108 protein-coding genes, 1 tRNA gene and 4 pseudogenes (1 of these 113 running past the window's edge) are annotated in these 115,343 nt (G+C 39.1%); 59 read left to right on the forward strand and 54 right to left on the reverse strand.

The window, feature by feature from the left end; all coding sequences use genetic code 11:
* Together J655_RS16745 and J655_RS16750 are read left to right on the forward strand one after the other, a co-directional pair.
* The coding region (locus J655_RS16745) for a hypothetical protein (RefSeq protein WP_032052672.1) at nt 1–346 on the forward strand (346 nt) is incomplete at its 5' end.
* Between the two features lie 80 nt (nt 347–426).
* On the forward strand, nt 427–906 hold the full coding sequence (locus tag J655_RS16750; RefSeq protein ID WP_032052673.1) for a hypothetical protein: 480 nt from the start codon (nt 427–429) through the stop codon (nt 904–906).
* Nucleotides 907–1,057: 151 nt separating this feature from the next.
* Here J655_RS16750 and J655_RS16755 read toward each other — a convergent pair whose 3' ends face one another.
* Both J655_RS16755 and J655_RS16760 read right to left on the reverse strand, forming a co-directional pair.
* A complete protein-coding gene (locus J655_RS16755; protein WP_032052674.1) occupies nt 1,058–1,411 on the reverse strand; it encodes a hypothetical protein in 354 nt (117 codons plus the stop codon).
* Nucleotides 1,412–1,695: 284 nt separating this feature from the next.
* Nucleotides 1,696–2,463, reverse strand: a complete 768-nt coding sequence (locus J655_RS16760; RefSeq protein ID WP_032052675.1) for a class I SAM-dependent methyltransferase — start codon at nt 2,461–2,463, stop codon at nt 1,696–1,698.
* Nucleotides 2,464–2,653: 190 nt separating this feature from the next.
* On the opposite strand from J655_RS16760, the gene J655_RS16765 reads away from it, so the two are divergent.
* The 3 genes from J655_RS16765 to J655_RS24655 all read left to right on the forward strand — a co-directional run bounded on the left by J655_RS16765 (nt 2,654) and on the right by J655_RS24655 (nt 4,342).
* Nucleotides 2,654–3,328, forward strand: coding sequence for an HAD family hydrolase (locus J655_RS16765; RefSeq protein ID WP_032052676.1), 675 nt, complete (start codon nt 2,654–2,656; stop codon nt 3,326–3,328).
* A 233-nt stretch (nt 3,329–3,561) separates the two neighbouring features.
* Complete coding sequence (locus J655_RS16770) at nt 3,562–4,047, forward strand: Lrp/AsnC family transcriptional regulator (protein WP_031944142.1); 486 nt, start codon at nt 3,562–3,564, stop codon at nt 4,045–4,047.
* 178 nt (nt 4,048–4,225) lie between these two features.
* Nucleotides 4,226–4,342, forward strand: a complete 117-nt coding sequence (locus J655_RS24655) for a hypothetical protein (protein WP_002117441.1) — start codon at nt 4,226–4,228, stop codon at nt 4,340–4,342.
* A 15-nt stretch (nt 4,343–4,357) separates the two neighbouring features.
* Here the strand turns inward: J655_RS24655 and J655_RS16775 are convergent, their stop codons facing one another.
* From J655_RS16775 to J655_RS16790, 4 genes are all read right to left on the reverse strand, one after another.
* Nucleotides 4,358–5,167, reverse strand: a complete 810-nt coding sequence (locus J655_RS16775; RefSeq protein ID WP_005076881.1) for a pyrroline-5-carboxylate reductase family protein — start codon at nt 5,165–5,167, stop codon at nt 4,358–4,360.
* Nucleotides 5,168–5,521: 354 nt separating this feature from the next.
* Nucleotides 5,522–5,746 (reverse strand): hypothetical protein, encoded by a 225-nt coding sequence (locus J655_RS16780; protein WP_017386331.1) that lies wholly within the window; start codon nt 5,744–5,746, stop codon nt 5,522–5,524.
* Between the two features lie 220 nt (nt 5,747–5,966).
* On the reverse strand, nt 5,967–6,182 hold the full coding sequence (locus tag J655_RS16785; RefSeq protein ID WP_005070223.1) for a cold-shock protein: 216 nt from the start codon (nt 6,180–6,182) through the stop codon (nt 5,967–5,969).
* Between the two features lie 240 nt (nt 6,183–6,422).
* Complete coding sequence (locus J655_RS16790) at nt 6,423–7,355, reverse strand: lauroyl acyltransferase (RefSeq protein WP_032006555.1); 933 nt, start codon at nt 7,353–7,355, stop codon at nt 6,423–6,425.
* Between the two features lie 239 nt (nt 7,356–7,594).
* Here J655_RS16790 and J655_RS16795 point away from each other — a divergent pair, with 239 nt between their 5' ends.
* Entirely contained in the window at nt 7,595–8,212 is a 618-nt protein-coding gene (locus J655_RS16795) for a LysE family translocator (RefSeq protein ID WP_032006557.1), read from the forward strand.
* 96 nt (nt 8,213–8,308) lie between these two features.
* Here J655_RS16795 and J655_RS16800 read toward each other — a convergent pair whose 3' ends face one another.
* From J655_RS16800 to J655_RS16810, 3 genes are all read right to left on the reverse strand, one after another.
* Nucleotides 8,309–8,854 (reverse strand): glycoside hydrolase family 108 protein, encoded by a 546-nt coding sequence (locus J655_RS16800; protein ID WP_032052677.1) that lies wholly within the window; start codon nt 8,852–8,854, stop codon nt 8,309–8,311.
* Between the two features lie 30 nt (nt 8,855–8,884).
* Nucleotides 8,885–9,274, reverse strand: a complete 390-nt coding sequence (locus tag J655_RS16805; protein WP_002119864.1) for a hypothetical protein — start codon at nt 9,272–9,274, stop codon at nt 8,885–8,887.
* Between the two features lie 209 nt (nt 9,275–9,483).
* A complete protein-coding gene (locus J655_RS16810) occupies nt 9,484–9,738 on the reverse strand; it encodes a hypothetical protein (protein WP_002119927.1) in 255 nt (84 codons plus the stop codon).
* 673 nt (nt 9,739–10,411) lie between these two features.
* On the opposite strand from J655_RS16810, the gene J655_RS16815 reads away from it, so the two are divergent.
* Complete coding sequence (locus tag J655_RS16815) at nt 10,412–11,083, forward strand: XRE family transcriptional regulator (RefSeq protein ID WP_002119885.1); 672 nt, start codon at nt 10,412–10,414, stop codon at nt 11,081–11,083.
* A gap of 152 nt (nt 11,084–11,235) precedes the next feature.
* Here the strand turns inward: J655_RS16815 and J655_RS0104595 are convergent, their stop codons facing one another.
* Both J655_RS0104595 and J655_RS16820 read right to left on the reverse strand, forming a co-directional pair.
* Nucleotides 11,236–11,469: a hypothetical protein gene (locus tag J655_RS0104595; RefSeq protein WP_002119938.1), complete on the reverse strand. Its 234-nt coding sequence runs from the start codon at nt 11,467–11,469 to the stop codon at nt 11,236–11,238.
* 175 nt (nt 11,470–11,644) lie between these two features.
* Nucleotides 11,645–11,721: transfer RNA gene (locus J655_RS16820), tRNA-Met, on the reverse strand.
* A gap of 256 nt (nt 11,722–11,977) precedes the next feature.
* On the opposite strand from J655_RS16820, the gene xseA reads away from it, so the two are divergent.
* Nucleotides 11,978–13,243, forward strand: a complete 1,266-nt coding sequence (gene xseA / locus J655_RS16825) for an exodeoxyribonuclease VII large subunit (RefSeq protein ID WP_032052678.1) — start codon at nt 11,978–11,980, stop codon at nt 13,241–13,243.
* Nucleotides 13,233–13,427, forward strand: a complete 195-nt coding sequence (gene xseB, locus J655_RS16830; protein ID WP_002119890.1) for an exodeoxyribonuclease VII small subunit — start codon at nt 13,233–13,235, stop codon at nt 13,425–13,427. The genes xseA and xseB overlap by 11 nt, the downstream gene beginning before the upstream one ends.
* 234 nt (nt 13,428–13,661) lie before the next feature.
* Here the strand turns inward: xseB and J655_RS16835 are convergent, their stop codons facing one another.
* The gene (locus J655_RS16835; protein WP_016141649.1) at nt 13,662–13,880 is read right to left on the reverse strand and encodes a hypothetical protein; all 219 of its coding nucleotides are present in this window, start codon (nt 13,878–13,880) and stop codon (nt 13,662–13,664) included.
* A gap of 48 nt (nt 13,881–13,928) precedes the next feature.
* Nucleotides 13,929–14,522, reverse strand: coding sequence for a LysE family translocator (locus J655_RS16840; RefSeq protein WP_032006561.1), 594 nt, complete (start codon nt 14,520–14,522; stop codon nt 13,929–13,931).
* A 442-nt stretch (nt 14,523–14,964) separates the two neighbouring features.
* On the opposite strand from J655_RS16840, the gene J655_RS16845 reads away from it, so the two are divergent.
* Together J655_RS16845 and J655_RS16850 are read left to right on the forward strand one after the other, a co-directional pair.
* On the forward strand, nt 14,965–15,294 hold the full coding sequence (locus J655_RS16845) for a hypothetical protein (RefSeq protein ID WP_032006563.1): 330 nt from the start codon (nt 14,965–14,967) through the stop codon (nt 15,292–15,294).
* A gap of 475 nt (nt 15,295–15,769) precedes the next feature.
* A complete protein-coding gene (locus J655_RS16850) occupies nt 15,770–16,126 on the forward strand; it encodes a four-helix bundle copper-binding protein (RefSeq protein WP_032006564.1) in 357 nt (118 codons plus the stop codon).
* A gap of 625 nt (nt 16,127–16,751) precedes the next feature.
* Here J655_RS16850 and J655_RS16855 read toward each other — a convergent pair.
* The 3 genes from J655_RS16855 to J655_RS16865 all read right to left on the reverse strand — a co-directional run bounded on the left by J655_RS16855 (nt 16,752) and on the right by J655_RS16865 (nt 20,135).
* On the reverse strand, nt 16,752–17,159 hold the full coding sequence (locus J655_RS16855; protein ID WP_032006566.1) for a GFA family protein: 408 nt from the start codon (nt 17,157–17,159) through the stop codon (nt 16,752–16,754).
* 27 nt (nt 17,160–17,186) lie between these two features.
* Nucleotides 17,187–17,588 carry a Cu(I)-responsive transcriptional regulator gene (gene cueR / locus J655_RS16860; RefSeq protein WP_001020650.1) on the reverse strand — a complete coding sequence of 134 codons (402 nt, stop codon included), beginning with the start codon at nt 17,586–17,588 and terminating at the stop codon, nt 17,187–17,189.
* 75 nt (nt 17,589–17,663) lie between these two features.
* The gene (locus J655_RS16865) at nt 17,664–20,135 is read right to left on the reverse strand and encodes a heavy metal translocating P-type ATPase (protein WP_032052679.1); all 2,472 of its coding nucleotides are present in this window, start codon (nt 20,133–20,135) and stop codon (nt 17,664–17,666) included.
* A gap of 166 nt (nt 20,136–20,301) precedes the next feature.
* On the opposite strand from J655_RS16865, the gene J655_RS16870 reads away from it, so the two are divergent.
* Complete coding sequence (locus J655_RS16870) at nt 20,302–20,502, forward strand: heavy-metal-associated domain-containing protein (protein ID WP_080973459.1); 201 nt, start codon at nt 20,302–20,304, stop codon at nt 20,500–20,502.
* Nucleotides 20,503–20,558: 56 nt separating this feature from the next.
* On the opposite strand, the gene mobR is transcribed toward J655_RS16870, so the two are convergent.
* Entirely contained in the window at nt 20,559–22,229 is a 1,671-nt protein-coding gene (gene mobR, locus J655_RS16875) for a phenol degradation transcriptional regulator MobR (protein WP_032006570.1), read from the reverse strand.
* Between the two features lie 370 nt (nt 22,230–22,599).
* Here mobR and J655_RS16880 point away from each other — a divergent pair, with 370 nt between their 5' ends.
* The 7 genes from J655_RS16880 to J655_RS16910 all read left to right on the forward strand — a co-directional run bounded on the left by J655_RS16880 (nt 22,600) and on the right by J655_RS16910 (nt 28,325).
* On the forward strand, nt 22,600–22,887 hold the full coding sequence (locus tag J655_RS16880; RefSeq protein ID WP_000193471.1) for a phenol hydroxylase subunit: 288 nt from the start codon (nt 22,600–22,602) through the stop codon (nt 22,885–22,887).
* Nucleotides 22,888–22,908: 21 nt separating this feature from the next.
* Entirely contained in the window at nt 22,909–23,910 is a 1,002-nt protein-coding gene (locus J655_RS16885) for an aromatic/alkene monooxygenase hydroxylase subunit beta (RefSeq protein WP_017481383.1), read from the forward strand.
* An 11-nt stretch (nt 23,911–23,921) separates the two neighbouring features.
* Nucleotides 23,922–24,188, forward strand: a complete 267-nt coding sequence (locus tag J655_RS16890; RefSeq protein ID WP_000049450.1) for an MmoB/DmpM family protein — start codon at nt 23,922–23,924, stop codon at nt 24,186–24,188.
* 45 nt (nt 24,189–24,233) lie between these two features.
* Nucleotides 24,234–25,760 carry an aromatic/alkene/methane monooxygenase hydroxylase/oxygenase subunit alpha gene (locus tag J655_RS16895; RefSeq protein ID WP_017481382.1) on the forward strand — a complete coding sequence of 509 codons (1,527 nt, stop codon included), beginning with the start codon at nt 24,234–24,236 and terminating at the stop codon, nt 25,758–25,760.
* 59 nt (nt 25,761–25,819) lie between these two features.
* A complete protein-coding gene (locus tag J655_RS16900; protein ID WP_017481381.1) occupies nt 25,820–26,182 on the forward strand; it encodes a phenol hydroxylase subunit P4 in 363 nt (120 codons plus the stop codon).
* Between the two features lie 14 nt (nt 26,183–26,196).
* Nucleotides 26,197–27,258, forward strand: a complete 1,062-nt coding sequence (locus J655_RS16905; RefSeq protein WP_032052680.1) for an NADH:ubiquinone reductase (Na(+)-transporting) subunit F — start codon at nt 26,197–26,199, stop codon at nt 27,256–27,258.
* A gap of 185 nt (nt 27,259–27,443) precedes the next feature.
* Nucleotides 27,444–28,325, forward strand: a complete 882-nt coding sequence (locus J655_RS16910) for a SphA family protein (protein WP_032052681.1) — start codon at nt 27,444–27,446, stop codon at nt 28,323–28,325.
* 48 nt (nt 28,326–28,373) lie between these two features.
* Here J655_RS16910 and J655_RS16915 read toward each other — a convergent pair whose 3' ends face one another.
* Together J655_RS16915 and J655_RS24665 are read right to left on the reverse strand one after the other, a co-directional pair.
* Nucleotides 28,374–29,333, reverse strand: a complete 960-nt coding sequence (locus tag J655_RS16915) for a LysR family transcriptional regulator (RefSeq protein WP_004702719.1) — start codon at nt 29,331–29,333, stop codon at nt 28,374–28,376.
* A gap of 44 nt (nt 29,334–29,377) precedes the next feature.
* Nucleotides 29,378–29,507 (reverse strand): annotated as a pseudogene (locus tag J655_RS24665) (hypothetical protein).
* Nucleotides 29,508–29,613: 106 nt separating this feature from the next.
* Here J655_RS24665 and benA point away from each other — a divergent pair.
* From benA to J655_RS16945, 7 genes and pseudogenes are all read left to right on the forward strand, one after another.
* Complete coding sequence (benA, locus tag J655_RS16920; RefSeq protein WP_032052682.1) at nt 29,614–30,996, forward strand: benzoate 1,2-dioxygenase large subunit; 1,383 nt, start codon at nt 29,614–29,616, stop codon at nt 30,994–30,996.
* Nucleotides 30,993–31,493, forward strand: coding sequence for a benzoate 1,2-dioxygenase small subunit (gene benB, locus J655_RS16925; protein ID WP_032052683.1), 501 nt, complete (start codon nt 30,993–30,995; stop codon nt 31,491–31,493). The genes benA and benB overlap by 4 nt, the downstream gene beginning before the upstream one ends.
* 70 nt (nt 31,494–31,563) lie before the next feature.
* Nucleotides 31,564–32,580 (forward strand): benzoate 1,2-dioxygenase electron transfer component BenC, encoded by a 1,017-nt coding sequence (gene benC / locus J655_RS16930; protein ID WP_032052684.1) that lies wholly within the window; start codon nt 31,564–31,566, stop codon nt 32,578–32,580.
* Between the two features lie 18 nt (nt 32,581–32,598).
* Nucleotides 32,599–33,384 (forward strand): 1,6-dihydroxycyclohexa-2,4-diene-1-carboxylate dehydrogenase, encoded by a 786-nt coding sequence (locus tag J655_RS16935; RefSeq protein ID WP_032052685.1) that lies wholly within the window; start codon nt 32,599–32,601, stop codon nt 33,382–33,384.
* A gap of 57 nt (nt 33,385–33,441) precedes the next feature.
* A pseudogene (benE, locus tag J655_RS0104600) lies at nt 33,442–34,635 on the forward strand (benzoate/H(+) symporter BenE).
* Nucleotides 34,636–35,113: 478 nt separating this feature from the next.
* The gene (locus tag J655_RS16940; protein WP_032052686.1) at nt 35,114–36,472 is read left to right on the forward strand and encodes an aromatic acid/H+ symport family MFS transporter; all 1,359 of its coding nucleotides are present in this window, start codon (nt 35,114–35,116) and stop codon (nt 36,470–36,472) included.
* Between the two features lie 42 nt (nt 36,473–36,514).
* Entirely contained in the window at nt 36,515–37,771 is a 1,257-nt protein-coding gene (locus J655_RS16945; protein ID WP_032052687.1) for an OprD family outer membrane porin, read from the forward strand.
* Nucleotides 37,772–37,873: 102 nt separating this feature from the next.
* Here the strand turns inward: J655_RS16945 and J655_RS16950 are convergent, their stop codons facing one another.
* Together J655_RS16950 and hrpA are read right to left on the reverse strand one after the other, a co-directional pair.
* On the reverse strand, nt 37,874–38,980 hold the full coding sequence (locus J655_RS16950) for a beta-ketoacyl-ACP synthase III (protein ID WP_013198471.1): 1,107 nt from the start codon (nt 38,978–38,980) through the stop codon (nt 37,874–37,876).
* Nucleotides 38,981–39,075: 95 nt separating this feature from the next.
* The gene (gene hrpA, locus J655_RS16955; RefSeq protein WP_032052688.1) at nt 39,076–42,933 is read right to left on the reverse strand and encodes an ATP-dependent RNA helicase HrpA; all 3,858 of its coding nucleotides are present in this window, start codon (nt 42,931–42,933) and stop codon (nt 39,076–39,078) included.
* A 352-nt stretch (nt 42,934–43,285) separates the two neighbouring features.
* On the opposite strand from hrpA, the gene ahpC reads away from it, so the two are divergent.
* Nucleotides 43,286–43,849, forward strand: a complete 564-nt coding sequence (gene ahpC, locus J655_RS16960) for an alkyl hydroperoxide reductase subunit C (protein WP_003652649.1) — start codon at nt 43,286–43,288, stop codon at nt 43,847–43,849.
* A gap of 194 nt (nt 43,850–44,043) precedes the next feature.
* Complete coding sequence (locus J655_RS16965) at nt 44,044–44,259, forward strand: KTSC domain-containing protein (protein WP_005070287.1); 216 nt, start codon at nt 44,044–44,046, stop codon at nt 44,257–44,259.
* Nucleotides 44,260–44,324: 65 nt separating this feature from the next.
* Here J655_RS16965 and J655_RS16970 read toward each other — a convergent pair whose 3' ends face one another.
* Together J655_RS16970 and J655_RS16975 are read right to left on the reverse strand one after the other, a co-directional pair.
* Nucleotides 44,325–44,912, reverse strand: coding sequence for an O-methyltransferase (locus J655_RS16970; protein WP_032052689.1), 588 nt, complete (start codon nt 44,910–44,912; stop codon nt 44,325–44,327).
* Nucleotides 44,913–44,957: 45 nt separating this feature from the next.
* Nucleotides 44,958–45,176, reverse strand: a complete 219-nt coding sequence (locus J655_RS16975) for a DUF1653 domain-containing protein (protein WP_032006575.1) — start codon at nt 45,174–45,176, stop codon at nt 44,958–44,960.
* Between the two features lie 256 nt (nt 45,177–45,432).
* Between J655_RS16975 and ahpF the strand changes: the two genes are divergently transcribed.
* On the forward strand, nt 45,433–46,998 hold the full coding sequence (ahpF, locus tag J655_RS16980; protein ID WP_032006576.1) for an alkyl hydroperoxide reductase subunit F: 1,566 nt from the start codon (nt 45,433–45,435) through the stop codon (nt 46,996–46,998).
* 172 nt (nt 46,999–47,170) lie between these two features.
* On the forward strand, nt 47,171–47,515 hold the full coding sequence (locus tag J655_RS16985; protein WP_002121546.1) for a hypothetical protein: 345 nt from the start codon (nt 47,171–47,173) through the stop codon (nt 47,513–47,515).
* A gap of 61 nt (nt 47,516–47,576) precedes the next feature.
* Here the strand turns inward: J655_RS16985 and J655_RS16990 are convergent, their stop codons facing one another.
* Nucleotides 47,577–48,188, reverse strand: coding sequence for a glutathione binding-like protein (locus tag J655_RS16990; protein WP_002121577.1), 612 nt, complete (start codon nt 48,186–48,188; stop codon nt 47,577–47,579).
* Nucleotides 48,189–48,395: 207 nt separating this feature from the next.
* Nucleotides 48,396–50,834 (reverse strand): ExeM/NucH family extracellular endonuclease, encoded by a 2,439-nt coding sequence (locus J655_RS16995; protein ID WP_032052690.1) that lies wholly within the window; start codon nt 50,832–50,834, stop codon nt 48,396–48,398.
* Nucleotides 50,835–50,979: 145 nt separating this feature from the next.
* Here J655_RS16995 and trmB point away from each other — a divergent pair, with 145 nt between their 5' ends.
* A complete protein-coding gene (gene trmB / locus J655_RS17000) occupies nt 50,980–51,696 on the forward strand; it encodes a tRNA (guanosine(46)-N7)-methyltransferase TrmB (RefSeq protein ID WP_002121537.1) in 717 nt (238 codons plus the stop codon).
* Between the two features lie 172 nt (nt 51,697–51,868).
* Nucleotides 51,869–52,495, forward strand: coding sequence for a glutathione S-transferase family protein (locus tag J655_RS17005; protein WP_002121564.1), 627 nt, complete (start codon nt 51,869–51,871; stop codon nt 52,493–52,495).
* A gap of 13 nt (nt 52,496–52,508) precedes the next feature.
* Here J655_RS17005 and J655_RS17010 read toward each other — a convergent pair whose 3' ends face one another.
* From J655_RS17010 to J655_RS17030, 5 genes are all read right to left on the reverse strand, one after another.
* On the reverse strand, nt 52,509–53,288 hold the full coding sequence (locus J655_RS17010) for a Rossmann-like and DUF2520 domain-containing protein (RefSeq protein ID WP_002121590.1): 780 nt from the start codon (nt 53,286–53,288) through the stop codon (nt 52,509–52,511).
* A gap of 93 nt (nt 53,289–53,381) precedes the next feature.
* Nucleotides 53,382–54,803 (reverse strand): OmpA family protein, encoded by a 1,422-nt coding sequence (locus tag J655_RS17015; RefSeq protein ID WP_002121601.1) that lies wholly within the window; start codon nt 54,801–54,803, stop codon nt 53,382–53,384.
* A gap of 213 nt (nt 54,804–55,016) precedes the next feature.
* Nucleotides 55,017–56,252: a dihydroorotase gene (locus J655_RS17020; RefSeq protein ID WP_005070303.1), complete on the reverse strand. Its 1,236-nt coding sequence runs from the start codon at nt 56,250–56,252 to the stop codon at nt 55,017–55,019.
* Nucleotides 56,253–56,264: 12 nt separating this feature from the next.
* Nucleotides 56,265–57,281 carry an aspartate carbamoyltransferase catalytic subunit gene (locus J655_RS17025; protein WP_002121555.1) on the reverse strand — a complete coding sequence of 339 codons (1,017 nt, stop codon included), beginning with the start codon at nt 57,279–57,281 and terminating at the stop codon, nt 56,265–56,267.
* 124 nt (nt 57,282–57,405) lie between these two features.
* On the reverse strand, nt 57,406–57,750 hold the full coding sequence (locus tag J655_RS17030; RefSeq protein WP_002121583.1) for a hypothetical protein: 345 nt from the start codon (nt 57,748–57,750) through the stop codon (nt 57,406–57,408).
* Between the two features lie 239 nt (nt 57,751–57,989).
* Between J655_RS17030 and rlmKL the strand changes: the two genes are divergently transcribed.
* Entirely contained in the window at nt 57,990–60,200 is a 2,211-nt protein-coding gene (rlmKL, locus tag J655_RS17035; RefSeq protein WP_031969144.1) for a bifunctional 23S rRNA (guanine(2069)-N(7))-methyltransferase RlmK/23S rRNA (guanine(2445)-N(2))-methyltransferase RlmL, read from the forward strand.
* An 18-nt stretch (nt 60,201–60,218) separates the two neighbouring features.
* Here the strand turns inward: rlmKL and J655_RS17040 are convergent, their stop codons facing one another.
* The gene (locus tag J655_RS17040) at nt 60,219–60,635 is read right to left on the reverse strand and encodes a hypothetical protein (RefSeq protein WP_002121561.1); all 417 of its coding nucleotides are present in this window, start codon (nt 60,633–60,635) and stop codon (nt 60,219–60,221) included.
* 268 nt (nt 60,636–60,903) lie between these two features.
* Here J655_RS17040 and J655_RS17045 point away from each other — a divergent pair, with 268 nt between their 5' ends.
* On the forward strand, nt 60,904–61,398 hold the full coding sequence (locus J655_RS17045) for a CinA family protein (RefSeq protein ID WP_002121541.1): 495 nt from the start codon (nt 60,904–60,906) through the stop codon (nt 61,396–61,398).
* 50 nt (nt 61,399–61,448) lie between these two features.
* On the opposite strand, the gene clpB is transcribed toward J655_RS17045, so the two are convergent.
* Complete coding sequence (clpB, locus tag J655_RS17050) at nt 61,449–64,028, reverse strand: ATP-dependent chaperone ClpB (RefSeq protein ID WP_002121602.1); 2,580 nt, start codon at nt 64,026–64,028, stop codon at nt 61,449–61,451.
* A gap of 300 nt (nt 64,029–64,328) precedes the next feature.
* Here clpB and J655_RS17055 point away from each other — a divergent pair, with 300 nt between their 5' ends.
* Nucleotides 64,329–65,138 carry a M23 family metallopeptidase gene (locus tag J655_RS17055; protein WP_002121535.1) on the forward strand — a complete coding sequence of 270 codons (810 nt, stop codon included), beginning with the start codon at nt 64,329–64,331 and terminating at the stop codon, nt 65,136–65,138.
* Here J655_RS17055 and J655_RS17060 read toward each other — a convergent pair.
* From J655_RS17060 to J655_RS24670, 3 genes are all read right to left on the reverse strand, one after another.
* Nucleotides 65,135–65,560, reverse strand: a complete 426-nt coding sequence (locus J655_RS17060; RefSeq protein ID WP_005802684.1) for a GNAT family N-acetyltransferase — start codon at nt 65,558–65,560, stop codon at nt 65,135–65,137. The genes J655_RS17055 and J655_RS17060 overlap by 4 nt on opposite strands.
* Before the next feature lie 96 nt (nt 65,561–65,656).
* Nucleotides 65,657–66,079 carry an OsmC family protein gene (locus J655_RS17065; protein ID WP_002121528.1) on the reverse strand — a complete coding sequence of 141 codons (423 nt, stop codon included), beginning with the start codon at nt 66,077–66,079 and terminating at the stop codon, nt 65,657–65,659.
* 78 nt (nt 66,080–66,157) lie between these two features.
* Nucleotides 66,158–66,277, reverse strand: coding sequence for a hypothetical protein (locus J655_RS24670; protein WP_002121587.1), 120 nt, complete (start codon nt 66,275–66,277; stop codon nt 66,158–66,160).
* A gap of 240 nt (nt 66,278–66,517) precedes the next feature.
* On the opposite strand from J655_RS24670, the gene crp reads away from it, so the two are divergent.
* Nucleotides 66,518–67,225, forward strand: coding sequence for a cAMP-activated global transcriptional regulator CRP (gene crp, locus J655_RS17070; RefSeq protein ID WP_005070320.1), 708 nt, complete (start codon nt 66,518–66,520; stop codon nt 67,223–67,225).
* A 159-nt stretch (nt 67,226–67,384) separates the two neighbouring features.
* The gene (locus J655_RS17075) at nt 67,385–68,434 is read left to right on the forward strand and encodes an NADP(H)-dependent aldo-keto reductase (protein ID WP_032006580.1); all 1,050 of its coding nucleotides are present in this window, start codon (nt 67,385–67,387) and stop codon (nt 68,432–68,434) included.
* 54 nt (nt 68,435–68,488) lie between these two features.
* Here the strand turns inward: J655_RS17075 and J655_RS17080 are convergent, their stop codons facing one another.
* The 5 genes from J655_RS17080 to J655_RS17100 form a co-directional block, all read right to left on the reverse strand.
* Nucleotides 68,489–69,268: a M48 family metallopeptidase gene (locus J655_RS17080; RefSeq protein WP_002121572.1), complete on the reverse strand. Its 780-nt coding sequence runs from the start codon at nt 69,266–69,268 to the stop codon at nt 68,489–68,491.
* Between the two features lie 115 nt (nt 69,269–69,383).
* A complete protein-coding gene (locus J655_RS17085) occupies nt 69,384–69,701 on the reverse strand; it encodes a hypothetical protein (RefSeq protein ID WP_032052691.1) in 318 nt (105 codons plus the stop codon).
* Between the two features lie 122 nt (nt 69,702–69,823).
* Entirely contained in the window at nt 69,824–71,143 is a 1,320-nt protein-coding gene (locus tag J655_RS17090; RefSeq protein WP_002121613.1) for an adenylosuccinate synthase, read from the reverse strand.
* Nucleotides 71,144–71,206: 63 nt separating this feature from the next.
* A complete protein-coding gene (locus tag J655_RS17095) occupies nt 71,207–72,373 on the reverse strand; it encodes an ATP phosphoribosyltransferase regulatory subunit (protein WP_002121550.1) in 1,167 nt (388 codons plus the stop codon).
* 311 nt (nt 72,374–72,684) lie between these two features.
* A complete protein-coding gene (locus J655_RS17100; RefSeq protein WP_032052692.1) occupies nt 72,685–73,704 on the reverse strand; it encodes a type I glyceraldehyde-3-phosphate dehydrogenase in 1,020 nt (339 codons plus the stop codon).
* 269 nt (nt 73,705–73,973) lie between these two features.
* Here J655_RS17100 and alaS point away from each other — a divergent pair, with 269 nt between their 5' ends.
* The 3 genes from alaS (at nt 73,974) to csrA (ending at nt 78,457) form a co-directional block, all read left to right on the forward strand.
* Nucleotides 73,974–76,610, forward strand: coding sequence for an alanine--tRNA ligase (gene alaS, locus J655_RS17105; RefSeq protein WP_005802693.1), 2,637 nt, complete (start codon nt 73,974–73,976; stop codon nt 76,608–76,610).
* A gap of 65 nt (nt 76,611–76,675) precedes the next feature.
* Entirely contained in the window at nt 76,676–77,956 is a 1,281-nt protein-coding gene (locus tag J655_RS17110) for an aspartate kinase (RefSeq protein WP_002115333.1), read from the forward strand.
* A 246-nt stretch (nt 77,957–78,202) separates the two neighbouring features.
* Nucleotides 78,203–78,457: a carbon storage regulator CsrA gene (gene csrA, locus J655_RS17115; RefSeq protein ID WP_031950299.1), complete on the forward strand. Its 255-nt coding sequence runs from the start codon at nt 78,203–78,205 to the stop codon at nt 78,455–78,457.
* 67 nt (nt 78,458–78,524) lie between these two features.
* Here the strand turns inward: csrA and rnhB are convergent, their stop codons facing one another.
* Nucleotides 78,525–79,091, reverse strand: a complete 567-nt coding sequence (gene rnhB, locus J655_RS17120) for a ribonuclease HII (RefSeq protein ID WP_002163155.1) — start codon at nt 79,089–79,091, stop codon at nt 78,525–78,527.
* A gap of 70 nt (nt 79,092–79,161) precedes the next feature.
* Nucleotides 79,162–79,563 (reverse strand): hypothetical protein, encoded by a 402-nt coding sequence (locus J655_RS17125; RefSeq protein WP_032007134.1) that lies wholly within the window; start codon nt 79,561–79,563, stop codon nt 79,162–79,164.
* A gap of 240 nt (nt 79,564–79,803) precedes the next feature.
* Here J655_RS17125 and J655_RS17130 point away from each other — a divergent pair, with 240 nt between their 5' ends.
* Entirely contained in the window at nt 79,804–80,361 is a 558-nt protein-coding gene (locus J655_RS17130; RefSeq protein WP_032007133.1) for a cytochrome b, read from the forward strand.
* 45 nt (nt 80,362–80,406) lie between these two features.
* On the opposite strand, the gene J655_RS17135 is transcribed toward J655_RS17130, so the two are convergent.
* The 3 genes from J655_RS17135 to J655_RS0104605 form a co-directional block, all read right to left on the reverse strand.
* On the reverse strand, nt 80,407–81,405 hold the full coding sequence (locus tag J655_RS17135) for an adenosine deaminase (RefSeq protein WP_002163181.1): 999 nt from the start codon (nt 81,403–81,405) through the stop codon (nt 80,407–80,409).
* A 116-nt stretch (nt 81,406–81,521) separates the two neighbouring features.
* A complete protein-coding gene (locus J655_RS17140; RefSeq protein WP_002163170.1) occupies nt 81,522–82,841 on the reverse strand; it encodes an NCS2 family permease in 1,320 nt (439 codons plus the stop codon).
* 322 nt (nt 82,842–83,163) lie between these two features.
* Nucleotides 83,164–83,391: a hypothetical protein gene (locus J655_RS0104605; protein ID WP_002163179.1), complete on the reverse strand. Its 228-nt coding sequence runs from the start codon at nt 83,389–83,391 to the stop codon at nt 83,164–83,166.
* A gap of 606 nt (nt 83,392–83,997) precedes the next feature.
* Here J655_RS0104605 and J655_RS17145 point away from each other — a divergent pair.
* Nucleotides 83,998–84,720 carry a pirin family protein gene (locus J655_RS17145; RefSeq protein WP_032052693.1) on the forward strand — a complete coding sequence of 241 codons (723 nt, stop codon included), beginning with the start codon at nt 83,998–84,000 and terminating at the stop codon, nt 84,718–84,720.
* 77 nt (nt 84,721–84,797) lie between these two features.
* Here the strand turns inward: J655_RS17145 and J655_RS17150 are convergent, their stop codons facing one another.
* Nucleotides 84,798–85,418, reverse strand: coding sequence for a TetR/AcrR family transcriptional regulator (locus J655_RS17150; RefSeq protein ID WP_002163161.1), 621 nt, complete (start codon nt 85,416–85,418; stop codon nt 84,798–84,800).
* 526 nt (nt 85,419–85,944) lie between these two features.
* On the opposite strand from J655_RS17150, the gene J655_RS17155 reads away from it, so the two are divergent.
* From J655_RS17155 to J655_RS17170, 4 genes and pseudogenes are all read left to right on the forward strand, one after another.
* Nucleotides 85,945–86,904: a metal-dependent hydrolase gene (locus J655_RS17155; protein ID WP_002163169.1), complete on the forward strand. Its 960-nt coding sequence runs from the start codon at nt 85,945–85,947 to the stop codon at nt 86,902–86,904.
* 65 nt (nt 86,905–86,969) lie between these two features.
* A complete protein-coding gene (locus J655_RS17160) occupies nt 86,970–87,803 on the forward strand; it encodes an SDR family NAD(P)-dependent oxidoreductase (protein ID WP_002163159.1) in 834 nt (277 codons plus the stop codon).
* 22 nt (nt 87,804–87,825) lie between these two features.
* Nucleotides 87,826–89,349: a flavin-containing monooxygenase gene (locus J655_RS17165; RefSeq protein WP_032052694.1), complete on the forward strand. Its 1,524-nt coding sequence runs from the start codon at nt 87,826–87,828 to the stop codon at nt 89,347–89,349.
* Nucleotides 89,350–89,480: 131 nt separating this feature from the next.
* Nucleotides 89,481–90,341: pseudogene (locus J655_RS17170) on the forward strand (class I SAM-dependent methyltransferase); the annotation flags it as partial.
* Nucleotides 90,342–90,400: 59 nt separating this feature from the next.
* On the opposite strand, the gene J655_RS17175 reads toward J655_RS17170, so the two are convergent.
* Entirely contained in the window at nt 90,401–91,321 is a 921-nt protein-coding gene (locus J655_RS17175) for a LysR family transcriptional regulator (RefSeq protein WP_002163157.1), read from the reverse strand.
* 237 nt (nt 91,322–91,558) lie between these two features.
* On the opposite strand from J655_RS17175, the gene J655_RS17180 reads away from it, so the two are divergent.
* From J655_RS17180 to ttdB, 3 genes are read left to right on the forward strand one after another with little or no spacing between them, the layout of a single operon-like run.
* Nucleotides 91,559–92,857 (forward strand): MFS transporter, encoded by a 1,299-nt coding sequence (locus tag J655_RS17180; protein ID WP_002163178.1) that lies wholly within the window; start codon nt 91,559–91,561, stop codon nt 92,855–92,857.
* Between the two features lie 49 nt (nt 92,858–92,906).
* Complete coding sequence (ttdA, locus tag J655_RS17185; RefSeq protein ID WP_002163154.1) at nt 92,907–93,806, forward strand: L(+)-tartrate dehydratase subunit alpha; 900 nt, start codon at nt 92,907–92,909, stop codon at nt 93,804–93,806.
* Nucleotides 93,803–94,411: a L(+)-tartrate dehydratase subunit beta gene (ttdB, locus tag J655_RS17190; protein WP_000722967.1), complete on the forward strand. Its 609-nt coding sequence runs from the start codon at nt 93,803–93,805 to the stop codon at nt 94,409–94,411. Before ttdA ends, ttdB begins: the two co-directional genes overlap by 4 nt.
* Before the next feature lie 43 nt (nt 94,412–94,454).
* Here ttdB and J655_RS17195 read toward each other — a convergent pair whose 3' ends face one another.
* Entirely contained in the window at nt 94,455–95,468 is a 1,014-nt protein-coding gene (locus J655_RS17195) for an AraC family transcriptional regulator (protein WP_032052695.1), read from the reverse strand.
* A 135-nt stretch (nt 95,469–95,603) separates the two neighbouring features.
* Between J655_RS17195 and J655_RS17200 the strand changes: the two genes are divergently transcribed.
* The 4 genes from J655_RS17200 (at nt 95,604) to J655_RS17215 (ending at nt 100,652) form a co-directional block, all read left to right on the forward strand.
* Nucleotides 95,604–97,091, forward strand: coding sequence for a flavin-containing monooxygenase (locus tag J655_RS17200; RefSeq protein WP_032052696.1), 1,488 nt, complete (start codon nt 95,604–95,606; stop codon nt 97,089–97,091).
* A 44-nt stretch (nt 97,092–97,135) separates the two neighbouring features.
* Nucleotides 97,136–97,990 carry an SDR family NAD(P)-dependent oxidoreductase gene (locus tag J655_RS17205; protein ID WP_032052697.1) on the forward strand — a complete coding sequence of 285 codons (855 nt, stop codon included), beginning with the start codon at nt 97,136–97,138 and terminating at the stop codon, nt 97,988–97,990.
* Nucleotides 97,991–98,060: 70 nt separating this feature from the next.
* A complete protein-coding gene (locus J655_RS17210) occupies nt 98,061–98,954 on the forward strand; it encodes an alpha/beta hydrolase (protein WP_032052698.1) in 894 nt (297 codons plus the stop codon).
* Between the two features lie 27 nt (nt 98,955–98,981).
* Nucleotides 98,982–100,652 carry a GMC family oxidoreductase gene (locus J655_RS17215; RefSeq protein WP_032052699.1) on the forward strand — a complete coding sequence of 557 codons (1,671 nt, stop codon included), beginning with the start codon at nt 98,982–98,984 and terminating at the stop codon, nt 100,650–100,652.
* Between the two features lie 64 nt (nt 100,653–100,716).
* Here J655_RS17215 and J655_RS17220 read toward each other — a convergent pair whose 3' ends face one another.
* The 3 genes from J655_RS17220 to J655_RS17230 form a co-directional block, all read right to left on the reverse strand.
* The gene (locus tag J655_RS17220) at nt 100,717–102,915 is read right to left on the reverse strand and encodes an OsmC domain/YcaO domain-containing protein (protein WP_032052700.1); all 2,199 of its coding nucleotides are present in this window, start codon (nt 102,913–102,915) and stop codon (nt 100,717–100,719) included.
* Between the two features lie 252 nt (nt 102,916–103,167).
* On the reverse strand, nt 103,168–104,448 hold the full coding sequence (locus J655_RS17225) for an OprD family outer membrane porin (RefSeq protein ID WP_032052701.1): 1,281 nt from the start codon (nt 104,446–104,448) through the stop codon (nt 103,168–103,170).
* A gap of 31 nt (nt 104,449–104,479) precedes the next feature.
* The gene (locus J655_RS17230; protein ID WP_032052702.1) at nt 104,480–105,826 is read right to left on the reverse strand and encodes an MFS transporter; all 1,347 of its coding nucleotides are present in this window, start codon (nt 105,824–105,826) and stop codon (nt 104,480–104,482) included.
* 375 nt (nt 105,827–106,201) lie between these two features.
* Between J655_RS17230 and J655_RS17235 the strand changes: the two genes are divergently transcribed.
* From J655_RS17235 to J655_RS17250, 5 genes and pseudogenes are all read left to right on the forward strand, one after another.
* A complete protein-coding gene (locus J655_RS17235; RefSeq protein ID WP_032052703.1) occupies nt 106,202–107,887 on the forward strand; it encodes an arylsulfatase in 1,686 nt (561 codons plus the stop codon).
* A 25-nt stretch (nt 107,888–107,912) separates the two neighbouring features.
* Nucleotides 107,913–108,866: a formylglycine-generating enzyme family protein gene (locus J655_RS17240; RefSeq protein WP_081311955.1), complete on the forward strand. Its 954-nt coding sequence runs from the start codon at nt 107,913–107,915 to the stop codon at nt 108,864–108,866.
* A 12-nt stretch (nt 108,867–108,878) separates the two neighbouring features.
* Nucleotides 108,879–110,066, forward strand: a pseudogene (locus J655_RS0104615) (OprD family outer membrane porin).
* 236 nt (nt 110,067–110,302) lie between these two features.
* Nucleotides 110,303–111,379, forward strand: coding sequence for an aromatic ring-hydroxylating oxygenase subunit alpha (locus J655_RS17245; RefSeq protein WP_032007122.1), 1,077 nt, complete (start codon nt 110,303–110,305; stop codon nt 111,377–111,379).
* A 12-nt stretch (nt 111,380–111,391) separates the two neighbouring features.
* A complete protein-coding gene (locus J655_RS17250) occupies nt 111,392–112,336 on the forward strand; it encodes a PDR/VanB family oxidoreductase (protein WP_032007121.1) in 945 nt (314 codons plus the stop codon).
* 43 nt (nt 112,337–112,379) lie between these two features.
* Here the strand turns inward: J655_RS17250 and J655_RS17255 are convergent, their stop codons facing one another.
* The 3 genes from J655_RS17255 to mhpT all read right to left on the reverse strand — a co-directional run bounded on the left by J655_RS17255 (nt 112,380) and on the right by mhpT (nt 114,953).
* Entirely contained in the window at nt 112,380–113,072 is a 693-nt protein-coding gene (locus J655_RS17255; protein ID WP_080973571.1) for a GntR family transcriptional regulator, read from the reverse strand.
* Between the two features lie 123 nt (nt 113,073–113,195).
* Nucleotides 113,196–113,651, reverse strand: coding sequence for a MarR family winged helix-turn-helix transcriptional regulator (locus J655_RS17260; protein WP_014206159.1), 456 nt, complete (start codon nt 113,649–113,651; stop codon nt 113,196–113,198).
* A gap of 69 nt (nt 113,652–113,720) precedes the next feature.
* Nucleotides 113,721–114,953 (reverse strand): 3-(3-hydroxy-phenyl)propionate transporter MhpT, encoded by a 1,233-nt coding sequence (gene mhpT / locus J655_RS17265; protein WP_032007118.1) that lies wholly within the window; start codon nt 114,951–114,953, stop codon nt 113,721–113,723.
* A gap of 248 nt (nt 114,954–115,201) precedes the next feature.
* Here mhpT and J655_RS17270 point away from each other — a divergent pair, with 248 nt between their 5' ends.
* Nucleotides 115,202–115,343, forward strand: the beginning of a protein-coding gene (locus tag J655_RS17270) for a p-hydroxycinnamoyl CoA hydratase/lyase (RefSeq protein ID WP_170825830.1). 698 nt of this gene lie beyond the right edge of the window; 142 of the gene's 840 nt are visible here — the first part of the coding sequence; its start codon is at nt 115,202–115,204; the stop codon falls past the right edge of the window.

Consider the following 115,343-nt stretch of genomic DNA (forward strand, 5'->3'; position numbering starts at 1 on the left):
GTTATATGATTATGATAGTGAGCTAGCATTAAGTAATGCTTGGAAACTTCTTAAACCAGAAGCTTATGAAAATGTAGCAATTTCAACTGTAGTTCCAATTTTAATTTGCCCTGATGATTTAGATCTAGTGTGCAATGTGGTTATGGTGGAACAAGTTGTTTCAGCAGATCAAGTCGTATGGACTCGTTTTGGTTACGCATTTAACCATATTCACGATGTTGTGACATCCGTAGTCTGGGAAACCTCGCCTTCTACTCCTCACCTAAGTTTTCCGTTGAGCGAATTTGAAAAAGCATATAATGATTTAAAAGAATTAGACAAAAAATGGAGTGAAAATTTTATATAGTTTTCTTAAATATGAAAGTATATTGAAAGATGCTGCTCTTAGTTCCTCTAAATATCATGTAATAAATTTAGGTTATATAAATGTCTAATAGTTATAAATTTCAATTAAAATTGGAGCTAGATCTAAAATTAATCACACCTGAAGAAATTCAGGACTGGGCCATGCATGCTCTAGAAGATGATCCAACAAATGAGCTAGCTTTAGACATCTGTTTTTTATCAAATACTGAGCAAGTTTTACAATACTTCAGACTAACTGAAAGAAGTGAATTTAGTGAAACTTTGATAGATAAAGTAACAACAAAAGTTTTGGAAAATTATATTTTTAAGCATATAAATACCGTGAATCATAAAGACCAGATATATTCCTTTTTTCAAAATATTTTTTCCATAAATCTTTACTTAGAAAAAGAAGAATTGCGTTTCTTAATTTACTCATACGAGGGTCAACTAGAGATGGCATTAGAAGACTATTCAGAATTAGAGACTGAGGAACTATGGGAAAATTTTAAAATGGAGTTAAAGAGATATTTTTCATCTGCTAATAATTTTCATAACTAAAATAGGATCACTAATAGAGCCAAAATTAGATATTTTTTATATTACAGAGCTTCTTAAAATTTATTTTCTAGTTTGTTGGCAGATTATATTTAGTGATATACCGATAAAATGAACAATTAAGTCCATTTTATCGGCTTTCTAGAATCGGGTTTTAAAACTTATTTTTTTTTTTTTTTATATATTTTGGAAACTCTTTTAAAACCTTATGGCAAAAGTGGCCCTGTGTATCCTCTTTCTTGCGCTCTTCAAATTCCTTCATACCAAATTTCATAACCTCTCTACCGTATTTTTCACCAAGGTCATGTTTAGTACATTTTGCGGCAGCATCCTTTAACTCTTCTGAGTAATAGTGATAATTACAATCAAGTTGAGCACGGCTTAAAAAACCATGTAGTTCTACTGCTTTCTCACACTGAGTTTGCTCTAGAAGATTTCTAGACTCTTGAGCAGCATAAATTGATGTTGCTAAGAATAAAGTGAAAATCGTTACTAAAATATTACGCATTATTTCCCCGACAAAGTTATTAAAAGTATTAGTGATAATATTGCGGGCGTATTAAATAATAATTATTTATAAGTGTCTATTAATAATAAAGAAAATGGGATAACCCTCATCTCTTTTGAATACTTAATCACCTTAATAAAATTGGGTGATTAATTTTTATCAAATAAATGATATTAAATTTGTTTTATAATCATCTTTAATATCATTCGAGTTATTCGAAAAAAGAGTGCTAGTGATATTTAATTCGTTTATAATCTACTAAAACCCTTATTCATAACACTACGTTAAAACCCTAATTTCTTAAAGACAAAATAACCCACATGGCTTTCAAAGCTACCGTCATTTTGAATTTTAAAATATTTCTTCACAAGGTCAGATGAACCTTCCTGCAAATAACGTAAAGTTTTGATTTGATCTTCAGGCGTTTTCATTCGCTTTACCCAACTATCAAAGTCTAACGAAAGCGTTTGTTTATCTAACCCAACCAAATCAAAGCCTGCATCTTCAATAAAATAGACCCACTCTTTCACACTATAGTTTCGTACATGACTTGGGTCTCGAATCGTTTCGATGGTCTGTAAAAAAGTATCTAATATGGGCGAGCTAGAGCTAATAATGTCTACAAAAATAACAATACCATCTGGCTTAAGCACGCGGTTTACTTCTTTCATGGCCGTCGGAACATGTTGCCAGTGATGCGCAGAATAGCGGCTAATGACCACATCAAACTGCTGATCACTAAAAGGCATGTCCTCAGCAATGCCCTGCTGCACAAAGATATTTTTTAATTTGCGCTGACTGGCAGCCTTAGACACCGTGTCTAACATTTCATGAGATAAATCGTAGGCAAAAACAAGGTCCGCATGCGGAGCAACATTGTAGGAAACATGCCCCCCACCACAGCCTAAATCAAGGACTACAGCTTTTTCAATTTTCTGAATTTCATTAATAAATTTATTAAATTCAACCCCTTCAGAATGAGCTTGGCTATTTAAATAGTCGAGAGATTTATTTTGATATTGTTTTTGATTTATATCATGCTGGGTGATCATAACCTTGCTCCTCCTTTGTAATGGAATTACATTAAAGGAAAATTTAGATAAAAAATAATGATTAGTTTTTCTTAAATTGATAAATAAAAGTTATTATTTAATTGAATACATAGTAAGCACAAAATTTGAAAATTCTTAAATCAAATAGATGGCTATACTGTCTTTATCTAAAAATTTTATAACACCCAAAATGCTAAATATTATTTTATTTGATTTAGATCAGACTTTGCTGGACAGAAATACATCACTTATAAAATTTGTTGAGTGGCAAGTAAACTTTTTTCAATTAGTATCACAAGAAAATAAACAGGCTTTTATAACTAGATTTATCGAATTAGATAACAATGGAAGTGTGTGGAAAGATTTAGTTTATTCTCAATTATTAGAAGATTTTAATATAAAAAACTTTAGTGTTGAGAGCCTACTTGAATCGTACATTAACGACTTTAATAAGTTTTGCCGCCCTTTTGAGAAAGTTCCAGAAACAATTCAAACTCTTTATAACAAAGGATATAAATTAGGCTTAGTTTCTAATGGTAAATCCCCTTTCCAAGAAAATAATTTTTATGCACTCGGTCTCAAAGAGTTTTTTTCTACAATTATCGTTTCAGAAGCCGTAGGGATGCGAAAACCAGATAGACAGATATTTGAGTATGCATGTAAAGAACTTGGCTGTACTCCTAATGAATGTATTTTTGTAGGAGATAATCATAAAGCCGATATTGAGGGTGCTAATAACACAGGAATGAAAACTATCTTTTTTCACCCAGATCCTTCTATCTGCTCGACTGTAGCGGATAAAAGAATTCACCATTACGACCAACTAGAAACAGCAATTAATACATTAGAAAATTTCATTCTTTAGAAAAGGATATTTGTTCTTTTATTAAATCCGCAAAGAGCACTGTTTAGTCACCCTTACTGAAACAGTGCTCTTTGCTCCATCCCAACCTCTATCCAGAAAGGTTCGATGCATAGAAATAGTGTATGTACCTTTGACTCAAAATGTTTCCTGTATTTTTTAAAATTTTTAAACATTCACAGCATAAAAATGAAGTATATTAATTTTTATCAGAAGATTCTTCTTTGGTTTATATTTTGAACAGAACAGAATACACACTAGATCGTATAGATCGGAAAATTTTATCTGCATTACGTGGAAATGGCCGTTTAACCGTTGCTCAACTGGCCGAAGAAGTAGGGCTTTCATCTTCTCCGTGTTGGACTCGACTGAAACGTCTGGAAACTTTAAAAATTATTGAAGGATATACGGTAAACGTAAACCAAAAAGCGATTGGCATTCATGAAGTTTTTTTTATTGAAATTACTTTAGAGCGCCACGATGACGAAATGCTAGAAAATTTCAGTGAAGCATTAGCAGATATACCTGAAGTAGTGGAAGCTCATCTCGTCACAGGTGACTATGATTATCTGGTTAAAGTAGCAGTCAAAGATGCTGACCATTACGAAAGATTTTTAAGAAAAAAACTTTATTCAATTAAAGGAATACGCCACACCCGTTCGACCTTTGCCCTACGCCCTCTCAAATCTGCTAATACAGCCGATTTAATGTTAATCGAATAGAAGAGTTAAACACTTAGAGATAATTCCTTAATTTATTGATTTAAAAATCTTTATTAAGATAGAACCTAGAAAATATAACAGATCATAGCTCTGTTATATTTTTTTTAAAAAATTCTGTATCTATGATTACAGCCTTCAATTCTTCAAAATGTAATTAATCTGAATTGGAGGCATCGCCATGAACATTTTGAAGAAAAAAAATAAGGCCAGTTTTGTATTCTTTATTATTACCCTCTACTCTTTTATTGGGTTTGGCTTAGGCTTCGTTATTTGGGAATACTTTTTAAAGGCCTAGTTTGCTAAAGAAGCGCTAACTTACCTCAGTAATAATTTCTGAAGTGATTTCTTTACTACGATGATATGCGGCCTTCATAGCTAAACGTATATCATCAGATACATTTCCTAGCTCAAACATTCTGAGTGCTGATTCGGTAATCCCGTTAGCCAAGGTCACCTTGCCACATAGATCTGCTGGCGGGACATTACTTTTACGGACCATTTCAACTGCACCACTAGCAGCTTGGAGTGCTAAATCTAGAGCAAATTGTTTATCAAGTCCTAAAGAAACCCCTGTCTTTATCATGCTGTCTAAAATATAGAAAAAGTAAGCAGGTCCCGAACCAGACAAAGCGATAATTGCATCTGTCTGCGTTTCAGACGGCGCCCAAAAAGTCTGACCTGTTGCAGAGTACAGCATTTCGATTAGGTCTTTATCAAGCTGGTCCATTTGCTCTGAAGCAATAAGCACATGCGTCCCCGTATGCGTCAGCACAGGTGGATTTGAAATTACACGAACAATTTTTTTCGAACCCGTAAAACGAGTCAAGTTTGCAATATCTACTCCCGCCATCATAGAAACTATAATTTTACTAGCTAACCATTTTTTTAGCGGTATAAGTGTCTCTTTTAACTGTTTAGGCTCTAGTAGCAAAACAACAATTTCAGCTTTTTTTAGTCCATTTTCTTTTTGCTTCAAAGCATTTGTATCATTAATCTTTTTCTCTTCAATGAGGTGTATTTTTTCTTTTTGAAATCCTTTTAAAACCAACCCTCCTATTAACGCTAAAGCTAAATTACTACTGCCAATAAAACAAATATTAGGTTGTACTGCATTTAACATTTAAAATGTTTTCCTTTCTTAAGAGAGGTTTATAACAACAAATATTATCTATAATTTAATTATGTATATTGAATTAATGATGACCGTCTGAATAAAGAACCCACTTTAATAAAATATATTATTAAAGTGGGTTTTGTTTTATTCGCGCAATAAATAAAACAACTTTAGATTAAGCCTAATGTATTACTATTGTTATTAAATACCACTAAAAAAATGTTAAGCTGTGTAACATATACAAGAGTATTGTAAAAAATTCTGTAACGAATTCTATTAAGCTAATATAAAAAATACCTATTACTTAATAAGAAAATCTTTAAACTAAAACAAGACACAGAAGCGTTCTAGTTCAAACAACTAAAGAGTTTCTTTCTTGTTCGCTAAAATTCTCTCGGCTTTTCTGATGGCCTGTTGTAAATCAATATCTTCGCACACCCAAAAGGTAAAAATTTTTCCAAATAGGTGGAAATGCTGTTTAACATACTGAGAGCTATTATCTGAATAGTGCTCTTCAATCTTAAGAACATCATTATGATTTTCTATCTTTTGACCGTCTAAAATACCGCCAATACAAATATCCATTTTAGTACCATACACCTAATTACTTATATTTTAAAAAAATTTAGAAACACTTTTAAGAGCATATTTTTATTCTGCTTTTTATTTTTAAAGATAAGTTTAATTAAAACTTATAAAAAACCCACAAGATAGAGTGGGTTTTTAAACTCTTCTAAAGCGCTTTAGCTTTAAACATATTCTATTTAAATAATATATTTAAAACAACTCTAGTCGCTCTATGAAGTTATGAATTCTGAAGAATCACAATATTTGAAGCTTGTGGGCCTTTTTTACCCTGTACTACAGTAAACTCAACACGTTGGCCTTCTAAGAGAACTTTAAAACCTTGTGTTTGAATATCGGTAAAATGAGCGAAAATATCCTTACCTTCATCAGCCGCAATAAAACCAAAACCTTTAGTTTCATTGAACCATTTTACTGTACCAGTAGAAGTAGACATATATTTATCCTAAATTTTAAAATATTATAACTTATTATTGGGGAAACCAATTTAACTAAAAAATAGACGTGAAAACTTAAATATCTGAATGAACCGAAGACTTATAAATAAAACTGCGAAATAGAAATTTATGATGACAAGAATATTTTGTTAGTTATGCTCGACTATACACGCTTCAAAATCATTTGCAATCGATATTCTAAATAATTAAAGCAAGAAAAATTCTATGCCTCTTTATCCCTAATAAAACTTCTGTTCACCAGCAGGACGTGTTTTAAAGCGTCGGTGAAACCACATGTATTGTGTAGGGGCAATGCGAATTTGATTCTCAATAATCTTGTTTACCCTTTCAGCGTCACTGACTTCACAGCCACTCGGGAAGTTTTCTAATTTTGGCTCTACCAACACATGGTATTGAGGGTTACGAATATCACCACTACGGTAAAAATATAAAGGCACTGCAGCTGCTTTTGAGATATCCATCAGTCTGCGATGAGCTGTAACTGTAGCGGCTTGAATACCGAAAAATGATGCCATGACCCCTTGTTTTAGGCCAAAGTCCTGATCTGGGCTATACCATATCGCATGACCATGTTTAAGGTTTTGTATGAGTCCACGCATGTTGTCTCGAGCAATTTGGTTTTTATACACTCGCGCACGACTACGATGAATCAGAAAATCTAAAAACGGATTGTTTTGAGGTCGGTAAACCACGTCCATATTAAAGAATAAAGTACACGCCGCTCCACCTGCATCTAAAAGCGTACTGTGGGTACCTAATAAAAGTACGCCATTTTCCTGATTATTGGTTAAATTTTCTAAACCATCTATATGAACACGGCTTTTAAACCAATTTGGACAATACCAAGCATTTAGAGCTTCAAATACACCCGTTAAAGTATCAACAAAAACCTGTTTAGCTTTTGCCTCAATTTGCAAAGGTGTTTTTTCTGGAAAACATGCTTGTAAATTACGTAGTGTGGTTTTTCTTCGAGAACTTAAAGATTTCCACGCTATTTTTGATAGAAAATCAGCAAGGCGCCATTGAATAGCCCAAGGTAACATCGCAAATAACATTAGAATAAAAGCTAAAAACCATATACCCCAATATTTAAACGCTAAAAAGGAAAATTGAAACTCGCCAGATTTAAACTGCCGTTCATTTTTCGTCATACTATAGATTTCTTGAGGTATAGACTTAGCATACTAACATGCTCAATTTTTAAGGTTGTGTGTTTATGTTGCTTTCACTTTTATGGTTTTATATGCCCTATTTATTTATACAAATCTATATTTTAAATATTTAATCTATGTAAGACTTAAATATACATAACCTTCTGTATACAACGATTATTTTCTCATTTAAAGTAACCGCACAATCTTGCCTCAATTGATAAATAGGATATATCAGCGTGAGCGGTCTTTTAGTATTTATAACAATAGCATTTCTTACCCTATTAAGCCCAGGACCGGGAGTTTTATTTACTGTCACAAATTCAATTAACTATGGTGTAAAAACTGCTTTGTTTGGAATAAGTGGGTTAATTATTGGTATGTTTGTGATCGCTGTAATTTCTGCCAGCGGTGTAGGACTTATTATTACTAGTAACCCTACTATTTTTACGGTTTTAAAATTTATTGGTGCATTTTATTTAATGTATCTCGGATATAAAAACTTCACTAAAAAACTTGCAACCCAAGAGTTAATGACCGATCAACAAAAAGATAAAGCTGTAAGTAAATCTAAATTGTTTTATCAGGGCCTATTTGCATCTTTGCTTAATCCTAAAACAATCGTATTTTTTATCGCACTCTTCCCTCAATTTATTGATATCAAGAAAGAGATTTTAAATCAATTTTTAATTCTTTCTTTAACCTTTTGTTTTATTGGTTTTTTAATTCATTTAGTTTATGCAAATTTCTCTTCATTTTTTAAAGAGAAGATGTTAGCTGGAAATAATTTCTCGATGCTCAATAAAATTAGTGGTGCTATTTTCTTTCTACTTGCCATTTTACTTATCGCACAATAAAGCATTGCTCGATCTATTATTTGTTAAAAAGCCTTAACTCGTGGTTAGGCTTTTTAACTCATTAGATCTTTAAACATGTTCTCTTCTAATACATTTTTAGAGTGTTACTCTGTTTAATATCCAACCATAAAAGAAATCTTCGTAGTTAGGGTTGTTCTCGGTAATTTCAATATAATGCTGCCCTTGCATAATATTTAAAATGCGCACAAATACTTTTTCACCCTCTTTATTACGTCTATTTAAGTACGTAGCTAGTGCTTGCAAAGTAAGAAGTCCGTACTGACCATCTACCACAAGATTTGACCAACCTTCCTTCCCCTGCTTATTCAGCAGATTTAAAGCACGTTGTAATAACGGCTTTGTAAAATTGACGCCACAATTTATAGCCGTATCCAGTAACTCTTCTGCAATAGCTGGGCTAATCGCATTAATCTGGTCAAACTGGGGTTCAAGCCAGTATTTTTGCTTATAAATAGATTTAGCGACGCTTAAGGGCAAGTCTTGCATGTTGCCTTTATATCCGTTCGATCGAGCGACTGCTTCTGTAATGCCAAATTTAGTCGCATGGCCATGATCTGATGGATGGTTAACATACCCGCCTTCACGGCTGATAATTGTTTCTAAGTATTGATCAATATTCATTTTATTCTACCTTTATATTTAAAGCTGTCTTTAGCTATTTTGAAGATCATCTTTTGCTTTTTTTAGGTCTTTGATGACCTCTACAATTGTTTTACCTTCTTGTTTATTGATGAAGTTAAATATCCATCTCACAATAGCCCAGCCTGGTAAACCACAAATGAAGAAGAATCCAGATAGGGTGATCATTCCCCAAATATCGGATACCCATTCATGCAGGTTCCATTTCATAATAATGAATGAGCCGCCTGTCAGGCTTGAAACTACTGTACAGATGAGAGCAACAATCCATTCTTGTGGAGAACGAGGAAAACGCATCATTAATACAACTGCGACAACTAAGCTGACTGCTAGAGCCACCATAATTGCAATACTATAAAAATTTAAAAATGTGGCTAACCCACTGCTAGAAACTGTTTCCATGACTTTGTCCTGCGCTAAAGGGTAAAACCTGAAAACTCACCACGTTGACCAGCTAGTGGTTTTCAATGTTTATTAATCCCTTCGTTTTCTTTATTACAGTCAATAAAAAACACTAACGCTTTAAAGCAGCGCTAAATTGCAAGACGAACTTATCCTTGACCCCATTTATTTCAGGGGTCCGAGAAAGAATGTTTGTATGCTAAAGCCTGTTAGTGTGCACCGTTTAAGGCTTGTTCAATCAACTCAATCACTGTGATTGCACCAATCGCTTTTTGCATAGAGACTTGATCATCGAATTCGAATGCGTCATCTTCAAGCTCATTTACAATCTGCTTGGCCTCCTCAAGTGCCCTTTTTATTTTTTGTACCTTATATTTGTTTACGTCTTTGGCAATTGTCGGGATATACCCTCCACGTTTTGCATTTTTAAGTTGTTTAGCTCTGTTCTGCATTGCTGTAGTCATTCACTATCTCCAACTCAATGTACTCGTTAGTAAGGCGTCTTTATCGTTTGTTATTCTTGAGGTTTTGATACATTCTTTGAGCAATATAGCTAAGCTATGACCACAAATGTGTGTTCAAAACGTTTCATCTGGTACAACAATCATAAAGAACCAAACTATATGCAATTAAGCCACTAATTTATAAACAAATATTTCCTTTTCTAAAAATGTAAAAAAGTATTAAATTTTGTGGATTTAAGATTTTTACACGCCTTAATTTTTTGACCAAAAAGTTCATATAAGGCTTTGCCGTATATCGGAAACTTTTGTTAGGTCTCACAATCTTTGTTAAATTCTTCATGTTCTTGATACCCTTTATCGACGAACATTAAGCCTGATCCACGGAATCGGGCTTTTTTTTATTCCAATTTTTGTTTTGATAGCCTGTTTGCAAATAATAATTGAGCTATCTCCCTTTTATTCTGCTACCTGTAGAAACAAAATAAATTTAGCTTCCATCTCAAAGCTTTGATAAAGCGATAAATAGTGACTTAGGCACCACTTAAATTTTCTCTATTCATCTTGAGATATAACTGATATTATAACTATAGTTATTATTAGTCAATAACTATAGTTGTTTTACTCTATATAACTTAAGTTATATATTTGTTATAAGTTTACTGGTGTAACCATTATGGCTCTTAAAGACCGTTTAAAAGACTCTAGAATTAAAGCCAAAAAAACTCAGGCTGAAGTGGCAGAAGCTGTAAAGATGTCGCAACCTGCCTACCAGGCTTTAGAGTCAGGGAAAAATTTAAAATCTGCATTTCTTCCTTTAATTGCTCAATTTTTAGGAGTGGATGGTTATTGGTTAACGACTGGCAATACTGAAGATTCTTTTAGAGAAAGTGATGTATTTAGCCCGACTGTAGTAAGTGCAGAATCTACCGATCAATATGTCTGGATTGAAGTTGTAGAAGCTAACTTTTCTTGCGGGACAGGTGAATCTATTGAATTTCACTTTGATGCTATTAATGGAAAAATTCCATTCCCTGCTTCATTCTTTAAAGAAAAACGTGTTGCTCAAGAATGCATGCGTATTATTAAAGCTAAAGGCGATAGCATGACCGACTACATTAAAGACGGAGATTTGGTGGGTATTGATATCTCTCAAACAGAAGTCATTGATGGCGAGATTTATGCGGTTTACTTTGCTGGCGAAGGAATGATTAAACAGATTTTTAAAGAGGCAGATGGCTCTTTAATTTTGCATAGCTTAAATGAAAAATTTAGAGACCGACGTGTAACAGAAGAGAACGGTAAAAACTTTAAGGTTATGGGTCGCCAGTTTTGGCGGGCAGGCTAATTTAGTTATTAAATATAATTAAAATAATAATGCACTTATTTTTAATCACTTCAGCCTTTTTATAACTTTAATTATTTATATAACTTGTAGACATAAAAAAACCTATCTCCTTTAAAAGAGATAGGTTTTCTCGCTTTATTACCATGGTTTTATCAACAATATGTATTTAAACGATAAAGTTGATTAAACCCGGCATAGAAGCTTTTACCATCTTGGTTTAACTCAATTTCTTCACCAGATTGAAGTTGAATTTTTTTACCAACTTCGACCCAACGATATCCATCGAGAGAGTTTTGTTTACGCACATGAGGAACAATCCTCACATTAATTTCGTTGCCATTTACGGCTGTGGCAATGTGCCACTCATTTACTATATTCACAATCATTCACTCATCACTGAGCTCATGTGATTTTACGGTATGTAATTAGAACGCTAGATTTAGGGTATGGACAGTTCGTCTAGAATTTAATATTTAGCTTTATATAGGGTTATTTATAAGCTAATTGCTTTTCATAATTTTCGTATTATGAAAAGTGGTACATCACAGAGCATAATATTTTTGGATGCGGGAGTCGGATTTGAACCAACGACCTTCGGGTTATGAGCCCGACGAGCTACCAGACTGCTCCACCCCGCAATTGGAAGTAAGCTTTATACGCTCATATATTTTAGAAAGCAAACTTTATTTTTTAATCGGTTGTAATTATTAACAATTCTCTTTTTATTATTTTTTTCATTTTAACCATTCAGTCTAAATTCACCTATCAATTTCAATTTTTAATTCTTTAAATTGTTGTATTTATTTTAAATAGAACCCGATATTCATAGACAACAATTGCCTTGGTTGGATGGCTTTTATACTATCTAGATTGGTCCTTTAATTTTTAGTTCGTATGTCTGAACCTCAGTTTTCCCTTAGTGAATATCTCGGCACAGTTCAGGAAGTCATACGTGTGGCTTTTGATGAGCCAGTTTGGGTAAAAGCAGAAATTCGAAATTTAAATATTAAGGGCGGTCATTACTATTTAGAACTCGCAGAAAAAGATGCAGAGACTGATAAAGTCATTGCCAGCTGTAAAGCCACGATCTGGAAATTTTCAGCGAGTAAAATTGTTTTAAAATTCGAACGTGAAACTGGGATTGAGATTTCAAGTGATTTAAATGTACTCATCAAAATTAGAGCACGTTTTGATCCTCAATATGGATTTTCGGTCAACATTGAAGAGATTGACTCAAGCTTTACGTTGGGTGAAATTGCTAAACGTTATCAGCAAATTGTTGAACGACTTACTCAAGAAGGTTTAATCCATAAAAATAAACTTCTTCCCACTCCTTTTGATATTCAAAATGTTTTAGTCATTGCTCCTCAAAATGCTGCGGGCCTTGGTGACTTTAAAAAAGATGCAGATGCACTTGAGCGAAATGGGGTTTGCCATTTTGTGTATCACACCGCTACTTTTCAAGGAAACACGGCTGCAACCAGCTTGATTGAATCCTTAGGTTCAGGTTTAAGACAATGGGCCAGTACGTTTAACTTTCCACCTGACTTAATTGTGATTATTCGCGGTGGTGGATCGGTGAATGATTTAGCTTATTTAAATGATTATGAACTTGCCGCTCTACTTTGCAAACGGAGTGTACCCATTTGGGTAGGTATTGGGCATGAAAAAGACCGTACAATTCTTGATGAAATTGCTCATCGCTCATTTGATACACCAAGTAAAGTGATTGCTGGCATCCGAAACCACATTGTTGAACGCGTCCAAGAAGCTGTAGATAGTCTGCAAACGATTAAGCTACTTTCTCAGCATCAAATCACAACCTATCAAAGCAAAAATGATCAACTGCTTCATCAGATTAAATCTTCGGCACAGAGTCAACTTAGCTCGGCACATCGTTTGCTTGACCAGATGAAAGAACGTATTGAGTTTAGCTCACAGCAACAAGTTAAATTTTCATTAGCCCAAATCGAATCTTTGATGAAAGAAATTCTTTTGCAAAACCCGAAACAGGTTCAGGCCAAGGGCTATGCAATTGTTAGATCAGAAGGAAAAGCGATTCGCTCTATACATCAAATTTCAAGCCCCGCCATTGCTATTGAGATGCAAGATGGTGTTGTTGAAGCCAACATTACACAGGTAATTCCAAATGAAGAATGAAGAGTTAACGTTTAAAGATGGTCATGACATTTTGAAGAAAAATGCCGAATTATTAGAATCTCAAGAAAGCCCGGATATCGATAATTTAATGAAGATTGTTGAAGAATCTATTACGGCTTATAAAGCGTGTAAATCACGAATTGAAGCCGTTCAACAAGCTTTAGATGAGACATTCAAAGAATAAAAAAAGCCCACTCCTACTTCTCATTGAAGAAATGGGCTTAGTGAAATCCACTTAATCCTGAAATGCAAATATGTGGATTAGGTCACATTTTTACACAGAGGCATAGTCCCATAACCATTTTAGATGTTCAATATTTTAATTGTGTCTATACGTTAGTTTGGCTTAATTTTCACCATCTAAGACTATACCAAACACAAACTCTGCTCATGGTTATTGTTAAATTTAATTTAAGAGTTATTCCTCACTGAATGGACCAATTAACTGATAAATTTTGCCATCTTTAGGGTTTTCATAGAGCAAATCCATATTGGGTAAAATAATATCATCATTAATTTCAATATGTTCAACGCTTTTATGAAGCTCAAGCGCATGGTCATTCATGGGTCTAACTTTTGCCAAAGCAATTGATTCTTTATCAAACTGGTCCTTGATAATTACTTTTAATCTTGTCATGAAAATCTCCTGAAAATTAAATTTTTTAATATAAATAAAGGGTTAAGTTTAAAATGAGCTAATCGCAGAATAGCCGATTGGCATCGCAAAAAAAGTTAAAATAAATGCAGCCGTACGTTGTAAATTACGTTGGTTTAACCAAGTTACTTTGTTTGAAATTAATACGGTTCCAAAAGCAATCCATAAAAATGCGATGGGTGTAATTAATGATAAAAAAATAGCAATATGCACAAAATAAACGTGAAGCACTTCCCATGCTGCATGTGGAAAAATAGCAGAAGCAAAGAGTAAAGCTTTAGGATTTAAAAGTGTTGCAACAAATAAAGCCTTAGGTGTAATCAGTGGGGTGTCTAATTTGATGTCATTTGTTGATGTTATCCAAAGTTTAAATGCAAGGTAGAGAATAAAAGTTGCACTTATTAACTTTAATAAGGCAGGAAGCCAAGGAATAAAATGTGAAACTGACTCAAGCAAAACACCCCATGAAGTAATTGCAATGAGATAACCCATCACTTCAGCAGGGATAAGTTTAAGAGACTGCTTCACCCCTGCTTGTATTCCAGCCGAGGCTAACAATGTATTTGTTGGGCCTGGAGTCAACAAAATGGTGACCACAAGTCCAATAAACATAAATGACACCATAGGCAATGAACTCTTTAGTTATGCTAGGCGAAATATGTCAAAAAGGAATATCTATTGTCGACATATTGGTTGTAACAAGAAATATTGAATTTTATTTTTTTAATTTTAAAACAATTAATTAACTCCACATGACTACAAATTCACTTACTATTTCAATAATTTTAAATATGCAAAATCGATCACACAAATATAGAATAAGTACAATTTTTTTCTGCTTGCTAAACAATTAAATCAAGCTTTTTTTCACAGAAAAATAAGCCGTTATTTTTAATATTTAGTTCTTATTCAGCTTATTTAATAAACGCTTTTTTCTGACTTGAAATTTAAAAATTGATCAATATATAAACAAATAGAAGTCGTGATTTTACTGAATATGATGTCCCATTCCCCATCAATTCTTTGATTGTCGCTTTCATCAAATAAATCAGATGATGGAGGATGCATGATGAATGCTTATGTTCGCCCTCATCCAGATGGTTTTAAATCTTTTTTAGGCAAGAATCAGAAAACTGGACTCTACGCTATACGAGTGGGTTGGACGGTTTATGAAACGAATGGCAATGGTTCTGTGCTATACATTGTCAAAAATGAAGATACGATTCCGTTGGATGTAGAAAAGTTTAAAACTGATCGTCCCAAAATTTATGCTGCTCTTTTAAATGAAGTTCAGTTTCAACGCAAGAAACAACTCGCGATTGATCTCCAGCAATCAAACATCCCTTCTTATGACCGTAAAGCCTACAAAAAACGGCGTGGCTTTATTAACTCTTAAGTGAAGGTATTTACTTTAAACTCATATAGAAAAAGCACCCTTAGGTGCTTTTTCTTTTAACGACCTGTTGTAATTAATACAAGCATACTCAGTATTAAAGTACTTAATGATCGTTTGCAATGTATGTGGACTTCATGCTCAGCTCCGTGAGCATATTGATTAACGTTTTCCATTTCGTGTGCCCTTAAAGTTCACACTGATAATCTGCCCAATTTTCACACAATAAGAAATTAGCCAAAAGTATTATATGCAATTAAATTTAACACAATCCTTAAATTTAAATCCCCTCTTAACATGAACAATTATGAGCGTTTTAGCTAAAAACTGGATGTAACATTCTACTACGAGGTTAATTATGTATTAGCGATTTGTAGACCTTTCATCTCAAACAGCCATGCCTTAAAAATGATCTTCTAAAATAGAAAATATAACGATATTCCATTTTTTAATAATAGTCTTCGACAGGAGAACTTTTATGGAAACTCAACAAGAAACAAACTCTTCTTTATTTTGTAATGCCTCTACCTCAATTCAAGCTTGTATTGAATGTATGATTGCTTGTAAAACTTGTGCATCTGCATGTTTACAAGAAGAACATGTTCATATGATGCGTGAATGTATTAAGCATTGCATGACATGTGTAGAAACCTGCCAACTTTGTACGTCTTTAGAACTAAGAAACTCTGAGCTAGCAGAATCAGCTATGCAACTTTGTGCGAACGCTTGTCAACTTTGTGCAGCAGAATGCAGTAAACATGACCATGAACACTGCCAAGTTTGTGCTAAAGCATGTCTTGCTTGCGCACAAGCTTGTCTGGCATATCGTTCCTAAGTGGTATTCACAACTTTAAGCCTACGCAATCTTTAGATCGTAGGCTAATTAAAATATTTTAGATAACAGTAAATTAGATATTTTTTATTTAAGCTGATTACAATTTTTACTTTTTTACAGGCATAAAAAAAACCCGCATCTTGGGGAAAATGCAGGCTCTTAGATCTCCCACAACGACCATGAGTTCATTATTAAACTTGAACTTTAAACCGTTAACCAAATGTACCCTTAATAAAAATAAATTGCAATACAGAAAAGTCTGTATATTTGAAATATTTTATTATTTTTACATTACTTTTTCATAAATAGTTTAAAAGTATAAGATATTTCCAAATAAGAAATAGCTTTTTTACAGGCATTAAAAATTTACAGGCATTAAAAAAGCCCGTTTCACGGGCTTTTCTGCAACGGTGAGCAATGTAAGCGTTGTGTCTATCCAACTCTTGTTTGCTCTTTGCTAGCTATATGTAAGGTCTTATCGTATCTTTTGCCCTGTCCCAAGTTTCCCTGTGGATCGAGGAGATATTACGATTACCTTAGGTACAGTTATAGCACATTATTTATTCATGACTAGTCTTGTTCACGTTTTTTTACAAATGAACAAAATACGATCTATCTTTAATATTTAAGGGTTTTCTACCCCATTTGGATATTGGCGAGCGTCATCACAAATTGGATACCACTTCACTTGTGAATTAACAAAAGCATGAGAGATGACTGGCGTCGATATTTCTTCATTAATAAGTCCGACCCTCAGGCGTACCACTTCTGGCTTATCTAGACGTTCACTCCAGATCGGTGAACCACAAGTTTTACAGAACACTCTCTTTTTATTAGGTGATGCAAAATAAGTCTGTAACAGGTTTTCACCCTGCACAATGTTTAAATCACTTTTTTGTACTTGAGTGATGGCAGCAAAAGCAGCCCCTTGTGCTTTTTGGCATTGCTTACAATGACAAACCATAATAGGATTTAATTCAGCATTAATGCTGAGTTGAACACCATTACAAAGACAAGAAGCTGTATAAATCATGATTTTACCCTTTTATTTTTATGGGATTTAGCTTACACCCACCCCTTTCTCAATGTGGTCTAAAATGGCACAAGAAGCCTGTTGGTCGCCACAGCAATCATCGGCAGAAGCCTGCAAAATATTAACCATTTCTTGTAGGTGGGCAATTTTTTGCTTTAATTCGGCAATGTGTTTGACGGTTAAGGCTTTCACCTCTGCACTATGCCGATCAGTATTTTTCCAAAGTGAAATAAGCTCTTTCATCTGTTCAGATGAAAAACCTAACTCTCGAGCATGCTTTAAAAAGTTTAAAGTTTTAAGGTCTGTTTCTGAATAGATGCGATAGCCAGAAGCAGAACGCTGAGCTGCTTCAAGTAAACCGATTTCTTCATAGTAGCGAATCATTTTCGCCGAAATGCCCGAATGTTTGGATGCCTGACCGATATTCATCTCACACCTCAAATATTAAATTTGGTTTAAGACCTGCTGTCATGATCTTAAACCAAAAGTTGATTTTCAGCACGCTTACTCTACTGGCGCATGAAAGCGTTTTAAGCGTAATGCATTGCCTAAAACAAAGACCGAAGAAAGTGCCATCGCGCCTGCTGCAAACATCGGTGAAAGTAACACACCAAATGCTGGATATAATGCCCCTGCTGCAATTGGAATTAGGGCTACGTTATATACAAATGCCCAGAACAGGTTTTGACGTATGTTTCGCATGGTGGCTTTACTTAATGCAATTGCATTCGGTACGCCTTTTAAACTACCTGACATGAGCACAACATCAGCTGCTTCGATGGCAACATCTGTTCCTGTACCAATAGCTAAACCGACATCTGCTTGCGCCAAGGCTGGTGCATCGTTAATACCATCACCAACAAAAGCTAAGCGCCCATACTGTTTTTGCAGTTGGCGGACTGTGTCCACTTTGCCCTCGGGTAAAACCTCTGCCACAACTTCGTCAATATTCAGCTTTTTGGCAATTGCTTGCGCCGTATGACGGTTGTCTCCTGTAATCATGGCAACTTTGAGACCTAATTGATGCAAGGCCTCAATCGCAGCATAGGTTGTTTCTTTAATTGGATCTGCCACAGCAATAATTGCCGCAAGTTTTTGATCAATAGCAACGTATAGCGGGGTTTTGCCTTCTTCACCTAACTGAGCAGCAATCGCTTGGAAAGAGTTGGTGTCTAAACCAAGTTGGTGCATATAACGGTCTGCGCCAATTTGTACTTTTTCGCCTGAAACTTCTGCTTCAATACCTGAACCTGTAATCGAGTTAAATGCTGTTACTGGTAATAGGTTTAGGCCTTCATTTTCTGCTGCTTGAACAATCGCGAGAGCAATCGGGTGTTCAGACTTAGCTTCGACCGAAGCCACTAAAATCAGCACTTGTTTACGTTCAAAGCCAGATTGCACATTAAAGTCAGTCAGTGTCGGTTTGCCTTCGGTGAGTGTGCCCGTTTTATCAACTGCAACTACTTGCGCTTCTTGTAAAAGCTGCAAAGCTTCACCTTTACGGAACAAGACACCTAACTCGGCACCACGTCCAGTACCAACCATAATAGAAGTTGGTGTTGCAAGTCCCATCGCACAAGGACAAGCAATAATCAGTACTGCAACGGCATTCACCAATCCAAAAGTGAGCGCAGGTTCTGGTCCCCAAATAAACCAAACCAAGAAAGTAATTGCAGCAATTAACATCACTACAGGTACAAACCACATGGTGACTTTATCGACTAAGCCCTGAATCGGAAGTTTAGAACCCTGAGCTTGTTCAACCATACGAATAATTTGTGAAAGTACAGATGAGCTACCCACTGCGGTTGCCCGAATGTTCAGTGTTCCGTTTTGATTGACCGTACCACCGACCACCTGTTGTCCCACTACTTTTTCAACAGGAACTGGTTCACCCGTAATCATAGATTCATCAATGTAGCTGTGCCCTTCAACCACTTCACCATCGACTGGCACACGTTCACCCGGACGAATTTCTACGATAGTTCCACTGACCACTTCAGCAACAGCAACTTCAACCACTTGACCGTCACGTTGAATACGGGCTGTTTTAGGCTGCATTCCTACCAAATGTTGAATCGCTTGCGAAGTACGTCCTTTAGCTTTGGCTTCAAAATAACGTCCGAGTAAAATTAAACTGACAATAACGGCAGCCGCTTCAAAGTAAACATTGACCGTGCCTTGGGGTAACACATGCGGCATAAAGGTGGCTACGACCGAGAAACTGTAGGCAGCCAAGGTTCCAACTGCCACTAGCGAGTTCATATCTGGTGCCAAACGCCATATGGCTGGAATCCCTTTTTGGTAAAAACGGCGACCTGGAAAAACGAGAACTAATGTGGTCAAAGCAAACTGTAAAAGCCAGCTATTGTATTGACCAATCGTGTCCATGATCCACATGTGAAAAGCTGGAATGAGATGTGAACCCATTTCCAGAATAAACACAGGTAAGACCAACACAATCGAAATGATCAAATCTTTTTTAAGCTGATCTAACTCTGATGCTTTTTTGTCGAGCTGCTCATCTTGATTTTTTTCAGATGCTTTCGCGTCATAACCTGCTTTTTTAACAGCACGAATTAGGTCTTCAACATTGACTGATGCATCTGCCTGCACCCAAGCTTGCTCTGTTGCTAAGTTGACTGTGGCTTCTTGAACGCCGTCTACTTTTTTAAGGGCTTTTTCAACACGTGCAACACAAGATGCACAAGTCATACCCTCAATAGATAACTCAACTGGCGAAGCTTTAGGAACATCATAACCTGCTCGTTCAACTGCTTTAACCAGTGCTTCACGCTGAATCGGTTGATTTGAATAAACAACCGCTTTTTCTGTTGCCAAGTTAACGTTGGCAATCTCAATATTTTCAACTTTCTTAAGTGCTTTTTCGACACGTCCTACACAGGAGGCACAAGTCATGCCTTCGATTGGAAGTGTTTCACTATATGCTGGCAATTTTGTGGTTTTTGAGTCCATCAAACACCTCTACAAATCTGCAAAATTTAATATTCTGTATTGAGCATACAGATTCCCATCATGGGAAGGTCAAGCATATTTTTTTAAAAATTTGGTCTTGACCTTACAATCATGACAAGGTTTAGACTCAGTGTTATCCAAACAAATATCTCATTCTTGATGGAGTATGAACATGAAACTACTTATTGAAAATATGACTTGTGGTGGCTGCGCTCGTGGCGTGACTGCGACGATTCAGGACGTCGATCCAAATGCAAAAGTAGATGTAGATTTAGCGACCAAAATCGTGACTGTTGAAAGCAATGAAAGCGTCGATAAAATTACCGAAGCACTTGAAGAAGATGGTTTCCCAGCGAAAGTGCAATAATCAATAAGGCCTAACGTTTAAAGTTAGGCCTTTATTTTGTGTTTGTTGATATTGACTCAAAGCTGAAATTTTTTAATTCGATAATCTAATGCTGCCCGAGATATTCCCAATAAACGTGCCGCTTCTGACACATTATGATTTGCCTTTTTTAAAGCCGTTAAAATTAACTGCTTCTCGTGTTCTTCTAAATTAAACTCTGCCTTTAATAATTGCTCAAAGTCGGTTTCAATAGCTACAGCCTGCTCTGGGTCATGCTTGATCTGTGGGAAAATGGCATTTAACTTAATCAGCTGCTGATCATCCGTTAATAAAACCGCCCTTTCTAATAAATTTTCCAACTCACGAATATTTCCTGGCCATTCATATTGCTGCATAAAAACTTTGGTCTTTTCACTTACACCCTGAATGGTTTTACCGTACATTTTTTCAAAGCGATGAAGAAAGTGTTCAACTAGTAAAGGGATGTCTTCACGGCGCTCCCGCAAAGGCGGAATCTGAACTGGAAAAATATTTAAGCGATAATACAAATCTGCCCGAAATCGTCCTGTTTTCACCGCTTGCTCAAGATCTTCATTGGTTGCTGTAATTACACGGACATCTAAAATACGTGTCTGTGAATCTCCTACTCGCTCAAATTCACCTTCCTGCAAAATGCGTAATAGTGCTGCTTGTGCACGAGGAGAAAGCTCAATCACTTCATCTAAAAAAATCGTACCGCCGTTGGCTCGTTCAAACTTACCCAAACGAGATTGATGCGCTCCTGTATAAGCACCCTTTTCTACCCCGAATAATTCAGACTCAATTAACTCTGGTGGAATCGCTGCACAGTTTACCGCAACAAAAGGTTGGTCTTTCCTTTGGCTATTTGCATGAACCCCTCGTGCAAAAGCTTCTTTACCAACGCCTGTTTCGCCTTGTAGCAAAATAGAAACTTTCGAACCTGCCGCCTTTGTTAATAATGCACAGACCTGTTTATAAGATGCTGACTTACCCACAGAACTAAATAATTGGTAATCGGCTTCACTATCGCTATAAATTGATTTTTTAAGCTCAAAAAGTTCAGCCTGCAATGCAATCAGCTCTTTTTCCATGGGTTCAGGTGACATGAACTGAATCAGCTCATCTGCATTTTCCCACTCTTCTAAAGGCTTACCAATAATACGGCAATGCTCGTGGCCGCAAGCTTTACACTCTATTTCTTGATAAATAATGGTCATGCCCGTCGCAAAACTACTGTAGCCGCACGCATAACCAAGAAGCATCCAGCATGCAGGTTCATCACTTGGACCAAAATGCTCTAAATGCACATCGGCTTCAAAAGAGTTAAGCCAATTTAAATCGGCATAAAACTGTTTTTTATCGTGGCTTAAATTGAGCTGGTTGGCCTGTACTTGAACCATTCCGCGAATCGCATGCATTTGTGGACCCGCCATAAAAGCATCGTGTTCATTTAAATCGGGACGCATTTTTGTTGTAACTTCTGCATCTTTTAATCCAGCTTGATACCCCAATCGAATAAAAAAACGCTTGGTTCGTTCAAGTCCAATCATGTGCGCTAAATCTTTACGCAAATACCCCATAATGCTGGTGTGTAAAAGCAGCATCCGATATTCATCAAACCAGATTTGGCCGTGGGCAGTATCAAAGTGCAGTTTAGACAGCAGATCATGAATTTCTTGCGGATGATCTGCGTATCGTCCCGTTGTATCGTATTTTACTCGAGCCATGAGTGATCTGTTTTAATCCATTAAACACATTTGGGTTTTATCTCATCTTATCGAAGAACCAGATAAATGTCCTAGTACCTTAAAGACATAACTTCATACTAAAAAAGTATTTCTAAATCTCTCCTTTTTAAAGCCTCAAACATTCTAAAAAGAAATTTTTACGGCCCTCTTCATCAAATCATGAATATATCTATTTCACCATTCAAAAAAATTAATGAAATGGTGAATTTTAAAAACGCTGCACTTTCAATAAAAACTGTAAGTAATTGTTTTCAATTATAAAAATAAAGTTGGCATAGCTTTTGTAAAGCTAGTAGCAAGAGCAAGGAGCATTCATCAATTTCAAGACCATGTCTTGATGGAGTACAGCATGACGCAACCTCAAGTCGAAGCATTAACCAAATATATTCGGGTCACTGGCGACTTAAACGCAGAGTTTATTGAGTTCGATTTTGCCATTCACGACCCAAGTCTATTTGTGGAACTGGTTTTGCCTAAACATGCATTTAATGATTTTTGTAAGACCAATCAAGTGGTTGAAATGACCCAAGAACAGCAAGCTTTTAATGATGCTCAGGAAGAAAAATGGCGCTATGGCACTGAAGCAACCTTAGTCGGCACGCAACGTAATAGCAACGATCACGATGATCAGATGTAAAAAATATAAGGAGATAAAGCCATGACTTTAGAAATCAAAACGTCAAATGTCGAACCTATCCGCCAGAACTATGCCTATATCGAAAGACGATTTGGTAGTAAGCCAGCAACTCGATATCAAGAAGTAAGTTTCGATGTACAGGCAGAAACTAACTTTCACTATCGTCCTTTGTGGAAACCTGAAAAGACCTTAAATGATAAAACCCATACTGCCCTGCAAATGCAAGATTGGTATGCATTTAAAGATCCACGTCAATTCTATTATGGAACTTATGTTCAGCACCGTGCGCGGTTACAAGACACCGCCGAAAGTAATTTTGCTTTTTTTGAAAAACGTCAGCTTGCAGAACATTTGTCTGACGAAGTCAAAGCTAAGGTCATTGAGTACCTATTGCCATTTCGCCACATTGAACAAACTGCAAACTTACACATGATGTCTGGCAGTGCCTATGGTTATGGCACCGTGCTAACCCAAGCTTGTATTTATGCCGCAATGGATCATTTAGGTATAGCGCAGTACATCTCACGGATTGGCTTAGCTTTAGATGGTAATAGCGGCGATTCATTACGACAGGCAAAACAGGCTTGGATGCAACACCCTGCATGGCAAGGCCTACGCCGTCTGTGTGAAGAAAGCCTCACCGAGCAAGACTACTTCAAACTTTTCTTATTACAGAACCTTGTGATTGACGGCTTTGTGACAGAGCTTGTCTATCAACAGTTTGATCAGTGGTTAGTCACTCAAAATGCTCGTGACTTAGCCATGCTGACTGAATTTATGAAAGATACTTTAGGTGATTTACGTAAGTGGTCAGACACCGTCATTAAAACTGCCGCAGCGGAATCCGATCACAATAAACAACTATTAAATGAATGGTTCACTCAGTCTTTAGCTCAAGTAAAAGCGGCCTTTACACCATGGGCAACAGCAGCCTTAACAGCAGATGCAGTCGATCAAGCAGAACAAGTTGTGATTGATCGCGCAAAAAAACTCGGCCTACAACCAGAACTGACAAAAGCTTAAGGAGAAGCAACATGTCTAAAGTCTATCTCGCATTACAAGACAACGATACATCACGCTACATCCTCGAGGCGATTGAAGAAGATAATCCGGAAGCTTCAATTCAGTATTTACCAGCCATGATTCGCATTGAAAGTGAAACTGATTTGGTGATTAAAGCTGAAACCGTATCTGAAAAACTAGGCCAAGATTGGGACATCCAATCATTACAACTCAACATGATTACGCTGGGCGGTAACGTCGAAGAAGATGACGATACTTTCCGCCTTCATTGGAATTAATCACAACATAGACGTTGTTTAACAAAGATTTAAGGATGATCAATCATGACAACTCAAACGAAAGAAACCAGCAAAAAATTAAATGCGAAAGATCGTTACCGTGCATTAACCCGTGATCTGGACTGGGACTTTTCTTATGCTAACCGTAAAGATGCTTTCCCTTATGAAGAGTTTGAAGGTATCAAAATTACGGACTGGTCTAAATGGGAAGATCCATTCCGTTTAACTATGGATGCTTACTGGAAATATCAGGCAGAAAAAGAGAAAAAACTTTATGCCATTTTTGATGCCTTTGCTCAAAACAACGGTCAGATGAATGTCAGCAATGAACGTTACTTAAATGCGATCAAACTCTTTTTAACAGCGGTGACTCCACTTGAATATCAGGCTTATCAAGGCTATGCCCATGTAGGTCGCCAGTTTAGTGGTATTGGAGCACGTATTGCTTCTCAGATGCAGTCGATTGATGAGCTGCGTCATGTACAGACTCAAATTCATGCCATGAGCCATTACAACAAGTTCTTTGATGGCTTTCAGGATTGGGCACACATGCATGACCGCGTTTGGTATTTGTCTGTGCCTAAATCATTTTTTGAAGACGCCCGTTCTGCTGGCCCTTTCGAATTTTTATTAGCCATTAGTTTTGCTTTTGAATATGTACTTACCAACTTGCTATTTGTGCCTTTTATGTCGGGTGCAGCTTATAACGGCGATATGGCAACCGTGACCTTTGGTTTTAGTGCACAGTCAGATGAAGCGCGCCACATGACGCTTGGTCTGGAAATCGTGAAATTCTTGCTCGAACAACATGAGGACAACGTACCTATTGTTCAGGAATGGATTGATAAATGGTTCTGGCGGGGAACGCGTTTGCTTTCAATTGTGGGCATGATGATGGATTACATGCTGCCAAATAAAGTGATGTCGTGGAAAGAAGCTTGGGAAGTTTATTTTGAACAGGCAGGCGGTGCGCTATTTAAAGATTTGAGCCGTTATGGCATTCACATGCCGAAATATAGCGATGTCATTGTAAAAGAAAAAGAGCATGTCTCACATCAAGCATGGTGGATTTTCTACAACTTTGGTCATGCTGCTGGTTTCCATACATGGATTCCAACTGACGAAGAAATGGATTGGCTATCTGCTAAATATCCAGACACTTTCGATAAATACTACCGTCCAAAATGGGAGTTGGCTCGCCAAATGGAAGCCGAAGGTAAACGCTTCTACAGCGCAGGTTTACCACAGCTTTGTCAGGTTTGTCAGATTCCAATGACCTTTACCGAAATGGGCGATGATCCGACTCAGTTTAGTTATCGCCATAGCATTTACCAAGGCGAACGCTACCACACCTGTTCAGATGGCTGTCATGACATTTTCGAGCGCGAGCCTGAAAAATATATACAAGCATGGCTACCTGTAAATCAAATTTTGCAGGGCAACTGTGGTGGCGGTGACCTCGAAACTATGCTCCGCGATTATTACCGCATGAATGTCGGTGCCGACAATCTGGATATTGAAGGTTCCCCAGACCAACAGCGCTGGAAAAAATGGAAAGGCAACGCAGCTTAAGCACAAGGAATTGTTCAGGCAGTCATCAAGCTGCCTGATAGGAAATAAGGAGATTGAACATGACTGTTCGCGCGATACACAACAACTATCAATTTGAACCGCTTGATCTGCAAAAAAATTATGGCGATCAATTCTTACTTTACGTGGGTTGGGATCATCACACACTTTTTTGCTCGGCACATGCCATACTTGCCTCGCCTCAACAAACTTTTGGTCAGTTGATTGAGCAACAAATTACAGGTGGTTTTGCCCAACATCCAGATTTTGCCAAAACTGATTGGTCAAAAGTGCAATACACCTTAGATGGTCAAACAATCAGTCCAGAGAGTACACAAAGCTTGGCAGAGCTTGGTTTTGGTCATAAGTCATTACTTCGTTTCGTTACGCCAGAGTTAAATGGCTATAACGATAGCTACGTTTAATTCGGAGGTGTGTCATGAGTTATCAAGTCACCATTGAACCGATCGGAACAACGATTGAAGTAGAAGAAGACCAAACCATTTTAGATGCTGCTTTACGTCAAGGCGTTTGGTTACCCTTTGCCTGTGGTCATGGCACTTGCGGGACATGTAAGGTTCAAGTCACCGACGGTTTTTATGATGTCGGTGAAGCCTCGCCATTTGCACTCATGGATATTGAACGTGATGAAAATAAGGTGCTTGCCTGCTGCTGCAAACCACAATCCGATATGGTCATTGAAGCCGATGTCGATGAAGACCCAGATTTCTTAGGTCATTTGGTTCAAGACTATCAAGCGGAAGTCATTGAAATAAAAGACCTGTCGCCAACCATTAAGGGGATTCGTCTACAACTAGATCGCCCAATCGAATTCCAAGCTGGCCAATATATCAATGTCCAATTTCCAGACATTGAAGGAACACGTGCATTTTCAATTGCCAATTCACCAAGTGAAGTCGGCATCGTTGAGCTGCATATTCGTAAAGTTGAAGGCGGTGCAGCGACGACTTATGTACATGAACAACTTGCCACGGGTGATCAGCTCGATATTTCGGGCCCTTATGGTCAATTTTTCGTACGCAAGTCAGATGATCAAAATGCCATTTTCATTGCAGGAGGTTCAGGTCTTTCAAGTCCACAATCGATGATTTTAGATTTGCTTGAGTCTGGAGATAGTCGCACCATTTACCTCTTCCAAGGAGCACGAGACTTGGCGGAGCTATACAACCGAGAATTGTTTGAACAGCTCGTAAAAGACTATCCAAACTTTCGCTATATCCCTGCCCTGAATGCACCAAAACCAGAAGACCAATGGACTGGATTTACCGGATTCGTGCACGAGGCTGTTGCCGATTACTTTGAAAATCGATGTGGTGGACACAAAGCGTATTTGTGCGGCCCACCAATCATGATCGACTCGGCAATTTCAACACTCATGCAAAGTCGCTTATTCGAACGGGACATTCACACTGAACGCTTCTTAAGTGCAGCCGATGGTGCTGCTGCACAGTCACGTTCGGCTTTATTCAAACATATTTAAAGATAAACCTTTTAGCACTCCGCTTTTTCAAATGAGCTTTGTATTTGTAATTTAGAAAGTAAATACAAAGCTCACAGGAGTTCTACATTCCAAATTTACAGATTAAACAGACTCATTTTTTTAAAGATCGTTAAGGAATAACGTTTTTTTAGTGACAAGCGAAACAACACAGAATAGGACATTCTATGAATAACAAAATCTCTGCAATCATATGTGGTGTAATCAGCACCCTTTACCTTCCTTCTGCATTTGCGACAGAAAACGGCTCGGACTCTTTTGCCTTAGGTGCCGAAGGTATGATGGCGGGGGCCCTACCACCTGCTGGTGTCTACTTACTCAGTTATTATCAAAATTATCACGCATCAGAGTTTCAAAATGGTCCCGATCAGTTCCATGTTGATGTCAACGCCGTGGTTCCTCGTTTGGTCTGGATGACCGATCAAAAAATTCTGGATGGACAACTCGGGTTTTATGCAGCCCAGCCCTTGGTCGATCTGCGGCTTAAAGTAAATGGAATGGCTGACTCAAACCAAGGTCTCGGAGACTTGATTTTGGGTGGCATGCTCGGCTGGCATCAAGGAAATCATCACTGGATTGCAGCTTTAGAAACTGTACTAGGGACAGGTGAATATGACACTCCAAGTACGACACATCCAGTTGAAGCTAATCTCGGGAAAAACTATCACACCATTCGACCTATTCTTGCCTATAGTTATGCCAACGCGGCAGGCTTAGACCTTTCAACTAAACTGTCTTATAGCTGGAATACACGTAACGACGCAACCGACTACCAGTCTGGACAATACATTGCGGGTGACTATAGCTTAGGTTACCGCATTAACCCCAAACTCAAAGTTGCAGTTGAAGGCTATGCTTTTAAACAAACTACAGATGACAAAGTAAACGGAAGTGACATTGGGTTTAAAGGACAGGCTTTTGCAATTGGGCCAGGCATTCAATATGCCGATAAAAACTGGTCTATTGAAGCCAAATTTTTAAAAGAAACCGAAGTCGAATATCGTCCCGAAGGCCATACCAGCTGGCTAAAATTGATTTGGGCTTTCTAAAACACATCAACGCATAGCTTCAGCTTTTGAGGCTATGCCCTGCTTTATTTAAAAATCGATACCGTCTGAATCATCTATCGGATTCTGATCGAGCGTGAAAACGGTGCGCTTATATGGAATACCTTCTAAATCATAAACCTGATAAATACAGTCAAACAAAAGCTGTAAGTCTTCACTTCGGTCCATTGCACGAGCAGTAATAAAAATCGGACTGACTGCACCGTTATCTAAAATCGGAATGTAATTTAAATGAGGAAAACGAATGGTATCGGCACTGGCAGGAATAATACACAAACCTTCACCCGCTGCTACCAAGCCCAAAGCCAGCTGAATTTCCCGTATTTCATGCATATTTTTTGGAACCAAACTATGCTCGGCAAAAATATTTAAAAGCTGGGTCGAAAAATTAGGCTTTGGAGAAGTGGGATACATAAACATCTTTTCATCAATGAGATCGGCCAAATATACCCCTTCTGTACGCTGAGCAATCGGATGACTCGTATGCGCAGCAACCACCAAGCGTTCTTTACGTAGCAAAATACGTCTCACCGCAGGATCACTAATTCTTAGACGTCCAAATCCAACATCAATACGCCCTTCTTTTAATGCCTGTAGTTGCTCAGTCGTACTTAACTCCATCAATTGAATATTCAAATGAGGTTGTTGTTGCCGAAATAAATAAATGATTCGAGGCAGTAAACCATAGAGTAAAGACCCGACAAAACCGATGGTCACACTGCGTTCAATCAGACCAATACGTTTGGTCATACTTTTTATTTCTTCAGCATTCGACAAAAGTTTAAGGGCATGCTGATAAAAGAAATGTCCGGCTGGGGTTGTCTGTAAAGGACGGCTTCCACGCTCAAACAGTTGAATTCCAAGCTCACTTTCCAAATTTTGAATCTGTCGACTCAAAGGTGGTTGAGCAATAAATAGTTTTTCCGCAGCTTTTGTAAAGCTCTGCTCTTCAACAACAGCCACAAAATACCGTAAATGTCTTAGTTCCATAAGGCATCCATACCTTTAAGATATAAAAAAATGCAAATTCAGTCTTAGACACAGTTTAACCATTCTTTTAAGGTATATACAAGCAACAAACCGATGAAGTGATGAATTGCTTTGTGAACAAGCCTTTTTGCCAATCTTCCAGTTATTCATCTTCATCAATTCACGGTTAAACACCCAGCGCACTCATGCGCTTCATTGACAATATTAGGATATCAAGACCTTTTAGATCGTAGCTAAGGCCTTGGTGACTTCCACACTTTTGGAAAGTCGGAGAACGGACATGCCACGTATTCCTGTAATCAATACTAGCCATCTTGACCGTATTGATGAATTACTTGTCGATAATATCGATACAGGTGAATTTAAACTTCATCGCTCAGTGTTTACTGACGAAGCTCTTTTTGACCTCGAAATGAAATATATCTTCGAAGGTAATTGGGTTTACTTAGCACACGAAAGCCAAATTCCAAACAATAATGACTACTACACCACTCACATTGGTCGTCAGCCGGTCATTATTGCCCGCAACCGTAACGGTGAATTGAATGCCATGATCAATGCGTGTTCACACCGCGGAGCACAACTTTGCCGTTACAAACGTGGTAATAAAGCAACGTATACTTGCCCTTTCCACGGCTGGACTTTTAACAACTCAGGTAAATTGCTTAAGGTTAAAGATCCAAGTGAAGCAGGCTATTCTGACTGTTTTAACCAAGATGGCTCACACGACCTTAAAAAAGTGGCTCGTTTTGAGAGTTACAAAGGGTTCTTATTTGGTAGCTTAAATCCCGATGTTCCTTCACTTGAAGAATTCTTGGGAGAAACCACCAAAATCATCGACATGATTGTTGACCAGTCTGAACATGGCCTTGAAGTTTTACGTGGTTCATCTACCTATACCTATGAAGGCAACTGGAAACTCACCGCTGAAAATGGTGCCGATGGTTATCATGTTTCTGCTGTTCACTGGAACTATGCAGCAACAACTCAACACCGTAAAGAAACTCAAGCTGCCGATAACATTCGTGCCATGAGTGCAGGTTCTTGGGGTAAACAAGGCGGTGGCTCGTATGGCTTTGAAAATGGCCACATGTTGCTTTGGACACAATGGGCAAACCCAGAAGACCGTCCAAACTTCCCGAAAGCAGACGAATACACCGAAAAATACGGTGAAGCGATGTCGAAATGGATGATTGAGCGCTCACGTAATCTTTGTCTCTATCCAAATGTTTATTTGATGGATCAGTTTGGTTCGCAAATTCGTGTACTTCGCCCACTTTCGGTTAATCGAACTGAAGTCACCATTTACTGTATCGCGCCTAAAGGTGAAGCACCTGAAGCTCGTGCACGTCGTATCCGTCAATATGAAGATTTCTTTAATGCATCAGGTATGGCAACACCAGACGATTTAGAAGAATTCCGTGCTTGTCAGGCAGGCTATGCAGGTATTGCACTTGAATGGAATGACATGTGCCGCGGTTCAAAACACTGGATTTATGGACCAGATGAGGCAGCGAACGAAATCGGTTTAAAACCCATGTTAAGTGGGATTAAAACTGAAGATGAAGGCCTGTATCTGGCCCAACATCAATATTGGTTACAAACCATGAAACACGCGATTGCATCAGAGAAAGAAATTGCTGATCAGGGAGAAACAGCATGAGTGCTCAAGACAAAGCAACTTTAGAAAATATTGCTCAGTTTCTCTATCGTGAAGCTCGTTTTTTAGATGATGAACAATGGGATGACTGGCTTGAATGTTACGCACCGGAAGCTTCTTTCTGGATGCCAGCTTGGGACGACGACGATAGATTAACTGAAGATCCACAATCTGAAATTTCACTTATTTATTATCCAGACCGTCAAGGTTTAGAAGATCGTGTGTTCCGTATTAAAACTGAGCGCTCATCTGCAACCAGGCCGGACACACGCAAAAGCCACAATATTGCCAACGTTGAAGTTCTCGATCGCGACGGCGACAAGGTTACTGTTCGCTTTAATTGGAATACTTTGAGTTTCCGTTACAAGACAAATTACAGCTATTTCGGTATGTCACGTTATGTGATCGATTTTTCAGGTGATCAACCAAAAATCTTGAGCAAGTATGTCGTTTTGAAAAATGACTACATCAATCAAGTGATTGATATTTACCACCTTTAAGACATACCCCTCAGTTAAACGGACTGTTGGCTGAGGGTAAAAGTTTCAAATATTTTGTAGGATACATGCCATGTCAAACCACAATATCGCACTTCAATTTGAAGATGGTGTTACACGTTTCATTAACGTAGCTCAGGGCGAAACCCTATCTGACGCAGCCTATCGCCAAAAAATTAATATTCCTTTGGATTGCCGTGATGGAGCATGTGGAACTTGCCGCGCATTTTGCGAGTCCGGTAGTTATGACATGCCAGAAGAAACCTATATTGAAGATGCATTAACCCCTGAAGAAGCTGAGCAAGGCTATATTCTTGCTTGCCAATGTCGCCCAACGTCCGATGCAGTATTCCAGATTCAAGCCTCATCAGATGTTTGCAAAACAGAAATTCATAGCTTCCAAGGTACTTTAGCCCGCGTTGAAAACTTATCAGATTCAACCATCACATTTGATATTCAACTTGATGAAGGTCAACCGGATATTCATTTCCTTGCAGGTCAGTATGTCAATGTTGCAATTCCAGAAACTGGCGAAACACGTTCATATTCATTTAGCTCAAAACCGGGCAATCGCTTAACAGGCTTTGTGGTACGTAATGTACCAAATGGCAAGATGAGTGAATTCTTAAGCAAGAATGCTAAAGCTGGCGACAAAATGACATTTACAGGTCCATTCGGTAGCTTCTACTTACGTAATGTAGCGCGTCCAGTGCTAATGCTTGCAGGCGGTACTGGTATTGCCCCATTTATGTCGATGTTACAAGTGCTTGAAGAAAAAGGTTCAGAACAACCAGTTCGTTTAGTCTTTGGTGTAACCAATGACTTTGATTTGGTTGCTCTAGAAAAACTCAATGAGTTGCAGGCGAAATTCCCATGGTTTGAATATCGAACTGTGGTCGCAAGCTCTGAGAGTAACCATGAACGCAAAGGCTATGTCACTGGTCATATTGAAAGTGAATGGTTAAACGGTGGCGATGTCGATGTTTATCTATGTGGCCCAGTGCCAATGGTAGAAGCGGTACGTGGTTGGTTAGAAACTGAAAATATCAAGCCTGCTAATTTCTTGTTTGAAAAGTTCTCTGCGAATTAATAGGTGGAGAAGTTATCTATGTCAAACCGTCAAAGATTTACTAATAAAGTCGTGATTGTTACGGGTAGTGCCCAAGGTATTGGTCGTGGTGTGGCACTGCAAGTTGCAGCTGAAGGTGGACAAGTCGTCATGGCTGACCGCTCTGAATACGTTGAAGACGTTCTCAAAGAAATTCAGAGTGCAAATGGCAATGCCGTCACGGTTAATGCTGACCTAGAAACCTATGCAGGCGCGCAAGCAGTAGTTGCACGAGCCATTGAACATTATGGTCGGATAGATATTCTGATTAATAATGTGGGTGGTGCGATCTGGATGAAACCTTTTGAAGAGTTTTCCGAAGAAGAGATCATTAAGGAAGTAAATCGCTCGTTGTTTCCAACGTTATGGTGTTGCCGCGCTGTGTTACCTGCCATGATTAAGCAACAATCGGGGGTGATTGTAAATGTGTCTTCAATTGCAACCCGTGGTATTAATCGTATTCCCTACTCAGCATCTAAAGGTGGCGTAAATGCTTTAACGGCATCGCTTGCTTTTGAACATGCCAAAGACGGAATTCGAGTCAATGCTGTTGCGACTGGTGGAACCGAAGCACCGCCTCGCAAAGTACCACGCAATGCCAACCCGTTAAGTCAAAATGAAAAAGACTGGATGCAGCAAGTGGTTGATCAAACAATAGATCGAACATTTATGGGCCGTTATGGCACAATTCAAGAACAAGTCAATGCAATTTTATTTCTTGCATCAGACGAAGCATCATATATGACTGGCTCGGTTATTTCAGTCGGAGGTGGAGATCAGGGTTAACCCTGATCTTTTTGCATGATTGGGTAAATAACATGATTTGCATGGAGGCAATCACACATGGCAACCCTGTTAAAGACATTAAAAAATGACTGGTCCATATCAGCAACAGTTGCTGGCTTTCTTGCGGTTTTAATTTCTTACTCAGGCCCACTGATTATTTTTTTCCAAGCTGCTCAGCGCGCCCATGTGTCCACCGACATGATGGTGTCATGGATTTGGGGAATTTCAATTGGTGCCGCCGTTTCAGGTATTTATCTTTAAATTAAATATAAAACACCTGTCATAACCGCATGGTCAGCACCGGGCACTGCCCTATTAGTTACCCTATTTCCAAACGTCTCGTTGAATGAAGCAGTAGCCGCCTATATTACTTCTGCCATTGTTATTTTTTTAATTGGCGTTACAGGTTACTTCGACAAATTGCTAAAGTGGATTCCGCAAGATGTCGCGGCGGGCATGATGGCTGGGATTCTTTTTCAATTTGGTATTGGTCTATTTACCGCGTCTGATAGCATGCCTTTTATTGTCTTTAGCATGCTCATTGTCTTTTTAATTGCCAAACGTTTAATGCCGCGCTACACCATGATTTGGGTGTTAGCTGCCGGAGTTTTATTAAGCCTCATTTTAGGCAAAATGAATCCGGTTGATGTGAGTTTTAGTTTAGCTATTCCACAGTGGATTAGCCCAGAATGGACATGGAACTCAACACTGAACCTCGCTATTCCTCTCATTTTAGTCAGTCTAACCGGTCAATTTTTACCAGGTATGGCGATTATGAAACTCAGCGGTTACAACACCCCAGCCAAACCCATTATTACTGTCACCAGTATTGCCTCTTTAGCTGTTGCCTGTGTCGGCGGTATTACCATTGTGCTTGCATCAATTACCGCAGCTTTATGTATGGGCAAAGATGCACATGAACTTAAAGAAAAGCGTTACATCGCTGGAATCGCCAACGGAATTTTTTATATTTTAGGAGGCTTATTTGCTGGCAGTATTGTCATGCTATTTAGCTTACTTCCTAAAGAACTGGTAGCAGCACTAGCAGGTTTAGCTTTACTTGGTGCGATTGCCACCAATATTTCTGTTGCCATGAAGAATGATAGTCAACGTGATGCTGCACTTATTACCTTTTTAGCTACCGCATCAGGCATGCATTTTCTTGGATTAAGCTCAGTTTTTTGGGGTATTTGCATTGGTGTAATCGCCCATTTCATTCTCACCCCACGCTCAACGCCAGCCACAAATTAAGTTTTTTATCTAAGCACCTAACACTAGAATAAAGCCTCAATCGCCAAATCAGGATGCAAATAATTTGCTAATTCTGATTTGGCGATTTTTATTAAATATAAATTAAATTTCATTTTTAAGATCAATTTCTAAAATAATTAAATAATAGATTTTAGTATTTTGTTTTTATATTTTTACTTCAACTCATAATATAAATTTAACGATATTTTTAAGCGTGATTATCATCAATAAAATCTATAAAAAAGTACCTATAAAATCCTTAAAATTCTCACAATACAATATTTAACCCTATTTTAAACGCAACAAAAACACCCACTAAGACAAGGACAATAAATTATATTTTTCAATTGCTTACATTAACTTAAGCACAATACCTTAAAGACATAAAGATATATCAATTAGGTTTTTGACTCTAACTCAATAACAAAATAGTTTATTAAAAAATAACGCGATGCTTCACAAATTGGAGGTGAAGAAAATGGATACGAGCAAGGTTAATATTAATGAGTTAATTGATAAAGCTAGTTTTACATCTTTTCATTGGAAAGTTTTAATCTGGTGCTTACTTATTATTATTTTTGATGGATATGATTTAGTTATTTATGGAGTTGCTCTTCCTCTGTTAATGCAACAATGGTCATTAACTGCGGTAGAAGCTGGGTTACTCGCCAGTGCTGCGCTATTCGGGATGATGTTTGGTGCCATGATTTTCGGCACGCTTTCAGACAAACTGGGACGAAAAAAAACCATCCTGATTTGTGTCACCTTATTTAGCGGATTTACCTTTATGGGTGCCTTTGCCAAAGGACCAACAGAGTTTGCTATTTTGCGCTTTATCGCAGGTCTTGGGATTGGTGGCGTTATGCCAAATGTGGTCGCACTTATGACTGAATACGCACCAAAAAAAATCCGCAGTACATTAGTCGCAATCATGTTTAGTGGCTATGCAATTGGTGGCATGACCTCTGCACTACTCGGCGCATGGCTTGTGAAAGATATGGGCTGGCAAATCATGTTTTTAATTGCGGGTATTCCCCTGTTGCTGCTCCCACTCATCTGGAAATTTTTGCCAGAATCTCTTGCCTTTTTAGTGAAATCTAACCATGGCGAACAGGCAAAAAGTATTGTGAGTAAAATTGCACCTCAAACTCAGGTAAACGCCAATACTCAACTGGTATTAAACGAAAGCACAACAACAGATGCACCTGTCCGTGCGCTTTTCCAGCAAGGCCGTACCTTCAGCACATTTATGTTCTGGATTGCTTTCTTTATGTGCTTACTCATGGTGTATGCCTTAGGAAGCTGGTTACCTAAACTCATGCTACAAGCGGGCTACTCATTAGGTGCAAGCATGTTGTTCCTGTTTGCACTCAATATTGGCGGCATGGTCGGTGCAATTGGTGGCGGTGCTTTAGCAGACAGATTCCATTTAAAACCTGTTATTACGATCATGTTCATTGTGGGTTCAGCAGCTTTAATTCTACTTGGTATTAATAGTCCGCAATTTATTTTATATAGCCTGATTGCAATTGCTGGTGCTGCCACAATTGGTTCGCAAATCTTACTCTACACTTTCGTTGCACAGTTCTATCCGACAGCACTTCGTTCAACTGGCATGGGCTGGGCATCTGGAATTGGTCGTATCGGTGCGATTATCGGACCAGTTTTAACCGGAGCCCTACTCACACTTGAGCTTCCTCACCAAATGAATTTCTTAGCGATTGCAATTCCGGGTGTGATTGCTGCACTTGCAATATTTATGGTCAATCTCAAAGCCTCTGTTGCCGCACAAACGCCATCAACTTTTAACTCTCAAAACACGCTTGCCCAGCAGTAAATTAAATGCGCCGAGGACTGGCGCATCTTTTGGAAATGGATTATGGAATTATTACACTGCTTTAAGCCATGTGCTTTAACTTTCGCAACCTTAGTGTTGATGTATGGCAATTCATTCGCTGCAAATCCAAATCAGCAGCCCGAAGATGAATGGAAGTTCACGCTAAAGAATGCCTATATCAACCGTAATTTTGATAATGATGCCCTCAAAGATACTGGTAGTTGGTCTCAAGCAGCATCGCTATTTTATAAATCGAAAATGCATGACACCCCACTGCAAATTGCAGACAAGCCTATTACGATTGGTGCCGATGCTTCTGTTCAATACGCTGTACGTCTAAGTTCGGACAAACACGTCGCTGATACAGTTTTGCCTTTTAATAAAGAAACACAATCTCAAGCCTCTGACTTCTTAAAATACGGCGCAACTTTAAAACTAGGTTATGACAAAACTCTTTTAAGTGTCGGTGAACTCTGGTTAGACCTGCCTGTAACGGCTGTGGATGCCAGCCGACAATTGCTTGCCTCTTATTGGGGAACCAATCTTAAGTCGCAACTTTCAGATCAGCTCTATGCAGAAATTGGTCGAGTCGAAAAAGTGTCGCCACGCAATGAAGAGGACTTTAAAAAGTTTTCATTCACGGCAAATGGAATGACTAAAGAATCTGACGGCTTAAATTATATTGACCTGCGCTATCAATTTACGCCGTCACTCAAGGGTGAATATTACTTTGGTAATTTGGAAGACCTCTACAACAAACACTATGTTGGGCTTGAGCATAATTGGAAACAACCTAATTTTGCGCTTACGTCTAAGTTTAAATACTTCAATGCAAAAGATGACGGCAATACTTTTGATATTGATGCGCAGAACATTGGGGTGTTAGAAACACTTAAAGTAAAGAACCATACCTTTGGTTTGGGGTACCAACAAATTATCGGTGAGTCGGCTTATCCTCTACCAGATGGTTTCTTACCAGAAACCTATTTCATTAACTGGAATGCAACGGGTTTCTTTAAAGAAGATGAAAAGTCTTACCATGTCATGTATGGCTACGACTTTAAAGATTATGTTCCGGGCCTAAATGCGATGGTGAAATATGTTTACGGAAATGATTTCAAAGCAGCCAATGGCGAAAAAAATCATGAAACCGAGTCGAATGTGATTTTAAACTATGCGTTTCAACAACCATTCTTAAAAGGTCTTGCCCTGCAATACATTCGGATTGATTACAACGTAAAACACGGCAATGACTTTGGTGAAGACCGCTTGTTTGTAAACTACACCAAAAAGTTTTAATCATTTTTGATTCAATTGAAGCGGGCTAATTTTAGTCCGCTTTATTATTTTCGCCCCATAAAAAAAAACGCTCTTACGAGCGTTTTTAATTAATCTAGTAACTTAAGCAACGTGCTTTTGTACAACAATCGAACCGACTGAATAACCAGCACCGAAAGATGAAATCACCCCATATTCGCCATTATCTACTTCATGGCCTGTACGGTGTAAAGCAATGATCACGCCTGCTGAAGAGGTATTGGCAAACTCATCTAGAATAATTGGGGCACGGCTTAAATCTGCCTCTTTACCAGCCACATATTTCAAGATTAATTCATTCATGTTGGCATTGGCTTGGTGTAACCAGAAACGCTTGATATCGTTTGCAGTTAACTGCATTTTTTCTAACTGCGCATTAATGATTTTTGCCACCAACGGACAAACATCTTTAAAGACTTTGCGGCCATCTTGACGGAATAACTTGTCGTCAACTACTGCATCTTCGCTACGGTTTAAGAAACCAAAGTTATTGCGAATGTTGTTTGAAAATTGAGTAAATAGATGAATATCTAAAATTTCAAAACCAGTCTTAGTAGTGGTTTCTTCAATAATAGAAGCCGTTGCAACATCACCAAAAATGAAGTGACAGTCACGGTTACGGTAGTCTAGGTGACCCGATGTAATCTCAACGTTCACCAATAAAACACGGCGAGCACCCGAGCGAATTGCATCTGCCGCTTGTTTCAAACCAAAAGTTGCAGCTGAACATGCAACGTTCATGTCGTAGGCATAACCTTGAATGCCAAGTGCTGACTGAATTTCAATCGCTACAGCCGGATAAGCACGCTGCATGTTTGAACATGCCAAAATCACAACATCGATATCTTCAGCAGTTACGCCTGCATTTTCCATTGCCTGTTTCGCAGCAATCACGCCCCACTCTGCTTGAAGTGAAAGTTCATCATTTGAACGTTCAGACAAACGAGGACGCAAACGATTTGGATCGAGAATACCTGATTTCTCAATCACGTAACGGCGCTTAATACCAGACGCTTTTTCAATAAATTCAGCACTAGAACCACGTAATTCTTCGAGTTCACCTGCTGCAATTTTCTCTGCATTCTCTTGGTTATATTGTTCCACATAAGCATTTAAACTGTCGGCCAGTTCTTCATTAGAAATGATTTCTGTTGGGTGAAATAACCCAGTACCTGTGATACGAATGCCCATGTAAAACTCCTAAAAAAATGAATAGGGTCTGTTAATCTTTCATTTATAAATTGCGTTGTAGGCTAAACAACAACATAAACAGACCCCGATCTATCTTAACTGATTCCCAAACGATCCCATAACTTTTGCAGTCGAGTTGGCGAAATAGGCATCTTGGTTTTCATCGGTTGAGAAAATAAAGAAATGCGGAATTCTTCCAACATCAAATACAATTCTTTGATTTTGGGATTATTTTTGAATTTAAATACCTTGTCCATCCATGGATCGACATCATCAATAGCGGCATGATCTCGCTGTAGATTATTTGGCAATCGATCTAAACGCAATAGCAGCGCTTTTAAATATCGCGGATATTCCTGCCAAAGATCGACTGGTTGGCAGTAAACAAAATTACCAAGTGACATTAAATCTAGTTGATCTTCAATATCATCAATACTGCGCCCAAACACGTTTGGATCAAGCACTAAAAGCTGACGACGGATTTGCTGCCACTGAATGTAAATATCACTTAACTGCTCAAGTGCTTGCTGACCATGGGTCAAAAATTGCTTTTTAACTTGCTCGAGCAGTTTGTTAAATTCATCTGCGTTAATTGGCAGAGTCGTAATTGCCATCTGCAACGTTGCATAGACCAACATCTGCTCAAGCTTAGCTTTATCGCCCAAAGGTGAATAAGCCAACGCGAGCGGTTTTGAAATCTGCTTTTTCAACTGACGAACCAAATCGCCAAGTTGCATATGGACTAGACGAATAATACCTTCACGATGCTGTTTAATCGCCTCAGCCTGATCGTTAAACGTTTGAATAACAATGCCTGACTCATCTTTAGCTTCGAGGTCAGCAAAAGCCTTGGTCGGAACTAAAGCCTGATATTGCTTTACTACAACGCCCGTAACTTTATGAGAAGCCTCGAAAGTAAAGTTTTCAGGAAAGTCCTTAAACTCACCTTTTTGCTGTTTCACTGGACGATGCGTTTCTACACGACAACGTGCTTTTAACTCAGGTAAATCACGCCCTTTCGCAATCAGCTTACCTTTTTCATCAATAACCTTAATGAAAGGCACCAAATATGGATCAATACGTTCAAACGAGAAATCTTTTTCAGTAATTTGCTCACCACGCAAGGCAAAAGCTAAATAACTAAAAATATGTTCACGTAAATGTACTGCATCAACCCCTTGCATGAGCTTACGAGCTGTATCAGGAATAGGCACTACATTACGACGCTTGTCTTTAGGTAAAGCTTTGAGTAAAGCCTCAATTAAATCTTGGCGCCAACCCGGAATTCCCCATGACCAAATATTTTCATCGACTTGAGGCAATGCCTGTACAGGAATTTGAACAGTAGCACCATCTTCATCATGGCTAGGGTCAAAATGATATGTCGTTGCTAAACGTAGTTGCCCATTGTGTAGATGATCTGGGAATTGCTGCGTTGTTGGTCGGTCATTTAGCCAGAGCGCATCATCGTCAATAAATAAATAACGAGGATTATTTGCTTCTACCGTTGCACGCCAGTCTTCAAAACTACGGCGACTCGCGATTTCCTCAGGAATTTTCGACGCATAAAACTGATAAATTGTTTCTTCATCCACCACCAAATCACGACGACGCAATTTATCTTCAACTCGCTCTACTTCTTCAAGCTTAAGTAAGTTGTGTTTTAAAAATGGTGGAACTGTACCCAAGTTACCAGTAGTTAATGCATCGCGTAAGAAAATCTCATGAGCAGCAGGTTGGTCAACTTTCTCAAAATTAATTAACCGCTTTGGCTCAATAATTAAACCAAATAAAGAAATTTGCGCATACGCATTGACGATCCCAGCTTTCTTAGACCAATGTGGCTCGAAATAGTGATATTTCAACAAATCGCGTGCAGCAAGTAAAATCCATTCAGGATCAATTTTGGCTAAAGTACGTAAGTACACTTGAGAGGTTTCGACCATCTCAAAAGCCATCACCCAAGAGGTATTGGTTTTATGCAAAGTACTCGCAGGGAAAACTTTAGCCTTTTGCTGACGCACTGCCATAAAGGTGTTGCGTTCATCAGTTTTATTAGCAATAAAAGATAATAAGCCTGTCAGCAACGCACGGTGCAAGTTTTCATAATTCGCAGGTTTTTCATTAAAGCTGAGTTTTAAGCCTTCGGCTAACTCAACCAATTGCTGGTGTGTCTGCTTCCACTCACGTAAACGCAACCAGCTTAAGAAATGCTGCTTGGCAAATTGACGCCGTTTATTTTCAGACATGCCTGCTTCGCCTTTAGGATTTAAAGTCTCCCAAAGTTTCAAATAAAACAGAAAATCTGAATCTGCTTCTTTAAACAAAGCATGCTTTTGGTCAGCCTGCATTTGTTTATCGGCTGGGCGCTCACGCGGATCTTGAACCGCTAAAGCACTTACCACAATTAAGATTTCTTTGAGTATGCCAAAATGAGCGCCGCCCACGATCATACGAGCGAGTCGTGGGTCAATTGGCATACGAGCCATCATTTGCCCAACTTTGGTCAGCTCATTTTTTTTCTCGTTAAGTGCGCCTAACTCAATCAGTAATTTACGGCCATCATTTACAAGACGGAAATCTGGTGGCTCAATAAAGTCGAAGTTTTCTAACTCACCTAACCCTAAGCTCTGCATTTGCAAAATAACAGACGCTAAGTTGGTTCGTTTAATTTCTGGTTCGGTAAACTCAGGGCGACTTAAAAAATCTTCTTCGCTATATAAACGAATACACACACCCGGAGCAATACGACCACAACGCCCTTTACGCTGATTGGCAGCAGCCTGTGAAATTGCTTCAATTGGTAAACGTTGTACACGTGAACGATAGTTATAACGTGATATACGAGCAAAACCGCTATCAATCACATAGCGAATATTCGGAACCGTAAGTGCAGTTTCGGCCACGTTGGTCGCAATAATAATACGACGTCCTTTTCCACCCGGACTAAAAATCTTCTGTTGTTCAGAAACAGCTAAACGCGCATACAGCGGTAAAATTTCGGTATGTCTTGGCCCATACTTTTGTAAGGTTTCCTGCAACTCACGAATTTCTTGTTCTGTGCTTGAGAAAATTAGAATATCGGCATGTTCGGGGTGACCTTTTGCTTCTGCGTCAGCAAAGCATTCTTCAACCGCTTGTACCACTGCGCGAGGAAGATTTTCCTCAAAATCATCAAACTCATCGTCATCACTGCCACCAATATTCATTTCTGAAATTGGGCGATAAAGTACTTCGACAGGATAACTACGCCCTTCTACTTCAAAAATAGGTGCGTCATTAAAGTAATTACTAAAGCGATTTACATCTAAAGTTGCCGAAGTCACCATAACTTTTAGATCTGGGCGTTTTGGCAGTAACTGCTTTAAATAACCCATAATAAAATCGATATTGAGTGAGCGTTCATGCGCTTCATCAATAATGATCGTGTCATATTTAGACAAATAACGGTCATTACCTAACTCGGCAAGCAAAATACCATCGGTCATTAACCGTACGATTGAGTCCTGCGAACCTTGTTCATTAAAACGGATTTTAAAACCGATAGATTCGCCAAGCTTTTCGCCGACTTCTTCTGCAATACGTTGAGAAACACTACGTGCAGCTAAACGACGTGGTTGGGTATGACCAATCATTCCCGTTAAGCCACGTCCCGCTAACATTGCAATCTGAGGAAGCTGTGTGGTTTTACCTGACCCTGTCTCCCCTGCCACAATAATGACCTGATGCTTTTGAATCGCATCAATTAAACGGTCTGCATATTGAGAAACAGGTAAATCCTGATTCAATTTGATTTTAGGGAGACGTTCAAATCGCTGCCTTACTTTGGCATTAGATTGTTCAAATAATTTTTCAATCTCTGCTGTATTAGCTTTTTTATCTTTACGCAAACGATTTAAACGGTAACGATCTCTTGCCATCACCCACTGATCAATATTTAAATCATTCTGCACAGACAAATTTTCCTGAAAATACAACAATCCTCTATTTTACGCTCTAATGACCATAAGGTAAAACAGTTGGTTTTTTATATATTTTTAATTTTTTAAAATTTTACCCTTGAATTTTGACTAACGAGACTTCATGTTGTTAGGCAAGTTTCTTTTACGATAACTGTCATTTGATTTACATGTTTTTGCAGTCAAATCGAATACAGTGTTTGGGGACTTAAAAATCGTAAATTTATCACTTATTCGATTTTCCGATTTTAGTCATGTAAAAATACTATTTCCCCAATAAAGAATTTTTATTTATTCTACATCTCGTAAACAAGTTTAAATATAAACCTCAATCATGGAGACAATGATGAGCTTGATTAATACTGAAGTTAAACCATTCCAAGCAACTGCTTACCACAACGGCCAATTTGTTGAAGTTAACGAAACTAACCTTAAAGGTAAATGGTCTGTTGTATTCTTCTATCCAGCTGACTTCACTTTCGTTTGTCCAACTGAACTTGGTGACTTAGCTGACAACTACGCTGAATTCCAAAAACTTGGTGTTGAAATTTATGCTGTATCTACTGATACACACTTCACTCACAAAGCTTGGCACGACACTTCTGAAGAAATCAAAAAAATCCAATACCCATTAGTTGGTGACCCAACTTGGACTCTTTCTAAAAACTTCGACGTTCTTATCGAATCTGAAGGTTTAGCTGACCGTGGTACTTTCGTTATCGATCCAGAAGGTAAAATCCAAATCGTTGAACTCAACGCTGGTGGTATCGGCCGTGACGCGTCTGAACTTCTTCGTAAAGTAAAAGCTGCTCAATACGTACACGCTCACCCAGGTGAAGTTTGCCCAGCTAAATGGAAAGAAGGCGAAGCTACTCTTGCTCCATCTATCGACCTAGTTGGTAAAATCTAATCTCTTATTAGATTTTAAAAACTCAAAGAACCATCCCTCATCGGATGGTTCTTCTGTTTTGAATAAGCACATCACATTTTCTACTGATACTTTTACAATTATGCCCTTCCCCATTACATGAAGTTTGAGTAATGTCGAATAAATAACCGATGTTTTTTGAGCTTAAGTAATATGAAATAAAAGGGGAAAAATTTATGGCGAATACTGTGGCAGTCACTTCATGGAAATACAATGCGACTTCACGTCATCTAAAAATATTTTATAGCGATGGTTCAGGTGAACTTTATCATCCTGTACCAGAATTTATTTATGACAACTTATTACGATCAACAGACAAAGCTGCTTTTGTACATAAATATTTAGAATTCGACTTACACTTTACTCGCCTATCTTTAGTGAATGCTTCATAACATAATGAAATAAGGCCTGCTTTGAACAGGCCTTTATGAATGAATAAATCAGATTTTTAAATGGCTTACCTTGCCACTACAATGCATAAACCAGCGCCTACCGGCAAAATACTGCTCATAAAATTTTCATCTTTTTTAATTAAAGCTAAGAATGAACTGACTTCAGCCGCATGTGAAATAACATTATCAATAATGAGTACGCCACCTTTTGGCTTCATTAAACGTTTTAAATCTGGCCAATAATTCTCGTAAGCAGGTCGCTCAGCATCTAACAAAATAAAATCGAAAGTTTCCTGAGTTTCTTTTAGGTAATCGGCTGCATCTCCAACCCAAAAATCAACCAATTCATCTAATGCTAGTTCGGTTGCATGGCGTTTAGCTTCATTACTACGATTGGCGTCAATTTCAAGCGTGGTTACTTTTCCATGAGTAGCTTGAACAGCCTCAGCAAGCCATAAAGTAGAATAACCTGTTGAAGTACCGATTTCTAAAATTGATTTGGCTTGCTGCATCCGAATAAATTGCGATAGTAATTTTGCAGACTCCGCCTCAATATTACGATACCGCAGCAAACGATCTGTCTGCTGTGCATCATGTCGTTTAAAGGTGTCATATAAATCGGCAACTCTTTGTAAGAAAAAAGTATTTGGCATATATTCACCCTTTAAAATCGTTATTTTATATAAAAGTCGTTTGAGTTAAGTGCTTTGAATTAACTTGAAACGCGGCACGATACTTCCATCAGCCATTTGAACCGTTTCAGTAAACATATTTAGCGGACGTACCCAAGTTGAATAGTCACCATAAAGACACTGATAAACGACTAACTCTTCTTCAGTCTCGCTGTGTTTTGCCACAGAAAAAACTTGATAGAGATTACCTTTATAATGCTGATAAATGCCGCGTTGCAATGACATGAAAGTACCTTTTAATGTTATGACATAAAATCTTTACAGCCATATAACATATATAAATTTTTAAATACTTTCACTTTAAAACACAACAAAAGATAAAAAAGCGTATTTTAGATATAAATTATTGATCTTATTTATTAATAGCTCCAGCAATTCAAAAAACCGATTAAATCTATAAAAACATACTGTTTTACCTATTTTGTGTTTTCACGTACTATGCATCTATTGAAAGAATTTGGATGCATTGGAGTAAAAACAGATGTTAGATCAAAACATTAAAACTCAATTAAAAGCTTACTTAGAACGTCTAGAAAGTCCAATCGAATTAGTTGCTGCTTTAGATGAATCAGATAAAGCAGCTCAAATTAAAGAGTTGGTGAGTGAAATCGCTGAGCTTTCTGACAAGGTGACTGCCCGTTTTGATGGCAACAATACACGTCGTCCAAGCTTTGGTGTGGCTAAAGCAGGTGAACAACCTCGTGTGTTCTTTGCAGGCTTGCCAATGGGCCATGAGTTTACATCTTTGATCTTGGCACTGTTACAAGTGTCTGGCTATGCACCTAAAGTGTCGGATGAAGTTTTAAATCAGATTAAAGGCTTAAACCTCAAAGCAAACTTTGATGTGTTTGTATCCTTAAGCTGTCATAACTGTCCGGATGTGGTACAGGCGCTTAACCTGATTGCCATTTATAACCCGAACACCACGGCAACCATGATTGATGGTTCATTCTTCCAAGACGAAGTGGAACAACGCAAAATCATGGCTGTACCAATGGTGTTCCAAGACAACGAGCACATTGGTCAAGGTCGTATGACCCTTGAAGAGATTGTGGCAAAACTTGATACCAACTCAGCTGAAAAAGATGCAGCAGTACTGAATGCCAAAGATGCGTTTGATGTATTGGTGATTGGTGGTGGCCCTGCAGGTGCAACAGCTGCAATCTATGCTGCACGTAAAGGTATTAACACAGGTATCGTGGCTGAACGCTTTGGTGGTCAGGTCATGGACACCATGGACATTGAAAACTTCACGTCTGTGCAAAAGACCCAAGGTCCTAAGTTTGCTGCCGAGATGGAAGCACATGTTCGTGAATACGATGTCGATATCATGAACCTGCAACGTGTCAGCAAAATCACAGGTGCAAACCAAACTGAAAACGGTCTGGTTGCAGTTGAACTTGAAAACGGTGCAAAACTTGAATCAAAAACTGTAATCCTTTCTACAGGTGCACGTTGGAGAGAGATGAATGTACCGGGTGAGCAAGAATACCGTACCCGTGGTGTCGCGTACTGCCCACACTGTGATGGTCCACTGTTCAAAGGTAAACGTGTTGCTGTGATTGGTGGTGGTAACTCAGGCGTAGAAGCTGCAATTGATCTTGCGGGGATTGTTGAGCATGTAACTCTGGTTGAATTCGATACCAAACTTCGTGCAGACCAAGTCTTGCAAAACAAATTGCATAGCTTGCCAAACACAACGGTGATTATGAATGCCTTAAGTACAGAAGTGTTAGGTGACGGATCACAAGTGACTGGTCTTAAATATAAAGACCGTGCGACGGATGAAGAGCATGTGGTCGAGCTTGCAGGGATCTTTGTACAGATTGGTTTACTGCCAAACACTGACTTCTTGAAAGACAGTGAAGTTGAATTAACCAACCGTGGCGAGATCATTGTGAATGACCGCAACGAAACCAATGTGCAAGGTGTATTTGCTGCGGGTGACTGTACGACTGTACCTTACAAGCAAATCATTATTGCTACAGGTGAAGGTGCTAAAGCATCACTCTCTGCGTTTGATTACATCATCCGTTCTGGGCAGTAAAATCGGTCAAAATCATTATTATTTATTTCAAGCCTAGCATTACAAAATGCTAGGCTTTTTTAATACTAGAGTTACAACTTTTTAACAATTTTCGATCTTTATTAATCATTTACTTTATGTTTATATTTTAGACATCCATATTTGGATGCCATGAATTAGAAGGAAAAACACAATGAATAAATTACTTGTTGCTTTAGGTCTTGCTGCGACTGTTGCCCTTGTTGGTTGTAATAAAGATAAAGCTCCAGAAACTGGTGCGACTACAGGTGAACACTTAGAAAATGCTGCTCAACAAGCAAGTGCTGATATCAAATCTGCTGGTGATAAAGCTGCTGACGATATTGCAACTGCAACTGATAATGCTGCTGAGAAGATCGATGCTGCAACCGATCACGCTGCTGACGCGACTGCTAAAGCTGCAGCTGAAACAGAAGCGACTGCACGTAAAGCGACTGCTGATACAGCTCAAGCTGTTGAGAATACCGCTGCTGAAGTGAAAAAAGACGCTCAACACTAATCGTTTTTAGTATAAAAAAGCCCCTATTGATTAGGGGCTTTTTTTTGGCTCTTAAAATCTTTTATGAAATTAAGCCTTCGTCACGCATCGCAATTTGTACAGATTGACGCTCTGCAACTTTATTGCGTAATGCAATAATGTGCTTATAAGGTGTTAAGTCATGCTCAATTGAGTTTGACCAATTTGTTAAAACAAATAGATAAGCATCTGCTGGACCAAAATTATCATTTACCAAATAATCGTAATCAGATTCAGACAAATAGTTATCGATATATTTTAAAAGACGGTCGATTTCTGCATAAGCTTTGGTTTTTTCATCGCTCGTTAACGGTGCCCCAAAGAAAACTGCATAAGCATCATGCAATTCAGAGTTCAAATAACCCAACCATTCCAATACTTTCGCACGGCCCATACCCGATGGCGGAATTAAATCCTGCTTAGGATCGTGCTGGGCAAGGAAAGGTAAAATCGCCACGTTCTCAGTTAACATTAAACCAGGGTTAATTTCTAAAGCTGGTACATATCCTTTTGGATTAATCTCGTAATAATCTGCACCTTTTTCTGTTTTATGTGTTTTTAAATTTACTCGTTCCAAGTCAAAATCAACATTAATTTCATTTAAAATAATATGTGCAGCTAAAGAACATGCGCCTGGCGAATAATATAATTTCATATCTGATCCTTGTTATCTCATATTAACGTTTTAAATTGCTTCTAGAAAACCTGCAAGGTTTGCACAATTCTTTAATTGTAAAAAAGCGTAAACTTATAAAATACTTACACCATCTAATATTCTTGAAAAATTTATTCCTTGCAAGTTGTCTTGCGTGACGATTGTTTAAAATATGATAAAACACATTTACGTCACGCAATTTTTCCATTAATTACGTTTAAAAAGCTGGCTAATCCAATTCATTAATTCAGTTAAGAAATCAAAAATACCGTTTTTCTTATCATCATCAGGCTGGCTTGAATCTTTACCATTTAAATCCAGATCAACAATTACTGGATCATGATCCGAAGAACGATAAGCATCTTCAGCATAGAACAATGCCTTTTGCTCATCAGTTTTATATTCTTCGTTGTAATCTAAAACGGTTGGCTCATCTGCATTGATATGCCATGCAAAGGTTCTGACTACTTTTGGATATAGAGCTGCATCAGCAATTGCATGGTCTAAATTACCCGCTCCACCATTTCCATTGGCATCACTCGCAACACCAAACACATAGCTATATACCTCTGCACCCTGTCCTACCTTAGCGTCGTTCAACAAAACTTTGTAGTTCGCTTTTTCAAATGACAAAATAGGTTCTTCTTTTGCGTAGCTATTCATATCCCCTACAAGTAAAGCATTTTGCTTAGGCACTTGAGTTGGATTTTTTGCTAACCACTGCACAATTTGATCAACTGCTTTCACACGAGTCGGGTTCCAACAGCCTTGACCATCTTTTTGGTCTGCATCAATAGAGCTAGCATCCACCCCACTACAGCTTTTCGATTTTAAGTGATTTGGAATAACGGTAAAGGTTTTATTACCACGAACGGCTTGGAAACTTTGCGCCAATGTTGTTCGGTTCTTGTCACCCAAATCAAGCACAACGGGTTTATTCAAAGGCTTAACACGCTTGCTGTTATAAATAATAGCAACCGCAATCGCATCACCACCTAAACGGTCTAAGTTTTCAGGAACAACGTATTTCCAATCACAACCTAAAGCACTGGTTAAATGAGCAATTGCACTGTTCGGACCATAACCATTGTTCGCAATTTCCATTAAACCATACACATCAGCATCAATCGCTTTTAATGCACTCACAATTTTACGATGCTGTTTATCAAACTCAGCTTGTGTCGTTGCACCGCGCTCCGTTGGGAAACCCGTTGCGCCATTGTCATAGTTCAAAACGTTAAATGAAGCTACGCGAATGTGATTAGCATTTTTGGTAATGACACTTTGACGCGGGTTTGTTTGAGTAATTACTTCAGGTTGATTGCGTCCAAGCACTGGTTGCACACGCCAACCATTAAAACGATATTCTAAAATACCTTCAGCATTTTTAAGTTGATAACCTGAACGTAGCGTATTAGCAGCACTAAAATTTGTCGGTAACCACGGAGTACGGTTTTGATTGTTATAGCCGTCATCAAAAATAATTTTCGACAATAAATTCTTCTGAGCAAGAGCTTTAGCTTCAGGAGATAACGCTGGATATAAATTAGTCGGAATATATAAGCGACCTAAGCTTAGAGATAATTCACCATAACGGCCATAATTGTAGTTCTCGCTTACCGTTAAAGTCTGAGGTAATTTAACCAACATACCTTGATAACGCTGCGGAGAATGAGTTGAACCACCTGTTAAGCTAGCAAATGGAAGTTCAAGGCTAATCGGCTGCACCTGATTTGCCATATTGCTATTACAAGTTTGAATATCTTGTTGTAATTGATCTAATTGCAATTGGTTTTGATAAGTTGTTAAACGACCACGCAAAATAACCTCATCGCCAACTTGTCCGCCTTTTACCGTACTACTATTTGGAATATAAACAAAAATAGCATTGCTGACATTTGCACGCGCTTTCGTATCTGGTGTCTGCACATAAAAACCAGAGAAACCATTGGCATAGCGGTAGTCGGCAGTAATTACCCCACGTACAGTATAGCTCTGGTTTTGTGCTGCGGTTGATAAATCAGCAATTGGTGTATCGGAGCTTGAACAACTCACCGTTTCAACAGGTGGCTGTGTTATTGAGCCAGATAAATTTGAAAAGTCATTTCGGTTTGTCCAAGCTGACCATGAACGGTCCAAATCAAATGCTGCAGTTGCATCAATACTTAAAGCTGAGTTCTCAGTTTCAATACGCTTAAAACTATTTCCTAAGCTCGAAACGGCTGTTCCCCATCCTGTTTCTGGTCGCTCACCAATACGCCCAAAACGGTCTACAGGCGTACCTTTATACACAAGTACAACCGCATCATCTCCATTAAAAGATAATGCAGCGATCTGATTTACTTTACTGCCAAGTTCAGCCTGCAACTCAGAACGACCTACTAAAAACTTCTGCTTACTGGTTAACGATCCTTGTAAACGGAAAGTCGCTGTTTTTGCTGTACCGCCATTATTAAATTGTTGAATTTCATAGTCGGCTAAATTAACTGTAGTCGCATCTGGATTATAAATTTCCAAACCTTTGCGGTTACTACTGCCGTCAACATATTGACTAAACATGAGCTGTGCTTGTGCCCAAGGACTATATGTAAAAGCACCAAGTGCCCCTAATAGCACAGAAAGTGTGCGTAATTGAAAAGTTTTCATGAGTAAATATGTTCATTTGAAATTTATATAGATTCTTAGATTAAATATTGAACATGACATCTACATGAAGAAAAACACCGAAACATTTGACTTGACCACATGAAGACTTAAAATACCGCATTTGAATTTCAATATTGCCAAGGTTATGTCGATCGATCAGTTAGAAACGCAAATTGCAGACTTAGACAATTTGCCTGAACACCGTGAAATTGTGACGTTTATGCGTCGTTCAGCACCACTTAATACGTCTCAACGCACGGCATTAGAACAACATCGCGATTTAATTTTGGAATATCCTGTTGGTGACTTACGTCAGCACTTCGAACATCCAGAACGTCCTTTAACTGTTGAAATCGGTTTTGGTATGGGTCGTTCATTAGTGCTTATGGCAAAAGCAAACCCTGAACGCAACTATGTGGGTATTGAAGTTCACGTACCTGGTATTGCTCAGTGTCTTTATGAAGCAGGTATGGCGGAACTTAAAAACTTACGTGTACTTGATGCAGACGCGATTCAGGTTTTACGTGAAATGCCAGACAACAGCATTAACTGCGTACAACTTTACTTCCCAGACCCATGGCAAAAGAAACGTCATTTCAAACGTCGTTTTGTTATTCATGAGCGTATGCAATTGGTTGAACAAAAACTTGAGCTTGGTGGTACATTCCACGCAGCAACAGACTGGGAACCGTATGCTGAATGGATGCTTGATATTTTAGACAACCGTCCAGATCTTGAAAACTTGGCGGGTAAAGGCAACAGCTACCCTCGTCCAGAGTGGCGCCCAGTGACTAAGTTTGAACGCCGTGGTATTGAGTCAGGTCATAAGATTAATGACTTTATTTTTAAAAAGATTAAGTAAATAATAAAAAAGGCTTAGTAATAAACTAGGCCTTTTCTTTTTTATATAAAAAGAAATTAAATATATCTGATCTATAGTATTTCTTCTTTCTAATTAATAATTGCCAATCTAAGCGAATCTAGCTATTTATAGAAACTGGTACTTGCCACACTAAAAATACTAAGGACACCACATGTTAAAAATTTTAGGGCGCGATAACTCCATTAATGTACGCAAAGTCTTATGGTTGTGCGAAGAACTAAATCTTGAATATGAAAGAGAAGATTGGGGACGAGGCTTTCGCTCCGCTCAATCACCTGAATATTTACAATTAAACCCAAATGGGCAAATTCCTGTTGTTTTAGATGGCGATTTAGTCCTTTGGCAGTCCAACAGTATTATCCGTTATTTGGCAAATGCTTACGATAAAGAACATCAGCTTTACCCTACTCAAGCGAAAGAAAGATTCTTTGTTGATCAGTGGATTGATTGGCAAGCCATCGAACTGAATAACAGCTGGACTTATACAATTATGTCTCTCTTGAGACATTCTCCAGATCATCAAGATCCAAACTTATTACAACAAGGTATTGATGACTGGAATCATCATATACAGATTCTCGATCAACAACTTGAAAAAACTCAGGCCTATGTTGCTGGTTCACAATTTAGCTTGGCCGATATTCCAATTGGTCTGTCTGTACAACGCTGGAAGGCCACTCCTTTTGACCATCCAACGCTTAAGCATGTCGACCAATATTTTGAACGTTTAAATCAACGTGCTGGTTTCTTAAAATGGGGCAATAACGGCGAACCTTAATTTTAAGCAAGCTTTAGTCCGAGTGATGGCGCTTCACGATGCCATCACTTAAAAGTTGATAGACCTGTTTTAAGTCATCTTGATTTGCTTGAGCTAATAAGTCTTGATGCATTGCCAAGATATTCTGATCTCCCCTTACTGCAGGCCCTGTTTGCATTTGCTTTGGATCATTTTCAGTCGCTTTTTTTGCTGTTTCTATAATTAAAGGATAGAGCAAGCTAAAGTCGACCTGCTCTTTATCTACAACCTGCTTTGCCATATCAAAACAATAGTTACTAAAGTTACAAGCAAACACAGCTGCCAAATGCAAAGTTAAACGCTGTTTTGAGGTGTATTGATATACTCGTTTACTTAGACTATTTGCTAAATCTGAAAGTAGTTCTTGATCAGTATCTGTTACCGCTTCAACAAATAATGGTGTTGCAGACCAGTCAACGTCTCTCTCAAGGCTAAATGTTTGTAATGGATAAAATACCCCTGCTTTTGTATGCACATGACTAATGACTTCAATATCTGTGCTACCAGAGGTATGAACCATAAGTGTTTCAGGAAACAATTCATGAATCTGTTTTACAAGCTCTGCAATTGCACTGTCTGAAACCGCTAAAATAATAAGATCAGTTGATTGGAATTGTTGAAGTGACTGACATGCTTTTGCCTGAAATTGCACTGCAAACTTTTGGGTTTTCTCAAAATCACGCGCATAGACTTGTACGATGTGATGACCTTGGCCCAATAAAGCCTTTGCCAAATGAAAGGCAACTCGCCCACTTCCCACCAAACTGATTTTCATATCGATCCAACACTATTTATTTCAACAAAAAAGCTTCTCAAAATGAGAAGCTTTTTTCAAATTAAAATATCTAATTTTTCATAAATCAGAATATTATTGAGCTACTGAAAACTCAATACGACGGTTTTTAAAACGTCCTTCTTCTGTTGTATTCTCTGCAACAGGCTGATCAGAGCCATGGCCTTGTGCAACTAATTTAGTCCCGTCTACACCTTTAGATATTAAATAGTCAACTACTGCTTGAGCACGGCGTTGTGATAAAGCTTTATTTGCTGCTGCATTACCTGTCGAGTCAGTATGACCACCCACATTTAATTTCACACCACTGACTTTATTTAAAAGTGTTGCAGCTTGATCAAGAATGGCTTTGTTGTCTGCTGGAATATCACTTGAGCCACTCGCAAAGTTAATGATTTGCAAGTTAAGTGCTTTTACTAAAGCATTTACATCGACATTATTCGGATCAATTGAGCCTAGAGCAGTTTGCGAAGCAGTTAAACTATTGCTTACAGATTGCTCAGCTGTTTCTGGTGCAGTAGAAACAACTTCAGTGTGAGGAACAAGAGCTTTTACTTTTGCGGTTAATGCTGCTAATGCTGCTGCATCACCTGCTTTCAAAGTAATTTTGTCACCTATCCATTCTAAAGATGCATTTGGCACACCTTTTAAGGCACCAAGCACGCCAGCAAGTGCATCTTTATCTGTAAATCCAGCTGCATATGTTTGACTAGTATCAACATTACAATCTTGGGTTGATGAGAAAACCTGTTTAACTTGAGTTTGTAGTGTTGCTAAGAATCCTTGATCTCCAATACCTGCCTGACACTGGCTCACAGCACCTTTATCATCTGTGCTTAATGTTAAACTCGCAGGTGCAGCTGCGGTAGTAGCTTCAACACCACTTGCACCCGTTGGTTCTGGTGCTGGCACAGCCTCCTTATGTTGGCAAGAACGCCATAACCAAGCAATGATAAGACCCAGAATAATGAGTGCAATAATAGGCAAGAATCCACGAGATTTGCCTGTATTTTCAGTCGCAGCGGCAAGTGGTGGTGCTGTTGACGGTGTAACAGAAGACAAGCCTGCACCAAGCCCTAGTGGCGCTAATAGGCCAACAGCCCATCCCGGTAAATGTGAACGAATTGTTTCGGCATGCTGACGTAAATAATTCACAATACTTTGTTGATCATTTCCGGCAACATCCGAAATTGCATTAAGGCTGGGTTTAATTGCACTATTGAGTGTACTTTCGATTTCATTATTTGGTGCCGTACCGCTTAAATGAGTAAGTACCGTATTCTTGATTTGGTCATTATGAGAAAAGAGGTCTGATAATGAAGGAGTCAAACTATTTTTTAATTGTCCAATAAGATCAGGTTTAGCAGCTAACAATGAAAGTAAAATTGGATAAAACTTAGATAAAGCATTCGATTTTTCGCCTAGGTATCCGTCCTGATTATTTAATATAGTTGATGATACTTTTTCTTTAAGCAGTTCTATAGGGTTTATCGACATTGGTTATTCTCCCGAATTTTATACGTCGTAACCAGCAACTTTTGATTATTCAAATACTTCTCTTTGCTGATAGTTTTTTATTCTAATCTGCGTTCAATCTTTTATTGTTTTTTAAATAATTTATATACAAATTTGCATCTAGTCTTTACAAAACAGGCAGATCTTATTGATCTACCTGTTTATATTTTAAATTTACTTTAAATAACCACTTTATCAGTTAGCAAAAGTTTGAAGTACTTTACCGCTAAGGTTTTGGCCCAACAATGGAGTATTTTTCCCTTGCGATAAAATCGTGTCTTTGCTTACTGTCCAGCTTAATTCAGGATCGACTAACACCCATCCTGCTTCATCTTTCCAACGCGTAGTCATATTGGCAACCTGCGCAGGTACGCTAGTCACTTTCTCCACCCACTCTAAAGGTTCAAATAAGCCTTCATTAATGAGTTGAATGCCTAAAGATACATAAGTATCAAAAGCAGTAATGCCCGGTTGAGTTTCAGCAAATGGTGCCATTTTTGCGGAGCTGCTTAAAGGTTCGTGATGCGTACAAATTGCATCAATCACGCCCTCTTTTAAACCTTGACGTAAAAGTTCTTTATCTTGCTCAGAACGCAATGGTGGACGAACATGTGCTAGCGAATTGAAACCATCAGTTAAGTGTTCAGTTAAATGCAACTGATGCATTGCTACATCGGCAGTCACAGGTAAACCTTTTGCTTTTGCTGCGCGGATTAATTCAACCGATGCACCACAAGATAACAAACCAAAGTGGGCTTTTACGCCAGTTGCTTCAATCATAAGCAAATATTTCGCAATCGCCACAGTTTCAGCAATTGCCGGAATCATTGGCAAACCTTGGCGAGAAGCAATAAAGCCTTCGTGTGCACATCCGTCTTTAGCAATCTGTGGCTCTTCAGCATAAAACACAACCGTTAGACCAAGACCCGCTGCATATTCCAAGGTACGAATAACTACATCGTCATTTTCAAAAGCAGCATTCGCATTAGAAACAGCAGTACAACCACCTTTTTTCAGGCCCGCCATGTTTGCTGGTTGCTTACCATTTAAACCTTGGGTCTGAGCACCAATGATATGCATATGAATGCCCCCATCATGCCATGCCTTTTCAATCAAGCCATGAATGAGAGCACCGTTGTCTTGTACAATCGGCTTTGAATCAGGTGGTGTAATAACATGCAAAATACCATTGCCACGTGCTGCCTTACCTTCCGATTTCAATGTCCCATGTTGCTGTTGACCCGGCTCACGCAAACGCGCGCATAAATCAACCATGGTTGGCATTAACCATTTGCCTTGGCCGTCAATGGTTTGCTCCACTTGCTCTACTGGAGCAACCAACTTGCCATTTTCAATATATACAGTTTGTACGCTGTCTGTTTTTTGGATTGGGTCTAACACACGTACATTTTCAATTTTTACAATACTCATGTGATCCATTCCTTACAACGTAATCGCTTCAATTAAACCTTGCTCTTGGAGTTGGCCTTGCATCGATAACGCCAATACGGCCATACGAACTGCAATACCATTGGTTACTTGTTTTAAAATAACCGACTGATCTCCATCAGCAACACTTGAATCAATTTCTACACCACGGTTCATTGGTCCCGGATGCATCACAATGCAATCTGGTTTAGCTAAACCAAGACGTTCTTTGTTTAAACCATACATTCTGTAAAATTCAGACTGTGAAGATAACGCTGGAGAGTCAATACGTTCGTTTTGAATACGTAAGGCAATAATCACATCACAATCGGTAATACCTTCATCCATCTTGTTAAACAAACGAACGTGCTCGCCATATTCCGAAAAGCCCACTGGCAATAATGTATTCGGTGCAATCACACGAATGTCTTTACAACCTAGAGTTTGTAATGCAGCTACATCCGAACGTGCTACACGAGAGTGTTTAATATCCCCGATAATAGCAACGCTTAAATCTTCAAATGGTTTTTTAGTTTCACGGCGAATAGTCAGCATATCAAGCATCGCTTGCGTCGGATGAGCATGACGTCCATCCCCTGCATTAATAATCGCGACCTTTGGACATACATCTTTAGCAATGAAATGTGCAGCACCCGAAGATGAATGGCGAACAACAAAGATATCCGCTGCCATTGCTTCAAGGTTCCAGAGCGTATCGCGCAGAGTTTCACCTTTTGAAGTACTTGAACGTGCAATATCAATGTTCAGTACATTGGCAGACAAACGTTTTGCTGCTGCTTCAAAAGTAGTACGGGTACGTGTGGAGTTTTCAAAGAAGAGATTCATAACCGTCAATCCCTCTAAGAGCGGACGGTTAATTAAATTATTATTATCGTCTAAAAAGCTTTGTGCGGTATCTAAAATCTTGGTGAGGTTTTCTTTTGAAAGTCCCTCAATCGTTAAAAAATGTTTTAAATTTCCGTCTTGATTGAGCTGAACCTGGCTCGGTTGATGCAACGCTGCAATATGCATAATGGATTCCTATGGGTCGAATCGCGAAAACGTGCATAGTGTAGCTGAATTCCGCTCTTTTCGCAGAAGAACTTTACAGAATAAGGCCCTAAATTGACCAGAAAATTTAGAACCTTATTGGCAATTACCTTAATGCACCAATGTAATGGTGCGGAACTTGTGCCCGATAAATATCCTCGGCGGTAATTTCCGACTCTTCATCGACTTTAACAACAGCAATTTTTTCTTTTTGAGAAGGCTCAGGTATTGTATCAACCAACGATTTCAATCGTTCAACACATCGTTTTAATTCGTCATCCTCTGATTCTAGTGCCAGCGCAATGACATATTTTGCATAATCTTTATTTTGGACAACGTACATTGCATCTATTACCCGCCCCGTCACCCTACGCATGCGTACATATATTTGTGTAGATACTGAGAAAGCATCTGCATTAGCAATAAAACCATTCCCCATCATGTCTTTCATTTATAATTACCCCATCAATTTAAAATAATAAAGTGGTTAAAAACTGGCTATGTTTGTTAATTAAATAACCCTTGATAGGATTGAGTTAGCAAAATACATACCACTTTAATTGTTTTAATCTTTAAAAATCAGTTTATTGGTTGGATTATGATAGGTTGCAATAATTTAAAAACCTTTACACATCAAAATAAGTTAAACTTTGCATCGTTAATATTTATATGTTTTGGTCAATCGAGTTTATGAATACCTCTTTACGTTTAAACCACTATTGGATTACTTGTGCTGATGGTTTAGAAGCCCTCTTACAAGAAGAAATAGAACAGCTTGGCACCAAAGTGACAGAACGTAAAGCAGGACGTTTAATCATTGAAGGGACGCTTGAACATGCTTACCGCATCTGTATGTGGTCGCGCCTTGCTTCTCGTGTTTTATTGCCTATTCATACTTATGAACTTGAACATACACACGATGCACGTGATGTAGCAGAAGAGCTTTATGAAGGTGCGATTAGCTTTGATTGGTCACTTATTTTTGCACCACAAAGTACCTTCGCTATTCGCTTACATGCTGAACGTGAAATTAAGGTTAACACTCAATTTGCAACACTTAGAGCAAAAGATGGTGTTGTAGATTCCTTTATGGAAGCTGTAGGTCGTCGTCCGAGCATTGATACTAAACAACCAGAAATTACGTTGTATGTTTTAGCAGGTAAAACTGAGCATACATATTGCCTAGATTTATCAGGTGATTCATTACATAAACGTGGTTACCGTCGTTATATGACGGATGCACCAATCAAAGAAAACCTTGCTGCGGCAATCTTACAAAAAGCTCAGCTTCAACAGCGCAACCCAGAGATTGTGCTCGACCCGATGTGTGGTTCAGGTACATTTATTATTGAAGCATTAATGATTTTAACTGACCGTGCACCAGGACTTGTACGCCGTTTTGGTTTTAATGGTTGGCATGGTCATGACCGTGAACTTTGGCTTTCACTTAAAGCTGAAGCAGCAGAACGTCACGAAAAGGCGCTTGAATTACCTTTACCTAAGTTTTATGCCTACGATGCAGACTGGGAAGCTGTAAAAGCTACTCGTGAAAATATTATTGCGGCAGGTTTTGAAAAAGTATTAGGTCAAATTCAGATTGAAGAACGTACTTTAGCGGACTGGCCTGATTTTTCAGCTGAAGGCAAAACTGCATTTATTGTGACTAACCCTCCATATGGTGAACGTTTAGGTGATAAAGCATCTAACCGCTCTCTTTACTTAGGTCTATCTGCACTTCTACAAAAACATTTCCCAAATCAATATGCAGCAATTATTGCAGCGCAAATTGAAAAAGCCGATGTTTTAGCGTTTGAAGCACCTGAAACCTTACGTTTAATGAATGGTAAGTTACCAATTTACATTCGTTTTGGTTCAATTAAGCCAGAAAAAGTAACTCAGCCATTCTTAGCAACTTGGCAAGCTCAACCTATTGAAATGGAAGAAGCTCAAGATTTTGCTAATCGTTTGCAAAAAAATATGGCTGCATTGAAAAAATGGGCAACGAAAGAAAATGTTTATTGCTTACGTTTGTATGATGCAGACTTACCTGACTTTAATGTCGCTGTAGATTTATATGGCGATCGCTTACATGTGCAGGAATATGCACCACCAAAAACAATCGATCCTGAAAAAGCAAAAAAACGTTTTAATTTAGCACTCGCTGCAATTCGTGCTGTTACTGGTTTAAACCGCGATGCTATCTTCATTAAGACACGTGCGCGCCAAACTGGTACAAATCAATATACAAAACAAAGCACAGCTTCAAAACGTTTTATCGTTCAGGAAGGTAAAGCTAAAATTTTAGTTAACCTGACAGATTACCTAGATACAGGTTTATTCCTCGACCACCGTCAAATGCGTTTACGTATTGCTCAAGAAGCTCGTGGTAAGCACTTCTTGAACTTATATAGCTACACCTCTACAGCAAGCTTACATGCTGCTTTAGGCGGTGCTGCAAGCACGACAAGTGTAGACTTATCTAATACCTACTTAAGCTGGTCAAAAGAAAACTTCGTTTTAAATGGCCTGACTGTAGATCACGCAGATGAACAGCACATGTTCTTTGCGAGCGACTGTTTTGAGTGGTTAAAAGAAGGTCACGAACAATATGACCTTATTTTTATCGATCCACCGACATTCTCAAACTCTAAAAAGTTCTATGGTACTTTCGACGTCCAACGTGACCATGTTTCACTCATTAAACGTGCAATGAATCGTTTAAACAGTGAAGGAACGCTCTATTTCTCAAACAACTATCGTGGTTTTGAAATGGATGAAGAGATCGAAGCTATTTTTCAGGTTGAAGAAATCACTTCTGAAACCATTGGCCCTGATTTTAAACGTAATCAGAAAATCCACCGTGCATGGAAAATCCAGCATCCTGGTCTAGATCAATATTAATAAGATTAGAGGTTATTATTACTTCACGGTAATAATAACCTCACCATGAACATTTTTTGATTCAAAATCATATTTGGTAAATCGGTCTGCTCTTTCGGGTAATGCCATCATTTCCAGTTTCTTCTTTTCTTTACTATCGATAACATGGTTTTGTTTTTGTTCTTGATAAGGTGAAAGTACACTTGTTCTAAGTGCATCCCATCGAACTTGCTGTAAATAATTATCACCTAACACCTGACGTGCTTGTTGTTGTTCTATCATTGGTTTCTTAGCATCGTCTTGAGCTTTCGCAATAATCACAGGTAAAGCTGCATTTACTGCCCCTGTTTGTGTTGCTAAGGCCCCTTCACTTAGAGGCTGCGCACCCCATACGTTAATTGGTATCAGTATAATACAACCTAAAATACACAGCGCAGGTCCTTGTTTATTGTTCATTGCATTTATCCTAAATTGTTATTGTTCGTTATATCGAACAAAATTAACAATTTTTTAAACATGTCGCAATGTTATAAATAGACTTCCCGACAATTAACATTGATCATTTTAAAACCTGAACTATTACACAAGCATTTAGTGAATATTCAAGTTGTTTTATAGATTTTTATCTCAGACTTGTACGACACTGCTAAATCACTTACTGTAATTTTATAATTTATCTGTAAATCGATTCTATTTATAAATAAACACCATTCGAGGTGAAATAATGCTTCAGCAGTGCTGCCAACTATTAGAAGATCGCCAGCTCAAAATTGCTTTTATTGAAAGTGCGAGTTCGGGTTATTTAACAAGTCAGTTTTCTATTCATAAAAATAGTGGTGCAGATATTTTACTGGGTGGCTTAGTTAGCTACGACCCAAGCATTAAAATTAGTATTTTAAATATCGATCCAAAGTTAATAGAGACTTACACAGCAGAGTCACCTCAAGTCACAGAGGAAATGTGTAGGCTGGGTCAAAGCTTATTTCAACAAGCTGATATTATTGTCAGTTGTACTGGGCTATTAAAATCTGGCGGAAGTGAAACCCCAGAAAAACCTGTGGGCACCTTTTTTATTTGCATTTCTTACCAACAACATATTTATCATTATCGTTATTTTTTATCTGGTCACTCAGAACAAAAGTTAAAGACATTAACTCAGAAAGTTTCAGATGCCATAATTGCTTTACTCACATCAACCATAAAAACTGATTCACCATAAAAAAAGAGAATATGTTTCCATATTCTCTTTTCGGTTTTAGCAGACAAAGCTTAGCTGAGTTTCATTTTATCGAAGACTAAATGCCCATTTTCGCCTTTAACTAGAATAGTATCACCTGCAACAAAATCACCCGACAAGATTTTTTGTGCTAATGTGTTTTCAATCTGTTGTTGAATAGCACGTTTTAATGGACGCGCGCCATAGACAGGATCGAAACCAGCATCAATCAATAAATCAAAAGCGGTATCATCTACAGTTAGACTCATGTCACGATCAACAAGACGCGAACGTAATCGATCCAACTGAATATCGGCAATACCACGAATTTGTGCTTTTTTGAGTGAATGGAAAATCACAAGCTCATCAATCCGGTTAATAAATTCCGGACGGAAATGCTGACTTACCGCATTCATTACAATGGTACGCACTTCATCGTCTGTTGCTCCCTCACCTAGCTCACGTACATCTTGTGAACCTAAGTTCGAAGTCATCACAATTACCGTATTTTTAAAGTCTACTACTCGACCTTGTGAATCGGTTAAGCGGCCATCGTCCAATACCTGGAGCAAGATATTGAATACATCTGGATGTGCTTTTTCAACCTCATCAAACAACACCACACTATATGGCTTACGGCGAACAGCTTCAGTTAAAACACCACCTTCTTCATAACCGACATATCCTGGAGGTGCACCAACCAAACGGCTAACAGAATGTTTCTCCATGAATTCACTCATGTCGATACGAATCATGGCATCATCACTGTCAAACAAGAAGTTAGCTAAAGCTTTAGTCAACTCTGTTTTACCAACACCTGTTGGACCCAAGAACAAGAATGATCCACTTGGACGATTCGGGTCAGACAAACCGGCACGTGAACGGCGTACTGCATTAGACACTGCAACAACTGCTTCATCTTGCCCTACAACACGGTCATGTAAAAACTCTTCCATATTAAGAAGTTTTTCACGCTCGCCTTGCATCATTTTAGCAACCGGGATACCTGTCGCAGCACTAACAACTTCGGCAATTTCATTTTCAGTCACTTTAGTACGAATGAGTTTTGGCTCTTCGTTCTCTTCTGCAACTTCATCTTGCTCCAGTTGTTTTTGTAACTCTGGAATTACACCATACTGTAAACGTGCTGCTTCAGCCAAATCGCCTTCACGCTGAGCTTTCTCAAAAGCAATACGTGCTTTATCAAGTTCCACCTGAGCCTGTTTAGTACCTTCTACCAAAGTTTTTTCAGACTTCCAGATTTCTTCAAGATCGTTGTATTCTTTCTCGACTTCAGCAATCTGTTTTTCAAGATGAGTGACTTCAGCTTTACTGCCGACATCTTCATCTTTTTTCACAGCTTCCAATTGCATTTTCAACTGGATTAAACGACGATCGAGCTTATCGAGTGCTTCAGGTTTAGAGTCAATCTCCATTTTTATACGAGAAGCTGCCTCATCAATCAAATCAATTGCCTTGTCTGGTAATTGACGATCAGTGATGTAACGATGAGACATTTTCGCCGCAGCAATAATCGCAGAGTCTAAAATTTGCACACCATGGTGAGTGGCATATTTTTCTTTGAGTCCACGTAAAATTGCAATCGTATCTTCAACACTTGGCTCATCAACTAGCACTTTTTGGAAACGACGCTCTAAAGCTGCATCTTTTTCAATATATTGACGATATTCATCTAAGGTGGTCGCACCCACACAGCGCAATTCACCACGAGCCAACGCAGGTTTTAACATATTACCTGCATCCATCGCGCCATCACCTTTACCTGCACCTACGAGTGTATGTAACTCATCAATAAACAGGATGATTTCGCCTTCGTGTTTTGCCAAGTCTTTTAAAACAGCTTTTAAACGTTCTTCAAACTCACCACGATATTTAGCCCCAGCCAGTAATGAACCTAAGTCGAGGGATAAAACACGTTTATTTTTTAATCCCTCTGGCACTTCACCATTCACAATACGCTGTGCCAAACCTTCAACAATAGCGGTTTTACCTACGCCCGGCTCACCAATAAGAACAGGGTTGTTTTTGGTACGACGCGATAACACCTGAATGGTACGGCGAATTTCATCGTCACGCCCAATGACAGGATCAAGTTTTCCAGATAAAGCACGCTCTGTTAAATCAATCGTATATTTATTAAGTGAGTCACGTTGGTCTTCGTGATTATTACTCATGACTTTGTCATTACCTCGAATATGTTCAATTACTTTGCGTAAGCTGTCGGGAGTTACACCTACCGCACTTAAAATACTTTTAGTTTCGCCGGTCTCTGCCAAACCTAATAAAACCCAGTCAGTTGATAAAAATTCATCACCTGCCTTTTGCGCATATCTGTCTGCCAGATTAAGTGCTTTCACAGCTTCTGGGTTTAAGTTGACATCACCCGTTGGATTGGCAATTGTCGGCGCATCTTTTATAGCTTGCTCAAGCTTTTGTTTAAGTTCAGGTAACCGTGCACCTGCTTGTTGCAACAAACTAATATTTGATGGCTCTTCTAACAAGGTAGACAAAATATGAATACCTGCGATAGCGGTATGGTCTTTACCCATCGCTAAAGATTGAGCATCTGAGAGGGCTTGCTGCAAGCGGTTTGTAAATTTCTCAAAACGCATTCTTGTTATTCCTCACAACAAATTTGTACTTGTCTAATAGATGGGAACACTTCTTCGAATTTCAAATAAATTTTTATATATTTTTCATAATGTTATAAAAATAACAGTGAGTAAAACTCCATTATAATATGGGATTGTTTTGTATATATTTCAAGTACAGTTCAGCTACATTTTATTAAAATGCTTGAATATTTAGATTCATGCTTATTCTTACTACGCTTTTCACAAAGTCTTCATTGAGAATTTAGTAATTAAGCTTTAGTTTATCTTGCTAGTTTCCTACTCGTTTTGAAATGAAAAATGCACTTTAAACATATTATATTAACAACAACTTGTCTTTTTACTTCGGCACTGGCAATCGCTCAGCTCCCCCAAGACTCTAGACGACCTGGTGGAATTGCAGTTGTTCCTCTAACTACTGATATTACTCAGGTCACTTTTCAACAAAAGCCTGTTTTAATTAGCCAAGAAGGTCAGCAACGTTATGCCGTGCTTGGCATTCCATTATCTACTCCAATCGGCAGTATTCAACTCGACACAAATAAAGCCCCGATTCAAATAGAAGTTAAGTCTTATCCTTACGCAGAACAACGGATTAAAGTCACGAACCAAGATTATGTGAACCCTAACCAAAGTCAATTAGACCGCTACGCTCAAGAAGCAAAAGAACAAAATGATGTGTATACCTCATTTACACAGAGCTCATGGCAAACCCTACCTACATTTATACGCCCGACTTCAGGGAAATTTAGCAACTCTTTTGGAAGAAAACGCTTCTTTAACGGCGAGGAACGCGCGCCTCACTCAGGTCTAGATATTCCTGCGCCAGTAGGGCAAAAAGTTGTTGCTCCCGCAGATGGTGTGGTTATCCAAACTGGATCTTATTTTTTTAATGGACAAACCGTGTTGATTGATCATGGCCAAGGCTTAGTCAGCATGTTCTGCCATTTAAGCGCAATTAAAGTAGAGAACGGCCAACATATCCGCCAAGGAGAAACACTAGGTTTAGTAGGCAAAACAGGACGCGTGACAGGCCCTCATCTGCATTGGGGCATGAGCCTTAATAATGCTCGGGTAGATCCTCAGCTTTTTCTAAATACAGCTCGTTAATTTAAAGCTTTACGAAAATACTTTGGCGCTTCGACATAGCCTTCTCTTAGGTAAAATTGATGTGCCAAAGGTCTTTGCATTCCTGAATGCAGTTCCATTCGATCACACCCTCGGCGTCTGGCTTGTTGCTCAGCCTCCTTTACGAGTAAATGCCCTACACCTTTGCTACGCATATTCTCATCAACACACAGATAGCATATTTTGGCAAAGTCACCTTGTAAGGCAATTTGCGGAATAAAGTAGAGAGATAAAAAACCATAAATTTTACCCCTCTCTTCAGCAATCAAAATTTGTGAGTTAGCGTCATTATGGAGTATCTCAAATTTTTCTTGAATAAGAGCAAAAGGCTGTGGGTATCCCATCTGTTTAAGTAGATCACATATAGCTTGAGTATCTTTTGATTTAGCAGAACGAATATTCACTTTCATTCTTCCTTTTATTTTTTAGTTATTTTTGACAATAAAAAAAGCCAACTCTCATGTCAGCTTTTTTTAATTTCTAGTTATCAAAAAAAGGCCTTATTCCGCTTCAATAATTTCGAAGTCATGTGTAATTTCAACACCACCATCGGAAAGCATTTTACTTGCTGAACAATATTTCTCGGCAGACAATTCAACTGCTTTTGCAACCTGCTTTTCTTTCACAGCTTTACCAGTTACCACAAAATGTAAGTGGATTTTAGTAAACACAGCCGGAATTGCGTCAGCGCGCTCAGCTTTTAAATTACATACAACATTCGTCACATCTTGGCGAGATTTCTTTAAAATGGTCACAATATCAAACGAAGCACACCCACCAAGTCCCATTAATATCAATTCCATAGGACGTGGACCACGGTTTTCACCACCATACTCAGGTGAGCCGTCCATGATGACACTATGCCCACTATCCGATTTCGCTTCAAAAGCAACATTCTCTAGCCAATGTACACTTGTTTGCATTGCAACTACCCAAAAAAAATTATAAATTTAAGCAGGGTCTGTTGACATTTCAGCTATGGATTGCGTTATAGCTAAAAATTAATCCAAATAAGACGCAAAACCCAGACAATGGCAATCCTTTGTCCAGTTTTGTAATAAAGTTTGTGAAATTTCAGCCATAATCTGAGTTGCAATTAAAGCAGCGCAGGCATAGCGCAAGACCAAGTTATTTTGTACGTTCCATTGTTAAGATCTATTTATTTAGAATGGCTAAATTTCATAGTTCTTATTTGGTACGTCTAAAAGAATTGTCTTATGTTGCAACCATCTGTGAAATGTCAACAGACCCTTGTTTTGTACACTAACATAAAATGAGTTGATAAGGAATTTCATCTCTTCTGTGTAATAGCTCATCTCGAGCTTGTGTGAATTGTTTACCCTATTCGGAACATATTAAGCATGACTTCAAATTTTTCACAACTCAGCACAGATGCTTTATCTCCGGGGCAACTACCTGAATCCGTTAAAGCATTGTTAAAACGTGCTCACATCAACAGATATCCAAAACGAACCACAATTGTTGATGCCGGAACAGAGTCAAAATCTTTATATTTAATTTTAAAAGGCTCAGTTTCAATTATTTTGCGTGAAGATGACGAACGTGAAATTGTTGTTGCGTATTTAAATCCGGGCGATTTCTTTGGGGAAATGGGGCTTTTCGAACCGAACCCTCAACGTACAGCCGAAGTTCGAACTCGTGATGTCTGTGAAATTGCAGAGATCTCTTATGACAACTTCCACGAACTTAGCAAACAATACCCAGACTTAAGCTATGCTGTTTTTGCACAATTAGTTCGCCGTCTAAAAAATACGACTCGTAAAATGACAGATCTTGCGTTCATTGATGTGTCTGGTCGTATTGCACGTTGCTTAATCGATCTATCTTCTCAACCAGAAGCAATGATTTTGCCGAATGGTCGTCAAATTCGTATTACTCGTCAAGAAATTGGCCGTATTGTTGGATGTTCACGTGAGATGGTTGGTCGTGTACTCAAAACCTTAGAAGATCAAGGTATGATCCAAACTGATGGTAAAGCCATTCTTATTTTTGATGCATCATTAGAAGAAAACACTGTTTCTGATGATGACTACGATGATGAAGAATAATATTCATTAAATTTTTAATAAAAAGCAAACTTCGGTTTGCTTTTTTTATATGCAACAATGAGTTAATACACAAAACTTACAAACTATTCTAATTTTATGATTTAAGTTGAATACATATTCTCCGTTAGGCTAACTCAAAATTTCCAAGGATTCCGCTGTATGCAATTTAACCCACTTAGTCGCACAGGCCTTAAACTTCCAGAAATTTGTTTAGGCACCATGACATTTGGTGAGCAAAACTCCCAACAAGAAGCTTTTGAACAACTCAATTACGCCTTGGCCCATGGTTTATATTTTTGGGATACGGCAGAGATGTATTCCGTTCCGCCAAAACCTGAAACTTATGGTGCAACTGAAACGATTATTGGTAATTGGTTTGCCCAGCATGGACAACGTGACAAAATCTTTCTCGCATCTAAAATTGCAGGTCCGGGCTTTGGAGGAACACACATCCGAGAAGGCAATACACGCTTTAACAGTGACCATATTGCCAAAGCTCTAGATGGATCACTTAAACGCCTCCAAACGGACTATATCGACCTTTATCAACTGCATTGGCCTGAACGTCATACCAACTTTTTTGGTACGCTCGCTTATGGCAATCAGCAAGCTGAAAATGATTACGACATAACACCTCTAGAAGAAACATTACTCGCTCTACAAGAAGAGATTAATCGCGGGCGCATTCGCTATATTGGTTTATCAAATGAAACCCCCTGGGGCACCATGAAATTTTTACATTTAGCCGAAAAGCTAGGTGTCAGTAAATTTGTAAGTGTTCAAAACCCTTATAGTCTTCTTAACCGTACTTATGAAATAGGTATGTCAGAGATTGCTAAATATGAGGATGTCGGATTGCTCGCCTACTCTCCTCTGGCTTTTGGTTACTTAACGGGTAAGTTTAGAAATGGTGCGCGTCCCGCCAATGCTCGTGTAACACTATTCCCTCGCTTTAGCCGCTACAGCAACCCTCAAAGCGAATGGGCGACTGAACAATACGCACAGCTAGCAGAAAAGCATGGGCTAAGCTTAACTCAAATGGCCTTAGCTTTTATTAAGCAACAATTCTTTGTGACAAGCACAATTATTGGTGCCACTAATTTAGATCAACTCAAAGAAAATATTCAGGCATTTGAGATTGAACTACCAAGTGAAGTTCTAAAAGGTATTGAGGCCATCCATACCCAACAGCCCAACCCTGCTCCTTAAATAAAAAACGGATGCTTAAGCATCCGTTTTCTTTATCTATATAAAATTTATATCTTATTTACGGCTATTATAAACTGCCATTGCCGCAGGTAAGTTTTTACGCATATCACCAATACGTTGTGAGTTAGATGGGTGAGTAGACAAGAATGATGAACCACCGCCACCTTCAAGCTTATTCATTTTTTCCCAAAGCGTAATCGCTGCATTTGGATTATAGCCTGCACGCGCCATCAACATTAAACCACCTTGGTCAGCACGACTTTCCAAGCTACGAGAATATGGTAAGCCTACACCCACTTGTGTACCTAACTGAGCGGCAGCAGTACCAAGCTGGCCTACATTATTACCCGCATAGCTTAAACCGATGCCTAGAGCTAAATCAGTTAAAGCTTGTGCACCGATTTTACTTTTTGCATGCTCCTCTAAAGCATGTGTCATTTCATGTCCCATAACAGCTGCAATTTCAGCATCTGTCAGGTTCAACTTATTCACAATACCTGTATAGAACACGACCTTGCCACCAGGTGCAACGTAAGCGTTAATTGTATCTGATTTCAACACCGCTAACTGCCAGCTAAATGGTTGACCAGTCTGATTCATCTGGTTGGCATATGGTTTTAAACGGTTGAATACAGCATTAATACGGTTATATGTACTAGAGCTTGTATCGAGAGCACCCTTACCACGTGCTTCCTGCACCATCTTATTAAAACCTTGAGCAGATTGAGCATTTAAGGTTGCAGTATCCGCACCAGCCATGTCCGCCACTGTTGCACAGCCAGAAATGGTCATCACACTTGCTGCACACAAGCTTAAAAAGAGTTTTTTATTCATAACACGGATCACCTAAATCGATAAAAAGCTGTTTATTCTTTTGCACTTATTATAAGAAATACCACTCATGCTTTAAATGTCTCATTTCTTCATGATCATAGTATTTATGTAACGATCAAGTAGATAAAGTCATCAAATAAATCCAGAAAATTAAACGGATTACATTTAAACCCAGATAAACATGACTTAAGGTTTTAACTTTCTCTTCAAGATTAGGACTTTCCCGTTTCCAGAGTAAATAACTATTTTGTATGAGTACAACAGGAATTAACACACATGCGAACAAAACCGACAAACTCATAAAAGCGGTCATAAAGAAATCTTCATGATATTCCTGTCCATAAATAACCAACATCGCCAGCGTGGGTGAACCACCAATAGCAAATAAAAAAGAATAAAAAATTGTTTTTGAAATAGTTGGTTGCAGCTTCATCCTGAGCCCATCCTTCCTTATCTATATATAACGTTTTAATCTGAATCTAATAAAACGAAAACTGCACTTTAGTCGGGTATAAAAAAAGCCCCCTTTCAGGAGGCCTTTTTAATCTTTGCTAATTAAGCAGAGAATGGATGACGTAAAACAATTGTTTCTGCACGATCTGGACCAGTTGAAACGATATCAATCGGACATTCGATTAATTGTTCAATACGCTTAACATAAGCCAAAGCATTTGCTGGTAATTGATCGATACTAGTTAAACCAACAGTCGACTCGCTCCAACCAGGCATAGTTTCATAGATTGGCTTCAAGCATTCAAAAGAAACCGCATCTGAAGAACCTACACAACCTGAATCTGTATTTTCATAACCTACACAGATTTTTACTTCTTCCAAACCATCTAAAACGTCAAGTTTAGTTAAGCAAATACCTGAAAGTGAGTTTACATCTACAGAACGGCGAAGAATTTCAGCATCAAACCAACCACAACGGCGTTGACGGCCAGTAGAAGCACCAAATTCATGACCAACTGTACCTAGATGTTTACCAATCGGATCACCAGAATCAGCAGCTGCATCGTAAACCAATTCAGTTGGGAATGGACCAGCACCTACACGTGTTGTATAAGCCTTAGTAATACCTAATACATAATCAAGATGTAAAGGTCCCATACCTGAACCAGAGCTTACGCCACCAGCAGTTGTATTTGAGCTCGTAACATACGGATAAGTACCGTGGTCAATGTCTAGAAGTGAGCCTTGAGCTCCTTCAAACATTACAGCCTTACCTTCTTTGCGATAGTCATGCAACACTTTAGTCACGTCAATCACTAATGGAGCAAGCACTTCACGCCATTGGTTGCAAAGAGCCAATACATCTTCAAATTTAACAGCTTCTACACCGTAGAACTGAGTTAATTGGAAGTTATGTAACTCAAGCATTTCTTGAAGTTTTTCTTCTAATGCTGCACCACCACGAACAAGGTCAGCAACACGCACTGCACGGCGAGCCACTTTATCTTCGTATGCAGGACCAATACCACGACCTGTAGTACCGATTTTAGCATTACCACGTTTCTTCTCACGTGCCTGATCAAGTGCAATGTGGTTAGGCAAAATGAGTGGACAGTTTGGAGAAATACGTAGACGTTCTTTAACAGGAACACCTTCCGCTTCCAAAATTCCCATTTCTTCAATTAACGCGGCTGGTGAAAGTACTACACCATTACCAATTAAGCACAATACGTTTTCACGTAAAATGCCTGATGGAATGAGGTGCAATACAGTCTTTTTACCACCTACGACAAGAGTATGACCTGCGTTATGTCCGCCTTGATAACGTACTACCGCAGCCGCCTGATCTGTGAGCAGGTCGACGATTTTACCTTTACCTTCGTCGCCCCATTGGGTACCAAGTACCACAACATTTTTGCCCATAATAGCCTCATTACATCATGCTGTTAAAATTGGAAACCACCAGTAAAAATTTACCGTTGGCGATTAAATCTTTTTAATATTCCATTGTCCATTTTGCGACACGAGTTGATGGGTCGCATATGGAATAGAACTTAAATCATCATTACCTAACAATTGAACCACACGTAAACCTTGAGCACGTGCATTCGAAATTGCTGAGAGTAAATCCTGTTCTGAGCCTTTTGGAGCAACAACAGTTTCGATTTCCGCGAACTGATTTGCACCTAAGGCATATAAATCACAACTAAAGCCAGTAGCAGGACGTGCGCGGCCAAAGTGCTCACCAATACCATCATAACGGCCACCCTGTGCTAAAGGCGCAGCTCGATTCGGTGCATAGACCGCATACATTAAGCCAGTGTGATAGTGATAACTACGTAGCTCTACAACATCAATACCGATATTGAGATTTGGCCAACGGCCTTTAATTTGCGCAAGTGTCGTTTTAAGTGCATCTAATGCTGACTTAAATTCAGCATCTTGTAAGATGTTTGCACTTAAATTCGCCTGCAATGCTTCTAGATCACTAGAATAGCGGCCAAGTGCATAGAAATCAGAACCCATATTGAGGTTTTGAGTAAATTCAGCTAACTCTGGTAACGCTTTTCTTTGATAAAGATCTGAAAGCTCATGCTCTTCATTTTTTGACAGTCCAGCACATTTTACTAAACTGCGGAACAACCCTACATGACCCAAATCTAAATGCGCGCCTTGTAAAGTATAGATGTTCTCGATCAACCCCAGCATAACATCGACCATTTCGACATCAGCTTCGATACTGTCATGCCCGTATAACTCTGCACCTAATTGTAGAGGTGCACGTGTGGCATTAAAATTTTGTGGTTTAGTATGTAATACAGTCCCTGAATAACAGTAACGTGCAACACCTTCAACTGGTCTTACATGTGCATCGATACGTGCAACTTGTGGCGTCATATCAGCACGAACACCGAGTAAACGGCCTGAGAGCTGATCAATGACCTTAAAAGTTACTAAATCTAAGTCTTGATTTGATTCTGATAATGAAGACAACGATTCGATGTATTCGATAAATGGTGTATATACCAATTGATAACCTCGTACCGCGAGGAAATCTAAAGCTTCACGGCGAAGTTTTTCAATGACTTGCGCCTGTTCCGGCAATACATCTGCTACCCCGTCAGGCAGCAACCATGTCTCTGAAATGGTCATATTTCAAGCCTAAAATCTGATCAACGTGGAACGACCCCACATAAAAAAATCGGGAACACACCCGATTTCTCTTAGTGTAGCATGATACTTTGTGCCATGCACCTGACAATTTGCATAAATCTTTCTTAATAAACTCTAAAGTCAAAAAGAAGATTTCATGAATTAACAATAATATTCAATACCTTATTCTCATTCACTCATATCATAGACAAAAGTTCTTCGACCAAAGAATGGGCCAATATCTGAGCTATCTCCTTGTTGCCAATTAACCAGATTTAATCTTTGAATAGCTTTCTTAAGGTATTTTAAATTTAGAAAGAATCACACAGATCCAATAAACGATTTGCATAGCCCCATTCATTATCGTACCAAGCGAATACTTTAGCTTGATGGCCAACGACCATCGTCTGAGTTAAATCAACGATGAGTGAATAAGGTGAATGATTGAAATCACTCGAAACTAATGGCTCATCTGTTACCGCCATAATTTCTGCATAGTCTGTTTGAGATGCTTTAATTAGTATTTCATTAATGTGATGCACAGTAATTGGAGATTGCGCGATAAAAGTTAAGTCAATTGCCGCCACATTAATAGTTGGTACACGAATTGAATAACCATCAATACGGTCTTCCATTTTAGGCATAACACGCTTTAATGCGCCGAGTGCACTAGATGTGGTCGGGATAATATTTTGCCCTGAAGCTCTAGCACGACGTAAATCACGATGTGCGTGGTCAAGAACAGATTGATCTGCTGTCACTGCATGAATTTCTGTCATAAGCGCAGTTTCAATACCTAAAGCATCATCAATGATTTTGACTAATGGAACTAAAGCTTGTGTAGTACATGAAACGCTTGATATGATCTGATCAGTCACTTTGACTTCATTATGGTTCACACCATAAACAATGGCTGCGTCAACATGATCAAAAGGTGCCGCCCCAATAATGACCCGCTTCGCCCCTGCTTGTAGATGACGTGTCGCATCCGCATGAGAACGGAACAGTCCTGTACACTCAAGTACCACATCAATATCTAAACTAGACCATGGTAAAAGTTCAGGTGGTTTCTGCTTTAAAACCTCAACTTTTAGCGTTCGTTGATTTGACTGAATATTCAAAAAAACTTTTTCATTTTCAATGAATATATCTACATTTCCATTGAAGCGGCCGTGCGTAGAATCATATTTAAATAAATGCACTAATGTCTGGACATCTGCTATATCGTTAATCGCCACGATTTCAAAATGAAATTGTTTTGGGCTTTCGAACCAGGCGCGTAAAACATTACGTCCAATCCGACCAAACCCATTAATGGCGATACGTTGCATGACCTATCCTTATCAACAAAACTACAAACTAAAGAAGGCATATAGTAAAGCACGTCAAGGCCAATTGAATATAGATTTTTAGCCAAATCACAGTTTTGTAAGATATTCCTTTTAAAATCGTTGGTTCGGTGGGGTTTTTCCGCTACAATTTAGCGTTTTTAAAAAATAAGCCCCGTATCACATGCAAGGTTTGGCATAAAACAAACAGGCATTGATACATTTAGCCAAATTCGAAAATATGGAGTGACTTGGTTGTGAGTACTCGTTTAATGACATCTGCTGAAATTCGTGAAGCATTTTTGCGCTACTTTGAAACGCAAGGGCATACACGTGTCGCGTCGAGTTCTCTTGTTCCTGCCAACGACCCAACTTTATTATTTACAAATGCTGGGATGAACCAGTTTAAAGACTGCTTTTTAGGTCTTGAGAAACGTGACTACGTGCGTGCAACTACATCTCAAAAATGTGTACGCGCTGGCGGTAAACACAATGACTTAGACAACGTTGGCTACACTGCACGTCACCATACATTCTTTGAAATGTTAGGTAATTTCTCATTCGGTGATTATTTCAAACGTGATGCGCTTAAATTCGCATGGGAATTTTTAACCAGCGAACAATGGCTTGCTTTACCAAAAGATAAACTTTATGCCACGGTTTACCACACCGATGACGAAGCTTACGACATCTGGAACAAAGAAATCGGTTTAGCGCCAGAACGTATTATCCGTATTGGTGATAATAAAGGCGAAAAATACGCATCTGACAACTTCTGGGCAATGGGTGATACTGGCCCATGTGGTCCATGTTCTGAAATTTTCTTTGACCATGGTGATCACATTTGGGGTGGTTTACCAGGCACACCTGAAGAAGACGGTGACCGTTTCATTGAAATCTGGAACAACGTTTTCATGCAGTTTAACCGTACTGCTGATGGCGTGCTTCACCCTCTCCCTGCTCCATCTGTTGATACAGGTATGGGACTAGAACGTATTTCTGCTGTATTGCAACATGTTAATTCAAACTACGATATTGACCTGTTCCAACACTTATTAAAAGCTGCTGCAAATATTATTGGTATTGAAGACCAAGGTCAGCCTTCTTTACGTGTTGTTGCAGACCATGCACGTTCATGTTGTTTCCTCATTGCTGATGGTGTAAACCCAAGTAATGAAGGTCGCGGTTATGTACTTCGCCGTATTATCCGCCGCGCCGTGCGTCACGGTAATAAACTTGGTGCAACTGGTACGTTCTTCTACAAAATGTTGCAACCTTTAATTGAAGTTATGGGTGATGCATATCCAGAGCTTGCAGCGCGTAAAGATGTGATTGAAGCAACTTTAATTCGTGAAGAAGAACAGTTTGCTAAAACACTTGAGCAAGGCTTAAAACTACTTGAAGGCGAGCTTGCTCAATTAAAAGATAAGACGATTCCTGGTGCCACTGTATTTAAACTTTACGACACTTACGGCTTCCCGACAGACTTAACTGCTGATATTGCACGTGAACGTGACTTTATTATTGATGAAGCTGGTTTTGAAGTAGAAATGGCAGCACAGCGTCAACGTGCTCGTGATGCTGGTAAGTTTGCAGTTGACTACAACAACATTGTAAAAGTTGAAGGCGAAACTCAGTTTGACGGTTACATCAACACCACTGGTCAAGGTCAAATTGTAGCGATCTACAAAGATGGCGTACAAGTTGATGAAGTTTCTGAAGGTGATGAAGCGCTTATCGTTTTAAACCAAACTCCTTTCTATGCTGAAAGTGGTGGTCAGATTGGCGACACTGGTATCTTCAAAAATGAAACTGGTATTTTTGAAGTTCAAGATACTAAAAAGTCAGGTGGTGCCTTTGTTCATCAAGGTATTGTGACCGTTGGTAGTCTTAAAGCCGATCAAAATGTTGAAGCGATTGTTAAAGCAGACATTCGTGAAGCAACTGCACGTAACCACTCTGCAACTCACCTATTACATGCTGCCCTTCGTCAAATCTTAGGTTCACATGTACAACAAAAAGGTTCTTTAGTTGCAAGCGATATCTTACGTTTCGACTTTGCTAATGACCAACCTGTAACTTTTGAACAGTTACAACAAGTTGAGCGCTTAGTGAATGCAGAAATTATTGCAAATAGTGCTGTAACAACCGAACTTCTTGATATCGAGGCTGCAAAAGCTAAAGGTGCCATGATGTTGTTCGGTGAAAAATATGGTGATGAAGTACGTGTACTTTCTATGGGTTCAATTATTGATGAGAAAAACTTCTCAATTGAACTTTGTGGTGGTATCCACGTTAAACGTACAGGTGATATTGGTTTATTCAAAATCACTTCTGAAGGTGGTGTAGCTGCTGGTGTACGTCGTATTGAAGCTGTTACAGGTACTAAAGCGCTAGATGTAGTACAAAAAACTGATGCTGATATCCAGCACATTAATGGCTTATTAAAAGCACAGAAAGACCAAACTGTTGAGCGTGTACAAGCCAATGTTGAATTGGTTTCTGCATTACAAAAGCAGATTGAACAGCTCAATCAGAAATTGGCAAACTTCCAAGCGTCAGAATTGATTGACCAGGTACAAACCATTGCTGGTCGTCAAACGCTTATTACCACTGTTCAAGGTGTAGATGCAAAATCACTTCGCAACTTACATGACAGTGTTAAATCGAAATTAGAGAATGCAATTATTGTGTTAGCTGGTGTAGAGGGTGACAAAGTCAGCCTACTTGCTTCAGTTGCATCACAATACACTGCAACTCTAAAAGCAGGTGACATCATCAAACATCTAGCAACCGAGTTAGGTGGTAAAGGTGGTGGTAAACCTGACTTAGCACAAGGTGGCGCGCCACTTAACGAGAAGTTTGGACAAGTTATCGCAGCATTGCCTGCATGGCTTGAACAAAAATAAGACTTCACTTTTTGTGTAACTGACCCTGAAAAGCCTCTCAGGGTCATGGCTTATATGGAACAACTATGGCATTAATCGTTCAAAAATATGGCGGTACTTCTATGGGTACCCCCGAGCGCATTTTAAATGTTGCTCGTCGTGTGAAGCGTTGGCATGATCACGGTCACAAGGTTGTTGTGGTCGTATCTGCAATGAGTGGTGAAACAAACCGCTTACTTGCTCTCGCTAAAGCCATTACCGAAACACCTGACCCACGTGAGTTAGACCAAATGGTTTCAACCGGTGAACAGGTGACGATTTCCATGTTAGCTATGGCACTTAATTCGATTGGTGTGGAAGCTAAATCCTATACCGGACGTCAAGTCGGTATTAAAACTGACAGTGCATTTACCAAGGCGCGTATCGAGTCTATTGATACAGATGTCATGACCAATGACCTAGATGCAGGCCGTGTTATTGTGGTTGCCGGTTTCCAAGGCTTTGATGCTAATGGAAATACCACAACACTAGGTCGAGGTGGTTCAGATACTTCAGGTGTTGCTCTTGCTGCTGCTTTAAAAGCTGACGAATGCCAGATTTACACTGATGTAGATGGTGTTTACACTACTGACCCTCGCGTTGCTCCTAAAGCCAAAAAAATCGACCGTATTTCTTTTGAAGAAATGCTAGAAATGGCATCATTAGGTTCTAAAGTTTTACAAATTCGCTCAGTAGAGTTTGCCGGGAAATATCAAGTTCCTTTACGTGTATTATCAAGCTTTGATAATGACGACGACGGCGTTTTTGACGACGAATTTAAAGAAAATGTTGGTACACTCATTACTACTGAGGCAGAAGATACTATGGAACAGCCAATTATTGCAGGTATAGCTTTTAACCGTGACGAAGCAAAATTAACGATTTTAGGTGTACCTGATGAACCAGGCATTGCTTCTAAAATCTTATCACCAGTAAGTGATGCCAATATCGAAGTCGATATGATAGTGCAAAATGTTGAAGAAGATGGCACAACAGATTTCACTTTCACTGTAAACCGTGTTGATTTAGCGAAAGCTGAAAAAATCTTAAACGAAACTGCTAAAAATATTGGCGCACGTGAAGTTTCAACACGTGATGACATCGTTAAAGTATCTATCGTTGGTGTAGGTATGCGTTCACACGCAGGTGTAGCGAGCAAAATGTTCACTGCCCTTGCTGATGAAGGTATCAATATTCTTATGATTTCAACTTCTGAAATTAAAGTTTCTGTGATTATCGACGAGAAATACCTTGAACTTGCTGTTCGCTGCTTACATACCGCTTTTGGTTTGGATCGTGAACATGGTGAAAGCAGCGCCCGCGCTTAATTTTACCAACCGGTCAAGAATTCATTAAAAAATGTTTACTTGTCCGACAATAATCAAAGAAAACACAGAGCCGCTATAGTTTTTTTTATAGCGGCTCTGTTATATTAAACGGAAAGTTTTTTGGCAGAGATTATCAAAATATGACTTTGTTCTCATATTTCTGTTAGAATCTGACTGAAAACTGAGGTTGAGCTTTTTATTTGGGTACCAATATTGCAGTTTTAAGCGTTTAGCAAGGAGATAAACATGCTGATTCTGCCCCGCCGTGTCGGGGAAACATTAATGATTGGGGATCAAGTCAGTGTTACTGTGCTTGGCGTCAAAGGAAACCAGGTTCGTATTGGTGTGAATGCACCAAAAGAGGTTTCTGTTCATCGCGAAGAAATTTATCAACGTATTCAACATGAACGTGCAATGCATGAACACCTTCAACATCTTGATCAAGATTATCAAGTTTCTTATGAAGATGATAATTATGCACAGAAAAACTTCAATCGTTAGTATGAAGTTGTTCTCTCCCTAATTAAAGCGACTTTATAGTCGCTTTAAATTTTTTAAGTGGTTGTATTTATAGACCTAAAGCACGTTTAACAGGTGCGTAACTACGACGATGCTGATCAATCACGCCATGCACGGCAATCGCTTCAAAATGTGCTTTGGTTGGATATCCTTTATGTTTGGCAAAACCAAATAACGGATATTGCTGATCTAATTCTGCCATCTGTCGATCTCGTGTCACTTTTGCCAAGATACTTGCTGCACTAATTTCAGCATGGCTTGCATCTCCACCAACAATGGCTTCACAAGGAATAATAATTCCTTTCGGAATTTGATTACCATCAACGATCACTTTTTGAGGTTGAGTTTTCAAGCCGTCAACAGCGCGTTGCATAGCCAAAAAAGTCGCCTGTAAAATATTTAGTTCGTCAATTTCAGCATGAGTTGCTTCAGCAATTGACCAAGCTAAGGCTTTTTCTTGTATTTCAATAAACAACTTTTCACGTTTCTTTTCAGTTAATTTTTTAGAATCATTTAATCCTAAAATTGGATTATTCGGATCTAAAATAACGGCTGCTGCCACAACCGAACCTACTAAAGGTCCCCGTCCCGCCTCATCTACACCAGCAATAAACATCAACTCACTACCTTTAAACAAAAGAGGCTGATCAATAGTAATCAGCCTTCTTTAACACATAATTTATTAATTACTTTTGTAAAGCTTCTGCCACACAAGCATTTACAGTTTTAGAAACCACTTGGTTTACGATTGTAGCACGTGTATTTACATCAAGTGCAGCTGCAGCTAATTCTACTGCTGTCACACTGTTTGGAGCCTTTTCGCTCACACAACCACAAACATTGGTTTGGATGCTATCACGTTGCTCAGCAGTCATATATTTTGTTGCTGTTTTCCAAGCTGCGACATTATTAATCTCTGTAATACATTTCGCATTTACAGCAACCTTTAACGCAGCAACTCCCAATTGTTGAGTTGTGGTTTGTGCAGAAGCAGCACCTGTAGCAGTGCCTGTAGCAGTGCCTGTAGTTGTTGCACATGCTGTTAAAGCTAAAACAACTGGTGCTAGAGCGAGCATCAATTTTTTCATCATTTTTTCCTTTGATTGAACGTTGGCAGCGCGTATTGTGCCTAAACTCAACTTTAGAAGAAACAAATAATTTGATGCATTTATGCAAACTATTTTGCCGACCGAAACCCAGCTCATCAAATGCTTTTTTATGCAGTAAAACGTTCTGTTTTTAGCACGCTCTGTCACATTTAAAACATTTCTCAAAATCTGCGCTTTCCCCTAAAATCACAAATCAAAACGACAAAAAAAGGGTCTTTTATGCCTGCTGCTTCCTCTCAGTATTACACCCGTACCGCACAAATTCTGCATTGGGTGATGGCAATCATTTTCATCGTCGCATGGGTTATTGGCTTTTATAGTGGAAATTTTTTAAGCTATGACGTTGATGGCAGCTTTAAAGGTGATGTGATTACGTTGCACAAGAACATTGCAACCACAATTATCTTTTTAGTAATTATCCGGATTTTATGGCGCTATACACATCCAGCTCCAAAACTACCTGACACCATGTCACCGATGATGAAAACTCTGGCACACGTGGGTCATCTATTCCTTTATGTAATTTTAGTGGCTTTACCTGTCACTGGTTGCTTGTTTAGTTGGAGTGCTGGTCACCCTGCCCCTGTTTTATATTTATTTGAAATTCCGCGTTTAGTGCAAGATAACCCAGAGCTTTTAGCTATTGTTAAACCATTACATATTTATATTTCTTGGTTTGCAGGTTTTCTTATTGTTGGGCATGTACTTGCAGCTTTAAAACATCACTTTATTGATAAAGACAATATTTTAAATAGTATGACTAAACAACCTAAATAAACCCGATGTATAAAAAAAACCGCCTATCTCGGGCGGTTTTTTTATTTAGATTTTTTGGATTTCTGCAATCCACTTTTGTTTCTCTTCATCTGAAATGAAAGAGGCTTCAAAAGAGTTAATTGCGAGTTGTTTCAACTCATCATTGTTTAAGTCTAAAGCTTGCTGGATGGCAAAGAAATTATCATTCATATATCCACCGAAATATGAAGGATCATCTGAGTTAACAGTCACGTGTACGCCTTTTTGTAAAAGACGGCGGATATTATGATCTTTCATATCCTTAACAACACATAGCTTTAAGTTACTTAAAGGACAAACCGTTAACGGCATTTTTTCATTAATTAAACGCGCCATTAATTGTTCGTCTTCTTCAGAACGTACACCATGATCAATACGATTCACTTTAAGTAGATCTAAAGCTTCCCATACATATTCAGGGGGACCTTCTTCGCCAGCGTGAGCAACGATTAAGAAACCTTCTTCACGTGCTTTTGCAAAAACACGTTCAAATTTAGCTGGCGGATGCCCTACTTCACTTGAATCGAGACCGACTGCAATAATGTCTTGTTTAAATGGTAAAGCTTGTTCAAGTGTTTCAAATGCAGCTTCTTCACTTAAATGACGTAAGAAACACATAATCAGTTGAGAGCTGATACCAAACTTAGCTTTGGCATCTGCACACGCACGCTTTAAACCATTAATCACAGTTGAGAACGCAACACCACGGTCAGTGTGGGTTTGCGGATCAAAGAACATTTCTGTGTGAACGACATGATCTTCGGCACATTTCTCAAAATAAGCCCATGCTAAATCATAAAAGTCTTGTTCATGTACAAGAACATTTGCACCAGCATAATAAATATCTAAGAATGATTGAAGATTATGAAAGTTATAAGCTTGCTTTACTTCTTCAACAGATTTGTAAGGAATCTGAATCTGATTGCGCTGGGCAATTGCAAACATTAATTCAGGTTCAAAAGTCCCTTCAATATGCACATGCAATTCGGCTTTTGGTAAGGCGCGAATCAGCTCGACTTGATTCATATTAACTCCACGTCTAAAGAAAAAAGGGTGTGGTCAAAATCACACCCTTTTATAATTTTCTTCTTATTGAAAACTATGTCTAAGATAGCTCAAGAAGAAAATTATAAAAAATCATATTAACCGCCAAACGCGATAAATTTAAATACCCAAAGCGCAGCAATAATCCATACCATGTACGGTACAGTTTTTGCCTTACCCGTGAATAATTTAACTAATGCATAGCTAATAAAACCCATTGCAATACCATCAGCAATTGAATAAGTGAATGGCATAAATACAATGGTTAAAAATGCTGGAACAGCTTCAGTAATATCATCCCAATCAATCTGAGTGATCCCTTGGATCATCAACACACCAATAAACAATAAAGCTGGCGCCGTTGCAAAACCTGGTACAGATTGAGCAAGAGGTGCTAAAAATAAACAGCAGATAAATAAGACTGCAACCACAACAGCAGTTAAACCAGTACGTCCGCCTGCTGCTACACCTGAAGCTGATTCAATATATGGTGTAGTTGAAGATGTACCTAATGCGGCACCAGCAACGATTGCAGTAGAGTCTGCAAATAATGCTTTCTTCAAACGAGGTAATTTACCGTCTTGTAAAAGACCTGCACGGTGTGAAACACCAACCAAAGTACCTGTACTGTCGAACAAGTCGACAATAAAGAATACGAAAATGACGCCCACCATACTTGCTGTAAATAGACCTTCAAAGTCCATTTGCATGAATGTTGGTGCAATTGAAGGAATTTGACCCACTACACCCTTAAATTCATTTAAACCTAAAGCAGTAGCGATGGCCGTAACCACTAAAATACTAATAATGATTGCGCCGCGAACTTTTAATTGGTGTAAAACCACAATCATTAAAAATCCGAATAGCGCTAATAATACTGTAGGCTGTTTGATATCGCCTAAACCGACTAATGTCGCTTGGTTATCAACAATGATTCCAGCATTTTTTAGTGCAATCAGTGCTAGGAATAAACCAATACCCCCACCGATTGCAAACTTAAGTGACATCGGAATCGCATTGACAATCGCTTCACGAATTTTAAAGAAGCTAATTGCAAGAAAAACAAGGCCTGAAACAAAAACAGCCGCTAAAGCTGTTTGCCACGGCACGCCCATCCCCATACAAACCGAGTAGGTAAAGTAAGCGTTTAAACCCATACCAGGGGCCAGTGCGATTGGATAATTTGCAATGATCCCCATTACTAAACATCCGATTGCTGCTGCCAAACAGGTTGCAACGAATACGGCACCATGATCCATGCCGGTTTCAGATAAAATGAGTGGATTGACAATAATGATATAACACATCGTTAAGAATGTAGTTACACCAGCAAGAACTTCAGTTCGGAAAGTGGTTTTATTGTCGCTTAGCTTAAATAAACGCTCTAACCAGCCTGCCGAAGAATTGGGCGCCGCCATAAGTAGCCTCTATGCAAAATCTGAACTGTGGAATATTTACGTCTATGTACGTCGCTGAACAATATTGTTTTTCTGTTCAGTCCTATAAACAAGAATCTCAAATTTAAGAAGCAACAAATATGCCACTCATTTGATTTCTAGCTTTATACATAGCAAACAACCACAGCCCCTCTTGAAACACAAAAAAGCTGCATAACCCCTATGCAGCTTTTTTACTATACGTTCAATAAGTTTAACAGATTCAACAGAAACATGATCAAAATTTATGAAAAGATATGACCAATGACACTGTAAAAAGTTAGAAATTTATAGCTCGTTATTGTTAGAAAATAATTTTTTTCTCGCCTATATATTGTTGCATATGAAAAGAAGCTAAATTGCTGTGATGAGCATGATTCGGATTTCGTTCGATACTTTGCAGGTTTTTTTCAGCTTCTTGTATGATCTGCATTAGCTCTTGATGTCTTTTATTTTGAGTATCTAAATAAGCCCAATACCCTAATACAAAGACGATACCCACACACAACACTATTAATACTTTATTGATCATTATTATTATCTCTATGTTTTTAATGTTAATGATCTTAACAAAAAATTATAGCTTTGTGAATATTTTCACATTTATTTACAATAACACACTCTTATTCAAATTATTGAAAATAAAAGTTATTTTAAAAATATCATTAAAAAACCTACTAAATACTAAACTTTTCCATTGAAAAGTAACTTTATTTAATAAGAGCTTATTTTAGTTATTTTTAATATTATCTTTTTATCGGTTTTAACTCTTAAGTTATTTTAAAGATAGAGCATAGACAAATGTGTATATGGCTTGAAATTTGTTTTTATTTGCTAAGCTTTAAATGAAATAAAAAGGAGCTATTTTCGTTAATGTACTTTTCTTTAAAATTGTTTCTTTAGCGACTAATTTCTATGTTGCCTGTTTAGCTTTAAAAGTAAAAATTCATCTCAAAGAAATCATCATCTCATTTAAAAAATATTTTTTCTCCTTTGACTCTATTGGTTGACTAGCAAAATTACGTCCAAATTTTATCGTTCTATAAATCGCACCAAGCTTTCCATTTTCATAGCTTCATTCCAATAAACGCTACGATAAACTGTACTCAGATAAAAAATTAAATCAGGAGAATACATCATGTTTGATATGCGTTTATCTCACGAGCGTGGTGCAGCACATCATGGTTGGTTACAATCAAAACATAGCTTTTCATTTGCTAACTATTGGGATCCTAAACAAGTTGGTTTTTCGGATCTGCTTGTAATTAACGATGATAACGTTGCTCCATCTAAAGGCTTTGGTACTCACCCTCACCGTAATATGGAAATTATTTCCTATGTACTGGAAGGTGCATTAGAGCATAAAGACTCGATGGGTACAGGCTCTGTGATTGTGCCGGGTGACATTCAGCTGATGAGTGCAGGTCGTGGCGTTGCTCATAGTGAATTTAACCACTCAGCTCAAGAAGGCGTTCATTTCTTGCAAATTTGGGTTGTTCCAAATGAAGTGAATACAGAGCCAGACTATCAACAAGTTCATATTGATGAAGCAGACAAACGCGGTAAATTGCATTTGATCATCTCACCGAAAGGTGGCGAGAAAACTTTATCGATCAAACAAGACATTAATATTTACTCAGGTCTTTTTGATGGTCAAAAAACTGCTGAATTTGTGATTCCTGAGGATCGATATGTTTACCTACACGTTGCCAAAGGTCGTGTTGATGTAAATGGTAAAACATTTAACACTGGCGATGCTGCACGTATTCGTGAAGGCGGAAGTTTATCGTTTACCAATGGTGATAACGCCGAAATTTTGATTTTCGATATGCGTCCTGAAGAAGTTCCAACCATGCCATAATGTAACTAAGCCCTCGCATAAAATTTATGCGAGGGCTTTTTTATTTTTGATCGGACTTATAAAAATTCTAACTCAGCTCAGTGCTCTTCTGAACGTGCCATCTCTGTATTGATATAGCTCATAATCATCGTGGTTAGCCCCTGCACCATTTCATCAAAACTAATATAAGGGTTTGGCAAAATAAGATGCCGTGCGACATTAAAAATTCCACTATTGATACAAATGTAGGTAATTACAGGCAAATTATTGATTTTTAGGTATTTAGGATTGTGCATCATATATTTCATGATCACTTCCATTAAAGCCTGTTCAATTTTGGGAATGTATTTGTCGTACTGTAACTCCCCTGCATAACGCAAAACAGTCAAATAGCGGTCGTTATTTTTCTTTAATAAATCACTAAAAGTATAAAAAATCATTTCGATGACAGGCTCTAACTCCAACTGTAAAATCGTCGGTGTAAGCTCTGTAATCATGTCCAGAATTTCCCGAACAAAAAAGTGATTCATCGCATCATAAATTTCTTCTTTATTTTTAAAATATTCGTATAAAGACCCGACACTCACCCCTGCAATCTCTGCAATATGGCGTGTTGTAGTGCCACTTGGTCCGTGAAGTGCCACTGCAATAAAACCTGCTTCAATAATCGTGTCGACAGTGACTTTGGCTCGAGTTTGACGAGGTTTACGCGTAGTCATACGATCTAATCAATAATCCGAACATAAAGTCAGATTAGCATGTAATCTAACTCGGTAGAAATAAAAAAACAAAATCCGAATAGTTGTCAAACTTAATCAGAAAAACTGAGAAAAACAGATCTCAACTTATCAATCAATCGATGCTTTTATTTACTATTTTCCGAGATCAGGAATAAATTTAATTTTTTATATTTCAAAAATATAAATCAAATTTATTTAAAATTATTATTACAAAGAATGTCTATAAAATACTTTTATATATTTAAAAATTTACCCGAATTGAATCCGAACATAATGTCAGATTAATATGAAAAAATTAAAGAAGACTCTTTAAGCAGCTCTTTTGTCTGCCTCGGTTCTTCTTCCGTTATTCAGCCAAATAATCAAACAAATAACGGAGCAACAACACCGTAGTCAATGCAGAGAATTATCTGTTTTTGAAAATGGAATTTTACAGTGCTTTGTTGATCATTGAGTTTATTAATTTTCATCAAAATGCACCACTACTTTGCTTCAGGGTGTCGCCATGATCTCGACCGCAGTTAAAAAATCATTTAACAAACTTAAATTTCAGCGTGAAATTGAGCTACCAGATTTTGCTAGCAAAAGCTCAATTCCGATCAGACATTTAAATATTGGTTTTGATGGTAAAGAAATTGATGTCAGATTCTATATGGACAATCAATTTGCTACTTTGTTTTTTGCCACACTTTCGGTGTTTTTAACTTATGGCGAAGATCTGGTTATTGAAACCGCTCGCCATCACCGTGAATTTATCAAAGATCCAATATTAAAGCAGCGAGTAACTTCGTTGATTGGCCAAGAAGCAATTCACTCAAAATTGCACAATGAATATAACGATGCCCTTCAAGATGCTGAATATCCTGTCGCTCTATATCGTTTTCTTGGCTCAAACTTCTTTAAATATGTTTTCTTAAAGTTTCCACAGCCACTCAAATTATCAATGATGGCGGGTATTGAGCATTTTACTGCGGTACTTGCTGAATACATGATGAAGCATGAAAAGAACTTCTATTATTCAAATGACGAAAAAAGCCGCGCACTTTGGATGTGGCATATGCTTGAAGAATCTGAGCATAAAGATATTGCCTATGATGTCTATCAACTGTTAAATGGTAGTTATGCACTACGTGCGTCTGGTTTCTTCCTCGCGCTATTTACCATTTTAGGTTTAATCCCTGCGACTACATTATTTGTCCCTGTTTTAAGAAAGCCACAAGAGATGCTGACCTTGAAATTCTGGAAGGACGCTCGTCGTGGTGTAGGCTTAATCTTTGGTCCAAAAGACGGAGTTTTCGGCAGTACGATTGGTCAAATTCTTGACTACTTACGCCCAGACTTTCATCCAAATGATCATGATACGACTGAATATCTTGAGTATTACAAAAAGAAATTGCTGACAGAAGGCGGCGCAATTGCTCCTTACTTTGTTAAAGAATTTACCCCACCAGTACGCATGTCTTAATCGTCCTGCATTTCCAGCTATCGAATAGGTAGCTGGTATCTCTTCAAGCTATTTATGGATGAATCATGATTTTATTTGGCAAAAAGAAAGTTAAACCAAGCCAAAAAGCTTATGCCGTAGTGACGGGTGCAGGCAGTGGGATTGGTCGAAGTTTTGCAATTGAACTTGCGAAACGTGGTGGTAGCGTAGTGTGTGCAGATATTAATCTCGAAGCTGCTGAAGAAACAGTAAAACTTCTTGAACAAGAAGGCGCAAAAGCTTTTGCTATGCGTTGTGATGTGGGTAATGCTGAACAAGTTAACCATCTCGCTGAGACTGCTGAAATCTTGCTTGGGCACCCTGTAACTCTTGTCATTAATAATGCTGGTGTGGGTTTGGGTGGCAAGTTTGATGAGCTAACCCTAGAAGACTGGAACTGGGTCATGAATATTAACCTTTGGGGTGTTATTCATGGTTGTCATGCATTTGTTCCCAAGTTTAAAAAGTTAGGTTACGGCGCGATTATTAATGTGGCATCTGCGGCATCTTACACGGCTGCACCAGAAATGACTGCTTATAACGTGACTAAAGCGGGTGTGCGTGCGCTCTCAGAAACACTTTCTGCCGAACTGCGTAAGTTTAATATTAAAGTGAATGTGCTCTGCCCGACGCTGGTACCTACCAATATCATTAAAAATGGTCGAATTCCAGGACGTTATTCAAAGCTTGCAGACCATGCACTGATGAACTATGCGCTCACCACAAGTGATGATGTTGCAAGATTAACCCTTAATCGTCTTGATCAGGATGAGATGTATACCATTCCTCAAATTGATGCGAAGTTATTCTGGCTCATGAAACGTGCATCCCCAAGCTTGTATACCAAGTTCCTTGGTACATCGTACAAATTATTTAAATAAGAAATTTATAGGTAGTACACATATGACTGCTCAAATGAAAACAAATGCATCAGCAAAAAAAGCTGTCAAATCACCAAGCCATATTTTCGATACTTTTATTGTGGGTGCGGGCATTTCAGGGATCGCTGCTGCCATTCGCCTAGATCAAGTTGGTTATACCAATTATAAAATTATTGAAAAAGCTAGTCGTGTTGGTGGAACATGGCGTGAAAACACCTACCCAGGCTGTGGCTGCGATGTACCTTCTGCTCTTTATTCTTACTCATTTGCACCAAGTGCAAAATGGAGCCATTTATTTGCGCGCCAACCAGAAATCTTGAGTTATCTGGAAGATGTAAGTAACGAGTTTAATATTGCATCTAAAATTGAGTTCAACAATGAATTGCTCAATGCTGCGTGGGATGATTCACGTCATGTGTGGGTGCTTGACACCACTACTGGACAATATTTGTCTAAAACCGTTATTTTTGCCACAGGTCCAATTACCGAAGCTCAAATTCCACGTCTTGAAGGCTTAGAAACATTTAAAGGCGAAATGTTCCATTCAGCGAAATGGAATCATGATTATGACCTCACAGGTAAACGCATTGCCGTGATTGGTACTGGTGCATCTGCTATTCAGTTTGTGCCACAAATCCAACCAAAAGCGAAAGAACTGTTTGTGTTCCAACGTACAGCACCTTGGGTACTGCCAAAACCAGATACCGACTTGGGCGAGTTTAGTAAATCAGTCATTGCCAAATATCCAGCTATTCAGGCGAGCTGGCGTCAAAGTGTCGCGTTAACGCTGAATGCAATTAACTTTGGTTTACGTAATCCACTTGCCCTAAAACCAATCAATGTATTGGGTAAGCAATTACTTAAATTGCAAATTAACGACCCAGTTCTACGTAAAAATGTAACGCCAAACTTTGATATCGGCTGTAAACGTATCTTGTTTGCTAACAACTATTACCCTGCTTTACAAGCACCGAATACCACACTTATTCCACATGGTTTAGTGAAAGTAGAAGGCAACACAGTGGTTGCTGCGAATGGTGAACGCCACGAAGTTGATGTGATTATTTGGGGTACAGGCTTTGAAGTATCTCACCCACCAATCGGTAAACGTGTGTTTAATGAAAAAGGACAACGTTTAAATGATTTATGGAAAAATACTTCACCAGAGGCTTACTTAGGGACCAATATTGAAAATGTACCGAATGCATTTTTAGTTTTGGGTCCAAACGTATTAGTCTATGATTCTTTCATTGGTTTGGCAGAAGCACAGCTCGACTATATCGTAGATGGCTTATTGAAAATTAAAAACAAAGGAATTAGCAAGTTAAATGTTAAATCTGATGTGATTAAAAAGCACAATGACTTGGTTCAAAAACACCTGCAAACAACCGTATTTAATAGTGGCGGATGTAAGAGTTATTACCTTGATGCCAACGGTCGTAACTTTGCCGCATGGCCTTGGTCATTGAAAAAACTTAAACAGCGTTTGAAAAAAGTAGATTTGAAAGATTATGAAGTGACGTATCAAACGACGAAAACTTACTAATTTGTAATTTCGATCAAATCCGTTGTAAGAAATAGGCAGTGTATTTTAGGTTTTCATGAAATGCACTGCCTTCTTCGTTGAATATCTTCAAGAAATAAAAAAACAGAAAAAAGAAAAAAGAAGGAAAATAAAGCCGTACTGCTGAAGCCGCTGCTGCATTACGAGCCAATCATTTTCAAAATACACAAAACCCTGTATTTTCAGATCCTTATGCTTTTGATCTGACCAGTAAAGGCTGGAAAAAACTTCTCTCTAGCCCACTTATTGTTAAAGTCATGAATTCTGCTGTTTTAAACCGCACTTTAGGTTTACTCACTGGACAAGTGGTCGGTCGCTCACGTTATGCCGAAGATTTACTTGATCAGGCCGTTCAACAAAATACTCAACAATATGTGTTAGTGGGTGCTGGCCTAGACTCTTTTGCACTACGTGAATCACACCACTACCCTACTTTGAAAATTTTTGAAGTGGATCATCCTGATACTCAAGCGGCCAAACAGACTAAGCTAAAAAAGTTAGGGAATATTCCTGCTACCGTTGAATTTGTTGCGATTAACTTTGAGAAAGAGTCTATTTCAGAAGCATTAAACAGAAGTCTCTACGATTCATCTGCTCCTGCATTTTTTTCATGGTTAGGCACAACTCATTATTTAAATCCGCAAACGACCTTACAAACTTTAAAAAGTATTGCCAACTTTGCTGCAAACGGTAGTGAAGTGGTACTCGACTATTCGACCGATTTTCAGGAATTAAACGGTATTGAGCGACTTGGAAGTATGGGCGTTGCACAATTTACCTATTTGCTGAAAGAGCCTTTATTGGGCCAATTTAAACCAAGAGATTTACATCAGGCCGTGGAGCAGATGGGATTTGAAGTGGTCGAAGATCTTTCCGGTGAAGCCATCACTGAACGATATTTTAATGCACGTATCGATGAAATTCGCCACACCTCAGCAACACGGTTATTGCATTTGCGTTTAAATAGAAAATAATATTGAAAGCCAACTTAGACTTTAAGTTGACTTTTTTATAATCAAGATTAATAGCACCATTACCAGCTTGAACGCGGCTCTGGCCCATCGACATGCTGATTTAAAAATTGGCGTAAATGATCTAAAAAGTGCGCGACTTTAGGTGACAGATTCAGTCTCTCTAAATACACCGCATAGACATCTGCTGGTGGTGTTTCATAGTCCGCTAGCACTTGAACTAATCTACCACTTCTTAAATATTTTGCTACGTCCCACTCTGCTCGCATCAAAATACCATAGCCTTCTAAGGCCCAATTTAATGCAACTGCCCCATCATTGGTACTTAGTTGCCCATGAACTTTAACAGTTTCAACTTGTTTGCCATGACTTAACCGCCAATTCCCATAAGCTGAATCATTTTGCCGAATCACAATACACTGATGCTGTGTTAAATCATGAGGAGTGAGTGGTTGCCCTGCCGTTTTTAAATAGCTAGGTGATGCACATAATAAACGGCGGTTGGCTGCCAATTTTTTTGCAATTAGACGTGAATCAGGTATTTCGCCAAAGCGGATTGAGACATCAATGGCTTCATCTGGCAGATTAATCGGGCGGTCTGTTAAATGCAGTTGGACATCGACATCAGGATAGATTTTGGCAAATGTAGAAATCGCTGGCGCAATATAAGAACGGCCAAAGCCTAAAGGAGCATTCACACGCAATACCCCTTTGGGTGCTGCCCGACTACTTGAAACCAAACGCTCCATTTCATCAATCTCTTTTAAAATACGAACCGCATTTTCAAAGTAGACCTCACCTTCACTGGTTAAACTAATTCGGCGTGTTGTTCTATTTAAAAGCCTTACACCTAAACGCTCTTCAAGTTGATTTAAACGTCTGGAAACCGCAGGTGGAGTCAAGTTTAACTCTCGTGCCGTCGCGACAAGACTTCCTTGTTTAACCAATAAACAAAAGAAAGCTAATTCCGTATCTGCATTCATGATTATTAAGTTTTTTGCAATAGTGATTTAACTTTATATCGATTCATCAGTTTTTTAAAGGGTTTAACATCCATTTCAATGTTTCCCGACATAAGCCATCTCTTATTTAAGAGCATAAAAATGTCCGCAGAAGGAATGCTGTGGATGAACGGGAAAAGCCATCTAGCCGAATCAATAGCGGTAAAGAAAGCGAAAACTACCAATCAGGATTGGTAGTCATGAATATGGAGTCATGACATGGAAATGGATATTGAAAAGCGAACGTTACGTCGAATTACTTGGAGAATCGTACCGTTTATTATGTTGTTATACCTTATAGCCTATATCGACCGCGTCAATATTGGTTTTGCCGCACTCACCATGAAAGAAGACTTAGGCTTTACAGCCTCGGTTCTCGGGTTTGGTGCCGGAATTTTCTTTTTGGGTTATTTCTTATTTGAAGTCCCATCCAACATTATTTTGCATAAAGTCGGTGCCCGCATCTGGATTGCTAGAGTCATGGTGACTTGGGGGTTGATCGCAGCAGGCATGGCATTTGTAGAAAGCTCAACCAGCTTTTACATTATGCGATTTTTACTCGGTGTTGCCGAGGCTGGCTTCTTTCCCGGCATTATTTTGTACTTAACTTACTGGTTTCCTGCTCGCCATCGCGCTGGGGTGATTGCTTTATTCATGGCAGCCGCTCCGATTGCTACCGCGGTGGGTTCACCAATCTCTGCCGCATTACTTGAAATGCATGGAATTTGGGGTCTCGCTGGTTGGCAGTGGATGTTCATTATTGAGGCAATACCAGCAATCATCTTAGGCGTTGTTGTTTTTAAATATATGACGGATCGCCCTGAACAAGCTACTTGGTTAAGACAGGATGAACGTGAATGGCTTGTAAAAACCATGAAGGAAGAGGATGTAGGGAAAAATGCACCACAGCATCACAGCATTCTTCGCGGTCTTGCCAACCCACGAGTACTTGCTCTTGCATTGATTTATTTCGGAACGTCGGCTGGGCTTTATACACTCGGCATCTGGGCGCCACAAATTATTAAACAGCTTGGCGTAACTTCTATGACTGTGGGGCTTTTAAATGCCATTCCACCAATTGTTTCTGTCATTGCCATGGTTTTATGGTCTCGACACTCTGACCGCACCAATGAACGTACATGGCATGTTGCTATTGCATGTTTAACCGCAGCAGTTGGTCTCGCAATTGCAGCAGGCACACACAATGTCATTGGATTAATTGCCGCACTTACCATTGTGAATGTCGGTATTAGTTGTGCCAAGCCACCGCTATGGAGCATGCCAACCATGTTCTTGTCAGGATCAGCCGCAGCAGCAGGCATTGCAACGATTAATTCAATCGGAAATTTAGGTGGGTTTGCAGGCCCTGCCATGATCGGCTGGATTAAAGATCAAACTGGAGATTTCACAGGTGGACTCTATTTTGTTGCCGGTCTACTTATTATCTCGACCTTACTAACACTAGTGCTGAGCTTCTCCCAAAAAGTGAAAGTAAACACTGCTAAAGCCACCCAATAACCCTATTTACATCAATTAAATCTGAACAAGTTTCTTCAAGGAGCACAACATGGACAAAGATATCGCAGTCCAGTCCCTTACGGACACCATGGCCAAATTTACGGCTTATATTGGAAAACGCTTACCCAAAGATGTGAAAAGCAAGTTAATTGAACTTCGTACCTTAGAAACTAATCCATTGGCTAAATCAGTTTATGACTCGATGGAAGAAAATCAGCAAGCTGCAGATAAACTCAACCGCCCAAGCTGCCAAGACACTGGTGTCATTCAATATTTTGTTGAAGCAGGTGCTAACTTCCCTTTGCTTGGTGAACTTCAAGATATTTTGAGCGAAGCTACTGCCGAAGCAACACGCATAGGCCCCTTACGTCACAACGCTGTTGAAACCTTCGATGAAAAAAATACCGGTACAAATACAGGTACCCAAATTCCATGGTTAGATTGGCGTATTGTGCCTGAACTCGACACTTGTACCATTGATGTCTATATGGCTGGTGGCGGATGTACCTTACCAGGGGCAGCAAAAGTTTTAATGCCAGGTCAGGGCTATGAAGGCGTTGCTGAATTTGTGATGGATGTTATTACCGAACGCGGTGTAAATGCCTGCCCACCCTTACTGGTTGGTGTTGGCGTATCGACTTCAGTTGAAACAGCGGCTCGCCTTTCTAAGCTCGCCATTATGCGTCCGGTTGACTCAACAAGTGATAACCCACGCGCTGCCTTGATGGAGCAACTGTTAGAACAAGGTCTTAATGAAATTGGTATTGGTCCTCAGGGACTCACAGGCAATAACAGTGTTATGGGAGTCAATATTGAATCTTCTGCACGCCACCCATCAACAATTGGGGTTGCCGTAAATACAGGTTGCTGGGCACATCGCCGTGGCAAAATTAAGATTAATCCAGATATGTCGTATGAAATCTTGTCTCATGAAGGAGTTGTACTATGAAAAAAATTCTGACAACTCCTATTAAAGATGAAGATCTTTTAGACCTTAAAGTAGGTGATGTGGTTTATTTGACTGGCCGTTTAGTGACTTGTCGCGATGTTGCCCATCGCAGACTGATCGAACAAGGTCGAGAACTACCAGTTAACCTTGAAGGCGGAGCGATTTTTCACGCTGGCCCTATTGTGCGCAAAAAAGGTGAAAACGACTTCGAAATGGTTTCGATTGGTCCAACAACCAGTATGAGAATGGAAAAATTCGAACGGGAATTTATCAAGCAAACTGGCGTAAAGCTTATTGTGGGTAAAGGTGGCATGGGACCAGAAACAGCTGCTGGATGTCAGGAAAATATTGCCGTTCATGCCATTTTCCCAGGTGGGTGCGCAGTTCTCGCAGCAACCTTAGTTGAAGAGATTGAAGGCGCTGAATGGCAAGACCTAGGTATGCCAGAAACCCTTTGGATTAACCGTGTGAGAGAATTTGGTCCTCTCATTATTTCTATCGACACCAAAGGCAACAACCTGATTCAACAAAACAAAGTTGAATTTCAAGCCAAGAAAGCACCGATTTTAGAAAAAATCAGTAAGCAACTAAGCTTTATTAAATAAACTGCTCTTTAATGAAGGGAAAGCAAAAGCACCCTTCATTTTTTTATTTTTGTACTAAACGCATGGCATGAGGTGTTTTCCCATGCCATCTTTTATAAGCATGAATAAAGCTGGCAGGTTCTGCATAACCTAACCACTCGGCTATTTGCTCAACCGAAGCTTTTGGTAATACCAAATATTGCTCAGCTAGAACTTGCCTGACTTCTTCACGTATCTGAATAAAAGTCATCCCCTCTAATGCCAAATGACGGCGTAAGGTTCGTGCATTTAAATGCAGTCGGTCAGCCACGATTTCCATAGAAGGCATTTCCCCTCGCACGTTCATCAATTGCTGTTGCACTAAAGTTGTAAATTTATTTTGTGATTGGCGTTTCTCTAATATTTGTCGGCACTGTTCTTCAGCTGTATGTAAAACCAATTCATTTGCCATAAGCAACTTTTGGTCTACTTTTTGCGGATCAAGAATTACAAAGCTTTTCGCAGCACCAAATTCAGGCATCACGCCAAATAAGTCCTGATAAGGCTCGGCATCGCCTTTGAGTTGGAAAGAAAAAGCCAAATATTGGCAAAAATTATCTTGGACTAGATCGCGTTGTACCGTAATTAAAGCGGCTGCATCACGTTCAATAATAAATTGACGCACTGAAGATGGAATATCTTGCTCATCAATTTCGATGCGAATTCCTTGCGGTGTATCCGACACATCAAAGCGAGTAAAAGCAAAAGTTAAAGTGAAATAGGTTAAAGCCAAATCTAGTGCTTCACGAATGCTCGCACTACTCATCAGGGCCATGCCTAATGGCCCAAATGTGGTGAAATGATAGCGTGTGCCCACTTCTAAGCCTAATGTCGGTCTGCCTCCTAGTTGCTCAACCAAGTTATGAATGAGCTGTAATTCCTGATGGCCTGTCACCACCATATTAGGGTCAAGTAATTGTTGTTGGCTAAGCCCAGTCCCTTTTAAAATCGTCTCATAAGAAATGCCTGATTCCCGTGCGAAATCAGCCATTAGCCGAACGCTATGTACACTGCGTTCAAAAGCCCATGCATACTTCACTGTATTGCTCAGAATGTCCTCGAATCACAATATTTTGTCCTCATCCATCCTCTAAATCAAGTTAATAAACGTCTATTCTGCATACAGGAAATTGCGATTTTTTCGCTCACTGTTTTTAAGGATTTAGAGCAGCCCATGTTTAATTCGACGTCTAATTCAAATAAAAATGTACGTATCGCTATTATAGGTACTGGTTTCGGTGGCTTAGGTTTAGCCATTCGTCTCAAACAAGCAGGTTTTGAACAATTTACGCTCTTTGAAAAAGCTGCCGATGTCGGTGGTGTCTGGCGTGATAACACTTATCCGGGCGCTGCTTGTGATGTGCCTTCTCATCTATATTCTTTTTCTTTTGAGCAAGAGCTAGGCTGGAAAAATCGTTTTGGTACCTCTCAAGAGATTTATCAATATTTACGTCACTGTGCCGATAAATATGACATTCGTCCACATGTTCAATTTAATACCGAAATAGCCAGTGCCGAATTTGATGCACTACAAGGGGTATGGCACATTCAAAGCACAACTGGCGAACAGTTTGAAGCTGAATTTTTAGTCGGTGCGGTGGGTCAGCTTAACCGCCCTGCCTATCCAAAACTTAAAGGTATTGAAAATTTTAAAGGTAAAGCATTCCACTCAGCGCGTTGGGATCATGACTATGATTTAACTGGCAAACGTGTTGCGGTAATCGGTACAGGTGCAAGTGCAATTCAGTTCGTACCTGAAATTGCAAAACAGGTTGCCCATCTCGATGTTTACCAACGCTCTGCACCCTACGTGATTCCTAAACCAGATCGGGTTTACCAACCTTTAGAGAAAAAGGCTTTCCGTAAATTACCAGTTTTGCAAAGTCTAGACCGTGCTTTGCAATATGGACACCATGAAATTCGTTTGCTGGCCTTTACCACTTCTTTAAATGAAATGCCTTTGGTGGAATATTTATTCCAGCGTCACATCCGTAAAGTTGTTAAAGATGGGAAGTTACGCCACCGTCTTATGCCGGATTACCCAATTGGTTGTAAACGTATTTTAATTTCAAATCATTGGTATGAAACACTGACCCAGCCTCATGTCGATGTGATTAATACGGGCATTCAAGAAATTACTGAAAATGGCATTTTAGATACGGAAGGGAATCTGCGTGAAGTCGATACCATTATTTATGGTACGGGCTTTGCCGCAACAGAATTTATGGCGCCCATGCAGATTACAGGTCTTGATGGTCGCACCTTAAAAGATACATGGAAAGATGGTGCAGAAGCTTATCTCGGTTTAACTGTGAGCGGCTTTCCAAACTTCTTTATGCTCTATGGTCCAAACACCAATCTTGGGCACAACTCAATTGTCTATATGATTGAAAGCCAAGTGAATTATATTTTAGATGCCATTCAAACAACCCTACAAAACAAACTTCTGTTCACCAATGTTCGTGCAGAAGTTCAACATGAGTTTAATCAAAGCATTCAAGAAAAAATGAAAAAAACTGTATGGGCTCAAGGTTGTACCAGTTGGTATCAGACTACTGATGGCAAAAATACCAATAACTGGCCAGGTTTTACTCTTGAATATCGACAACGTACTCGTCGCTTCGATATTGAAAACTACACACAGGTTTCGGCTATTTCTTAAACAAGCTTCACCATAGGAAATGAGAAAAATAAACGGAGAATTTTATGAAGTCTTTTAAAAATAAAGTCGCAGCTGTGACAGGTGCTGGCTCTGGTATTGGACAAGCACTTGCCATTGCACTCGCAAAACAAGGTTGCCATCTGGCACTTTCTGACATTAGTGAAGCTGGGTTAGCCAAAACAGTCGAGCTGTTAACGCCTTATTCAATCAAAGTCACCACTCAAAAAGTTGATGTAGCTAAGCGTGATGAGGTTGCAACTTGGGCAAAGGCAGTAGTAGTTGAACATGGCCAAGTTAACCTGATTTTTAATAATGCTGGTGTCGCAATTGGCAGTACGGCTGAAGGTGTGAGCTATGAAGACCTTGAATGGCTGATTGGTATTAATTTTTGGGGCGTGGTTTATGGCACCAAAGAATTTTTACCATACTTAAAGCAAAGTGGTGATGGGCATATTATTAATATTTCTAGTATGTTTGGCTTAACAGCTCAACCAACCCAAAGTGCTTATAACGCCAGTAAATTTGCCGTTCGTGGTTTTACTGAATCATTGCGCCAAGAACTCGATCTACAAAATGCTGGAGTGAGTGCGACCTGTGTGCATCCGGGTGGTATTCGTACCAATATTGCCAAAGCTGCCCGTATGAATAATAGTGTCCAGTCTTTAGGCATGGACCCTCTAAAAAGTCAGGATGCTTTCGATAAATTACTTCGCACCCCTGCTGACGATGCCGCTCAACAAATTTTAGAAGCTGTTCGTAAAGACCGTCGCCGCTTACTGATCGGAGCCGATGCTAAAGCCGTTGATGTGATCCAGCGTATTCTTCCACAGGGTTACCAAAAGATTTTTGCAACTGCGACTGCCTTGCAAACTCGCCTACTCAACAAATCAGCAAAATAAAAACAGTGGTCAGCATACTCTTTATTTTAAGAGATGCTGACTGTCATTAGGCTTAGTATGAGTCCTTATTATGAAGCAGCTTCTTGCATGGACTATTCGTACCACGCTACGTCCAGCTTTATCCCCTAAAACCCCACTAAAGCTACAACGTTTTTGTAGTGATACAGCCAGTGCAATTGTGCTTGGGCCACGTGGCTATAAAACAAAAAAGCAAACAATTGCTCGAGTACCGACAGTTCATATTCAGCCCAAAACGTCTCAATCAGGCCTCGGCATCTTATATTTACATGGCGGTGGCTATGTGGTTGGTAGCTCAAAAAGTCACACTAAGCTTGCTGCTCAAATCGGACATGCAGCTCAAGCACAAGTCTGGTTACCTGAATATCGCCTAGCCCCAGAGCACACAAACCCTGCTGCTATTGAAGATGTCATTGCAGTCTACAAAGCTTTACTTGCTCAAGGACAAGACCCGAAAAAACTCGTAATCGCTGGCGATTCTGCTGGCGGTGGACTGAGTTTAAGTACCGTAATTGCTTTACGAGATGCGGGTTTACCTTTACCAGCGGCATTAGTTTTACTTTCACCTTGGGTTGACTTAAGCCTCTCTGGAAGCACGATGAAAACTCATGCAACTCAAGATGCGATGCTGTCAGAGGACTGGTTAGCTTGGTGTGCAAAAAACTATTGCGGACAAAAATCGGCAAACGATCCAACCTGTTCCCCACTCTATGCCGACTTAACGGGATTACCATCTGTTTTAATTCATGTCGGTACCGAAGAAGTTTTATTAGACGATGCAAAACGTCTCGCTGAACAAACCGAAAAATATGGTATTCCGACGAACTTAAGGGTTTATGACCGAGTCGGACATGTTTTTCAATTCCACGCAGATATACTAAACGAATCTAATGACTCGATTGAGCGCATTGGGCAATTCATTGATAAACATACACAGTCAATATAAAAATATCGCCAGAGAGGAGTCCTCGGCATGACAACAAACAATTATGACTATGATTACCTCATTATTGGTTCAGGCTTTGGTGGTAGTGTTTCTGCTTGCCGTCTAACCGAAAAAGGCTACTCTGTTGCTGTAATGGAAATGGGGCGACGCTGGGAAGCTAAAGATTTTGCTAAAAATAACTGGAATACCCGTCGCTGGATTTGGCGCCCAGGCATGAAACTTTTCGGTTATTTCAACATGCGTTTTTTTCGCCATGTCACCATTATTTGCGGTAATGCTGTAGGCGGCGGCTCAATCACCTATGCCAATACCTTACTGGTTCCACCTGAACATATTTGGGATGAAGGTACATGGGCAGATGCGGCGGACTGGAAAAATGAAATGCCACAGCACTATGCTGAAGCCGAACGTATGCTTGGGGTGACGGATAATAAAATTTTCGGTCCTGCCGACCACATGCTCAAAAAAATGGGCGATGCAGTTGGTGTTGGGCATACGTTTAAACCGACTCGTGTTGCAACATTTTTTCCACCCGAAGGTGAACAAGGTGGAAAGACCTACCCTGACCCGTACTTTAACGGCGAAGGTCCAGACCGCGGAACCTGTACCGCATGTGGCGGCTGTATGACAGGTTGCAAACACAACGCAAAAAATACATTAGATAAAAACTATTTGTATTTTGCCGAAAAAAATGGTGCCAAGGTTTACGAAGAAACCAAAGTTGTTGATGTTAAACCACTCAATGGCAAAGCCGATGGCAGCGATGGCTATGAAGTTACGACTGAATGTTCGAGTTCATGGTTTAACAAACAACGTCGTACATGGCGTGTTCGTAACGTGATTTTCTCGGCATCTTCTTTGGGAACCCAAGAAATGTTGTTCCGTTTAAAACAATCAGGTTCTCTGCCAAATATCTCTGATGATTTGGGTAATCGCGTTCGTACTAATGCCGAGTCGATTTTAGGCGTTCGCTTTTTTGGTAAAGATGTCGACATGAGTAAAGGTGTTGCCATTGGTTCAAGTATTTACCTTGACCATGACACTCACATTGAAGCGACTCGTTACCAAACTGGTTCAGATGCCATGGGCCTCATGTGTACTTACATGGCTAAAGGTAAACCAGGTTGGACACGTATTTTCTTTTGGTTATGGGCCTTAATCTGCCATCCATTTATTTTCCTTCGCATGAGTAATCCTGTCAGTTTTGCACGTCAGACTTTAATTTTCTTGGTGATGCAAACCGCAGATGCCTCAATCAACATGCGCTTGAAACGTAATTGGTTCTGGCCTTTTGGCAAGGTGTTATCGAGCGAAGGTAAAAAGCTACCTGTGTATATTCCGCAGGCCAATGCATTTACCGAAAAAGTCGCAAAAATGTTTAATGGTCACCCAATGACGACCATTACCGAAATTTTGTTTAATGTACCTTTTACAGCCCACTGTATGGGTGGTTGCGCAATTGCTTCAAGCCCAGAGCGCGGCGTGGTAGATGGACAAAACCGCGTGTTTAACTATAAAAACTTATATGTTGTAGATGGTTCAATGTTAGGTGCCAATTTAGGCGTTAACCCAAGTCTCACCATTACAGCTCTTGCAGAACGTGCCATGTCGTATATTCCGGCTAAACATACTTTGGATGAGCAACAAGGTTATAGAGCAGATGCAGAAACCATAGAGATCACCAAAGCTTCTGCTTAAACTGCGAGTTGTTTTATAAAAAAAGCCTATTTAAAAATAGGCTTTTTTTATTTTGCTTTTTAAATTACATCGCTACGGCTTTAGCACGAGCTGCATGCAACTTTTTATAGCTCTCGATCAGACGTAAATGGCGATCAAGTCCTTCTAGTTTCATGCTTGTTGGCGTTAAACCATAGAAACGAACGCTACCCTCTACAGAACCTAATACCGCGTCCACTCGTGTGTCACCAAACATACGGCGGAAATTCGTAAGGTAGTCTTCAAGCTCTAGTTCTTCATCTAACATCACTTCAAGCACCACGTTCATGCACTGATAGAACAAGCCACGCTCAACGGTGTTGGTGTTGTATTGCAAGTAAGTTTCTACAAGCTCTTTTGCTTCTTCAAACTGTTGTAAAGCCACATAAATTAGCAATTTCAGTTCTAAAATGGTGAGCTGTCCCCAAACTGTATTGTCATCAAATTCAATGCCAATCAGCGTGGTGATTTCTGTGTAATCGTCTAACTCGCATTCTTCTAAACGCTCAACTAATGCCTCAAGCTGTTCATCATCCAAACGATGTAGATTTAGAATATCTTCACGGAATGAAAGTGCTTTATTGGTATTATCCCAAATCAAATCTTCAACAAGATAAATTTCTGAATAATCTGGTACTAAAATACGGCAAGCGGTCGCACCTAAATGCTCATAGACTGCCATATATACTTCTTTGCCCATCTCTTCGAGAATACCGAACAATGTTGCAGCTTCTTCTGCATTCGACTCTTCGCCTTCACCAGAAAAATCCCATTCCACAAAGTCATAGTCAGATTTAGAGCTAAAGAAACGCCAAGATACCAAACCGCTTGAGTCAATAAAGTGCTCAACAAAGTTGTTCGGCTCAGTAACCGCATTACTTTGGAAAGTTGGTTGAGGTAAATCATTTAGGCCTTCAAAACTACGGCCTTGAAGTAATTCAGTCAGACTACGTTCTAACGCAACTTCAAAACTTGGATGCGCACCGAAAGATGCAAACACCCCACCCGTACGCGGGTTCATCAAAGTCACACACATTACAGGGAACTGACCGCCTAACGATGCATCTTTAACTAATACTGGGAAACCTTGCTCTTCTAGACCTTTAATACCAGCAACAATACTTGGGTATTTTGCTAATACGTCTTCAGGAACATCTGGAAGTGCAATTTCACCTTCTAAAATTTCACGTTTTACAGCACGCTCAAAAATTTCTGACAAGCATTGAACTTGGGCTTCTGCCAAAGTATTACCCGCACTCATACCATTACTTAAGTACAAGTTTTCAATTAAATTTGATGGGAAATAGACAACTTCACCGTCAGACTGGCGCACAAAAGGTAGCGAGCAAATGCCACGCTCTACGTTGCCTGAGTTGGTGTCATATAAATGTGTACCAAGTAACTCATCATCTGGGTTATAAATCTCAAGACAATATTCATCTAAGATTTCTTTAGGTAATTCACCATTTGGGCCCGGTTTAAACCATTTTTCATCTGGATAATGCACAAATTCAGCATTGGCAATATCTTCACCCCAGAACTGGTCGTTATAGAAGAAGTTACAGTTTAAACGCTCAATAAACTCGCCTAATGCAGACGCTAAAGCACTTTCTTTAGTTGCACCTTTACCATTGGTAAAACACATCGGAGACTGAGCATCACGAATATGTAACGACCATACATTTGGAACAATATTACGCCAAGATGCAATTTCGATTTTCATACCCAAATTTGCCAAAATAGCTGACATATTAGCAATCGTTTCTTCTAACGGTAAGTCTTTACCTTGAATATAGGTATGACTTTCTGAAGTTAAGCTTGGCAATAACAATGCTTGCGCATCTGCGTCGATGCTTTCAACTTCTTCAATAATAAATTCGGGACCCGTTTGAATCACTTTTTTAACAGTACAACGGTCAATCGAACGTAAAATCCCTTGGCGATCTTTCTCTGAAATATCGGCTGGGAATTCAATTTGAATTTTAAAGGTTTGTTTGTAGCGGTTTTCAGGGTCAACAATATTATTTTGCGATAAACGAATATTATCGGTTGGGATATCTCTAGCTGCACAATACACTTTTACAAAGTACGCAGCGCACAATGCTGACGACGCTAAAAAATAGTCAAATGGGCCCGGTGCCGAACCGTCACCCTTGTAGCGAATTGGTTGATCGGCAATTACCGTAAAGTCATCGAACTTAGCTTCCTGTCGAAGATTGTCGAGATAATTAACCTTGATTTCCATGCTGGCACCTAAATATTTTTATGTGTCAGCACAGACACATAAAATTCTAAATATTGAAAAATAAGCCGAATCACAGCGAAGAAATTGACTTAAAAAAATGAGAGATTAAAGCCATGTGTTTAATGAGAGACTCAATTGGCTTTAATAAGATTGGCGGTATTATAGAGGGATTTTGTGCAGTTGATAACTAAAGTTAAAACATTGCTGCTCACAATGTTTTAACTCGTCTTTAATTTAGTTAAATATTGAACGTTAAAATTTAAAGGTGTAATCAACATTTAACCGCGTTTCATTTGTCGAGTGAAAGGTCATATTCGTTGGCATATCGTTGCGGTAGTGAGAAAAACGAGCTCGCACTCCCAAACCTTTTAACTTACCTTCAGGAATTTTATAACCTAAATCAAATTCCATCGACTCTTCTTTAAAACGCTGATCGCCATATTGCAACAAATCAATGTCTTCACCTTTTGCATAGCGAGTCATAAAACGCAGTCCGTTTAATGAAACATCACCTACCCGCGCATTTTTAAAGTCATATTCATAACGAATCGAATAGACTTTTTCATCTTTATTCGAGTAGTCTGAGCTCATAAAATCAAGCACGACTGGACTTTCAGTTCCCGACAAAAATGGCAGACCAGTCGAGCCAAACGACTGCATGTAGCCCAAAGAAACCGTATGATTTTGATAGTTCAAACCAAATAAGCCACTAATATGGCGGTTATCAACCTCTCCTATTTTTTTACTTCCAGTTTCTTCACTATTAAAAAAACGCACGTCGCTTAAAAAATTAAGTTGATCATTTAAAGGTTGTTTGCCGTTAAATCCTAAAAATTGTTGCTGGTAAATGTCTTTGAGTTCGGCATGATAAGCACGCAAACGGTAATCCTTTGACTGATAGCTTCCACCTAAGGTATAAAACGAGTCTGTAGTTGCCGCTTTGTCAAAACGATGGTTGATATTGTCTGTTCCCACATCGGTATAACGAATTGAATCGCGCTGCCGTACTTCGTCGACATAAAACCCTTCGAGTTGAAGATTTGGAATTTCATTTGAAACAAAGCGGATACCGCGATAAGTCTGTGGGAACAAACGCGCTGGCGATGAAAAAATGGTCGGTAATTGTGGAACTAAGTCCCCCACAAAAAGCTCATTTTTCCTAAATTTAGCCTTTCCTGTAATGCCTATTTTTCCATAATAATCATCACGCGAGTTATCGGTATTCACTGGTAATAAGCCACTACGCGCATAGTCATCAGCACGGCTTCCCATCAGGTTAAAACCTGCCATTGCCAGTACATCAACACCAAACCCAACCGCACCTTCCGTATAACCAGACTGTCCTTTAAAAATTAAACCCTGCGCCCAATCTCTGGATGCTGTATAGGGATATGGGTCCTTTTTATAGTCTCGGTCAAAGTAAAAATTACGTAGTGTTAGCTCAGCTTTACTGTCTGCAAGAAATTCGGCATGCACAACTTGACTAAATAACGGGCACAAGCATACCCCCACCCATACTGGTGTCTTTTTCATTTTTTATCTCAACTATTTAATTTTTAATGGATTAAGGTGCTGTTTTAAGCGAGTAGTTCTGCTCTTTCTTACCTCGGTAAAAAGCACTACCCAAACTTAAAATCAGAAAAATAGCCAAAATAAACACCACACCGTAATAGGCATACAGCGTTGCGGGTGCTATACCTTTATCCAGGAAGATGCCTGCAACCGTTGGCGATAAAATTGCCCCAATTCGTCCAAAACCAATTGCATAGCCCACGCCGCGACTACGGATTTCAGCATCATAAATTGTTGGAGAAATAGAATATAACCCTGCCACACAGCCATTAATGAGTGTGCCAAGTAATAACCCCACCATGAGTGCAATGCTCACTTGAGATGAGACAGCGACAAATAGGAAAACACATGCCGAGGTTAGTCCTAAAAACAGGCTTAAGGCATAGAAGATTTTCATACGTGATGCCAATAAACCAATAATGGCTGCCCCAAAAATCCCACCAATACTAATTAAAATACCGGTACTTACACCTTGCTCTGGTGACATTCCCATTGAAATTAGAATTTTTGGTGTCCAGCTCATGACAAAGTAAAAGCCAAACATCACTAAAAAGAATGCAAACCACAAACAAAGCGTTTGAAATCCAAGTTGTCCAGCAAATAATTTGCCCAGCTCACTGCCATTTTGTGTGCTGATTTTTTCATAACGCGGCATAACTGGTAATTCGTTTAGCCCCATACGATTTACAGTTGCATTAATTCGTTCTAGTGCCTGTTTTGGTCGTTTCGCGAATAAGTAATCTAAAGATTCAGGTAATAACCACGCGCTGATCAGCAGCATTGCAATGGTAGTAACCCCACCTGCTAAAAAGATTGAGCGCCAACCTAAATGCTCAATCAATGCCAGTGATAGTACCCCGCCAAGTGTCGCGCCAATTCCATAACCAGTAGACATTAAACTAACAGCAAGACTGCGCCAGCGAGCATTGGCATATTCACTTGCCAATACATTACTACTCGCAAGGATGCCCCCCACCCCAATTCCGGTAATAAACCGAAGTGCAGCTAACATGCCGTGGCTTTGTACAAAAGCACAGCCCAGCATGCTAAGACCTGCAATTACAAGACAAACTAAGATGAGTAAACGGCGACCGATTTTATCGGCTAAAGGCGCGAGAAAAATTGAACCGGCAGCCATTCCAAAAAGGCCAGCACTTAACAACAAGCCAATTTGTGCGCCTGAAAGTGACCATTCTGCTGACACGGATGGCGCGGTAAAAGCCATTACCATCACGTCAAAGCCATCAATAATATTGAGACAAATACAAATCAAAATGATGAACCATTGATAACGGCTCATATTATTGTGATTGATCTCACTTAGAACATCTCTTTCCATTTGTGCATCTCCCAATGTGGATAAGAGATATACACGACATTGCTAATATGAGCGATTGGGTGGTTATGCATATCCGTATCCATCATGACCTAGAGGAATATTTGTTTTTTGAGCATCCTGCTCTTTTTCTATACTGAATATTTGGATCCAAAAAATCAACTAAAATTATAAATTGATTATTAAAACATCTATAAACATATAAATTATATAAGTATAAAATTATTAAAAACATAAAATTAGATTGTTTGAATATTTTTATGGATCCACAATAAAAAATCTATTATGATCGATTCCAGAGCATTTTTTAGCCAAAAAAGCTCTGTTCATTTCTATGAAATGCAAGATGCATTTATAAAACTTCAAAGGATTGTTGTTATGAAACTCAAAAGAGTAAGCCAGCTTACATTGGGACTTTTTTTTGCCAGCCAATTGTTTTACACAACGCAAGCAGCATCTCCAAAAAATCAGCCACTACCCAACATCATGATTATTTTGGCCGATGATCTTGGATTTTCAGACATTAGTGCCTATGGCAGTGAGATTAAAACACCTCATATTGACAGCCTGTTAAAGCAAGGAAAAATGCTTTTCAATTTTCATGCTTCATCAATGTGTTCACCTACTCGTGCACAGCTTATGACAGGTGCAGATAACCACTTGGTAGGTTTAGGTGCCATGTATGAAACTTCTAAACGACAAGAAAAATTGGTTGGAGCCAATAGCCCACGTGCACTCCTTAAAATTGATGGATATTCAGGACACCTAACGCAAAATGCGTATACACTCGCAGAAATTTTAAAGACAAAAGATTATTACACCTTTATGGTCGGTAAATGGCATTTAGGCTATGCTCCCGACCAAAATCCTAAAGCCCGTGGTTTTGACCAATCTTTTGCCCTGCTCGATGGTTTCGATTTACACTTTAAAGAGCAACCTAAAAACTATCCGCGCAACACCCAATACACGGAAAATGGTCAAAAGGTCACACTGCCTGACAACTACTATTCAACCGACTTTTTTACACAAAAAGCTTTTGAGTACTTAGATAAAAATAAAGCGCAGAAACCATTTTTTCCCTACCTCGCCTATACCGCTCCACACTGGCCAATACAAGCCCCTGCTCATTATAGAGACTTATACAAAGGTAAATACGATCAAGGCTACGATGCAATTCGTAAACAACGCTTTGAACGTCAAAAGAAATTAGGATTAATTCCTGCAAATGCAGAATATCCAGTCGAGCGTGGTAACCAAGCTTTAGGCACCAAAAGCTGGAATGAACTCACCCCACAAGAGCGCAAATATGAAGCGCGTAAAATGGAAGTTTATTCTGGCATGGTCACTCAGTTAGACGACCGCGTAGGCGATGTTATTCAATATCTTAAAAAGCATCATTTATATGACAACACTTTGATAGTGTTTATGTCAGATAACGGCGCTGAAGGTGGTGATCATAATTTCCCAATGGGTGATGCCGACAATCGCTATGAAAATATAGGTAACGCCAGCTCATATGTTTACATGGGACCACGCTGGGCCGAAGTGAGCAGCACACCATTTACCCACTGGAAGTCAGCGGCTTCAGAAGGCGGAGTACGAGTCCCATTTATTGTTAAATCACCTGTTCAGATTTCTAAACAACATGGAATTAACAATAACTTTGCAACAGTCAGAGATATATTCCCCACTGTGATGGAGCTAGCAGGTATTCAAAATAATCAGGTTTATCCAACTTCAAGCACCAAAATTAAACCATCTGGTTTTAGTCTGATCCCTGCGTTTAAAGATAATACTGCCCGTATTCGTCCTGTTAATTATTATGACTTTAAAGAACTACATGGCAGCCGCTACGCTAAAACTGACGAATGGAAACTTGTTGAAAACTCACCTTCTAAATTTAAGAGCCATGGCTGGGAACTCTACAATTTAAAAACAGATTTTAATGAGCAACATAATGTTTATGCAGCCCATCCTGAGATCGTCAAAGTCTTAAATGATAAATATTTAAGATATGCCGATGAAAATGGTGTTGTGGATTTTGAGCAATATAACAAAAAGTAGAGAAAACCAGATGAAACAGATCATGATGCTTTCATCGTTCCTCTTACTTTGTGCATGCCAAAAAACCACGCCTCAACTAGAACAGACCACCTTGCCCGACTTAGGCAGCAAAGCTAAATGTAATTCTTATTCGGGCCTTCCTTCGGGTTGGCCTAAAAATAAAGAAGCAGGCATGGTCAAGCTTCCGCAAGGAAAAATTGTTTTAGGCACCACACAAGGTTATGAAGATGAACGCCCATTAAATTTACAGGCAACTTCCGTTCCCGCTTTTTTAATTGATGCAACTGAAGTCACCAATGCTCAATTTCAAGAGTTTGTTAAACAAACGGGTTATGTCACCGAAGCAGAGAAGCAAGGCGGCGCAGCTATGTTTGTACAACCAGATCATCCAGTTGAAGAATTACAATGGTGGAAATTTGAAAAAGGGGCCAATTGGAAACATCCATGGGGCCCAAACAACCCTAAACAACCCGCACCTCATGAGCCTGTCCGTATGGTGACATGGAATGATGCCTACGCTTATGCAAACTGGCTAGGTCATGACTTACCGACTGAGCTTGAGTGGGAATATGCAGCCAAAGGTTTTCAACAAAATTCCGATATTGGCCCGACCCACGAAGGTCATATTGTAGCCAATTTCTGGCAAGGAGAATTTCCTTATAAAAACATTCAGGAAGATGGTTTTAAGGATATTGCCCCTGTGGGTTGTTTTAGTAAAAACCCCTTTGGTTTGTATGACCTGATTGGCAATGTATGGGAATGGACGCAAACACCCTATACAGGACCACGAGACCATCATATGGGAGATCCATCGAAATATCGGCAAAGTCACGAACAGATTTTGCAATATACGATTAAAGGTGGATCTTATTTATGCGCAACCAACTATTGCGCGCGTTATCGTGCTGCCGCGAGGCATCCACAAGAACTCGACCTTGCCACCAGCCATGTCGGATTTAGAACAGTAAAACGCTTTTAAACGGATTTAAAAATGAAGCATATTTTTATTTATGGGATTTTCTTCTCAGGGACGACCCTTGCCTGCTGTTTAGCTCATAGTGCAGTCGATGTTAATTTTCAAAATACACTCACACTAAAAACATTCAACTTCGACAGACAATATGAAAATGGTACTAGCCCCGATACTCATAGCTTTAGCCAAGGCTTAATTTATCGTGGCGACTGGTCAACCAAACTGAATGAGGTTCAACTACACCTCAATCCAAGCATCCAATATGCTTATCGCCTAAGTAACGACCAACACACCAATGATATGGTCATACCATTTGACCCTAACACCAAGAAACAAGCACAAGACCAAGTTAAATATGGCTTAGGTGCTGGAGTTGAATATCAAAACTTTCGCATGAATGTAGGTGAAATCACTCCCGACTCACCACTTACGCCACAAGTGGATACACATCAATTACGAGTGAATTATAAAGGCTTGGAATTAAAATATAAGACACCACAACAAAATTTCGAGCTGGGTTTGATTAACCGTTATTCACCAAAAAATGAGGAGGACTACCACAAACTCGCCATATCAAAACATGAATCTGACGGGCTCTATTTCTTTCAATGGGACGGCAAAACACCTAGATATCATTAGAAATTTTACAATGGTTACTTAACAGATCTCATTAATCAAAGTTACTTTGCTTTTGATTATCAATGGACAAAACAGCACACCACAAAATTACGTGTGTTTCGCCACGATGATGTCGGCAAATCAAAGCTTGGCGAATATGACAATACATCTGTAGGGGCCATGCATTTCATTAAACATGGAAACTTTACAACTGGAATTGGCTATCAAGAAAACTTTGGCAAAGATGGTATTCCAAAACTCGACAATATGCCCATTCCGCACATGGTGAACTGGACCTTAGGCGCGTTTACCAAAGCAGATGAAAAATCTTATCATTTCGTTGCTTCGTATGACTTTAAAGACTATATCAAGGGTCTAAAAGTGACCTACAAATATATTTATGGCGATTCATTTCAAACAATGAATCAAAATGATTTTGAGCAAGAAAGTGACGTGTTGATTCAATACGACCTAAATGCTTGGATTAAAAATCTTAAGTTTCTTTTCTTAAATATTAACTACGACACCAAACACGGCAAAAGTCTGGATGAACAGCGCATGATGCTTCATTACACTTTTAATTTCTAAATTTTCACGCCCCCCATAATGGCTATAACCACAGCCATTATGGATCCAAATTAAGATCAATAAAAATTTAGCCTCTAAAATTCAAAGTAATCACAAAAGTCTTTAATAGCAATTAAAAATATACAAAACAACCAAATCAAAAGATCAATATTTTTCAAAAAAAATACTGCTTATCAATTGACCAATATTTTTATTTACTATAAATTGGATCCAATAAGTGATAAGGAGTCGTCACAATGTTTATTAAAAATGCTTGGTATGTTGCCTGCCGCCCAGAAGAAATCCAAGACAAACCATTAGGTCGCACCATCTGTGGTGAAAAAATCGTTTTTTATCGTGGCAAAGAAAACCAAGTTGCAGCCGTTGAAGATTTTTGTCCCCATCGCGGCGCCCCACTTTCACTTGGCTATGTCGAAGATGGCAACCTCGTGTGTGGTTATCATGGACTAGTGATGGGGTGTGACGGAAAGACCGTTTCAATGCCAGCTCAACGTGTAAATGGTTTCCCTTGCAATAAATCATATGCAGTTGTCGAAAAATTCGGTTTTATTTGGATATGGCCAGGCGAGAAAGCTTTAGCAGATGAAGCAAAACTGCCAACTTTAGAATGGGCAGATCATCCTGAATGGAGCTATGGCGGAGGCCTATTTCACATTCAGTGTGATTATCGCTTGATGGTCGACAACCTGATGGATTTAACCCACGAGACCTATGTTCACTCAAGCAGTATTGGGCAAAAAGAGATTGATGAATCATTGCCTGTGACTAAAGTTGACGGCGACCATGTCATTACCGAACGCTATATGGAAAATGTGATCGCACCTCCATTTTGGCAAATGGCGCTTCGTGGTAACCACTTAGCAGATGATGTACCTGTTGACCGTTGGCAACGTTGTCACTTCTTTGCGCCAAGTAATGTCCACATTGAAGTAGGTGTAGCACATGCTGGACATGGTGGTTATAACGCACCAAAAGACAAAAAAGTTTCCTCAATTGTGGTCGATTTTATTACACCAGAGACTGAAACCTCTCACTGGTATTTCTGGGGAATGGCGCGTAATTTCCAGCCAGATAATGCTGAACTCACCGATCAAATTCGTGAAGGCCAAGGCAAAATCTTTACTGAAGATTTAGAAATGCTGGAGCAACAGCAGCAAAATATTTTAAACAATCCACATCGCAAGTTACTCATGCTCAACATCGACGCAGGCGGTGTCCAGTCCCGTAAGGTGATTGAGCGACTGCTTGCCGAAGAAAATAAAACACCTCCTGAAACGTCCACACAGAAGTTTCCAAACATTCGGATTATTTAAAGGAGCATGAACATGGACGTTATCATTCAAAAAATTCACCAGCTTACCCCAACCATTCGTGCTTTTGAATTGGTTGCAGCAAATGGTACAGCGCTGCCGAGTTTTGAAGCAGGTGCGCATATTGATGTGCACCTGAAAAATGGTCTAACCCGTCAATATTCACTTTCAAACTGTTGCAGTGAAAAACATCGCTATGTCATTGGTGTTTTACATGATGCCAATTCACGCGGTGGTTCACGTTGCATTCACAATGAATATCGTGAAGGCGATCATTTAAAAATTGGTGAGCCACGTAATTTATTTGAGATTCACCCTCAAACCAAACAGGCGGTTTTATTTGCGGGTGGTATCGGTATTACCCCTATTTTGTCGATGGCGTATCGGCTTAAGTCAGCCAATATTCCTTTTGAATTGCACTACTTCGTTCGCAGTCATGAAATGATTGCCTTCTATGGCAACTTAACCGAGCACTTTGGTGACCAAGTCCATTTTCACATTCAAGATCAATCAGACACTGAATGTAATATGGCAGAGGCTTTGGGCCAAGCTTCACCTGATAAACACTTATATGTATGTGGGCCAACAGGTTTTATGCAGTTTGTCATGAGCTCGGCTGAACAAGCAGGTTGGCATAGTGAACAGTTACATCAAGAGCATTTTGTTGCTCAAAAGGTAGATACGTCCAACGATGAAGTTTTCACGATTGAAGTGAAAGGTACGGGCCGCCGAATTGAAGTATTACCAGAGCAGACAGCTATTGAGGCATTAATTGCAAATGGTTTTGATATTCCTGTTTCGTGTGAACAAGGTATTTGTGGTACGTGTATTACCCGCGTAGTAGAAGGCACGCCAGATCATCGGGATATATTTATGACCGATGAGGAACATGCTTTGAACGACCAATTTACACCCTGCTGTTCTCGTGCAAAAACTAAAAATCTTGTGATTGAGCTTTAATACTCAAGTTCCTTTATTCGAAAATAAAGGAACTTCTTTCACCTTAGGCGCTGAGAACATTTCTTAGCGTTTCACCCAAAATCACTACACTACTGTGCTCACGCATTAAAGTTTCAGCACGCCCTGCCTGACGATGTACCAACGCATCAAAAATCGAACAATGCTGTAAATGTGCATAGTGCAAACGGCGATATTCCGATAAAGCTTGGTTCTGGTCATAGGTAATGGCTTGGGCAGATGCCATTGGTAGCTGATTATTTTTCGCTAAGGCTTGTATGAGTGCGACGTTTTGCGCGCCTTCAATAATCGTGTCATGAAAAATGACGTTGAAATGGTGATAACGTCCCAGTTCAGCATCACCAAACTCGTCTTTATCATTAAATAGTTTTTCAGTTTCTTGAATGCAATGTTGTAGCGTCTTTTTTTGTTCTTCGCTTAGGCCTTGTTCTGCCAAAGTTTTCGCAGCCAAACCTTCCAGAACGCCGCGTACTTCAAGTGCGTCATGTACCAGTTGTTCTGAAATTTCACGAACCGTGTAACCACGAGTTGGGTTTTTAATGAGGAGACCTTCTTGTTCGAGCAACCGAAAGGCAATACGAACAGGCTGCCTTGAAACACCAAGTAACTCGGCAGTCGGAATTTCGGCAATTCTGGCACCGCCTTCAAGTTCCCCTGAAATAATCATTTTTCTTAGTTTAAGTAAAACTTGTTGTCCTGAAGACATTCGCTGCCACACATCACCAAAAACGTCACTTCGATGCTAGCAAGTTCATTTGTAAAATGAAATAAATTTTCTGTGTGAATCAGTGCTTAAGCATGTGTACTACGTTTAATAAATTAAATCGCAAACCACATTCAATTAAAGATTTTTAAGATTATTGACCATAATATCGAGGTTATTACGGATTAAATAAGCCAAGTTAATATCAATACCTTCAAGCATTTTTTCTTCGACTTTTAAAACCACTTCATTGCATTTGTTTAACTTTTCAACCCCGCTTTCGGTCAGTGTAATTAAAATACGGCGGCCATGTGTTGGGTCAGGTTTTTTCTCAATCCAGCCATTCACCAGTAAATCTTGCAAAATTTTGTTGGCAGATTGCGGCTTTATAAAAGAGCGCTCAGCAAGCTTGGCATTGGATAAATTACTTTTTGAAGCTAAAACAGAAAGTGCAGTAAATTGCGGTAAGGTAATTTCAAGCTCTTTTAAATGTTCTGTTAAATGTTTACTAATAATTCGGTCAACACGAGCAATCATGTAACTTAACTTAGGCTCATCTTCTACTTTTTTTGGAACTAAATTCGAACGTACCATAACCTTTCAATCATCATAAGAAAAACTGTAGTGAAAGTATGAGCATCTACCCCATACTTTCATTAAAACTTAGCGAGCACCTGAGCTTTGTACTAAATGTACAGGCTGTTTAGGTTTTTTGACAAGAAGTAATGCAGAGATCGCTGCAATTAAAATCACTGGAATGCTTGAACCAATCACGATGGTCGAGCTTTGTCCAAGCGAGAGTAAAAAACCAGCCATTAAAGGCCCTGCAAACGAACCAATACGGCCAATTGCAACTGCTGCACCTACTCCAGTTCCACGCATTTCGGTTGGATAATACATGGCTGCCAGACCATACAACGCCGATTGTCCACCCACAATGAATAAGCCACAACCCACTGCCGAAAGTGCAAGTAAAGCCACTGTTGGAGAAATTGCTAAACAGCACAGCGAAAATAAAATGCCGAGATAAATCAGCTTAATCACAAAGCTCATGCGTAATTTATCAAGCAATACGCCCATGAGGATTGAACCTAAAATTCCGCCAACGTTGTAGCCCATCTGTACATAGTTTGCCTGTAGTTTTGATAGACCTTGTGCACCCATCAGCAATGGCAACCAGTTCAACAAGAAATACAGTACCACCAGCGTACAGAAAAAGCTTATCCAAAGCTGAATGGTTGACATACGACGTTCTTTAGCAAATAGAACTTCAAAGAATGGTGTCGTTTTTTGCGCTTGAACTTTTCGTTGCAGGTAATCATTTGACTCAGGTAAAAAGCGCATAATCAGTGGAATGAGTAAAATTGGCGCAATCCCACCAATATAGAAAATATGACGCCACTCCGCATCGCCTGCCAACGACATAGCAACGACAGAAGTGAGTAATCCACCAAAAGGAATGCCACTATACATAATGCTCACTGCGGTGCCTTTGTGCTGGTCAGGTACAGCTTCAGAGGCAAGTGTAATCATCATTGGTAATGCCCCACCCATTCCTAAACCTGTACAAAAACGAATGAGTAGCAACAGGCTTAAATTAGCTGCATAAGCTGTTAGCAAAGACATAATTCCAAAAAGTAAGATACTAAAAATCAGAATTTTCTTACGCCCGACGATATCGGCAAACCGACCGCCTAATATCGCACCTGGTAACGTCCCTAAAATTGCAGCACTAAATGCCCACGCCATCTGGGCATTGTCTAACATAAACTCAGCCCGCATTCGTGGAGCGGCTACCCCCATTGATTGAAGATCAAACCCTTCAAAAATTGCTATGGCAAAGCACAGTAGCAACGTGATTTTTGCCCTTGAAGGCTGTCCTGATATTTTTTCCATTGTGTTGTCCTTTATTGACTAGTCGTTCCATTTAGCCCTTTGTGTATTATTGTTTAAACACACCAAAAATATCAGTTAAACTTACTAAAAAATCAACATATTTTTATATTAAATTAATTTAAATAATAATTAATACTTAAAATACAATGAATTAAAAAATATTTATGAAATTTTATAAAAAAGACTTGAATGTAAGTTTAACTGATATTAGATTAAATCCCAGAACAGCTAAAAATCATTCAAGGAGTATGAAGATGAGTTATGAAAACCGCTGGGAAACAGTAGATGTTAAAGTTGAAGAAGGAATTGCATGGGTCACCCTGAACCGCCCAGAAAAGAAAAATGCCATGAGCCCAACACTCAATCGTGAAATGATTGATGTGCTCGAAA

The organism is Acinetobacter sp. 1294243, assembly GCF_000588015.1.
GTDB lineage: Bacteria > Pseudomonadota > Gammaproteobacteria > Pseudomonadales > Moraxellaceae > Acinetobacter > Acinetobacter pittii.

Excerpts from the sequence above, each read along its gene's own strand:
- rnhB (WP_002163155.1), bottom strand. The coding sequence starts at position 79,091 with ATGTTTATTGCTGGTGTAGATGAGGCGGGACGGGGACCTTTAGTAGGT.
- J655_RS17165 (WP_032052694.1), top strand. The coding sequence starts at position 87,826 with ATGACTGCTCAAATGAAAACAAATGCATCAGCAAAAAAAGCTGTCAAA.
- J655_RS16750 (WP_032052673.1), top strand. The coding sequence starts at position 427 with ATGTCTAATAGTTATAAATTTCAATTAAAATTGGAGCTAGATCTAAAA.
- J655_RS16865 (WP_032052679.1), bottom strand. The coding sequence starts at position 20,135 with ATGGACTCAAAAACCACAAAATTGCCAGCATATAGTGAAACACTTCCA.
- J655_RS17225 (WP_032052701.1), bottom strand. The coding sequence starts at position 104,448 with ATGAAAAAGACACCAGTATGGGTGGGGGTATGCTTGTGCCCGTTATTT.
- J655_RS17140 (WP_002163170.1), bottom strand. The coding sequence starts at position 82,841 with ATGGCGGCGCCCAATTCTTCGGCAGGCTGGTTAGAGCGTTTATTTAAG.
- J655_RS16755 (WP_032052674.1), bottom strand. The coding sequence starts at position 1,411 with ATGCGTAATATTTTAGTAACGATTTTCACTTTATTCTTAGCAACATCA.
- J655_RS17155 (WP_002163169.1), top strand. The coding sequence starts at position 85,945 with ATGATCTCGACCGCAGTTAAAAAATCATTTAACAAACTTAAATTTCAG.
- J655_RS16780 (WP_017386331.1), bottom strand. The coding sequence starts at position 5,746 with ATGGATATTTGTATTGGCGGTATTTTAGACGGTCAAAAGATAGAAAAT.
- J655_RS16975 (WP_032006575.1), bottom strand. The coding sequence starts at position 45,176 with ATGTCATTGCAACGCGGCATTTATCAGCATTATAAAGGTAATCTCTAT.
- J655_RS16850 (WP_032006564.1), top strand. The coding sequence starts at position 15,770 with ATGGAAACTCAACAAGAAACAAACTCTTCTTTATTTTGTAATGCCTCT.
- clpB (WP_002121602.1), bottom strand. The coding sequence starts at position 64,028 with ATGCGTTTTGAGAAATTTACAAACCGCTTGCAGCAAGCCCTCTCAGAT.
- J655_RS16815 (WP_002119885.1), top strand. The coding sequence starts at position 10,412 with ATGGCTCTTAAAGACCGTTTAAAAGACTCTAGAATTAAAGCCAAAAAA.
- J655_RS17200 (WP_032052696.1), top strand. The coding sequence starts at position 95,604 with ATGTTTAATTCGACGTCTAATTCAAATAAAAATGTACGTATCGCTATT.
- J655_RS16910 (WP_032052681.1), top strand. The coding sequence starts at position 27,444 with ATGAATAACAAAATCTCTGCAATCATATGTGGTGTAATCAGCACCCTT.
- csrA (WP_031950299.1), top strand. The coding sequence starts at position 78,203 with ATGCTGATTCTGCCCCGCCGTGTCGGGGAAACATTAATGATTGGGGAT.
- J655_RS16995 (WP_032052690.1), bottom strand. The coding sequence starts at position 50,834 with ATGAAAACTTTTCAATTACGCACACTTTCTGTGCTATTAGGGGCACTT.
- J655_RS17080 (WP_002121572.1), bottom strand. The coding sequence starts at position 69,268 with ATGAATAAAAAACTCTTTTTAAGCTTGTGTGCAGCAAGTGTGATGACC.
- J655_RS16840 (WP_032006561.1), bottom strand. The coding sequence starts at position 14,522 with ATGGTGTCATTTATGTTTATTGGACTTGTGGTCACCATTTTGTTGACT.
- J655_RS17055 (WP_002121535.1), top strand. The coding sequence starts at position 64,329 with ATGCACTTTAAACATATTATATTAACAACAACTTGTCTTTTTACTTCG.
- ahpC (WP_003652649.1), top strand. The coding sequence starts at position 43,286 with ATGAGCTTGATTAATACTGAAGTTAAACCATTCCAAGCAACTGCTTAC.
- J655_RS17075 (WP_032006580.1), top strand. The coding sequence starts at position 67,385 with ATGCAATTTAACCCACTTAGTCGCACAGGCCTTAAACTTCCAGAAATT.
- J655_RS17015 (WP_002121601.1), bottom strand. The coding sequence starts at position 54,803 with ATGTCGATAAACCCTATAGAACTGCTTAAAGAAAAAGTATCATCAACT.
- crp (WP_005070320.1), top strand. The coding sequence starts at position 66,518 with ATGACTTCAAATTTTTCACAACTCAGCACAGATGCTTTATCTCCGGGG.
- benB (WP_032052683.1), top strand. The coding sequence starts at position 30,993 with ATGAGTGCTCAAGACAAAGCAACTTTAGAAAATATTGCTCAGTTTCTC.
- mobR (WP_032006570.1), bottom strand. The coding sequence starts at position 22,229 with ATGGCTCGAGTAAAATACGATACAACGGGACGATACGCAGATCATCCG.
- cueR (WP_001020650.1), bottom strand. The coding sequence starts at position 17,588 with ATGAATATCGGTCAGGCATCCAAACATTCGGGCATTTCGGCGAAAATG.
- J655_RS16760 (WP_032052675.1), bottom strand. The coding sequence starts at position 2,463 with ATGATCACCCAGCATGATATAAATCAAAAACAATATCAAAATAAATCT.
- J655_RS24655 (WP_002117441.1), top strand. The coding sequence starts at position 4,226 with ATGAACATTTTGAAGAAAAAAAATAAGGCCAGTTTTGTATTCTTTATT.
- J655_RS17180 (WP_002163178.1), top strand. The coding sequence starts at position 91,559 with ATGGAAATGGATATTGAAAAGCGAACGTTACGTCGAATTACTTGGAGA.
- J655_RS17125 (WP_032007134.1), bottom strand. The coding sequence starts at position 79,563 with ATGAAAAAATTGATGCTCGCTCTAGCACCAGTTGTTTTAGCTTTAACA.
- benA (WP_032052682.1), top strand. The coding sequence starts at position 29,614 with ATGCCACGTATTCCTGTAATCAATACTAGCCATCTTGACCGTATTGAT.
- J655_RS17250 (WP_032007121.1), top strand. The coding sequence starts at position 111,392 with ATGGACGTTATCATTCAAAAAATTCACCAGCTTACCCCAACCATTCGT.
- J655_RS17045 (WP_002121541.1), top strand. The coding sequence starts at position 60,904 with ATGCTTCAGCAGTGCTGCCAACTATTAGAAGATCGCCAGCTCAAAATT.
- J655_RS17235 (WP_032052703.1), top strand. The coding sequence starts at position 106,202 with ATGAAACTCAAAAGAGTAAGCCAGCTTACATTGGGACTTTTTTTTGCC.
- J655_RS17030 (WP_002121583.1), bottom strand. The coding sequence starts at position 57,750 with ATGAAAGACATGATGGGGAATGGTTTTATTGCTAATGCAGATGCTTTC.
- J655_RS17245 (WP_032007122.1), top strand. The coding sequence starts at position 110,303 with ATGTTTATTAAAAATGCTTGGTATGTTGCCTGCCGCCCAGAAGAAATC.
- J655_RS16945 (WP_032052687.1), top strand. The coding sequence starts at position 36,515 with ATGGAATTATTACACTGCTTTAAGCCATGTGCTTTAACTTTCGCAACC.
- J655_RS16965 (WP_005070287.1), top strand. The coding sequence starts at position 44,044 with ATGGCGAATACTGTGGCAGTCACTTCATGGAAATACAATGCGACTTCA.
- J655_RS16890 (WP_000049450.1), top strand. The coding sequence starts at position 23,922 with ATGTCTAAAGTCTATCTCGCATTACAAGACAACGATACATCACGCTAC.
- J655_RS17145 (WP_032052693.1), top strand. The coding sequence starts at position 83,998 with ATGTTTGATATGCGTTTATCTCACGAGCGTGGTGCAGCACATCATGGT.
- J655_RS16765 (WP_032052676.1), top strand. The coding sequence starts at position 2,654 with ATGCTAAATATTATTTTATTTGATTTAGATCAGACTTTGCTGGACAGA.
- J655_RS17040 (WP_002121561.1), bottom strand. The coding sequence starts at position 60,635 with ATGAACAATAAACAAGGACCTGCGCTGTGTATTTTAGGTTGTATTATA.
- J655_RS16800 (WP_032052677.1), bottom strand. The coding sequence starts at position 8,854 with ATGAATATTGATCAATACTTAGAAACAATTATCAGCCGTGAAGGCGGG.
- J655_RS17095 (WP_002121550.1), bottom strand. The coding sequence starts at position 72,373 with ATGACCATTTCAGAGACATGGTTGCTGCCTGACGGGGTAGCAGATGTA.
- J655_RS16895 (WP_017481382.1), top strand. The coding sequence starts at position 24,234 with ATGACAACTCAAACGAAAGAAACCAGCAAAAAATTAAATGCGAAAGAT.
- J655_RS16870 (WP_080973459.1), top strand. The coding sequence starts at position 20,302 with ATGAACATGAAACTACTTATTGAAAATATGACTTGTGGTGGCTGCGCT.
- J655_RS17150 (WP_002163161.1), bottom strand. The coding sequence starts at position 85,418 with ATGACTACGCGTAAACCTCGTCAAACTCGAGCCAAAGTCACTGTCGAC.
- J655_RS16935 (WP_032052685.1), top strand. The coding sequence starts at position 32,599 with ATGTCAAACCGTCAAAGATTTACTAATAAAGTCGTGATTGTTACGGGT.
- alaS (WP_005802693.1), top strand. The coding sequence starts at position 73,974 with ATGACATCTGCTGAAATTCGTGAAGCATTTTTGCGCTACTTTGAAACG.
- J655_RS0104595 (WP_002119938.1), bottom strand. The coding sequence starts at position 11,469 with ATGATTGTGAATATAGTAAATGAGTGGCACATTGCCACAGCCGTAAAT.
- J655_RS16880 (WP_000193471.1), top strand. The coding sequence starts at position 22,600 with ATGACGCAACCTCAAGTCGAAGCATTAACCAAATATATTCGGGTCACT.
- ahpF (WP_032006576.1), top strand. The coding sequence starts at position 45,433 with ATGTTAGATCAAAACATTAAAACTCAATTAAAAGCTTACTTAGAACGT.
- J655_RS17110 (WP_002115333.1), top strand. The coding sequence starts at position 76,676 with ATGGCATTAATCGTTCAAAAATATGGCGGTACTTCTATGGGTACCCCC.
- J655_RS16805 (WP_002119864.1), bottom strand. The coding sequence starts at position 9,274 with ATGGAAACAGTTTCTAGCAGTGGGTTAGCCACATTTTTAAATTTTTAT.
- J655_RS17065 (WP_002121528.1), bottom strand. The coding sequence starts at position 66,079 with ATGCAAACAAGTGTACATTGGCTAGAGAATGTTGCTTTTGAAGCGAAA.
- J655_RS17130 (WP_032007133.1), top strand. The coding sequence starts at position 79,804 with ATGCCTGCTGCTTCCTCTCAGTATTACACCCGTACCGCACAAATTCTG.
- J655_RS16790 (WP_032006555.1), bottom strand. The coding sequence starts at position 7,355 with ATGACGAAAAATGAACGGCAGTTTAAATCTGGCGAGTTTCAATTTTCC.
- benC (WP_032052684.1), top strand. The coding sequence starts at position 31,564 with ATGTCAAACCACAATATCGCACTTCAATTTGAAGATGGTGTTACACGT.
- J655_RS17135 (WP_002163181.1), bottom strand. The coding sequence starts at position 81,405 with ATGAATCAAGTCGAGCTGATTCGCGCCTTACCAAAAGCCGAATTGCAT.
- J655_RS17020 (WP_005070303.1), bottom strand. The coding sequence starts at position 56,252 with ATGAGTATTGTAAAAATTGAAAATGTACGTGTGTTAGACCCAATCCAA.
- xseB (WP_002119890.1), top strand. The coding sequence starts at position 13,233 with ATGAAGAATGAAGAGTTAACGTTTAAAGATGGTCATGACATTTTGAAG.
- J655_RS17230 (WP_032052702.1), bottom strand. The coding sequence starts at position 105,826 with ATGGAAAGAGATGTTCTAAGTGAGATCAATCACAATAATATGAGCCGT.
- J655_RS17240 (WP_081311955.1), top strand. The coding sequence starts at position 107,913 with ATGCTTTCATCGTTCCTCTTACTTTGTGCATGCCAAAAAACCACGCCT.
- J655_RS17100 (WP_032052692.1), bottom strand. The coding sequence starts at position 73,704 with ATGCAACGTATCGCCATTAATGGGTTTGGTCGGATTGGACGTAATGTT.
- J655_RS16855 (WP_032006566.1), bottom strand. The coding sequence starts at position 17,159 with ATGATTTATACAGCTTCTTGTCTTTGTAATGGTGTTCAACTCAGCATT.
- J655_RS16940 (WP_032052686.1), top strand. The coding sequence starts at position 35,114 with ATGGATACGAGCAAGGTTAATATTAATGAGTTAATTGATAAAGCTAGT.
- J655_RS16950 (WP_013198471.1), bottom strand. The coding sequence starts at position 38,980 with ATGGGCATTCGTATCACAGGTACTGGGTTATTTCACCCAACAGAAATC.
- J655_RS17010 (WP_002121590.1), bottom strand. The coding sequence starts at position 53,288 with ATGAAAATCAGTTTGGTGGGAAGTGGGCGAGTTGCCTTTCATTTGGCA.
- J655_RS16845 (WP_032006563.1), top strand. The coding sequence starts at position 14,965 with ATGATGAATGCTTATGTTCGCCCTCATCCAGATGGTTTTAAATCTTTT.
- J655_RS16990 (WP_002121577.1), bottom strand. The coding sequence starts at position 48,188 with ATGAAATTATATTATTCGCCAGGCGCATGTTCTTTAGCTGCACATATT.
- J655_RS17085 (WP_032052691.1), bottom strand. The coding sequence starts at position 69,701 with ATGAAGCTGCAACCAACTATTTCAAAAACAATTTTTTATTCTTTTTTA.
- J655_RS16785 (WP_005070223.1), bottom strand. The coding sequence starts at position 6,182 with ATGTCTACTTCTACTGGTACAGTAAAATGGTTCAATGAAACTAAAGGT.
- J655_RS16900 (WP_017481381.1), top strand. The coding sequence starts at position 25,820 with ATGACTGTTCGCGCGATACACAACAACTATCAATTTGAACCGCTTGAT.
- J655_RS17090 (WP_002121613.1), bottom strand. The coding sequence starts at position 71,143 with ATGGGCAAAAATGTTGTGGTACTTGGTACCCAATGGGGCGACGAAGGT.
- J655_RS17175 (WP_002163157.1), bottom strand. The coding sequence starts at position 91,321 with ATGAATGCAGATACGGAATTAGCTTTCTTTTGTTTATTGGTTAAACAA.
- J655_RS17210 (WP_032052698.1), top strand. The coding sequence starts at position 98,061 with ATGAAGCAGCTTCTTGCATGGACTATTCGTACCACGCTACGTCCAGCT.
- J655_RS17220 (WP_032052700.1), bottom strand. The coding sequence starts at position 102,915 with ATGGAAATCAAGGTTAATTATCTCGACAATCTTCGACAGGAAGCTAAG.
- J655_RS17160 (WP_002163159.1), top strand. The coding sequence starts at position 86,970 with ATGATTTTATTTGGCAAAAAGAAAGTTAAACCAAGCCAAAAAGCTTAT.
- J655_RS17025 (WP_002121555.1), bottom strand. The coding sequence starts at position 57,281 with ATGCATATTGCAGCGTTGCATCAACCGAGCCAGGTTCAGCTCAATCAA.
- J655_RS17260 (WP_014206159.1), bottom strand. The coding sequence starts at position 113,651 with ATGGTACGTTCGAATTTAGTTCCAAAAAAAGTAGAAGATGAGCCTAAG.
- J655_RS16775 (WP_005076881.1), bottom strand. The coding sequence starts at position 5,167 with ATGTTAAATGCAGTACAACCTAATATTTGTTTTATTGGCAGTAGTAAT.
- J655_RS16985 (WP_002121546.1), top strand. The coding sequence starts at position 47,171 with ATGAATAAATTACTTGTTGCTTTAGGTCTTGCTGCGACTGTTGCCCTT.
- J655_RS17005 (WP_002121564.1), top strand. The coding sequence starts at position 51,869 with ATGTTAAAAATTTTAGGGCGCGATAACTCCATTAATGTACGCAAAGTC.
- J655_RS16915 (WP_004702719.1), bottom strand. The coding sequence starts at position 29,333 with ATGGAACTAAGACATTTACGGTATTTTGTGGCTGTTGTTGAAGAGCAG.
- J655_RS16970 (WP_032052689.1), bottom strand. The coding sequence starts at position 44,912 with ATGCCAAATACTTTTTTCTTACAAAGAGTTGCCGATTTATATGACACC.
- J655_RS17205 (WP_032052697.1), top strand. The coding sequence starts at position 97,136 with ATGAAGTCTTTTAAAAATAAAGTCGCAGCTGTGACAGGTGCTGGCTCT.
- J655_RS16905 (WP_032052680.1), top strand. The coding sequence starts at position 26,197 with ATGAGTTATCAAGTCACCATTGAACCGATCGGAACAACGATTGAAGTA.
- J655_RS0104605 (WP_002163179.1), bottom strand. The coding sequence starts at position 83,391 with ATGATCAATAAAGTATTAATAGTGTTGTGTGTGGGTATCGTCTTTGTA.
- rlmKL (WP_031969144.1), top strand. The coding sequence starts at position 57,990 with ATGAATACCTCTTTACGTTTAAACCACTATTGGATTACTTGTGCTGAT.
- mhpT (WP_032007118.1), bottom strand. The coding sequence starts at position 114,953 with ATGGAAAAAATATCAGGACAGCCTTCAAGGGCAAAAATCACGTTGCTA.
- trmB (WP_002121537.1), top strand. The coding sequence starts at position 50,980 with ATGTCGATCGATCAGTTAGAAACGCAAATTGCAGACTTAGACAATTTG.
- ttdA (WP_002163154.1), top strand. The coding sequence starts at position 92,907 with ATGGACAAAGATATCGCAGTCCAGTCCCTTACGGACACCATGGCCAAA.
- ttdB (WP_000722967.1), top strand. The coding sequence starts at position 93,803 with ATGAAAAAAATTCTGACAACTCCTATTAAAGATGAAGATCTTTTAGAC.
- J655_RS16885 (WP_017481383.1), top strand. The coding sequence starts at position 22,909 with ATGACTTTAGAAATCAAAACGTCAAATGTCGAACCTATCCGCCAGAAC.
- J655_RS16835 (WP_016141649.1), bottom strand. The coding sequence starts at position 13,880 with ATGACAAGATTAAAAGTAATTATCAAGGACCAGTTTGATAAAGAATCA.
- J655_RS17215 (WP_032052699.1), top strand. The coding sequence starts at position 98,982 with ATGACAACAAACAATTATGACTATGATTACCTCATTATTGGTTCAGGC.
- xseA (WP_032052678.1), top strand. The coding sequence starts at position 11,978 with ATGTCTGAACCTCAGTTTTCCCTTAGTGAATATCTCGGCACAGTTCAG.
- J655_RS16810 (WP_002119927.1), bottom strand. The coding sequence starts at position 9,738 with ATGACTACAGCAATGCAGAACAGAGCTAAACAACTTAAAAATGCAAAA.